At 60.0% G+C, this 105,282-nt stretch carries 134 protein-coding genes, 1 tRNA gene and 1 pseudogene (2 of these 136 cut by a window edge); 64 read left to right on the plus strand and 72 right to left on the minus strand.

Translation table 11 applies throughout. The features are described 5' to 3' along the window. Positions 1-854, minus strand: the 5' portion of a protein-coding gene (locus G9X67_RS14305) for an ABC transporter substrate-binding protein (protein ID WP_171598925.1). It extends 43 nt beyond the left edge of the window; 854 of the gene's 897 nt are visible here — the first part of the coding sequence; the start codon lies at positions 852-854; its stop codon lies beyond the left edge, outside the window. A 219-nt stretch (positions 855-1,073) separates the two neighbouring features. Here G9X67_RS14305 and G9X67_RS14310 point away from each other — a divergent pair, with 219 nt between their 5' ends. The 8 genes from G9X67_RS14310 to G9X67_RS14345 all read left to right on the plus strand — a co-directional run bounded on the left by G9X67_RS14310 (position 1,074) and on the right by G9X67_RS14345 (position 11,326). Then, positions 1,074-1,439: a metalloregulator ArsR/SmtB family transcription factor gene (locus G9X67_RS14310; protein ID WP_027684949.1), complete on the plus strand. Its 366-nt coding sequence runs from the start codon at positions 1,074-1,076 to the stop codon at positions 1,437-1,439. Between the two features lie 7 nt (positions 1,440-1,446). After that, positions 1,447-2,076 carry a glutathione S-transferase N-terminal domain-containing protein gene (locus tag G9X67_RS14315; RefSeq protein WP_138390854.1) on the plus strand — a complete coding sequence of 210 codons (630 nt, stop codon included), beginning with the start codon at positions 1,447-1,449 and terminating at the stop codon, positions 2,074-2,076. 135 nt (positions 2,077-2,211) lie between these two features. Continuing rightward, positions 2,212-2,799 (plus strand): ANTAR domain-containing response regulator, encoded by a 588-nt coding sequence (locus G9X67_RS14320; protein ID WP_138329895.1) that lies wholly within the window; start codon positions 2,212-2,214, stop codon positions 2,797-2,799. A 34-nt stretch (positions 2,800-2,833) separates the two neighbouring features. After that, positions 2,834-4,114, plus strand: a complete 1,281-nt coding sequence (locus G9X67_RS14325) for a CmpA/NrtA family ABC transporter substrate-binding protein (RefSeq protein WP_171598926.1) — start codon at positions 2,834-2,836, stop codon at positions 4,112-4,114. A 477-nt stretch (positions 4,115-4,591) separates the two neighbouring features. After that, positions 4,592-5,860, plus strand: coding sequence for a nitrate/nitrite transporter (locus G9X67_RS14330; RefSeq protein WP_138329896.1), 1,269 nt, complete (start codon positions 4,592-4,594; stop codon positions 5,858-5,860). A 17-nt stretch (positions 5,861-5,877) separates the two neighbouring features. Further along, positions 5,878-8,328 (plus strand): nitrite reductase large subunit NirB, encoded by a 2,451-nt coding sequence (gene nirB / locus G9X67_RS14335; protein ID WP_171598927.1) that lies wholly within the window; start codon positions 5,878-5,880, stop codon positions 8,326-8,328. Positions 8,329-8,332: 4 nt separating this feature from the next. Continuing rightward, entirely contained in the window at positions 8,333-8,668 is a 336-nt protein-coding gene (nirD, locus tag G9X67_RS14340; RefSeq protein WP_017960132.1) for a nitrite reductase small subunit NirD, read from the plus strand. Beyond that, entirely contained in the window at positions 8,669-11,326 is a 2,658-nt protein-coding gene (locus G9X67_RS14345; RefSeq protein ID WP_171598928.1) for a nitrate reductase, read from the plus strand. A 37-nt stretch (positions 11,327-11,363) separates the two neighbouring features. On the opposite strand, the gene G9X67_RS14350 is transcribed toward G9X67_RS14345, so the two are convergent. After that, positions 11,364-12,041, minus strand: a complete 678-nt coding sequence (locus tag G9X67_RS14350) for an HAD family hydrolase (protein WP_171598929.1) — start codon at positions 12,039-12,041, stop codon at positions 11,364-11,366. Between the two features lie 215 nt (positions 12,042-12,256). After that, a complete protein-coding gene (locus G9X67_RS14355; protein WP_112902665.1) occupies positions 12,257-12,574 on the minus strand; it encodes a hypothetical protein in 318 nt (105 codons plus the stop codon). 213 nt (positions 12,575-12,787) lie between these two features. Between G9X67_RS14355 and G9X67_RS14360 the strand changes: the two genes are divergently transcribed. The 5 genes from G9X67_RS14360 (at position 12,788) to G9X67_RS14380 (ending at position 18,356) form a co-directional block, all read left to right on the plus strand. Further along, positions 12,788-13,114: a hypothetical protein gene (locus G9X67_RS14360; protein ID WP_171598930.1), complete on the plus strand. Its 327-nt coding sequence runs from the start codon at positions 12,788-12,790 to the stop codon at positions 13,112-13,114. A gap of 258 nt (positions 13,115-13,372) precedes the next feature. Next, positions 13,373-14,821: a deoxyribodipyrimidine photo-lyase gene (locus G9X67_RS14365; RefSeq protein WP_171598931.1), complete on the plus strand. Its 1,449-nt coding sequence runs from the start codon at positions 13,373-13,375 to the stop codon at positions 14,819-14,821. Beyond that, a complete protein-coding gene (locus G9X67_RS14370; RefSeq protein ID WP_171598932.1) occupies positions 14,818-16,152 on the plus strand; it encodes an FAD-dependent oxidoreductase in 1,335 nt (444 codons plus the stop codon). Before G9X67_RS14365 ends, G9X67_RS14370 begins: the two co-directional genes overlap by 4 nt. Beyond that, entirely contained in the window at positions 16,149-17,000 is an 852-nt protein-coding gene (locus G9X67_RS14375; protein ID WP_171598933.1) for a DUF1365 domain-containing protein, read from the plus strand. Before G9X67_RS14370 ends, G9X67_RS14375 begins: the two co-directional genes overlap by 4 nt. 96 nt (positions 17,001-17,096) lie before the next feature. Beyond that, complete coding sequence (locus tag G9X67_RS14380; protein WP_138329912.1) at positions 17,097-18,356, plus strand: cyclopropane-fatty-acyl-phospholipid synthase family protein; 1,260 nt, start codon at positions 17,097-17,099, stop codon at positions 18,354-18,356. On the opposite strand, the gene G9X67_RS14385 is transcribed toward G9X67_RS14380, so the two are convergent. Both G9X67_RS14385 and G9X67_RS14390 read right to left on the minus strand, forming a co-directional pair. Beyond that, positions 18,357-19,190, minus strand: a complete 834-nt coding sequence (locus tag G9X67_RS14385; protein WP_138329913.1) for an SDR family NAD(P)-dependent oxidoreductase — start codon at positions 19,188-19,190, stop codon at positions 18,357-18,359. It lies immediately after the preceding gene. Between the two features lie 98 nt (positions 19,191-19,288). Continuing rightward, positions 19,289-19,948, minus strand: coding sequence for a ChrR family anti-sigma-E factor (locus tag G9X67_RS14390; RefSeq protein ID WP_171598934.1), 660 nt, complete (start codon positions 19,946-19,948; stop codon positions 19,289-19,291). Positions 19,949-20,173: 225 nt separating this feature from the next. On the opposite strand from G9X67_RS14390, the gene G9X67_RS14395 reads away from it, so the two are divergent. From G9X67_RS14395 to G9X67_RS14410, 4 genes are read left to right on the plus strand one after another with little or no spacing between them, the layout of a single operon-like run. Further along, on the plus strand, positions 20,174-21,211 hold the full coding sequence (locus G9X67_RS14395) for a cysteine synthase A (protein WP_138329915.1): 1,038 nt from the start codon (positions 20,174-20,176) through the stop codon (positions 21,209-21,211). Between the two features lie 6 nt (positions 21,212-21,217). Continuing rightward, positions 21,218-21,955: an alanyl-tRNA editing protein gene (locus G9X67_RS14400; protein WP_138329917.1), complete on the plus strand. Its 738-nt coding sequence runs from the start codon at positions 21,218-21,220 to the stop codon at positions 21,953-21,955. Positions 21,956-21,973: 18 nt separating this feature from the next. Beyond that, entirely contained in the window at positions 21,974-22,843 is an 870-nt protein-coding gene (gene sseA / locus G9X67_RS14405; RefSeq protein WP_171598935.1) for a 3-mercaptopyruvate sulfurtransferase, read from the plus strand. Positions 22,844-22,848: 5 nt separating this feature from the next. Further along, positions 22,849-23,409 (plus strand): GNAT family N-acetyltransferase, encoded by a 561-nt coding sequence (locus G9X67_RS14410; RefSeq protein ID WP_012757173.1) that lies wholly within the window; start codon positions 22,849-22,851, stop codon positions 23,407-23,409. Between the two features lie 30 nt (positions 23,410-23,439). Here the strand turns inward: G9X67_RS14410 and G9X67_RS14415 are convergent, their stop codons facing one another. Further along, complete coding sequence (locus tag G9X67_RS14415; protein ID WP_171598936.1) at positions 23,440-23,607, minus strand: hypothetical protein; 168 nt, start codon at positions 23,605-23,607, stop codon at positions 23,440-23,442. 146 nt (positions 23,608-23,753) lie between these two features. Between G9X67_RS14415 and G9X67_RS14420 the strand changes: the two genes are divergently transcribed. Further along, positions 23,754-24,257, plus strand: a complete 504-nt coding sequence (locus G9X67_RS14420) for a DUF1203 domain-containing protein (protein WP_171598937.1) — start codon at positions 23,754-23,756, stop codon at positions 24,255-24,257. A 16-nt stretch (positions 24,258-24,273) separates the two neighbouring features. Here G9X67_RS14420 and ald read toward each other — a convergent pair whose 3' ends face one another. Then, positions 24,274-25,392, minus strand: coding sequence for an alanine dehydrogenase (ald, locus tag G9X67_RS14425; RefSeq protein ID WP_171599055.1), 1,119 nt, complete (start codon positions 25,390-25,392; stop codon positions 24,274-24,276). 156 nt (positions 25,393-25,548) lie between these two features. On the opposite strand from ald, the gene G9X67_RS14430 reads away from it, so the two are divergent. The 3 genes from G9X67_RS14430 (at position 25,549) to G9X67_RS14440 (ending at position 27,454) form a co-directional block, all read left to right on the plus strand. Then, positions 25,549-26,010 (plus strand): Lrp/AsnC family transcriptional regulator, encoded by a 462-nt coding sequence (locus tag G9X67_RS14430; protein WP_138329923.1) that lies wholly within the window; start codon positions 25,549-25,551, stop codon positions 26,008-26,010. 73 nt (positions 26,011-26,083) lie between these two features. Beyond that, complete coding sequence (locus G9X67_RS14435; RefSeq protein WP_171598938.1) at positions 26,084-26,965, plus strand: DMT family transporter; 882 nt, start codon at positions 26,084-26,086, stop codon at positions 26,963-26,965. A gap of 84 nt (positions 26,966-27,049) precedes the next feature. Then, positions 27,050-27,454, plus strand: coding sequence for a PilZ domain-containing protein (locus G9X67_RS14440; RefSeq protein WP_138329927.1), 405 nt, complete (start codon positions 27,050-27,052; stop codon positions 27,452-27,454). Here the strand turns inward: G9X67_RS14440 and G9X67_RS14445 are convergent. Beyond that, on the minus strand, positions 27,424-28,146 hold the full coding sequence (locus tag G9X67_RS14445) for a hypothetical protein (protein WP_171598939.1): 723 nt from the start codon (positions 28,144-28,146) through the stop codon (positions 27,424-27,426). The genes G9X67_RS14440 and G9X67_RS14445 overlap by 31 nt on opposite strands. Before the next feature lie 178 nt (positions 28,147-28,324). Here G9X67_RS14445 and G9X67_RS14450 point away from each other — a divergent pair, with 178 nt between their 5' ends. Beyond that, positions 28,325-30,313, plus strand: coding sequence for a bifunctional 2',3'-cyclic-nucleotide 2'-phosphodiesterase/3'-nucleotidase (locus G9X67_RS14450; protein WP_171598940.1), 1,989 nt, complete (start codon positions 28,325-28,327; stop codon positions 30,311-30,313). 42 nt (positions 30,314-30,355) lie between these two features. On the opposite strand, the gene G9X67_RS14455 is transcribed toward G9X67_RS14450, so the two are convergent. Next, complete coding sequence (locus tag G9X67_RS14455; RefSeq protein ID WP_130679882.1) at positions 30,356-31,324, minus strand: LysR family transcriptional regulator; 969 nt, start codon at positions 31,322-31,324, stop codon at positions 30,356-30,358. A 139-nt stretch (positions 31,325-31,463) separates the two neighbouring features. Between G9X67_RS14455 and G9X67_RS14460 the strand changes: the two genes are divergently transcribed. Then, positions 31,464-32,078: an FMN-dependent NADH-azoreductase gene (locus G9X67_RS14460; RefSeq protein WP_138329933.1), complete on the plus strand. Its 615-nt coding sequence runs from the start codon at positions 31,464-31,466 to the stop codon at positions 32,076-32,078. A gap of 48 nt (positions 32,079-32,126) precedes the next feature. Here the strand turns inward: G9X67_RS14460 and G9X67_RS14465 are convergent, their stop codons facing one another. Beyond that, the gene (locus G9X67_RS14465) at positions 32,127-32,702 is read right to left on the minus strand and encodes a TetR/AcrR family transcriptional regulator (RefSeq protein ID WP_171598941.1); all 576 of its coding nucleotides are present in this window, start codon (positions 32,700-32,702) and stop codon (positions 32,127-32,129) included. A 162-nt stretch (positions 32,703-32,864) separates the two neighbouring features. Here G9X67_RS14465 and G9X67_RS14470 point away from each other — a divergent pair, with 162 nt between their 5' ends. Continuing rightward, positions 32,865-33,641, plus strand: a complete 777-nt coding sequence (locus tag G9X67_RS14470; RefSeq protein WP_171598942.1) for an SDR family oxidoreductase — start codon at positions 32,865-32,867, stop codon at positions 33,639-33,641. A 7-nt stretch (positions 33,642-33,648) separates the two neighbouring features. On the opposite strand, the gene G9X67_RS14475 is transcribed toward G9X67_RS14470, so the two are convergent. From G9X67_RS14475 to ilvA, 3 genes are all read right to left on the minus strand, one after another. Further along, a complete protein-coding gene (locus tag G9X67_RS14475) occupies positions 33,649-34,920 on the minus strand; it encodes a GGDEF domain-containing protein (RefSeq protein ID WP_138329937.1) in 1,272 nt (423 codons plus the stop codon). Between the two features lie 235 nt (positions 34,921-35,155). Next, positions 35,156-35,482, minus strand: coding sequence for an HlyU family transcriptional regulator (locus G9X67_RS14480; protein ID WP_003538786.1), 327 nt, complete (start codon positions 35,480-35,482; stop codon positions 35,156-35,158). A 37-nt stretch (positions 35,483-35,519) separates the two neighbouring features. Then, positions 35,520-36,770 carry a threonine ammonia-lyase gene (ilvA, locus tag G9X67_RS14485; RefSeq protein WP_171598943.1) on the minus strand — a complete coding sequence of 417 codons (1,251 nt, stop codon included), beginning with the start codon at positions 36,768-36,770 and terminating at the stop codon, positions 35,520-35,522. 183 nt (positions 36,771-36,953) lie between these two features. Here ilvA and G9X67_RS14490 point away from each other — a divergent pair, with 183 nt between their 5' ends. Beyond that, positions 36,954-37,328 (plus strand): VanZ family protein, encoded by a 375-nt coding sequence (locus tag G9X67_RS14490; protein WP_138329941.1) that lies wholly within the window; start codon positions 36,954-36,956, stop codon positions 37,326-37,328. A 384-nt stretch (positions 37,329-37,712) separates the two neighbouring features. On the opposite strand, the gene G9X67_RS14495 is transcribed toward G9X67_RS14490, so the two are convergent. Next, positions 37,713-37,797, minus strand: a tRNA-Leu gene (locus G9X67_RS14495). A gap of 163 nt (positions 37,798-37,960) precedes the next feature. On the opposite strand from G9X67_RS14495, the gene G9X67_RS14500 reads away from it, so the two are divergent. Next, positions 37,961-38,158 (plus strand): hypothetical protein, encoded by a 198-nt coding sequence (locus G9X67_RS14500; RefSeq protein WP_171598944.1) that lies wholly within the window; start codon positions 37,961-37,963, stop codon positions 38,156-38,158. Positions 38,159-38,408: 250 nt separating this feature from the next. Here G9X67_RS14500 and ligD read toward each other — a convergent pair whose 3' ends face one another. Then, a complete protein-coding gene (gene ligD, locus G9X67_RS14510) occupies positions 38,409-39,452 on the minus strand; it encodes a non-homologous end-joining DNA ligase (protein WP_171598946.1) in 1,044 nt (347 codons plus the stop codon). Between the two features lie 153 nt (positions 39,453-39,605). Here ligD and G9X67_RS14515 point away from each other — a divergent pair, with 153 nt between their 5' ends. After that, positions 39,606-39,845: a hypothetical protein gene (locus G9X67_RS14515; RefSeq protein ID WP_171598947.1), complete on the plus strand. Its 240-nt coding sequence runs from the start codon at positions 39,606-39,608 to the stop codon at positions 39,843-39,845. A gap of 443 nt (positions 39,846-40,288) precedes the next feature. Here G9X67_RS14515 and G9X67_RS14520 read toward each other — a convergent pair whose 3' ends face one another. Next, positions 40,289-41,305, minus strand: a complete 1,017-nt coding sequence (locus G9X67_RS14520) for a glycosyltransferase (protein WP_348649116.1) — start codon at positions 41,303-41,305, stop codon at positions 40,289-40,291. Positions 41,306-41,393: 88 nt separating this feature from the next. Between G9X67_RS14520 and G9X67_RS35285 the strand changes: the two genes are divergently transcribed. Both G9X67_RS35285 and G9X67_RS14530 read left to right on the plus strand, forming a co-directional pair. Continuing rightward, complete coding sequence (locus G9X67_RS35285; RefSeq protein WP_171598949.1) at positions 41,394-42,053, plus strand: acyltransferase; 660 nt, start codon at positions 41,394-41,396, stop codon at positions 42,051-42,053. Between the two features lie 32 nt (positions 42,054-42,085). After that, complete coding sequence (locus G9X67_RS14530) at positions 42,086-42,949, plus strand: hypothetical protein (RefSeq protein ID WP_171598950.1); 864 nt, start codon at positions 42,086-42,088, stop codon at positions 42,947-42,949. Here G9X67_RS14530 and G9X67_RS14535 read toward each other — a convergent pair. The 18 genes from G9X67_RS14535 to G9X67_RS14620 all read right to left on the minus strand — a co-directional run bounded on the left by G9X67_RS14535 (position 42,939) and on the right by G9X67_RS14620 (position 56,984). Next, the gene (locus G9X67_RS14535) at positions 42,939-43,115 is read right to left on the minus strand and encodes a hypothetical protein (protein ID WP_171598951.1); all 177 of its coding nucleotides are present in this window, start codon (positions 43,113-43,115) and stop codon (positions 42,939-42,941) included. The genes G9X67_RS14530 and G9X67_RS14535 overlap by 11 nt on opposite strands. A 270-nt stretch (positions 43,116-43,385) precedes the next feature. Then, positions 43,386-43,814, minus strand: coding sequence for a DUF1515 domain-containing protein (locus G9X67_RS14540; protein ID WP_171598952.1), 429 nt, complete (start codon positions 43,812-43,814; stop codon positions 43,386-43,388). Between the two features lie 52 nt (positions 43,815-43,866). Then, positions 43,867-44,121, minus strand: coding sequence for a hypothetical protein (locus G9X67_RS14545; protein ID WP_171598953.1), 255 nt, complete (start codon positions 44,119-44,121; stop codon positions 43,867-43,869). Beyond that, entirely contained in the window at positions 44,099-44,461 is a 363-nt protein-coding gene (locus G9X67_RS14550; protein WP_171598954.1) for a hypothetical protein, read from the minus strand. Before G9X67_RS14550 ends, G9X67_RS14545 begins: the two co-directional genes overlap by 23 nt. Beyond that, positions 44,461-44,928 carry a lysozyme gene (locus G9X67_RS14555; RefSeq protein ID WP_171598955.1) on the minus strand — a complete coding sequence of 156 codons (468 nt, stop codon included), beginning with the start codon at positions 44,926-44,928 and terminating at the stop codon, positions 44,461-44,463. Before G9X67_RS14555 ends, G9X67_RS14550 begins: the two co-directional genes overlap by 1 nt. Further along, positions 44,903-45,160, minus strand: a complete 258-nt coding sequence (locus G9X67_RS14560; RefSeq protein WP_130694527.1) for a hypothetical protein — start codon at positions 45,158-45,160, stop codon at positions 44,903-44,905. Before G9X67_RS14560 ends, G9X67_RS14555 begins: the two co-directional genes overlap by 26 nt. 90 nt (positions 45,161-45,250) lie before the next feature. Further along, positions 45,251-45,835: an SGNH/GDSL hydrolase family protein gene (locus G9X67_RS14565; protein WP_171598956.1), complete on the minus strand. Its 585-nt coding sequence runs from the start codon at positions 45,833-45,835 to the stop codon at positions 45,251-45,253. After that, on the minus strand, positions 45,832-46,596 hold the full coding sequence (locus tag G9X67_RS14570) for a hypothetical protein (RefSeq protein ID WP_171598957.1): 765 nt from the start codon (positions 46,594-46,596) through the stop codon (positions 45,832-45,834). Before G9X67_RS14570 ends, G9X67_RS14565 begins: the two co-directional genes overlap by 4 nt. 3 nt (positions 46,597-46,599) lie before the next feature. After that, the gene (locus G9X67_RS14575) at positions 46,600-48,114 is read right to left on the minus strand and encodes a hypothetical protein (protein ID WP_171598958.1); all 1,515 of its coding nucleotides are present in this window, start codon (positions 48,112-48,114) and stop codon (positions 46,600-46,602) included. A 12-nt stretch (positions 48,115-48,126) separates the two neighbouring features. After that, positions 48,127-50,328, minus strand: coding sequence for a hypothetical protein (locus tag G9X67_RS14580; RefSeq protein ID WP_171598959.1), 2,202 nt, complete (start codon positions 50,326-50,328; stop codon positions 48,127-48,129). Next, on the minus strand, positions 50,325-50,645 hold the full coding sequence (locus G9X67_RS14585; protein ID WP_246705401.1) for a hypothetical protein: 321 nt from the start codon (positions 50,643-50,645) through the stop codon (positions 50,325-50,327). Before G9X67_RS14585 ends, G9X67_RS14580 begins: the two co-directional genes overlap by 4 nt. Before the next feature lie 105 nt (positions 50,646-50,750). Beyond that, on the minus strand, positions 50,751-51,365 hold the full coding sequence (locus tag G9X67_RS14590; protein WP_171598961.1) for a hypothetical protein: 615 nt from the start codon (positions 51,363-51,365) through the stop codon (positions 50,751-50,753). Further along, positions 51,366-52,100 carry a hypothetical protein gene (locus G9X67_RS14595; protein ID WP_171598962.1) on the minus strand — a complete coding sequence of 245 codons (735 nt, stop codon included), beginning with the start codon at positions 52,098-52,100 and terminating at the stop codon, positions 51,366-51,368. A gap of 2 nt (positions 52,101-52,102) precedes the next feature. Beyond that, positions 52,103-54,994: a phage tail tip lysozyme gene (locus tag G9X67_RS14600; RefSeq protein WP_171598963.1), complete on the minus strand. Its 2,892-nt coding sequence runs from the start codon at positions 54,992-54,994 to the stop codon at positions 52,103-52,105. Positions 54,995-54,997: 3 nt separating this feature from the next. Next, positions 54,998-55,285, minus strand: a complete 288-nt coding sequence (locus G9X67_RS14605) for a hypothetical protein (RefSeq protein WP_171598964.1) — start codon at positions 55,283-55,285, stop codon at positions 54,998-55,000. 59 nt (positions 55,286-55,344) lie between these two features. Next, positions 55,345-55,758: a hypothetical protein gene (locus tag G9X67_RS14610; RefSeq protein WP_171598965.1), complete on the minus strand. Its 414-nt coding sequence runs from the start codon at positions 55,756-55,758 to the stop codon at positions 55,345-55,347. Next, a complete protein-coding gene (locus G9X67_RS14615; RefSeq protein ID WP_171598966.1) occupies positions 55,758-56,495 on the minus strand; it encodes a hypothetical protein in 738 nt (245 codons plus the stop codon). Before G9X67_RS14615 ends, G9X67_RS14610 begins: the two co-directional genes overlap by 1 nt. Positions 56,496-56,552: 57 nt before the next feature. Further along, positions 56,553-56,984 carry a phage tail terminator-like protein gene (locus G9X67_RS14620; RefSeq protein ID WP_171598967.1) on the minus strand — a complete coding sequence of 144 codons (432 nt, stop codon included), beginning with the start codon at positions 56,982-56,984 and terminating at the stop codon, positions 56,553-56,555. Positions 56,985-57,001: 17 nt separating this feature from the next. Here G9X67_RS14620 and G9X67_RS14625 point away from each other — a divergent pair, with 17 nt between their 5' ends. Continuing rightward, on the plus strand, positions 57,002-57,205 hold the full coding sequence (locus G9X67_RS14625) for a hypothetical protein (RefSeq protein WP_171598968.1): 204 nt from the start codon (positions 57,002-57,004) through the stop codon (positions 57,203-57,205). Here G9X67_RS14625 and G9X67_RS14630 read toward each other — a convergent pair. From G9X67_RS14630 to G9X67_RS14640, 3 genes are read right to left on the minus strand one after another with little or no spacing between them, the layout of a single operon-like run. Next, positions 57,159-57,635 (minus strand): hypothetical protein, encoded by a 477-nt coding sequence (locus G9X67_RS14630; protein WP_171598969.1) that lies wholly within the window; start codon positions 57,633-57,635, stop codon positions 57,159-57,161. The genes G9X67_RS14625 and G9X67_RS14630 overlap by 47 nt on opposite strands. Further along, a complete protein-coding gene (locus G9X67_RS14635; RefSeq protein WP_171598970.1) occupies positions 57,635-58,687 on the minus strand; it encodes a phage minor head protein in 1,053 nt (350 codons plus the stop codon). The genes G9X67_RS14630 and G9X67_RS14635 overlap by 1 nt, the downstream gene beginning before the upstream one ends. Then, on the minus strand, positions 58,687-58,854 hold the full coding sequence (locus tag G9X67_RS14640; protein WP_171598971.1) for a hypothetical protein: 168 nt from the start codon (positions 58,852-58,854) through the stop codon (positions 58,687-58,689). The genes G9X67_RS14635 and G9X67_RS14640 overlap by 1 nt, the downstream gene beginning before the upstream one ends. An 84-nt stretch (positions 58,855-58,938) precedes the next feature. Between G9X67_RS14640 and G9X67_RS14645 the strand changes: the two genes are divergently transcribed. Next, positions 58,939-59,415, plus strand: a complete 477-nt coding sequence (locus G9X67_RS14645; RefSeq protein ID WP_171598972.1) for a hypothetical protein — start codon at positions 58,939-58,941, stop codon at positions 59,413-59,415. On the opposite strand, the gene G9X67_RS14650 is transcribed toward G9X67_RS14645, so the two are convergent. Next, a complete protein-coding gene (locus G9X67_RS14650) occupies positions 59,412-59,777 on the minus strand; it encodes a hypothetical protein (RefSeq protein ID WP_171598974.1) in 366 nt (121 codons plus the stop codon). The genes G9X67_RS14645 and G9X67_RS14650 overlap by 4 nt on opposite strands. Before the next feature lie 67 nt (positions 59,778-59,844). Between G9X67_RS14650 and G9X67_RS14655 the strand changes: the two genes are divergently transcribed. Then, on the plus strand, positions 59,845-60,228 hold the full coding sequence (locus tag G9X67_RS14655) for a hypothetical protein (RefSeq protein WP_171598975.1): 384 nt from the start codon (positions 59,845-59,847) through the stop codon (positions 60,226-60,228). Between the two features lie 4 nt (positions 60,229-60,232). Here G9X67_RS14655 and G9X67_RS14660 read toward each other — a convergent pair whose 3' ends face one another. The 6 genes from G9X67_RS14660 to G9X67_RS34730 all read right to left on the minus strand — a co-directional run bounded on the left by G9X67_RS14660 (position 60,233) and on the right by G9X67_RS34730 (position 65,224). After that, complete coding sequence (locus tag G9X67_RS14660; RefSeq protein WP_171598977.1) at positions 60,233-60,727, minus strand: DnaT-like ssDNA-binding protein; 495 nt, start codon at positions 60,725-60,727, stop codon at positions 60,233-60,235. A 5-nt stretch (positions 60,728-60,732) separates the two neighbouring features. Next, positions 60,733-61,095: a hypothetical protein gene (locus tag G9X67_RS14665; protein ID WP_171598978.1), complete on the minus strand. Its 363-nt coding sequence runs from the start codon at positions 61,093-61,095 to the stop codon at positions 60,733-60,735. A gap of 68 nt (positions 61,096-61,163) precedes the next feature. Continuing rightward, a complete protein-coding gene (locus tag G9X67_RS14670; RefSeq protein ID WP_130679781.1) occupies positions 61,164-62,174 on the minus strand; it encodes a DUF2184 domain-containing protein in 1,011 nt (336 codons plus the stop codon). A 12-nt stretch (positions 62,175-62,186) separates the two neighbouring features. Then, on the minus strand, positions 62,187-62,654 hold the full coding sequence (locus G9X67_RS14675; RefSeq protein ID WP_171598979.1) for a hypothetical protein: 468 nt from the start codon (positions 62,652-62,654) through the stop codon (positions 62,187-62,189). Between the two features lie 3 nt (positions 62,655-62,657). Further along, positions 62,658-63,800: a DUF2213 domain-containing protein gene (locus tag G9X67_RS14680; protein ID WP_171598980.1), complete on the minus strand. Its 1,143-nt coding sequence runs from the start codon at positions 63,798-63,800 to the stop codon at positions 62,658-62,660. Between the two features lie 20 nt (positions 63,801-63,820). Further along, positions 63,821-65,224, minus strand: coding sequence for a hypothetical protein (locus G9X67_RS34730; protein WP_210258856.1), 1,404 nt, complete (start codon positions 65,222-65,224; stop codon positions 63,821-63,823). Between the two features lie 89 nt (positions 65,225-65,313). Here G9X67_RS34730 and G9X67_RS14690 point away from each other — a divergent pair, with 89 nt between their 5' ends. Beyond that, entirely contained in the window at positions 65,314-66,180 is an 867-nt protein-coding gene (locus G9X67_RS14690) for a putative phage abortive infection protein (RefSeq protein ID WP_171598981.1), read from the plus strand. Between the two features lie 95 nt (positions 66,181-66,275). Then, positions 66,276-66,878, plus strand: coding sequence for a hypothetical protein (locus tag G9X67_RS14695; RefSeq protein WP_171598982.1), 603 nt, complete (start codon positions 66,276-66,278; stop codon positions 66,876-66,878). Positions 66,879-66,998: 120 nt separating this feature from the next. On the opposite strand, the gene G9X67_RS35425 is transcribed toward G9X67_RS14695, so the two are convergent. From G9X67_RS35425 to G9X67_RS14715, 4 genes are read right to left on the minus strand one after another with little or no spacing between them, the layout of a single operon-like run. Continuing rightward, positions 66,999-67,511 (minus strand): hypothetical protein, encoded by a 513-nt coding sequence (locus tag G9X67_RS35425; protein WP_171598983.1) that lies wholly within the window; start codon positions 67,509-67,511, stop codon positions 66,999-67,001. Next, a complete protein-coding gene (locus G9X67_RS14705) occupies positions 67,447-68,886 on the minus strand; it encodes a phage portal protein (protein WP_246705402.1) in 1,440 nt (479 codons plus the stop codon). The genes G9X67_RS35425 and G9X67_RS14705 overlap by 65 nt, the downstream gene beginning before the upstream one ends. 9 nt (positions 68,887-68,895) lie before the next feature. Next, on the minus strand, positions 68,896-70,284 hold the full coding sequence (gene terL, locus G9X67_RS14710; RefSeq protein WP_171598984.1) for a phage terminase large subunit: 1,389 nt from the start codon (positions 70,282-70,284) through the stop codon (positions 68,896-68,898). Next, positions 70,271-70,735: a DUF2280 domain-containing protein gene (locus tag G9X67_RS14715; protein ID WP_171598985.1), complete on the minus strand. Its 465-nt coding sequence runs from the start codon at positions 70,733-70,735 to the stop codon at positions 70,271-70,273. The genes terL and G9X67_RS14715 overlap by 14 nt, the downstream gene beginning before the upstream one ends. Before the next feature lie 39 nt (positions 70,736-70,774). On the opposite strand from G9X67_RS14715, the gene G9X67_RS14720 reads away from it, so the two are divergent. After that, on the plus strand, positions 70,775-71,023 hold the full coding sequence (locus G9X67_RS14720; RefSeq protein ID WP_171598986.1) for a hypothetical protein: 249 nt from the start codon (positions 70,775-70,777) through the stop codon (positions 71,021-71,023). Here the strand turns inward: G9X67_RS14720 and G9X67_RS14725 are convergent. Beyond that, positions 71,020-71,628 (minus strand): putative metallopeptidase, encoded by a 609-nt coding sequence (locus tag G9X67_RS14725; RefSeq protein ID WP_171598987.1) that lies wholly within the window; start codon positions 71,626-71,628, stop codon positions 71,020-71,022. The genes G9X67_RS14720 and G9X67_RS14725 overlap by 4 nt on opposite strands. An 89-nt stretch (positions 71,629-71,717) precedes the next feature. Here G9X67_RS14725 and G9X67_RS14730 point away from each other — a divergent pair, with 89 nt between their 5' ends. Then, on the plus strand, positions 71,718-71,933 hold the full coding sequence (locus tag G9X67_RS14730) for a hypothetical protein (protein ID WP_171598988.1): 216 nt from the start codon (positions 71,718-71,720) through the stop codon (positions 71,931-71,933). Positions 71,934-71,991: 58 nt separating this feature from the next. On the opposite strand, the gene G9X67_RS35290 is transcribed toward G9X67_RS14730, so the two are convergent. Continuing rightward, complete coding sequence (locus G9X67_RS35290) at positions 71,992-72,117, minus strand: hypothetical protein (protein WP_281412507.1); 126 nt, start codon at positions 72,115-72,117, stop codon at positions 71,992-71,994. 517 nt (positions 72,118-72,634) lie between these two features. Then, complete coding sequence (locus tag G9X67_RS35000; RefSeq protein ID WP_246705404.1) at positions 72,635-72,952, minus strand: hypothetical protein; 318 nt, start codon at positions 72,950-72,952, stop codon at positions 72,635-72,637. A gap of 384 nt (positions 72,953-73,336) precedes the next feature. Here G9X67_RS35000 and G9X67_RS14740 point away from each other — a divergent pair, with 384 nt between their 5' ends. Beyond that, positions 73,337-73,588, plus strand: coding sequence for a helix-turn-helix transcriptional regulator (locus G9X67_RS14740; RefSeq protein ID WP_171598989.1), 252 nt, complete (start codon positions 73,337-73,339; stop codon positions 73,586-73,588). A 142-nt stretch (positions 73,589-73,730) separates the two neighbouring features. Here G9X67_RS14740 and G9X67_RS14745 read toward each other — a convergent pair whose 3' ends face one another. The 9 genes from G9X67_RS14745 to G9X67_RS14785 are packed head-to-tail and all read right to left on the minus strand — an operon-like array spanning position 73,731 to position 78,853. Further along, positions 73,731-74,420, minus strand: a complete 690-nt coding sequence (locus tag G9X67_RS14745) for a transcription termination/antitermination NusG family protein (protein ID WP_246705405.1) — start codon at positions 74,418-74,420, stop codon at positions 73,731-73,733. 42 nt (positions 74,421-74,462) lie between these two features. Then, complete coding sequence (locus G9X67_RS14750) at positions 74,463-74,801, minus strand: hypothetical protein (RefSeq protein WP_171598991.1); 339 nt, start codon at positions 74,799-74,801, stop codon at positions 74,463-74,465. After that, entirely contained in the window at positions 74,798-75,262 is a 465-nt protein-coding gene (locus G9X67_RS14755) for a hypothetical protein (RefSeq protein WP_171598992.1), read from the minus strand. Before G9X67_RS14755 ends, G9X67_RS14750 begins: the two co-directional genes overlap by 4 nt. Further along, the gene (locus G9X67_RS14760) at positions 75,262-75,558 is read right to left on the minus strand and encodes a GcrA family cell cycle regulator (protein ID WP_171598993.1); all 297 of its coding nucleotides are present in this window, start codon (positions 75,556-75,558) and stop codon (positions 75,262-75,264) included. Before G9X67_RS14760 ends, G9X67_RS14755 begins: the two co-directional genes overlap by 1 nt. Further along, positions 75,555-76,325, minus strand: coding sequence for a hypothetical protein (locus G9X67_RS35005; protein ID WP_246705406.1), 771 nt, complete (start codon positions 76,323-76,325; stop codon positions 75,555-75,557). The genes G9X67_RS14760 and G9X67_RS35005 overlap by 4 nt, the downstream gene beginning before the upstream one ends. Beyond that, complete coding sequence (locus G9X67_RS14770) at positions 76,322-76,753, minus strand: RusA family crossover junction endodeoxyribonuclease (RefSeq protein WP_171598994.1); 432 nt, start codon at positions 76,751-76,753, stop codon at positions 76,322-76,324. Before G9X67_RS14770 ends, G9X67_RS35005 begins: the two co-directional genes overlap by 4 nt. Then, the gene (locus G9X67_RS14775; protein ID WP_171598995.1) at positions 76,750-76,905 is read right to left on the minus strand and encodes a hypothetical protein; all 156 of its coding nucleotides are present in this window, start codon (positions 76,903-76,905) and stop codon (positions 76,750-76,752) included. Before G9X67_RS14775 ends, G9X67_RS14770 begins: the two co-directional genes overlap by 4 nt. Beyond that, positions 76,902-77,480 carry an MT-A70 family methyltransferase gene (locus G9X67_RS14780; RefSeq protein WP_348649117.1) on the minus strand — a complete coding sequence of 193 codons (579 nt, stop codon included), beginning with the start codon at positions 77,478-77,480 and terminating at the stop codon, positions 76,902-76,904. The genes G9X67_RS14775 and G9X67_RS14780 overlap by 4 nt, the downstream gene beginning before the upstream one ends. Then, on the minus strand, positions 77,477-78,853 hold the full coding sequence (locus tag G9X67_RS14785; protein WP_171598996.1) for a DUF4942 domain-containing protein: 1,377 nt from the start codon (positions 78,851-78,853) through the stop codon (positions 77,477-77,479). The genes G9X67_RS14780 and G9X67_RS14785 overlap by 4 nt, the downstream gene beginning before the upstream one ends. A 68-nt stretch (positions 78,854-78,921) precedes the next feature. Between G9X67_RS14785 and G9X67_RS14790 the strand changes: the two genes are divergently transcribed. Then, positions 78,922-79,185 (plus strand): DUF982 domain-containing protein, encoded by a 264-nt coding sequence (locus tag G9X67_RS14790; protein ID WP_171598997.1) that lies wholly within the window; start codon positions 78,922-78,924, stop codon positions 79,183-79,185. A gap of 14 nt (positions 79,186-79,199) precedes the next feature. Here the strand turns inward: G9X67_RS14790 and G9X67_RS14795 are convergent, their stop codons facing one another. From G9X67_RS14795 to G9X67_RS14825, 7 genes and pseudogenes are all read right to left on the minus strand, one after another. After that, a complete protein-coding gene (locus G9X67_RS14795) occupies positions 79,200-79,400 on the minus strand; it encodes a hypothetical protein (RefSeq protein WP_171598596.1) in 201 nt (66 codons plus the stop codon). After that, complete coding sequence (locus G9X67_RS35010) at positions 79,397-80,344, minus strand: hypothetical protein (protein ID WP_246705407.1); 948 nt, start codon at positions 80,342-80,344, stop codon at positions 79,397-79,399. The genes G9X67_RS14795 and G9X67_RS35010 overlap by 4 nt, the downstream gene beginning before the upstream one ends. A 36-nt stretch (positions 80,345-80,380) precedes the next feature. Further along, on the minus strand, positions 80,381-80,755 hold the full coding sequence (locus tag G9X67_RS14805; protein ID WP_171599057.1) for a hypothetical protein: 375 nt from the start codon (positions 80,753-80,755) through the stop codon (positions 80,381-80,383). A 354-nt stretch (positions 80,756-81,109) separates the two neighbouring features. Further along, complete coding sequence (locus G9X67_RS14810) at positions 81,110-81,268, minus strand: hypothetical protein (protein WP_171598999.1); 159 nt, start codon at positions 81,266-81,268, stop codon at positions 81,110-81,112. Further along, positions 81,265-81,441 (minus strand): hypothetical protein, encoded by a 177-nt coding sequence (locus G9X67_RS14815; protein ID WP_171599000.1) that lies wholly within the window; start codon positions 81,439-81,441, stop codon positions 81,265-81,267. Before G9X67_RS14815 ends, G9X67_RS14810 begins: the two co-directional genes overlap by 4 nt. A gap of 710 nt (positions 81,442-82,151) precedes the next feature. Then, positions 82,152-82,394 (minus strand): annotated as a pseudogene (locus G9X67_RS14820) (DUF2312 domain-containing protein); the annotation flags it as partial. Continuing rightward, positions 82,391-82,663, minus strand: coding sequence for a hypothetical protein (locus G9X67_RS14825; protein ID WP_210258857.1), 273 nt, complete (start codon positions 82,661-82,663; stop codon positions 82,391-82,393). The pseudogene G9X67_RS14820 and the gene G9X67_RS14825, both read right to left, overlap by 4 nt. 92 nt (positions 82,664-82,755) lie before the next feature. Here G9X67_RS14825 and G9X67_RS14830 point away from each other — a divergent pair, with 92 nt between their 5' ends. Together G9X67_RS14830 and G9X67_RS14835 are read left to right on the plus strand one after the other, a co-directional pair. Then, the gene (locus G9X67_RS14830; protein ID WP_171599001.1) at positions 82,756-83,442 is read left to right on the plus strand and encodes a helix-turn-helix transcriptional regulator; all 687 of its coding nucleotides are present in this window, start codon (positions 82,756-82,758) and stop codon (positions 83,440-83,442) included. A 171-nt stretch (positions 83,443-83,613) separates the two neighbouring features. After that, positions 83,614-84,192: a Panacea domain-containing protein gene (locus G9X67_RS14835; protein ID WP_171599002.1), complete on the plus strand. Its 579-nt coding sequence runs from the start codon at positions 83,614-83,616 to the stop codon at positions 84,190-84,192. Between the two features lie 355 nt (positions 84,193-84,547). On the opposite strand, the gene G9X67_RS14840 is transcribed toward G9X67_RS14835, so the two are convergent. Further along, positions 84,548-84,874: a hypothetical protein gene (locus G9X67_RS14840; protein WP_171599003.1), complete on the minus strand. Its 327-nt coding sequence runs from the start codon at positions 84,872-84,874 to the stop codon at positions 84,548-84,550. Further along, a complete protein-coding gene (locus G9X67_RS14845; protein ID WP_130712647.1) occupies positions 84,864-85,100 on the minus strand; it encodes a hypothetical protein in 237 nt (78 codons plus the stop codon). The genes G9X67_RS14840 and G9X67_RS14845 overlap by 11 nt, the downstream gene beginning before the upstream one ends. 170 nt (positions 85,101-85,270) lie before the next feature. Between G9X67_RS14845 and G9X67_RS14850 the strand changes: the two genes are divergently transcribed. From G9X67_RS14850 to G9X67_RS14940, 19 genes are all read left to right on the plus strand, one after another. Further along, positions 85,271-85,528 carry a hypothetical protein gene (locus G9X67_RS14850; protein ID WP_171599004.1) on the plus strand — a complete coding sequence of 86 codons (258 nt, stop codon included), beginning with the start codon at positions 85,271-85,273 and terminating at the stop codon, positions 85,526-85,528. Continuing rightward, on the plus strand, positions 85,521-85,730 hold the full coding sequence (locus G9X67_RS14855; RefSeq protein ID WP_171599005.1) for a hypothetical protein: 210 nt from the start codon (positions 85,521-85,523) through the stop codon (positions 85,728-85,730). The genes G9X67_RS14850 and G9X67_RS14855 overlap by 8 nt, the downstream gene beginning before the upstream one ends. Then, positions 85,723-85,953, plus strand: coding sequence for a hypothetical protein (locus tag G9X67_RS14860; RefSeq protein WP_171599006.1), 231 nt, complete (start codon positions 85,723-85,725; stop codon positions 85,951-85,953). The genes G9X67_RS14855 and G9X67_RS14860 overlap by 8 nt, the downstream gene beginning before the upstream one ends. Next, a complete protein-coding gene (locus G9X67_RS14865; RefSeq protein ID WP_171599007.1) occupies positions 85,941-86,951 on the plus strand; it encodes a hypothetical protein in 1,011 nt (336 codons plus the stop codon). The genes G9X67_RS14860 and G9X67_RS14865 overlap by 13 nt, the downstream gene beginning before the upstream one ends. Then, positions 86,948-87,193: a hypothetical protein gene (locus tag G9X67_RS14870; RefSeq protein WP_246705408.1), complete on the plus strand. Its 246-nt coding sequence runs from the start codon at positions 86,948-86,950 to the stop codon at positions 87,191-87,193. The genes G9X67_RS14865 and G9X67_RS14870 overlap by 4 nt, the downstream gene beginning before the upstream one ends. Next, positions 87,190-88,158, plus strand: coding sequence for a hypothetical protein (locus tag G9X67_RS14875; protein ID WP_171599008.1), 969 nt, complete (start codon positions 87,190-87,192; stop codon positions 88,156-88,158). The genes G9X67_RS14870 and G9X67_RS14875 overlap by 4 nt, the downstream gene beginning before the upstream one ends. Position 88,159: 1 nt before the next feature. Continuing rightward, the gene (locus G9X67_RS14880; RefSeq protein WP_171599009.1) at positions 88,160-88,570 is read left to right on the plus strand and encodes a recombination protein NinB; all 411 of its coding nucleotides are present in this window, start codon (positions 88,160-88,162) and stop codon (positions 88,568-88,570) included. Continuing rightward, positions 88,567-89,262, plus strand: coding sequence for a hypothetical protein (locus tag G9X67_RS14885; protein ID WP_171599010.1), 696 nt, complete (start codon positions 88,567-88,569; stop codon positions 89,260-89,262). Before G9X67_RS14880 ends, G9X67_RS14885 begins: the two co-directional genes overlap by 4 nt. Beyond that, positions 89,259-89,672, plus strand: coding sequence for a hypothetical protein (locus G9X67_RS14890; RefSeq protein WP_171599011.1), 414 nt, complete (start codon positions 89,259-89,261; stop codon positions 89,670-89,672). The genes G9X67_RS14885 and G9X67_RS14890 overlap by 4 nt, the downstream gene beginning before the upstream one ends. Continuing rightward, positions 89,669-89,941 (plus strand): hypothetical protein, encoded by a 273-nt coding sequence (locus tag G9X67_RS14895; protein WP_171599012.1) that lies wholly within the window; start codon positions 89,669-89,671, stop codon positions 89,939-89,941. The genes G9X67_RS14890 and G9X67_RS14895 overlap by 4 nt, the downstream gene beginning before the upstream one ends. 71 nt (positions 89,942-90,012) lie before the next feature. Then, the gene (locus G9X67_RS14900) at positions 90,013-90,591 is read left to right on the plus strand and encodes a hypothetical protein (RefSeq protein ID WP_171599013.1); all 579 of its coding nucleotides are present in this window, start codon (positions 90,013-90,015) and stop codon (positions 90,589-90,591) included. Then, positions 90,588-90,995, plus strand: a complete 408-nt coding sequence (locus tag G9X67_RS14905; protein ID WP_171599014.1) for a hypothetical protein — start codon at positions 90,588-90,590, stop codon at positions 90,993-90,995. Before G9X67_RS14900 ends, G9X67_RS14905 begins: the two co-directional genes overlap by 4 nt. After that, on the plus strand, positions 90,995-91,357 hold the full coding sequence (locus tag G9X67_RS14910; RefSeq protein WP_171599015.1) for an ASCH domain-containing protein: 363 nt from the start codon (positions 90,995-90,997) through the stop codon (positions 91,355-91,357). Before G9X67_RS14905 ends, G9X67_RS14910 begins: the two co-directional genes overlap by 1 nt. Next, positions 91,354-91,542, plus strand: coding sequence for a hypothetical protein (locus G9X67_RS14915; RefSeq protein ID WP_171599016.1), 189 nt, complete (start codon positions 91,354-91,356; stop codon positions 91,540-91,542). The genes G9X67_RS14910 and G9X67_RS14915 overlap by 4 nt, the downstream gene beginning before the upstream one ends. Further along, positions 91,539-91,952: a hypothetical protein gene (locus tag G9X67_RS14920; RefSeq protein ID WP_171599017.1), complete on the plus strand. Its 414-nt coding sequence runs from the start codon at positions 91,539-91,541 to the stop codon at positions 91,950-91,952. The genes G9X67_RS14915 and G9X67_RS14920 overlap by 4 nt, the downstream gene beginning before the upstream one ends. Before the next feature lies 1 nt (position 91,953). After that, positions 91,954-92,409, plus strand: a complete 456-nt coding sequence (locus tag G9X67_RS14925; RefSeq protein ID WP_171599018.1) for a hypothetical protein — start codon at positions 91,954-91,956, stop codon at positions 92,407-92,409. Next, on the plus strand, positions 92,399-92,758 hold the full coding sequence (locus G9X67_RS14930) for a hypothetical protein (RefSeq protein ID WP_171599019.1): 360 nt from the start codon (positions 92,399-92,401) through the stop codon (positions 92,756-92,758). Before G9X67_RS14925 ends, G9X67_RS14930 begins: the two co-directional genes overlap by 11 nt. After that, positions 92,759-93,022, plus strand: coding sequence for a hypothetical protein (locus G9X67_RS14935; RefSeq protein WP_348649118.1), 264 nt, complete (start codon positions 92,759-92,761; stop codon positions 93,020-93,022). Further along, a complete protein-coding gene (locus G9X67_RS14940) occupies positions 92,991-94,061 on the plus strand; it encodes a tyrosine-type recombinase/integrase (protein ID WP_171599020.1) in 1,071 nt (356 codons plus the stop codon). The genes G9X67_RS14935 and G9X67_RS14940 overlap by 32 nt, the downstream gene beginning before the upstream one ends. A gap of 353 nt (positions 94,062-94,414) precedes the next feature. Here the strand turns inward: G9X67_RS14940 and wrbA are convergent, their stop codons facing one another. Then, entirely contained in the window at positions 94,415-95,011 is a 597-nt protein-coding gene (gene wrbA / locus G9X67_RS14945) for an NAD(P)H:quinone oxidoreductase type IV (protein WP_003538774.1), read from the minus strand. Positions 95,012-95,297: 286 nt separating this feature from the next. Between wrbA and G9X67_RS14950 the strand changes: the two genes are divergently transcribed. From G9X67_RS14950 to G9X67_RS14965, 4 genes are all read left to right on the plus strand, one after another. After that, positions 95,298-96,074 (plus strand): competence/damage-inducible protein A, encoded by a 777-nt coding sequence (locus G9X67_RS14950; RefSeq protein ID WP_138329943.1) that lies wholly within the window; start codon positions 95,298-95,300, stop codon positions 96,072-96,074. A 108-nt stretch (positions 96,075-96,182) separates the two neighbouring features. Beyond that, positions 96,183-97,025: a universal stress protein gene (locus tag G9X67_RS14955; RefSeq protein WP_171599021.1), complete on the plus strand. Its 843-nt coding sequence runs from the start codon at positions 96,183-96,185 to the stop codon at positions 97,023-97,025. Positions 97,026-97,206: 181 nt separating this feature from the next. Further along, entirely contained in the window at positions 97,207-97,701 is a 495-nt protein-coding gene (gene gpt / locus G9X67_RS14960) for a xanthine phosphoribosyltransferase (RefSeq protein WP_138329947.1), read from the plus strand. Between the two features lie 293 nt (positions 97,702-97,994). After that, the gene (locus tag G9X67_RS14965) at positions 97,995-98,585 is read left to right on the plus strand and encodes a hypothetical protein (protein ID WP_171599022.1); all 591 of its coding nucleotides are present in this window, start codon (positions 97,995-97,997) and stop codon (positions 98,583-98,585) included. Positions 98,586-98,770: 185 nt separating this feature from the next. Here the strand turns inward: G9X67_RS14965 and G9X67_RS14970 are convergent, their stop codons facing one another. Next, entirely contained in the window at positions 98,771-99,052 is a 282-nt protein-coding gene (locus G9X67_RS14970; protein ID WP_155257504.1) for a hypothetical protein, read from the minus strand. A 121-nt stretch (positions 99,053-99,173) separates the two neighbouring features. Between G9X67_RS14970 and G9X67_RS14975 the strand changes: the two genes are divergently transcribed. Next, positions 99,174-102,989 carry a vitamin B12-dependent ribonucleotide reductase gene (locus G9X67_RS14975; RefSeq protein ID WP_171599023.1) on the plus strand — a complete coding sequence of 1,272 codons (3,816 nt, stop codon included), beginning with the start codon at positions 99,174-99,176 and terminating at the stop codon, positions 102,987-102,989. A gap of 232 nt (positions 102,990-103,221) precedes the next feature. Here the strand turns inward: G9X67_RS14975 and G9X67_RS14980 are convergent, their stop codons facing one another. Further along, positions 103,222-105,282: the 3' portion of an ATP-binding protein gene (locus G9X67_RS14980; RefSeq protein ID WP_171599024.1), read on the minus strand. The gene runs 2,331 nt beyond the window's last position; only the last 2,061 of its 4,392 coding nucleotides appear in the window; the start codon falls outside the window, past its right edge — the gene reads right to left on this strand; it ends in the stop codon at positions 103,222-103,224.

The raw sequence follows: 105,282 nt of genomic DNA on the forward strand, positions 1-105,282 counted from the left end.
AAATGGCCGTGGCGCAGCAACGTGTCGGCCTCTTCCTGTTGTTCGGCAATGATCTCTTCGTCGATCGGGAACACCGTGAAGTCGCGCGAGCGCACCACCTTTTCCCAGGCATCGATATCCGTTCCGTCGCGGTCGCCAGATCCGTCGCGGTCGCCAGATCCGCCGCGGTCGTCAGGTCCGCCGCGGTCGCCCGATGCAAGAAGTCTGGCGGCGGTGCGTGGATCAGCGGCGATCCCGTTACCGATCCGGCTGAGTTCGGAGACGATCGCCCGGATCTCCGTTGCCGAAAGGCCGTTCCGCTCCAATGTCCAGAACAAAGAACGGTTGGGAATGGCCGCGCCGCAGCGGACGATCGGCTTGACGTCGTCGCGCTCCAGTGCCTTATCGAGACGCGGCGACATGGCGACCCAGGCATCGACGCGCCCTTCGAGCAGATCGGCGAGCGAATCGCGCGCTCCGCTTTCGACCCGCTCGACATCCGGCAGGCTCATCCCCTCACCTTCGAGGCTGCGGGCCAGGAGATAGGTGTGAAACGAACCGTCGATCAGCGAGATCCGGCGGTCTTTCAGCTCAGCGACGGAGCCGATCGGACTGTCGCTCCTGACGAAAATGGCGCCATTGGCCGGGCGCGGCGCGGAGGCGGCGACATATTCGACGCCGAGGCCGCGTATGTCCGCCTCAAGCGGCGGCGTCGAGCCGGTGCCGCCGAGATCGATGTCGCCATTTTCCAGCAGCGCCGCCGTATCGCGGCCTTCTGCATAGGAGACGAATATTGGCTGCAGATCCGCGAAGGCGCCGGGCCAGAGGCGCGCGAGACGCAGATGCAGATTGTTGGGATGAACACCAATTTTCATTCTGTGCGACCGATGACGTGGCTCATGGCAATCAATTTACTTTTTTATAAATTGATTACCAGGAAACGATTGTCGTCAGCGGGAGAAAATCGCCTTTGAAATCCCATAAAATCGATAGGCAATGAAATCTTTTACCAGATCGAGCGAAGTGAGCGCGCCGGAGTTGAAAATTCGGCGCCGTCACTTTACTTTTTTATAGAACCTTCAAGGACGATACCGTTGACGAAGCCCGTTTCCTCAAGAGTCTGCCGCGATGTCGGCGCAGCAAGCGAATTGCTGAAGCTGATCGCCAACGCCAACCGCCTGGCGATCGTCTGCTACCTCATGGAGACGGAAGCCTCGGTCTCTGGGATGGAGGACGAGCTCGGTATCCGCCAGCCGACGCTTTCCCAGCAATTGAGCGAGCTTCGCGAGGCGGGCGTGATCGAAGGACGCCGCGACGGCAAAGCGATCGTCTATCGCGTCATTGACCCGCGTGTCGAGACGATCGTGCAAACTCTGCGGGACATGTTCTCTGGCCTCGACGATGTCACCGGGCGCTTCGGAATGACGAAGCTGCCGGTCGACGAAATGATGTTCGATTGAACCCCCGATGATCGACCTCTATACTTGGATCACGCCGAACGGGCTTAAAGTGTCCATCGCGCTCGAGGAGTTCGGCCTCTCCTACCGCCCCCACACGATCGATATTACCAAGGGAGATCAATTCCGTCAGGATTATCTCGCCATCAATCCGGGCGGCAAGATTCCGGCTATCGTCGATCACGAGACCGGGATCACGCTTGCCGAATCCGGCGCCATCCTGCTCTACCTCGCCGAAAAGACCGGCCGCTTCCTGCCCCGGCAGGGTGCCGCCCGGCATCACACGATCGAATGGCTGATGTGGCAGATGGGCGGCTTCGGGCCGACACTCGGCAACGCCCATTATTTCCTGACTTACAATGCAGGCGAAGCGCCGTTCGCAGAGGATCTCTTTCGCAGGGACACTCGCCGCCTCTATGAGACGTTGAACGCGCGGCTCGCAGACCGCGACTATCTCGTCGACGACTATTCCATCGCCGACATGGCGGTCTGGCCCTGGGTTTCCCGTTTTAAACGCCACGAGATCGACCTGAATGCATTTGCGAACGTCAAACGATGGTATCTCAGGCTTGCGGCACGGCCACAGCTCAAGCGCGGCTATGACGTTCCCCTTTTCACATCCGAAATACCGCAGCCCTGAAGACCTTGCCGCGACGCTGTATATTGATCCCGCTCGAAATTTCGGCAATTTGATTAATTTTTACGCATACTTATTCTTGCACATTTTTCAGGCGGAGCCTTGCTAAATTTGCTGCACTGCGTCATGAATAGAGCAATGACGCATCTCGATCTGACAATTCTGGTGATCGACGAAAATGCCATTCGCGCCTCCATCATCGAAGAAGGCCTGCGCGAGGCAGGGCATACGCGCGTCACCGTCGTGCATGAGGTCAATGGCATCGCGCGAATCATCGAAACGCTGATGCCCGATGTGATCATCATCGATATCGAAAATCCCAACCGCGACATGATGGAGCACCTGTTCCAGTTGACGCGTACGGTCAGCCGCCCGATCGCCATGTTCGTCGATCGGTCCGACACGGCCTCGATCGAGGCAGCTGTCGATGCCGGCGTCTCGGCCTATATCGTCGACGGCTTGAAGAAGGAACGCGTCAAACCAATCCTCGACATGGCCGTCAGCCGCTTCAATGCCTTCAGCCGGCTGCGGCGGGAGCTTGCCGATGCCCGCTCCGCGCTGGAGGAACGCAAGCTCATCGAGCGCGCCAAAGGCATATTGATGAAGATGCGCGGCCTGTCGGAGGAAGAGGCTTTCGCCCTGCTGCGCCAGACAGCGATGAACGAAAAGAAGAAGATGTCGGAAATCGCCCAGAGCGTCGTCACTGCCGCGGGGCTGTTGATGTAATGGCCGACCTGATGAATTTCCGGAGGAAACCGGAGTGGATATGATGACGAAGATCGCCAATTCTGGCGGCGAGCTGCCCTCGCCCGTGCGCGTGAACACCGAAGGACCGAAAGTGCTGCGGGCCGGCTTCATTCCGCTCGTCGATGCATCGGTGCTGATTGCGGCGGCGGAATTCGGCTTCGCGCGGAAGGAAGGGTTGACGCTCGAGCTGGTCAAGGACGTCTCCTGGGCGAATGTGCGCGACCGCCTGGCATTCCGTCAGTTCGATATCGCCCACATGCTGTCGCCGATGCCCGTTGCCTCCATGCTTGGTCTCGGCTCCAATCCCTCGCCGACGATCACGCCGTTTTCGCTGGGGCGCGGCGGCAACGCGATCACTCTGTCGACGCGGCTCTTCGACAGGATGCGGGATGACGCAGGATTGCCGGAAACGGCAAGCGCGCTCGACAATGCCTATGCACTGGCAAAAACATTGGCGGCGATGAAGGCCCGCGGCGAGCCGCTGCCAACCTTCGGCGTCACCTACCCCTTCTCCTCGCACAATTACGAATTCCGCTACTGGCTAGCGGCCGGAGGCATCGATCCCGACAAGGATGTCAAGCTCGTCGTCGTGCCGCCGTCCATGACTTCGGATGCGCTGGCAGCCGGTGCGATCGACGGCTTCTGCGTCGGCGCGCCGTGGAACATGGTCGCTTCGGAGCGCGGCGTCGGCCGCATCGTCGCCGCCAAACAGGATATCTGGCCGTCGGCACCGGAAAAGGTGATCGGCATGCGGCCGGACTGGGCGGAAAGCCATCCGGAAACCGTATCCCGGCTGATCGTGGCCCTCGACGCGGCAGCCCAGTGGTGCGATCGGCCGGAAAATCACGACGCGCTGGCGGCAGCTCTTGCCGACCCGCGCTATATCGCCGCCCCCGTCGAGATCATTCGCCGCGTGCTCGCCGGCGAATTCAGCCTCGACGCAAAGGGCAACCGCCGCATCATCGCCGATTATTTCATGTTCCATTCCGGCTTCGCCAATTATCCCCGGCCAAGCCATGCTCTTTGGATCTACAGCCAGATGATCCGCTGGGGACAGGCCGAGATCAGTCTTAACATGGCAAGGGCCGCAGCATCCGCTTACCGCCCGGATCTCTATCGCACGGCTCTCGGTGACCCCAACGCGCCTGAAGATGCCGATATCCGCATCGAAGGCAGTGACGAGGGCGACCGTTTCATGGACGGCCACGTCTTCGACCCGGCGAGGCTGCCGGACTATGTCGCAGGTTTTGCAGTCAAAAGCGCCCTCGCCTTCGTTTGCGACGACGAGGTTTAACCGATGCCGGCCTGCACAAAACGCCAGCAAGTATCTGCCCGCCTCACGACAAGCGCACAAAATATTTGCATGAGCGGGTGGCCGCCCGAAAAACAAGCAGGCGACGCGTTTCGAAAAATATTATTTGTATTCAGTGGCTTGAACAAAGATCACAAAACTGGCACGCAGTTTGCATGATCTTTATTGCACCGGTCAATGGCGATCAGCGCAGAGTGAGTGATAGACGCTCGCGGAAGATACAGAGACTGCTCTTCAGATTGAAGAGGTAGGTTTTAGCTTGAGCAATCCGGCCAACGGATTGCTTCCAGGCAAGTGGGCCAGAAGGCTCAAGAATTCGGCGTCCAACGGCGGGCGCCACCAGCAAAGCCGCTGATCAGGATATTTTGCGCGCCTCGGGTATGCGCGTCCTGGCCAGCGGCTTTTTGTTTTAACCCTCAGCGATGGATCGGCACGACCTTGTCGGGCCTCGGAGAAGTTATGTCTGTCATCGAGAAATCACAGTCCATGTCCGCCGGCGAACCAGCCAAGGCATTGTGGATCTCCACTGTAGCCTTCACCCTCTGTTTTGCCGTGTGGACGATCTTCGCGATCATCGGCATTCGCATCAAGCAGGATCTCGGCCTGAACGAGGCCGAGTTCGGATTGCTGGTCGGCACCCCCGTGCTCACCGGTTCGCTGGTGCGCATCGTTCTTGGCATCTGGACGGGGCGTTATGGCGGCCGTCTCGTTTACACGCTCACCATGCTGGCCGCCGCATTGGCGACCTTTCTGCTCTCCTACGCCCAGACCTATACGCAGATGCTGATCGCCGGCCTCGGCGTCGGCCTCGCTGGCGGCTCCTTCGCAGTCGGTGTCGCCTATGTCTCGCCTTTCTTCCCGGCGGAGAAGCAGGGAACCGCGCTCGGCATCTTCGGCGCCGGCAATGTCGGCGCGGCCGTGACCAAGTTCGCCGCTCCCTTCGTGCTGCTTGCATGGGGCTGGCAGGCGGTTGCGGAGATCTGGGCCGTCTGTCTGGCGCTGATGGCAATCGTCTTCTGGTTCACCACGACCGATGATCCGGCCTTCCGTCTGCGCCGCGAACGCCGCGCTGCCTCCAAGAGTTTCGCGCAGGAATTCGCGCCGCTGCAGAACGTTCAGGTCTGGCGCTTCTCGCTCTACTATTTCTTCGCCTTCGGAGGCTTCGTCGCCCTGTCGCTGTGGCTGCCGCGTTATCTGGTCGGCGTCTACGGCTTCAACCTGGAAACCGCCGGCATGGTCGCGGCCGCCTATTCCATCCCGGGCAGCATCTTCCGCGCCTTCGGCGGCGTGCTTTCGGATAAAAAGGGCGCGCGTAGCGTGATGTATACGATGCTTGCCGTGTCGGCCGTCGCCACTCTCATCCTTTCGCTGCCGGCTGTTTCTGCGTCCGGGACGGGTCCGGCGTTCGGCATCACCCCTGTCATCTTCATCGTCGTCATCTTCGTGCTCGGCTTCTTCATGAGCCTCGGCAAAGCCGCCGTCTACAAACACATTCCAGCCTACTACCCCGAAAACGTCGGCGCAGTCGGCGGCGTCGTCGGGATGATGGGCGGCCTTGGCGGCTTCATCCTTCCGATTGCCTTTGGCCTCCTCAAAGACATGACCGGCCTTTGGTCCAGCTGTTTCCTGCTGCTCTTCGCGATCGTCGTGATCTCTCTCATCTGGATGCACCTGTCCGTAAAGCAACTGTCGCGCCAAGGGCATTCGGCGCCCATGGCTGCAACCTGATCTAAGGACCTGGAAATATGACCGAAAAACTCGTCATCATCGGCAATGGCATGGCGCCCGGGCGCATGCTGGAGCACCTCTTCGAGCAGGCGCCGGGACGCTATGAAGTTACGATCTTCAATGCCGAGCCGCGCGTCAATTACGACCGTATCATGCTGTCGCCGGTTCTCTCCGGAGAAAAGGACTACGAGCAGATCATCATTCACGGTGACGGCTGGTATATCAAGCACGGCATCATGCTCTACAAGGGCCACAAGATCGTCAACATCGATCGTGCCGCCAAGACCGTCACCTCCGACCACGGCGTCACCGAAAGCTACGACAAGCTGGTGATCGCAACCGGTTCCGTGCCTTTCATCATCCCTGTTCCCGGCAAGGATCTGCCCGGCGTCATCACCTATCGCGATCTCGACGACGTGCAGGCGATGCTGCTTGCCGCTCAGTCGCGCGAAAAGGCTGTCGTCATCGGCGGCGGCCTGCTTGGCCTGGAAGCGGCGGCCGGCCTTGCCCAGCGCGGTATGGACGTCACCGTCCTGCACGTCATGCCGACGCTGATGGAACGCCAGCTCGACCCCGCCGCCGGTTATCTGCTGCAGAAGGCGGTCGAAGAACGCGGCATCAAGGTCATCTGCAAGGCCAATACCAAGGCGATCGTCGGCAACGGCAAGGTCGAGGGCATCGAGCTTGACGACGGCCGCATCATCCCGGCAACGCTGGTCGTCATGGCCGTCGGCATTCGTCCGAGTGTCGGCCTGGCGAAGGACGCCGGCCTTGCGGTCAATCGCGGCATCGTCGTCGATGCCGGCATGCAGACCTCGGACGGCAATATTCTCGCGCTCGGCGAATGCGCCGAGGTGGGCGGCATGGTCTATGGCCTCGTTGCGCCGCTCTATGAAATGGCCCGTATCGCCGCCGCGCATCTCTCCGGCGATCGCTCGCCCGCCTTCGTTCACGCGGATACGCCGACCAAGCTCAAGGTCACCGGCATCGAGCTTTATTCACTCGGCGACTTCGCCGATGGCGACGACCGCGAGGAGATCGTGCTGCGCGATGCCAGCGCCGGCGTCTACAAGCGCCTGGTGCTCAAGGACAATAAGATCATCGGCACCGTGCTTTACGGCGAAACCGCCGATGGCGCCTGGTTCAATGACCTGAAGAAGAAGGCAACCGATATTTCGGAGATGCGCGAGACGCTGATCTTCGGACAAGCCTATCAGGGAGGGTCGCCGCTGGACCCTATGGCGGCCGTTGCAGCCTTGCCGGATGACGCGGAGATTTGTGGCTGCAACGGCGTATGCAAGGGCAAGATCACTTCGACGATTTCAGGCAAAGGGCTGACGTCGCTCGACGACGTACGCGCCCACACGAAGGCATCCGCCTCGTGCGGTTCCTGCACCGGCCTCGTCGAACAACTCATGGCGCTGACGCTCGGCGACAGCTACAATCCGACTGCGGTCCAGCCGATGTGCACCTGCACCGAACTCGGCCATGACGACGTTCGCCGGCTGATCAAGGCCAAGGGGCTGAAAAGCATCCCTGCCGTCATGCAGGAGCTCGAGTGGAAGACTTCGTGCGGCTGCGCCAAATGTCGGCCGGCGCTCAACTATTACCTCGTCTGCGACTGGCCGGACGAATATGCCGACGACTACCAGTCGCGTTTCATCAATGAGCGCGTGCATGCCAACATCCAGAAGGACGGCACCTATTCCGTCGTTCCGCGTATGTGGGGCGGTGTCACCAATTCGAACGAGCTGCGCGCCATCGCCGATGTCGTCGACAAGTTCGAGATCCCGATGGTGAAGGTCACCGGCGGCCAGCGCATCGACCTGCTCGGCATCGAGAAGGAAGACCTGCCCGCCGTCTGGGCCGATCTTGGCAAGGCCGGTTTCGTCTCCGGCCAGGCTTATGCCAAGGGCTTGCGCACGGTGAAGACCTGCGTCGGCTCCGACTGGTGTCGCTTCGGCACCCAGGATTCCACCGGTCTCGGCATCCGCATCGAAAAGTTCATGTGGGGCTCCTGGACGCCGGCCAAGCTGAAATTGGCCGTGTCCGGCTGCCCGCGCAACTGCGCGGAAGCAACCTGCAAGGATATCGGCGTGATCTGCGTGGATTCCGGTTTCGAGATCCATTTCGCCGGTGCGGCCGGTCTCGACATCAAGGGCACGGAGGTCCTCGGGCTTGTCCGGACCGAGGACGAGGCGCTGGAGTATATCGTGGCCCTGACGCAGATGTACCGCGAGCAGGCCCGTTACCTCGAGCGCATCTACAAATGGGCAAAGCGCGTCGGCCTGGAGGAAATCCGCCGCCAGATCATGGGTGATGCCGAAAAGCGCAAAGCCTATTACGAGCGCTTCGTCTTCAGCCAAAAATTTGCTCAGGTCGACCCCTGGTCGGAGCGTGTTTCCGGCAAGGACAAGCATGAGTTCAAGCCGATGGCGACGATCGGCTATCCACAGGCTGCTGAGTAAGGAGATGGACATGAACTGGATCGCAATCGGTGACATCTCCGACATCCCGCTGCGCGGGGCGCGCTGCGTGAAGACGCCGCAAGGCAAGATCGCCGTCTTCCGCACGGCCGAAAACGAGGTCTTCGCCATCGAGGATCACTGCCCGCACAAGGGCGGCCCGCTCTCCCAGGGCATCGTCCACGCCAAGTCAGTCACCTGCCCGCTGCACAACTGGGTTATCTCGCTGGAAACAGGCAAGGCGCTCGGCGCCGATGAAGGCGAGGTCCGGACGATCCAGGTGCTGAACGAAGACGGCAGGCTGTTCATTGCTCTGGAAAGCCTGATGATGGCGGCGGAATAGATGGCGCCGGAGGTCAAGACCACCTGTCCCTATTGCGGTGTCGGCTGCGGCGTAGTCGCCACGGTCGACCAGGCAGGCGCAGTCAGCGTCAAAGGAGATCCCGAGCATCCGTCGAATTTCGGCCGGCTCTGCTCGAAGGGTTCAGCCCTTGCCGAAACCATCGATCTCGATGGCCGGCTTCTCTATCCCGAGATCGAAGGCAAACAGAGCGGTTGGGACGAGGCGCTTGACCTGGTCGCCCGCCGTTTTTCTGAAACGATCGCCGAACACGGACCTGACGCCGTTGCCTTCTACGTCTCGGGCCAGTTGCTGACCGAGGATTACTATGTCGCCAACAAGCTGATGAAGGGCTTCATCGGCTCCGGCAATATCGACACCAATTCAAGGCTCTGCATGTCCTCTTCCGTGGCGGGGCATCGCCGCGCCTTCGGCGCCGATACGGTGCCCGGGACCTATGAGGATATCGAACTTGCGGATCTGGTGATCCTGACCGGCTCCAACCTTGCCTGGTGTCATCCCGTCATTTACCAGCGGCTTGCCGCCGCAAAGACGGCACGGCCAAACATGCGGATCGTCGTCATCGATCCGCGCCGGACGATGACCTGCGACATCGCCGACCTGCATCTCGCCATCCGTCCTGATGGCGACGTTGCGCTGTTCATGGGACTACTTGCCCATCTCGCGACAAGTCCGGCAATCGACCAGAATTATATCGGCGCGCATACCGAAGGTTTCGGTGATGCTTTTGCGGCCGCCGCCGCGCTTGATATCAACGATCTCCTGGAACGGACCGGCCTGCCCACCATGCAGATCAGGGAGTTCTTCCGCCTGTTCGAGACGACACCGAAGGTCGTGACCTGCTACAGCCAGGGTGTCAATCAATCCTCCTCCGGCACCGACAAGGTCAATGCGATCCTCAACTGCCACCTGGCGACCGGCCGCATCGGCCGCCCTGGCATGGGACCATTTTCGCTGACCGGCCAGCCGAACGCCATGGGCGGGCGCGAGGTCGGCGGTCTCGCCAATATGCTTGCCGCGCATATGGCGATCGAAAATGCCGAGGACAGAGACCGCGTGCAGCGTTTCTGGAACTCGCCCGTCATCGCCGCAAAGCCCGGCCTGAAGGCGGTCGACATGTTCCAAGCCGTGGCCGAGGGGCGCATCAAGGCGCTCTGGATCATGGCCACCAATCCCGTCGTCTCGATGCCGGATGCCGACAGCGTCGAAAGCGCGATCGCTGCCTGTCCCTTCGTCGTCGTATCGGACATCCTGAAGGAGACGGATACGACCCGGCACGCAGATGTGCTTCTGCCCTCGCTCGGCTGGGGCGAGAAGGATGGCACCGTCACCAATTCCGAACGGCGCATTTCAAGGCAGCGGCCGTTTCTCGACGTCCCCGGCGATGCAAGGGCCGACTGGTGGCAGCTTGCGGAGGTGGGTCGCCGCATGGGATTTGCCGCCGCCTTCGATTTTGAAGCGCCGGCCGCAATCTTCGACGAGCACGCGGCGCTTTCCGCCTTCGAAAATAACGGCAGCCGCGACTTCGACATCGGCGCGCGCGCCGGCATGAGCGGCGGCGCCTATGACGAACTGTCGCCCTTCCAGTGGCCGCAGGCGGCAGGGACAGAACCGAGCAGCACCCGCTTCTTCGCCGAGGGCGGTTTCTTCCATCCCGATCGCAAGGCGCGCTTCGTCGCGGTCAAACCGCCCGCAACCGATCGCACCGATGCCGAGTATCCCTTCACGCTGAATACCGGGCGCATCCGCGACCAGTGGCATACGATGACGCGAACAGGAAAGAGTGCGCGGCTTTCCGCCCATATCGCCGAACCCTTTGCCGAGATCCATCCGCGCGACGCGATCGAAACCGGTATATCAAGCGCGGGCCTCGTCGAGATCGACAGCCCGCACGGCAAGGCGATCGTCAGGGCGCTGGTGACCGATCGCCAGGCACGCGGCGGCATCTTTGCGCCGATGCACTGGAACGACCAGTTCGCTGCAAGAGCGCGGATCGACGCCGTGGTCGCGCCGATCACCGATCCCGTTTCCGGTCAACCGGCGTCGAAAAACGTTGCCGTCGCCGTCCGGCCCTTCCCCGCCACCCATTACGGTTTCGCCGTCTCCGCCACAAAACCTGCCACGCCTGACGCGGCCTATTGGGCGCTGGCAAAGGCCGCCGGCGGCTGGCGGCTGGAGCTTGCCTTCGCTGAAACCGTCGAAGACTGGACGGCCTGGTGCCGGGCGGTTTTCGCCATTCCGGCCGAGATCGAACCGCTTGGTTATGCCGACCGGCAATCCGGCGACCTCAGGCTTGCCTTCTTCGATGGCGAGGTCCTGCTTGCCGCGCTGTTTCTCGCCCGCGAGCCCGTCGCTGTCGCGCGCAACTGGGCGATCTCGCAGCTCTCAGCCTCGCATGGCGACCTCAGGAAACGCTTTGCGCTCGTTGCGGGTCGTCCCGGCGCCGGCAGGCCGGATCCGGGCGCCACCGTCTGCTCCTGCTTCAGTGTCGGGGTCAACCAGATCGCTGCTGCCGTGCGCGGCGGATGTCACAGCGTCGAGGCGGTCGGCAAGGAAACCAGCGCTGGAACCAATTGCGGCTCCTGCCGCAGCGAAATCGGCAGCATCATCGATCGCTGTCTTGCCGCAGCCGCGGAGTGAACCGCACAAAGACAAGCAGGACGCAGCCGGAGCACTGTCAGGCCGCGTTCGGGACGATCAGCATCCTGTGATCGGGGGAGATGCGGACCGATATCTCGTCATAGGATGAGAGGGTCGGGTGCGGCGTCTCCATCTTGTGGTGATGTGTTGCCGTGATGACCATGACATCGGCACCCGCCGCCTCGCCGGCAGTGATGCCGGCTGCGACATCCTCGAACACCAGGCAATCCTGGGTGCTGACGCCGAGGCGCTCGGCTCCGAGAATATAACATTGCGGGTCGGGTTTTCCGACCTTCACGTCCTCAGCCGTCACCATGAATCTCGGCACCGGCAAGCCTGCCGCCTCCAGCCGCCGGTGAGCAAGGCGCAACGGCGAGGAGGTGACGATCGCCCAGCGATCCGGGGGCAGTGAACTCAGAAAGGTCGCGGCGCCGGGAATGGGCACGACATCGCTGACATCGGCGATTTCGGCCTCGGTCACCAGCTTCGATTCATGTTCGGGATCGACTCCAGGCAGGTTCAGCCGGGTGATCGTGTCAATGCCGCGCGATCCATGCATCTTCGGTAGAAAGGTGGCGACATCGAGCCCGTGACGCCTTGCCCAGTCGCTCCATACACGCTCGGCCGCACGGATCGAATTGAGGATGGTGCCGTCCATATCGAACAGGAAGGCGGCATAGGGCTTCTCGAAGCCGTGGGGCATCGGCATAGACAAAAGGCTGATCCTTCAGGGAAAGAGTCGAACGGTGGTCGCTATCGCGATGAAACGGCAAATCATCGGGTTTTGCAAGCTTTCGGGAATGGCGGTGACGCCTCCCGACCGCCTTCACCAGCATCGGCCCGAAAATCGGAATCGATTTTCGGAAAGCACGATGCGAGGATTGAAAGAGTTAGAGCGTCCTTTGTGCGTCCGAAAGGACGCACGGCGCTCTAAAAAGCCGCAGTACCAGAGGTGACGATCAAGTCGCAGGAAAGCCGGAGGCCGATCGGGTCGTGGCAGAGGTCATCGGCACCATCGGCGAGTTCCAGTGCGGCCGAAGCATCGGCGCGCAGGTAGGCTTGCGTCGCCGGATCGACGCGCATCGGAGCGGCGGTCCAGAGCGAGGGACGGCTGACGTCGATCGCTGAAATTTTAGCCTTGTCATTCCTGACGGCGTAGGAGGCGACCGCCATGCCGCTCATCGTCAAGGTAAGTGCAAGTGCGATCTGGAGACCGAGATCTGCGGCTTCGCGAAAGGAGATGAACATAGCGGCCTCATGCCACGTTTTTTTAGTATCTCCGCATGCAAGTAGGACATGTGCTGGCGCCGATCCAGCGACATCGCCCGTTAAGGTTTACGCATAACCATGCCGGGTATGCCGCGAGGCTTGAATGCAGGTTGTCGGCAAATTTCGGAACAATGATTCCATCAGGAAGTTACCCCTGGGTCATCCAAGATGAAAATCAAAGGAGGATATACTATGACTAAATCCCTCATCGCCGCTTCGCTGCTTGCCATCGGCATGGCGTCGTCGGCCTTTGCCCAATCGAACCCGAGTCCGATCGGGCCAACGAATGGCGGCTCGACTGATCCGAGTTCGGGTACCTATTCATCCGACTACACCAACGATGACAACGGTATTCGTCCGGTACCCAACTCGCCGGTCGATCCGATGACGACACAGAGCATCGGCCGACCGCAGACGATGGAGTGCCCCGGCATGCCGCAACAGATGTCCGGCGTCGACACGCGCGGCGGCCAGAGCGGCGCATCGATTAGCGAAGCCTGCCGCGAATACGACAACTAAAGCGCGTAACTTTCAGATTCGCTTCTCGCGCTTTAGGTCTTTGTTTTTACGCATGTCGTTGTCGCAAAACCGCTGCACACTTTGCGCGACATGCTTTAAGCGACAGACTGCCGCTCTCAGAAAAAGGCCGGTTCACACCGGCCTTTTTCATGCCGCCGACAGCCGTGAAAGCTTTTTTCCCGCCAGATGAAACTTTTGATCCGGGCATTCCGTACACCCGTAGCAGATTGCAAACAACACAAGCGGGGCACGGCTTTATTGGCAAAGGACGCGGCAAAACCTGTTATCCTCTGGTTTCGCAAGGACCTGCGCCTTGACGACAATCAGGCACTCACCGCCGGCCATCGCTCCGGACGGCCGATCATCCCGCTCTATATTAGAGAACCGGCGGTGGCAGGCACCGGTCCGCTGGGTGCTGCACAGGCCTGGTGGCTGCATCATTCGCTGGAAGCGCTGAACGGGTCGCTGCGCAAGCGGCATGGACGGCTGGTGCTTGCAAGCGGCGAGGCGCTCGAAGTGCTCTGCGCCTTTATCAAGGAAAGCGGTGCCGAAGCCGTCTTCTGGAACCGCCGCTACGATCCATCAGGGACGTCGATAGACATCCGTATCAAGCACCAATTGGAAAAGCAGGCGATCGAGGTGAGAAGCTTCGGCGGCGAGTTGCTGCACGAACCTTCCAAGCTGATGACCGGCAACGGCACGCCCTATCGCGTCTACACGCCATTCTGGCGCGCGCTGGAGGGCGCCGGTGAACCGCAGCCGCTCGACGTGCCGGCGAAACTGCAGTTTGCGTCGCAACTTCCGAAATCAGAAACGTTGGAGAGCTGGAAGCTGCTCCCGACGAAGCCGGACTGGGCAGGCGATTTCGCTGATCTCTGGACACCTGGCGAAGAGGGTGCCCAGCAGAGGCTCCATGCCTTCGTTGAAGACGCGCTCAAGGGCTACAAGGAAAACCGAGACTATCCAGCGAGACCGGCGACGTCGATGCTGTCGCCGCATCTGGCGCTGGGCGAAATATCCCCTGCCCGCATTTGGGATGCCACACGCGGCCTGTCGCAACGCGTGCCGGCGGCTGACATCGTGCATTTTCGCAAGGAGATCGCCTGGCGTGAATTTTCCTATCACCTGCTTTTCCATTTCCCGCGTCTTGCCTCTGCCAACTGGAACGATCGTTTCGACGGCTTCGAATGGCGCAACAACAGCGGAGATTTCGAGGCGTGGCGCCGCGGCATGACCGGCTATCCGATCGTCGATGCCGGCATGCGCCAGCTCTGGCGCCATGGCTGGGTGCACAATCGCGTGCGCATGATCGTCGCCTCCTTCCTCATCAAGGATCTGATGGTCGACTGGCGCCGGGGCGAGGCCTGGTTCCGGGATACGCTTGTTGATGCCGATCCCGCCAACAATGCCGCAAGCTGGCAATGGGTAGCGGGCTCGGGAGCCGATGCCTCGCCATTTTTCCGCATCTTCAATCCGGTGCTGCAGGGCGAAAAATTCGATCCCGACGGCGACTATGTCAGGGCTCATGTGCCGGAGCTTCGAGGGCTCGGGGCAAAATACATCCACCGGCCGTTCGAGGCGCCGAAGAGCATGCTCGACGAGGCCGGCATCACGCTTGGCCAAACCTATCCGAAACCGATCGTCGATCACGCGAGCGCCCGCAACCGGGCGCTTGCCGCCTACAAAGCAATAAGGGATGCCGCATGAACGCGCACTTCCGTCCCGCTCCCCGCCGGCTGAGGATCGCCGTCATCGGCTCCGGCATCTCCGGCGCCTCCGCAGCCTGGGCGCTGTGTCAGGTGCATGACGTTACGCTTTATGAAAGCCAAGCGCGGGCCGGAGGCCATACGGCGACGGTCGATGTGGATTACGACGGGGTTCAGATTGCGGTCGATACCGGCTTCATCGTCTATAATGAACAGAATTACCCCAATCTGACGGCACTCTTTGCCGAACTCGGCATCGCGACGCATGCAAGCGATATGAGCTTTTCGCTCTCGCTCGACTGCGGCAGACTGGAATGGAGCGGCGGCGGGCTGTCCTCGATCTTCGCGCAGAAGCGCAACCTGCTGCGGCCCTCGTTCTTGTGGATGATCCGCGAGATCCTCCGCTTCAACCGCACCTGCCTCGAAGATCGCACCGCCGGTCATCTCGCCTCGCGTTCGATCGGCGATTATCTCGACTGGCGCGGCTTCTCGCCCGGTTTCACCAACAACTATCTCGTGCCGATGGCGGCGGCGATCTGGTCGACACCATCAGCCCGCATGCTGCAGTTTCCCGCCGAGCAGTTCGTCAATTTCTTCGACAATCACCGGCTGATCTACCGCCGCCAGCACCAGTGGCGCACGGTGACCGGCGGCAGCCGCACGTATCTCGACCGGTTGCTTCGGCCGCTCGGCGAACGCGTGAAACTTTCCTGCGGCGTACGTGGGGTCATCCGCTCCGAGCGTGGTGTCACGATCATCGACGAAACGGGCAGCGAACACCCGTTCGACAAGGTAATCTTTGCCTGCCACAGCGATCAGACAGCACGCCTGCTCGTCGATGCCACCGATCGAGAAAGCCGGCTGCTTGCTGCCATTCCCTACCAGCCGAACCGCGTCGTCCTGCATCGCGACCAATCGCTGATGCCGCAGCGGCGCAAGGTTTGGGCCTCATGGAATTATCTCCGTTCCAGCCGTGACGATGGAAACGCAGACGTCGCCGTGACTTACTGGATGAACCGGTTGCAGGGTGTCGACGAGAAATTCCCGCTGTTCGTGACCCTCAATCCCGACCGCGAGCCGGACCCCCATAAGGTGTTTGCCGAATTCGCCTATGAGCATCCGCAATTTTCGGCGGAAGCCATAGGCGCTCAACAGGCGCTCACGACCATTCAGGGACAGAATAATTGCCATTTTGCCGGTGCCTGGACGGGATACGGATTCCATGAGGATGGTCTCGTTTCCGGTCTGGCGGCGGCGGAGGCCCTTGGCGGGATCATACCCTGGCGGACTGTCCGAACCTCCCGGCACCCCCAACCGGGTGCGGCGACATGACAGGGCGCGGCGAAAAACGTGGCATGAACGCGGCAGCCAACGGCGCCCCACCTGATGCCGCCGCAGCGCTCTATGTCGGCGAGATCATGCACCAACGCATGAAACCGTTCGGCCATCGCTTCCGCTACCGTGTCTTCTCGCTGCTTGTCGATCTCGACAGGCTGGACGAGGCTGGCCGGTTATCGACGTTATTTTCCGTCAACGGGCGCAATTTCGTCTCGTTCCAGGAAAGGGACCACGCCGAAACCAGAAATATGTCGCTGCGCACCTATGTCGACGGGCTGCTCGCCGAGGCGAGGCTCGACCGCGCGGACAGGATCCTGCTCGTCTGTTATCCCCGCATTCTCGGCTATGTCTTCAATCCGCTCTGCGTCTATTACGCCTATGATGCCGGCGGCGTACTCGTCGCGATAATCTACGAGGTGCGCAATACTTTCGGCGAGCGGCACAGCTATGTCTGCCCCGTCGGCCGTGGCGAGATGTCGGAAAGCGGGCTTCGCCAGAGCTGCGACAAGATCTTCCACGTCTCGCCCTTTATCGGCATGGCGGCGCGCTATCATTTCCGCATGCTGCCGCCCGGTAAAGAGATCCGCTGGCGCATCCTTGAAACAGATAGTGAAGGACCGCTGCTCTCGGCGACATTTTCCGGACGGCAGGTGCCTTTGACAAACGCTTCGCTGCTGGGCTTGACGGCGCGCATACCCATCCTCACTTTCAAGATCATGACCGGGATCCATTGGGAAGCACTCAAGTTGTGGCTAAAGGGCGCGCGGTATGTCAGGCGTCCTGCGCCCCCGCTTGCAGTCAGCGTCCGCCAAACCCGCCCGCTTGCGGAAGCAGCGGAATGACATTAGCGTTCGAAGCAATGGTCGGGGGGCGGCCGCGCGTATCATCAAGGATGCTTCGTCCCTAACCGGCAAGAAAATGCTGGAGGAGGAGGAGAAATGAGCAAGGCGCAGGACTGGAATCTGCTGGCTCGTGATGCGGTGACGCTGACGGCCGAAAACATGTCCCGAATGGTGAAGGGTCTGCCGTTCAAGGCGAAGCTGGCTCTGCGCGGACTTCTGCACATGCAGCACGGTTCGCTTGCCGTCACCCTCCCCGACGGCCGCAGGCTGCTGGTCGAGGGCAAGAAGGCCGGACCAAAGGCGGCGCTCAGCCTCCACAACTGGAACCTTGCCTATCGGGCGCTGACGAGCGGCACGATCGGGGTCGCCGAAACCTATATGGATGGCGACTGGGACAGCCCTGACATCGCCGCCTTCCTCGAACTCTTCCTCGTCAACGGCGAGGCCGCATTCAGCTATGCGCATGGCAAGGGCGGTCTTGGCCGCCTGTTCGAGCGCGTCCGCCATTGGATGAACACCAACACCAAGACGGGCTCGAAGCGCAACATTTCCGCCCATTACGATCTCGGCAACGATTTCTACAGGGAATGGCTCGATCCGAGCATGACCTATTCCTCGGCGCTCTATTCGACCGGCGCCAACGATCTGCAATCGGCCCAGAATGCCAAATACCGGGCGCTTGCCGAGGCGACCGGCATCGGGGCTGGCGACCATGTGCTCGAGATCGGCTGCGGCTGGGGCGGTTTTGCCGAATTCGCCGCAAGCGAGCTGAAGTGCAAGGTGACGGGGCTGACGATCAGCCGTGAGCAGCTTGCCTTTGCCGAGGAGCGCATCCGCAAGGCCGGCCTCGACGACCGCGTGGAATTCCGTTTCCAGGACTACCGCGATGAAGCAGGGCTCTACGACCGGATCGTCTCGATCGAGATGTTCGAAGCGGTCGGCGAGAAATACTGGCCGTCCTATTTCTCCAAGCTCAGGCAATGTCTGAAGCCGGGCGGCAAGGCTGGGCTGCAGATCATCACGATTAAGGACGAGTCCTTCGACCAGTATCGCAGCAACCCCGACTTCATCCAGAAATATGTCTTTCCCGGCGGTATGCTGCCGACGCGCAATCATCTGGCCGAACTTGCAGGCAAGGTCGATCTGTCGCTGGTCAAGGACTTCGGCTTCGGGCTCGATTACGCCCGCACGCTGGCCGAATGGCGCGAGCGCTTCTGGTCGGTCTGGGAACGCATCCGCCCGATGGGCTTCGACGAGCGTTTCAAGCGGCTCTGGGAATTCTATCTGTTCTATTGCGAAGCCGGCTTCCGTGCCCGCAATATCGATGTGCGCCAGGTCGTGTTCTCTCGCCGTTGATCATTCCGCCGCATGCGGTGTCACCGGATGGCGACCAGCCGATGGCGGCCGCTCCCGCCAGCCGGTCACGCGGTTCACCAGCGTGAAATAAACGCTATAGGGGAGCAGGCGTGCAAGCTTCAGCATGGTGGTGAAGCGCTTCGGAAACGTGATCTCGAAGGCCTGCGATTTCAACCCGGCGGCAATCTCCCGGGCGGCCTCCTCGACCGATATCAGAGCCGGCATTGGAAAGGCATTCTTCCTCGTTGCCGGCGTATCGACGAAGCCTGGGCTGACGAGTTGGATGCGGATGCCCATCTTGTCGAGATCGAATTTCAGGCTTTCGGCCATATTGATCAGCGCCGCCTTGGTAGCGCCATAGGCAGCCCCCGTCGGCAGGCCGCCATAGCCGGTGACGGAGGAAACGATGGCGATCTGTCCCTGCCCCTTCGCCTTCATATGGCGGATCGCCGGCAGCAGACAGTTGACGACGCCGGAAAGGTTGACGGCAAAGCTCTTCTCGAAATCGGTGCGGTTCAGATCCTCGGCATGGACAGGCAGGTAGACGCCGGCATTGAGGATCGCCATGGCGAGCGTGCCGTGCTCATATTCGATGGAGGCCATGACATGTTCCATGTCCTCGGCATCGGTGACGTCGCCGTCGAGCACAATGATATTGCCCGAGAGGCCATTGGCTTCGGCTTGCAGTTCGACAAGCTTTTCGTGGCTTCTGGCGGTGACGGCGACCTTATATCCTTCGCCGGCGAGCCTCAGTGCAAGCGCCCGGCCGATACCTGAGCTCGCGCCCGAAATCCAGACGATTCCATGTTCGGGATGGGCAATGAAGTCACGCATGACATGTTCCTCCGGGCTGCCTGATCAATGCGAAAACAGGTCCGGAAGTTCCTCAACCCCTCCGGATTTACGGCTCTATCACACCATTGTGGCTGCTTTCAGCCGATCAGGTCGCCGATCATCTGACGAAAGGATCCGGTGAGCTTGACCGGTCCATCCGAGACGGCAAAGGCGATGCAAGGCCGGTCCTTTTCGGCGACCGGCCGGTGGTCGACCGTCTCGTCGGCAATGGAGATGTCGCCGGGGCCGAAACGGCCGCGTTCATCGTTGAAGGCGCCGTCGAGAATGAGGATCAGTTCCATGCCTTTATGGGTGTGCGCCGGCAAGGCGCGGCCCGGCCGGATCCACATCAGGCTGACCTCGCAGCCGTCCATGTCGAGCGAATATTCCCTGAAACCGGGCAATCGCCGGCGCCAGGGCACATCCTCGGCCTCGAAGCCCAAGAGAGCGCGCAACGCTTGAGGAAACAGCGCATTTTCCGGCCGCGCGGCCGTCTGCGGCGCCGAGACGGGAGACGCAGAGGAAAAGATCGCCGCAAGCCGGCCGTCGCGATCTGCAATGGCGGCTTCAGGCGCGTTTTCCAGAGCTTCGCCGGCCAGCAGCTCGAGGCTGTTCACCAGGCTGCGATTGTCGGGTTTCATTTCGAGATGAGACTGCACCAGCACACGCGCCGGCTCGGGCAAGGAGCCGGCAACATAATGCGCCATCAATGCATCGATCGTGTCGATCTGCTCGTGAACCATGTCGGTTTCGGTCACGCCCTGTTGCCGCGCTCCGTTTTCGCTTTGTCGTCATCCGTACGGGGAAAGTCAATCTTCGGATCACCCTCACACGGCGGGATTGCGGGCCATACGTCATTTCGGAGGAGGAAAGCCAAATTTTATCGCGGCCGACAGAGGTGTGGAATAGCTTTTCTTGCCAACTCAGCCTTGTGAAGGGAAAAGACCGTTCCTAAAGTAAGAGTTCGAATAGAGGCAGATTCCATGACCTTCCACCCCTCCGTCCTTGAAGCCATCGGCAACACGCCCCTGATCAAACTCAAGGGCGCCTCAGAGGCGACCGGCTGCACCATTCTCGGCAAGGCGGAGTTCCTGAACCCCGGCCAGTCGGTCAAGGATCGCGCCGCGCTCTACATCATCCGCGACGCAGAGCGGAAGGGATTGCTTCGTCCGGGCGGCGTCATCGTCGAGGGAACGGCCGGCAATACCGGCATCGGGCTGACGCTGGTCGCCAAGGCGCTCGGTTACCGCACCGTCATCGTCATCCCGGAAACGCAGAGCCAGGAAAAGAAGGACGCGCTGAAGCTGCTCGGCGCCGAACTCGTCGAAGTGCCCGCAGTTCCCTACAAGAACCCGAACAATTACGTGAAGGTATCCGGGCGGCTGGCAGAGCAGTTGGCGAAGACCGAGCCGAACGGGGCGATCTGGGCAAACCAGTTCGATAACGTCGCCAACCGGCAGGCGCATGTCGAAACGACGGCAAAAGAAATCTGGAAAGACACCGACGGCAAGGTCGACGGCTTTATCTGCTCGGTCGGCTCCGGCGGCACGCTCGCAGGCGTGGCTGCCGGCCTCAAGGCTTTCAAGGCAGACGTCAAGATCGGCATCGCCGATCCCGATGGCGCCGCACTCTATGAATTCTACCAGAACGGCGCGCTGAAATCCGAGGGATCCTCGATCACCGAGGGCATCGGCCAGGGCCGCATCACCGCCAATCTCGAGGGCTTCACGCCTGACTATGCCTATCGGATCCCCGATGCCGAAGCGCTTCCCTATCTCTTCGACCTCGTCGAGAACGAGGGCCTCTGCCTCGGCGGGTCGACGGCGATCAATATTGCCGGCGCGGTCAACCTCGCCCGGGATCTCGGACCTGGTCACACGGTGGTGACGATCCTCTGCGATTACGGCAACCGCTATCAGTCAAAACTCTTCAACCCGGATTTCCTGACGTCGAAGGGGCTGCCCGTTCCGGGCTGGATGGCCAAGTCGCCCGATATCCACGTTCCCTACGAGCCGGTGTGAGACCCCATGCCCGTCAATGCCCTTTATCGTGACGACTTCTATCTCTCGACGTGCGAGGCGGTCGTCACCGCCGTTCACGAAGACGGGGGCATCGAACTGGACCAGACCTGCTTCTATGCGACATCAGGCGGCCAGCCCGGTGACACCGGAGAGTTCGAGCGCGCTGACGGCAGCAAGATCGCGCTCGGCCAGACGAAACATGGTCCGGGCAAGGATGTCATCATCCATGTGCCGCTCGAAGGTGCGCCACGGCCTGTCGTCGGCGAGACGCTGGTGCTGCATGTCGACTGGCCGCGCCGCTACAGGCTGATGCGCATGCACACGGCCTGCCACCTGCTTTCCGTGGTCTGCTCCTATCCGATCACCGGGGCTGCCGTCGGCGAGGAGGAAAGCCGCGTCGACTTCGACATGATCGAGACGATCGACAAGGACGCGGTGACGGCCAAGCTGATGGAACTGGTCGAGCAGAACCATCCGGTCACTCTGCAATGGATCACCGACGAGGAGCTTGTGGCCAATCCCGATATCGTCAAATCGAAGAACGTCCGCCCGCCGATTGGGCTCGGGCGCGTCAGCCTCGTCTGCATCGGCGAGAACTCCTCGATTGACAGCCAACCCTGCGGCGGCACACATGTCTCCGAGACTCAGGAAGTCGGCCGGATCCATATCGCCAAAATCGAGAAGAAGGGCAAAGAGAACCGGCGCTTCCGCATCCGCTTCGGCACGCCCGGCGACGAAGCCTGACCATCAAGGGAGACCATCATGAGTGAGACCAAGAGCCGTTTCGTCGTTTCGGCCGACTGGCTGCAGTCCGAGCTCGGCAAAGCTGACCTGCGCGTGCTGGACGCCTCCTTCTATCTGCCGGCGCAGAAGCGCGATGCCGATGCCGAATATGCGGCCGGCCATATTCCCGGCGCCATCCGCTTCGATCAGGACAAGATCGCCGACCATTCGACGTCGCTGCCGCACACGATCCCCTCGCCCGATTATTTCGCTGCCGAAGTCGGCCGGCTCGGCATCAGCGAGAATGATCGCATCGTCGTCTATGACGGTATCGGCCTGTTCGCCTCGCCGCGCGTCTGGTGGCTGTTCCGGGTGATGGGCGCGAAAAACGTCTTCGTTCTCGACGGCGGTCTCGACGGCTGGAAGGCCGAGGGCCGTCCGCTTGAAACCACGGCGTCCAATCATTTGCCGGCGACCTTTACGCCCAATTTCGATGAAAGCCGCGTGGTGACGCTTGATACGATGCGCGACATCGTCTCCAGCGCCGCGATGCAGATCGCCGATGCCCGCAGCGCCGGCCGCTTCGCAGCCGCCGAACCCGAACCGCGTGCCGGCATGCGCTCCGGCCATATGCCCGGCGCCCGCAGCCTGCCCTCCGGCGTCTTCGTCAACCAGGGCCGCTTCAAGTCGCTGCCCGAACTTAGGCAGACGATCGAGGATGCCGGCATCGATCTGTCCAAGCCTGTCGTCACCTCCTGCGGCTCGGGAATCACCGCCGCGATCATCACGCTCGCGCTGGAATCGCTTGGCCATCACGACAACAAGCTTTATGACGGCTCGTGGAGCGAATGGGGCAGCCGTGACGATACGCCCATCGTCACCGGTCCGCCGACGACGGTCAAAGTCTGATCGCCATGGGAAAGGCACCCGCTTCGCTGAAAGCTCACATCACCCGGCTCGAAATGACGGCGCCGCCGAAGGCAAGCATGCCGGTGCCCGTCAATATCCAGACGGCGATCATGCGCGCTCCCGAGATCCCGCTGCCCTTCTACCGCTATCTCTACCGGCAGGTGGGTGCGCGCTGGCAATGGGTGGACCGGTTGCGCATGAGCGACGAGCAGCTTGCCGAGACGCTGAACGACAAGCGCAACAATATCAGCGTTCTCTACGTGAACGGCGCGCCCGCCGGCTTCTACGAATATTTCTGCGAAGACGAGGATATGATCGAGCTCAGCCATTTCGGCCTGATCGAACATGCGCTCGGTCTCGGCATCGGCAAGTGGTTCCTGCTGCAGGCGCTCTATGCCATCTGGTCGCTCAATCCGAAGCGAGTCACCACCACCACCAACAACCTCGACCATCCGCGTGCGCTGCAGCTCTACCAGATGTACGGCTTCTCCCCCGTCTCGACCGGCACCGGGATCGTCCGGCCGCTCAGCGACAAGGAGCTTCTGGAGATTGCGCGGAAAAGCTGACGGTTTCTTTCCCGACGTAAGTGGAGGCGACTAACGCTGCGTCAGGCTGTTCGGGCGGCGTGGGTCGTTGCGTCGCTCGAAATCGAGGGTACGGCCCGATTGCTCCTTCAGTTCCGCCACTTGCCGCCGCAGAGCCCTGAGCTCTTCCAGTATTTCCGCATTCTGTTGCGCCAGCAGCGCGAGATCGATGTCGGCCAAGGCCTCTCCTTTCGCCTTACAGCGTACGCACAGAAGATACTCCGCTTTTCGCTCTACGGCGATCTCATATGCAGACGCAGGCAAGAATCGGGTGGCTTGTCTGCTCTTCCAAGTGCATTTCATGGCAATCACAAATGAGATTTGCCATGACCGCCATTCGTTATGTTGCCATGCCGACGATAGATGCCGAACACCTCTGGAACGGCGGCCGCGACGCCTATGACAGGCTGCCCGAGACGATCGTTTCCGATGGTCCCGGCCATCCCTGCCGCCATTGCCTTCAGAATATCGATGCCGGCGAGGCGTTGCTGGTCTTCGCCTACCGGCCCTTCCCCGAACTGCAGCCCTATGCCGAAACCGGCCCGGTCTTCCTGCACAAGCAGCCTTGTGCACGCTATGCCGCCGAAGAGATCATGCCGCCGGTGCTGACGACGAGCCGCGACTTCATCGTCCGCGGCTACAGCGAGAACGACCGCATCGTCTACGGCACCGGCGCGGTGACTGCCATCGGCGATATTCCAGCCTATGGCGAAGAACTGCTGGGACGATCTGATATCGCCTATGTGCATGTGCGCTCAGCGCGCAACAACTGCTTCCAATGCCGGATCGACAAGATAAGGGCGCCGGCCCCGGCGGAGGCCGGTGCCTGACCTAGAGTCAGCTAGCTTACGCTACGTTCAGTACGCTTTCCGGCGCGAAGGCCTCGTAGCCCAGCGCGTCGGCGACCGGCTTGCTGGTGATGCGGCCCTTGTGGACGTTGAGGCCGTTCCTCAGATGCTTGTCTTCGGCGATGGCGCGCAGGCCGCGATCGGCAAGCGCCAGGCCATGAACCAATGTGGCATTGTTCAGCGCGTGCGCCGAGGTGACCGGCACGGCGCCCGGCATGTTGGCGACGCAATAATGCACGACGCCGTCGACTTCGTAAGTCGGATCGGAATGGGTCGTCGCATGCGAGGTCTCGAAGCAGCCGCCCTGGTCGATGGCGACGTCGACGATGACGGAGCCCTTCTTCATGCCGGACAGCATCTCGCGGGTAACGAGCTTCGGAGCGGCAGCACCCGGGATCAGCACGGCGCCGACAATGAGATCGGCCGAGAAGACTTCCTCCTCCAGCGCCTGGATGCTGGAATAACGCGTGTGGATACGGCCTGCGAAGATATCGTCGAGCTGGCGCAGGCGCGGCAGCGACTTGTCGAGGATGCTGACATCGGCGCCAAGGCCGGCAGCCATCCTGGCCGCATGCAGGCCGACGACGCCGCCACCGATGACCGCGACTTTGGCCGGCAACACGCCGGGTACGCCGCCAAGCAGGACACCAAGACCACCATTGGCCTTCTGCAGCGCGGTCGCTCCTGCCTGGATCGACAGGCGTCCGGCGACCTCCGACATCGGCGCCAGCAACGGCAGGCCGCCGCGCTCGTCGGTCACCGTCTCATAGGCGATCGCGGTGACGCCGGAGGCGATAAGGCCTTTGGTTTGTTCGGGATCCGGCGCCAGATGCAGATAGGTGTAGAGAAGCTGACCGTCGCGGAGCTGCGCCCATTCGGCGGGCTGCGGCTCCTTCACCTTGACGATCATGTCGCACTTTTCGAAGATATCCTTGGCGGAGGCGGCGATCTTGGCGCCGGCCGCGGCATAGGCGGCATCATCAGCGCCGATACCGACGCCCGCCTTGGTCTCCACCCAGACCTCGTGGCCGTGGGCAACATATTCGCGCACCGAAGCCGGCGTCAGGCCGACGCGATATTCATGATTCTTGATTTCCTTCGGGCAACCGACACGCATGCGCGTTCCTCTCATTTTATCTCCGCGGCCGCGGATTTTTTCAGATGAGGAATCCAACCATCAAGACAGTGAAATGTCCTTGCAAAGACGATTTGCGAAGACGCGATTTTTCGGTGAGTATTGCGCTTCTTCTACCTTTCTTCGAAGGTTCTTCGAATGGCCAATCTCGATACCATCGATCTTGCGATTCTCCGGGCATTGCAGGCCAATGCCCGCATCACCAATGCCGAGCTTGCCGAAAGGATCGGATTGTCGCCTTCGGCCTGTTCGCGCCGGCTCGACATCTTGGAAAGAAGCGGCGTCATCGGCGGCTACCATGCGCGGCTTTCACACAAGGCGCTCGACTACAAGATGATCGCCATCGTGCATATCTCGCTCTCCGGCCAGTTCGCCAAGACCCTGGCGGAATTCGAGGCAGCGGTGAAGCTCTGCCCGAACGTGCTCGTCTGTTACCTGATGTCGGGCGAATACGACTATATCCTCAGGGTCGCAGCCCGCGACCTCGAGGACTATGAGCGCATCCACCGCGACTGGCTGTCGGCCCTGCCCCACGTCGTCAAGATCAATTCGAGCTTCGCGCTCAGAGAAATCATCGACAAGCCGAATGTCGGCCTTTGAGGCCTTGCATCTTTGCCGAAAGCCTGCCCAGACTTTCGATGCGCGCACGCGTTTCCCCACTCACTGGCAAGTCATGACATCGAAGACCCAAGGCTATATTTTCGCGCTGCTGGCGATCACCATCTTCTCCCTGCAGGATGCCATCTCGAAACATCTGGCGACGGCCTATCCGCCAATCTTCGTGACGATGATCCGCTACTGGGCCTTTGCGCTTTTCACGATCATCCTCGCTTCGAAGATGCGCGGCGGCATCAAGGCGACGGCCCGCACCAAACGCCCTCTCCTGCAGGTGACCCGCGGCGTGCTGCTTGCCGTCCAGGTGGTTCTGGCCATCACCTGCTTTGCGATGATCGGCCTTGCCCGTTCACAGGCGATCTTTTCCGCGACGCCGATCCTGATCGCGCTGCTGGCTATGCCGATCCTCGGCGAGCGGGTCGGGTGGCGGCGATGGGCAGCGATCGGCGCCGGACTTTTCGGGGTGCTGCTGATCCTCAAGCCGGAAGGCGAATTTTTCGACGTGAAGCTGCTTCTCGCCGTCATTTCCTGCTTCAACTTCGCCTTCTACGTTATCGCCACCCGTCTGGTCAGCCGCGACGATTCGTCGATGACCAGCTTCTTCTATACCGGCGTTGTCGGCGGCGTCACGATGACGCTCATCGGACCGTTCTACTGGAGCTGGATGTCGTCGGGTGACTGGGGCTGGATGGCGCTCGTCTGCGTCACCAGCATTTCCAGCCATTATTTCCTGATCCGCGCCTATGATGTTCTCGATGCCGCCGCCGTCCAGCCGCTGACCTATCTGTCACTTGTCTACGCCTCGGTCATCGGCATGGCGGTCTATGACGAAACGCTCAGTCTCAACACGATCATCGGTTCGATCATCGTGGTTGCTGCCGGCATTTTCACCGTCTGGCGCGAGCATATGGTCGGAAGCAGGGTCACTGCTGCCAATTGATGTTTCACTGCAATTTTAGCCAAGCCCCTAAAACCATTTCAATTTTCCGGCGCTATGCTCCCTCGCTATACCAAGGGAGACAGTATGACCCGCAACTTGAAAATCACGGCCCGGAAGACCGATCGGAAACACTGCCGCGTTTTCGGCCATGTCAAATATCTGAACAGCCAGGTGGATGCCCGCATCCTCGACTTATCGCCGACCGGTGCCGCCCTGGAGATGAAGGGGCCGCTCCATGCCGCCTCAGGCAGCAAGGTGCGCATCGAGGCCGAAAACCTCGGGCTGCTCGAAGGCATCATCCGCTGGAAGCATAATGGCCGCGTCGGCATCCAGTTCGACGTGAATTCGAATGCACGGGCGCAGATCTCCTCCTATTTCCGCTTTTTCCATAAGGAAGTACGGCCCGTGCTGGCGACCCGCCCGTTGACGATATCAGGTGCCAAAGGCGACCGGACGCCTCACTTGGCGACATCGACACTGAAATCGTAGGGCTGCACCGCCTTTGCCCCGAAGGAGCGGCTGAGATCGTTCCAGTAGCTGCGGTTGACGTTGACGTCGAGGGTGACCGAGCCTTGCGTCTGCGGCAGCCTGGCGCCGAGGTCCCTGACGTTGACCGTGGCGGTATTGGCGTTGGCGCCGGACAGCAGGATCGTTTCCGTGCCAAGTGGCACGTTAACTGCGCCGGGCGCCTGGCTGCTCGAGAGCGGCTCGCTTGATATGATCTGGCCGTCTCCACCAAGGAACTTGATATCGCAGGTCTGGCATTCGCCCTGCGTCCAGCCGGGATTGACCTTCAACTCGACCCGCGGCGGCAGCGAACGAGTGTCATCCTGAGCATGGGCGACGCCGACGATGCCGAACAGGCTGGCGGCCGAGCTGACCTCGATCGGCCTCGGGTTGGCTGCACTCCCCTGTGCAGCGGCCATGATGAGGGCCGGTGCGCCGATGCCAAGAAGAAGCGCCTTCTGCAACTGCTGTTCGCGATAGATCAGGGCGATAGCGCCGCCGATAATGAAGAAGACGACGATGGCGGCAAGCGCGCAGGCAACCGAGATCCAAGGGTTTGCCGTCGTCGTCAGCCATTTCTCCACATCGCCGCTGTAGAGCGCCTGCGCCTTGTCGACCAGACTGGGTGCGATGCCTCCGAAACCTCCGACCAAAGCGATAACGACCTTGTTCATAATGCCATCTCCCCAATGGTTCCAGCTGTTACCACTGTACCATAAATTGCATTTCACGACCATGCCGCTTTCCCGCTGGATTGTTTTGCCGTTCTGTCATTTTCACGGTGTACTCCTCGGCAAATCGTCCTAATTCTGACGGGCCGGACGATGCATGATCCCTATTAGGAGAATTTCCATGTCTTCCATTTTCGATGTTGGCGCGATGAGCCGCCGTTCCCTGCTCGGCGGCCTCGCCGCCACTTCCGCCCTGGTCCTGCTGCACCCTTTCAGCGCGCGCGCCAGCGCCAACCAGGCCCATCTCAGGCTGATGGAAACGACCGACATTCACGTCAACGTCTTCCCCTATGACTATTATGCCGACAAGCCGAACGACACGATGGGCCTGTCGCGCACCGGGACGATCATCGACAACATCCGCGCGGAAGCTGTCAACTCGCTGCTGATCGATAATGGCGATGTGCTGCAGGGCAATCCGATGGGCGATTACATGGCCTATCAGCACGGCATGAAGGACGGCGACGTCCATCCGGTGATCAAGGCGATGAACACGCTCGGCTATACGGTCGGCACGCTCGGCAATCACGAGTTCAACTACGGCCTCGACTTCATGTTCAAGGTCCTGGCAGGCGCGAACTTCCCCTTCGTCTGCGCCAACCTGACCAAGGGCCAGCTCGCCTCGGACCCGAAGCAGGACGATCTCTTCTTCAAGCCCTACATCATCGTCGAAAAGCAGATCAAGGATGGCGCCGGCAATGAGAGCCCCGTCAAGATCGGCTTCATCGGCTTCGTGCCGCCGCAGATCATGCTCTGGGACATCAAGAACCTCGAAGGCAAGGCACAGACGCGCGACATCGTCGAGGCCGCCAAGGCCTGGGTTCCCGCCATGAAGGAAGCCGGCGCCGATATCGTCATTGCGCTCTCGCATTCCGGCATCGACGGCAGCGCACCGTCCGAAAAGATGGAGAACGCCTCGCTGCATCTCGCCGCCGTCGACGGGATCGACGCGATCTTCACCGGCCACCAGCATCTCGTCTTCCCTGGCCCGAAGAGCTGGGACGGTGTGGCCAATGCCGACCCCGTCAAGGGCACGCTGCACGGCAAGCCCGCCGTGATGGCCGGCTTCTGGGGCTCACATCTCGGCCTTATCGACCTGCTGCTCGAAAAGGACGGCAATAGCTGGAAGATCGTCGATTTCACCGCGGAAGCACGGCCGATCTTCCATCGCGACGACAAGAAGAAAGTGGTTGCCGACTACGCCGACAAGAAGGAAGTGGTCGAGGCCGCCAAGGCCGAGCACGAGGCGACGCTTGCCTATGTCCGCACCCCGGTCGGCAAGACCTCCGCACCGCTCTACTCCTACTTCGCGCTGGTTGCCGACGATCCCTCGGTGCAGGTCGTCAGCCAAGCCCAGACCTGGTACATCAAGCAGATGCTCGCCGACACCGAGTTCAAGGACCTGCCGGTGCTTTCGGCGGCGGCCCCCTTCAAGGCCGGCGGTCGCGGCGGCGCCGACTACTATACCGACGTGCCGGCCGGCGATATCGCCATCAAGAACGTAGCCGACCTCTATCTCTACCCGAACACGGTGCAGGCCGTTGCCATCACCGGCGCAGAGGTGAAAAACTGGCTCGAAATGTCGGCCGGCATGTTCAATCACATCGAGGCCGGCTCGAAGGATGCAGCGCTGCTCAACAATGACTTTCCGACCTACAATTTCGACGTGATCGACGGCGTCACCTACCAGATCGACCTGTCGCAGCCGCCGAAATATGATTCATCCGGCAAGCCGATCCATCCGGACGCCAACCGCATCCAGAACCTCGCCTTCAACGGCAAGCCGATCGATCCGGCTCAGAAGTTCGTCGTCGTCTCGAACAACTACCGCGCCGGCGGCGGCGGCAATTTCCCTGAGATCACCGCGGACAAGGTGATCTTCCAGGCGCCGGATACCAACCGCGACGTCATCGTCCGCTATATCCATGATCAGGGCACGATCAATCCGTCTGCCGACGCCAACTGGACCTTCAAGCCGCTCCCCGGCACGACCGCGACCTTCGAAAGCGGCCCGAAGGCGAAACAGTTCCTCGCCGAGCTCAAGAGCGTCAAGATCGAGGATGCCGGCGAAGGGGCAGACGGGTTCTCGAAGTTCAGGCTTGTTCTTTAGGCCGAGCACAATATCAGCGAAGGCGCGGCACTCGCGCCTTCGTCATTCGGCCGCAAGCGGCGTACCAGCTTCCTGCAGTTCCGCTATCTGAGCATGGAAATCGACTTGGCTCGGGCAGGCGGAAAGCCGCGTGCGGAACGCGTCGATCATCCAGGTGGCGGCAGGTCCGGGCGGGTTAGCGAGCTGACGGACCGAATATATGGGATACTCCCCCTGTTCGTAGGCATCCAGATCGAGATGGACGAGCCTGCCGCTCGTCAGATCGTCATGAATCACGGAAGCCGGAAGGCCGCCCCAGCCAAGGCCGGCCCTGATGAGCTGGTGCTTCGTTGCAATATCGCTGACGCGCCATGTCTTGTAGGAGAGAACGTTGAAATCGCGCCCCTTCGTCCGTCCCGATGCATCGGTGACGACGAGTTGCACTTCCTCGCGGACGTCGCCGAGCGTCAGTGGCCGGCCGATCCCGGCAAGCGGGTGGTTGCGCGCGGCAACGGGCAACATGAAGGAATGACCGATCCGCTCCGTGACGATCGAATCGTCCTGCTTGACGACCGCGCCACCAATCCCGATCGTCGCCTTGCCGCTGAGGACGAGATCCATGACCATTCCGAGCTCGCCGACATTGAGGCTTAACGAAACGGATGGAAACATCTCCCGGAATTCGCGGAGGACGTCCACCAGGGCTCGCGAAGGCACCATAACGCTGATGGCGACGGAAACCTCCGCTTCGAGCCCTTCTCTCAGGCTCTTGACGCGCGCCCGCATGACTTGCAGATCGCCCAGAATGCGCCGCGCATCCTCCAGCATCGCCTTGCCCGCCTCCGTCAGCTTCGGCTGACGCGCGCCGGAGCGCTCGAAAAGCGGGACTTCGAGCTGCGCCTCCAGATTGGCGATCGTATAGCTGACGACCGACTGCGCCCGGTTCAGCGCCCGCGAAGCGGCCGAGAAGCTACCGGTCTCGGCAACGGTCAGAAACACCTGCAATTGGTCCAGAGTGGGGTTTGGCAGCATCTTCTATCCATTCCATCGATAGTTTCGATCTACATTATCACCGTTTTTTCGATAGCAGGCCAGACCTATTTTCCTCATCGAGACTACGGCTCACCTCCCAGCAACGGGCCGTCAAATCCCATTCGAAAGGAAATGCACCATGTCGTCCATCCTGCTTCTGACGTCCAGCCCGCGTGCCGATTCTCTCTCGACGCCGATCGCCGTCGATCTCGCCGAAAAGCTGAAGAGCCAGAATCCGGGCAGCGTCGTCATTCGCCGCGACCTTGCCGCCAACCCGCTGCCGCATATCGATGACCTCTTCACCGGCGCGATCCGCAAGCCGCCTGAGGCCCGCACCGCTGAGGAAACCGTGGCCGTCAAGACCTCCGACGAGCTTGTCAACGAACTGCTCGCCGCCGATACGATCGTCATCAGCACCGGCCTCATCAACTTCAACATCTATTCGTCGCTGAAGACCTGGATCGACAACGTTGCCCGTGCCGGCCTGACCTTCAAGTACACGGAAAGCGGTCCGGTTGGCCTCGCAACCGGCAAGAAGGTTTACGTGGTGCTCGCTTCGGGCGGTGTCTATTCACAGGGCCCGGCCGTCGGCTTGAACCATGCCGTGCCGTACCTGAAGTCGGTTCTCGGCTTCCTCGGCATCAGCGATATCGAGACCATCTATGTCGAAGGCTTGGCCTTCGGTCCGGAAGCTGCCGAAAAGGCGATCGACGCCGCCAAGTCGCGCGTCCAGGAAATCGCACTGGCGGCCTGATTGGCTCCCAAATGCTTCACGGAACGGCCGGCCTTTGCCGGCCGTTTTTCATTTGTCGATATCGGCGACAAAATCCCGGACCGTCGCCAGGATTTCGGCCGAGAGTTCTTCATCGGACGAAATCCTGGCAAGGCCGACGCCGCCGGCCATCATCGCGAAGGCCATGATCGCCTTGCGGCGCCGTTCGCTATCGTCCGTTCCCGCAGCCTTGCTCGCCAGTGACGCGAAATTGCGCCTGAGCCCGTCCGTGGCGATCCCCCGCGCCGTCTCGCCGCTACGGGATATATCGGAGGTCAGCGCGGCAAAAGGGCAGCCCTCACCGGGATTGTCGCGATGATACGCGCTCACATAACGATCGGCGACATCGGCAGCCGTCATCTCCGCCGGGTTCACCCCCTCGGCCTCCAGCTTGCGTCCCCATGAATCGAAAGCGGACTGCATCGCCTCCGCAACCAGATCGTCACGGGAGGCGAAATGCTTATAGAAGCCGCCGACGGTCAGTCCGGCCTCCTTCATCAGATCGGCGACGCCAATACCTTCGAGCCCCTCCTCGCGCAGCCGCTTCGACGCGATCTCGACAATCTTCTCGTGCGTCTTCTGTTTCTCCAACTGCGAACGCCCCATCGGACATCTCCCCGGCACCAATCGAATGAGCATGATGTCGGCCGAAAACCGCTTACACTTTTCGGCATCATGCTCCCCTTGACTCATGTAGATTATCATCATAATCCTTATAGATAACGATCATAATCCAGATCGTTGCCAATTCCAAGAGGAGCATGAATCATGCGTCTAAGAAACAAGGTCGCCCTGATTACCGGCGGAAACAGCGGCATCGGTCTTGCGACCGCCAGGGTCTTCATCGACGAGGGTGCCAAGGTGGTGATCACCGGCCGCAACCCGGAAACGCTCGCGGCTGCCGAAAAGGCGCTTGGGTCAGGCGTGCTGGCGCTGAAGGTCGACGTCACCGATGCCGCCGCCACCGAGAAGGCGTTTGCCGAAGCCGCCGCAAAGGTCGGCAAGTTCGACATCGTCTTCGCCAATGCCGGCATCGGCGGCGCGACGCCGCTTGGCGAGACATCGCCAGAGCAGTTCAACCAGATCATCAGCACCAATCTCACGGCGGTTTTCTTCACCGTGCAATCAGCCCTGCCGCATCTCAATGACGGCGCTTCGGTGATCCTCAACGGTTCGGTGCATGCCGTGCTCGGCGCTCCCGGCTGGTCGGCCTATGCGGCGACCAAGGCGGCAGTCAGGGCGATGACACGCAATATGGCATCCGAGCTCGCGCCGCGCGGCATTCGCGTCAATCAGGTAACGCCCGGCGGCACGAAAACGCCGATCTGGTCACCGATGGCCCAGACGGAAGATGCCATGTCGGCGCTCGAGGCCCGCATCGGCGGCATGAGCCCGCTCGGCCGCATGAGCGAAGCCGACGAAATCGCCAAGGCGGCGCTCTATCTGGCCTCGGATGATTCGGCCAATGTCACCGGCATCGAGATCACCGTCGACGGCGGCATGACGAGCGCGCCATCCGGCGCCAAGATCTTCCGCGCTGCCTGAATGAGTTTCAGCTGAGTTTCACCACGCCGGAGCGGCCGACGACGCAGTTGCGGCCGCTCTTCTTGGCTGCGTAGAGCCTGCCGTCGGCAGCCGTCAGCACGGCGGTGAAATCGACGCCGTCCTCATCGGCAGTCGCAACGCCGATACTGACCGTGACCGGCCTGTCATCCGGCGTCTTGACGCTGGTCGCGATCGTCCAACGCAGGCGCTCGGCAAGCAGCAGACCTTCCTCGTGGTCGGTGCCCGGACAGACGGCAACGAATTCCTCGCCGCCGAAGCGGAAGACGCGATCACTCGAGCGCAACGTCGTGCCCAATCGGGCGGCGATCGCCTTCAGCACCTCGTCGCCCTGGAGATGACCGTAGCCGTCATTGACATCCTTGAAGTGATCGGCGTCGATAATGAGGACGGTGGCGAATGACCCCTGCTTCAGTGCCTCGAGCAGCATCAGCGGCGCTTCCATTTCCATGCGCGTCCGATCGTAGACACCGGTCAGCATGTCGCGGCCGGTGCGCTCCAGCAGATCGTTGTAGCGCTCGCGGAACGTCAGGTCACCGAATACGTCGCTGATCGAACGTGCGGCCCCGGCTGCGCCGATACGGCGAATACGATATTCATAGAATGCGAACATCGCCGCGTAGAGGCAGACGGCAAGCATTTTCGCCTTCCATCCGCCCCAGAATGCGGCGATCGGCACATCCAGGAAGTAATGCAGTGCGGCGAAGAAACCGATCTGGTCGAAGGTCAGCAGCACGAAGCCCGAAATCAGGAAACGCAGGACGACGCGGCGGCGGAAGAAATCGCCGAGTTTTTCGTAAAGCAGGATGATGCCGAGCGAATCGACATAGAGCAGCGCCGTGCCCCAGACCATCAGCCAGCCCATCTCCTTGAGGAAGTCGACGTCGGGCGTGTGGTTGGTTGATATCTGCAGCGGCTGGTGCAGTTGCAGCACCCAGGCAATACCGACGGTGAGCAGGTTGCCGAGGAAGAGGCCGTAGATCGGCTGGCGCACCGTCGCAGCATCCTCCTGCAGGTAAAGCATCAGGATCATCATCAGCTTGCCGGAGAAGAAGACGGATGAGCCCGGCGACACATCCCCGAACGGCAGCGAGACATAGAAGACCGCCGCCAGATAGGTCTCCATGAAATGCATGACGCCGAGCGCCGTCAGGAAAACCCCGAGACCGAGCCGATGACGGAAATGCAGAAGGGTTACCATCAGCACGAAATAGGCGATGGCTTCGACGACGAAGAGAAGGAGGTTGAGTGTCTCCATCATGAGACCTCGGCTCCGGACGTTCGGCCTCCTGCTGGCGCGGTGATCGCGACAGCGAATCCTTTGGTCAATCGTCCGAAACAGTCAAACACGGGGGTGTCCTGCAAATCCTGCAGGCGATACCTTTCACCGCAATCCTTTAAGATTGCGTGAGTGAGAACGCGCTCGCTGGAGCGCAGCCGGGTCACATACAGGAATAGTTGCAGCCGGTATCTAGGACCTATGCCCGGATCCCGATTCAGACCTGACGAAGCTTCTCGCCGTCGCCAAAGAGCGATGAACCATGCTGATCGATAATCTGCTGCGCCTTGCGCACTGTGCATTCGAGCGCGTCATCGGAGGAGGAAAACAGATCGGCGCGGATGAAATTGCGCACCAGTACCTCGTCGCCAACCTTCTTTTCGATGCGGCCGGCAAGGCGATACTGGCCGCCTTCCTTGCGCGGCTCGGCATAGATCGTGCAATCGCCGTAAAGCTGCGGCTCGCCGGAAGGGCCTGCCGCCTCCGAAGCCGGTTTGCCGCCGCCGGAGAACATCGAAAAGATATTTGAAATGAACGAAGCCATGCTCCGCCTTTAGCACGACCGTATCGCTGTCGCCAAGTCAAATGATCAGATTGGCGAGGATCTCGTTTTCGGTGATATCCTCGTAACCCATGCCGGCTGCTTCGAAATTTCCGATCAGCCGGGCGAAATTCTCCGGCGCCTTGGTTTCGATGCCAATCAGGATCGAGCCGAAGTTGCGCGCCGATTTCTTCAAATATTCGAAGCGGGCGATATCGTCGTCAGGGCCGAGCAGATTGAGGAAATCCCGGAGCGCACCGGGGCGCTGGGCGAGCCGCAGGATGAAGTATTTCTTCAGCCCTGCGTAACGCATGGCTCTTTCCTTTACGTCAGGCAGACGCTCGAAATCGAAATTGCCGCCGGAGACGACAGCCACGATGGTCTTGCCGCGGATCGCTTGGCCGTCCATCGCGGCGATCGCCGTCAGCGACAGGGCGCCGGCCGGCTCCAGCACGACGCCCTCGACATTCAGCATTTCCTGAATGGTGACGCAGATGGCGTTCTCCGGCATGAGTTGCACCTGCTCGGTCGGAAAATCGCGAAGAGCGGCGAAATTCAGGTCGCCGATGCGGGCGACAGCAGCGCCATCGACGAAATTGTCGACCTTGGCAAGCGTCGTCACCTTGCCTGCCTCGATGCTGCGCTTAAGACTCGGCGCGCCTGCTGGTTCGGTGAAGACAAAAGCAGATTTCGGCACGGTGCCGTCGAGATAGTCGGTGATGCCGGCGGCCAGTCCACCGCCGCCAACCGGCAGGACGACCATGTCGGGCACGGTTCCTTCCGGCAACTGCTGCATGATTTCGGCGGCGACGGTTGCCTGGCCTTCGATGATGTCGGCATGGTCGAAGGGCGGCACCATGACACCGCCGACCGCTTCAACATGTTCTCGGGCGGCCTGGTAGCATTGGTCGAAGAAGTCGCCGAACAGGCGGATGGTGATGAATTCGGCGCCGAACATGCGGGTCTTGTCGATCTTCTGCTGCGGTGTCGTCACCGGCATGAAGACGACGCCCGGCACGCCGAAATGGCGGCAGACAAAGGCAAAGCCCTGGGCGTGGTTGCCGGCCGAGGCGCAGACGAAGGTCTTGCCGGCAGCACCCTGCCCGATCGCCTTGCGGAAGAAATTGAAGGCGCCGCGGATCTTGTAGGAGCGCACCGGCGACAGATCCTCGCGCTTCAGCCAGATATCGGCTCCGTAGCGGGCCGACAGATGGTCGTTGAGCTGTAGCGGCGTTGCCGGAAACAGGCTGCGCATTGCCTCTTCGGCGCTTTCGACATCAAGTCTCGTCACGGGCGTGGTCCATTCTCATGAGTAGCCGCTGCCGCTATGGCACAGGCCAACCGGCAAAAGAAAGCCCGTTTCGGCCATTTCCGGTTCTCTCCCGGGAAAGCCTTTCTTAAGCCAATCGCGAAATCGGCGGCAGATGAACTGATTTTAACTGTCAATGAAAAGCCAAGCCACTAATATGAAGCCATGATGATCTTCAAATTTGCAAGGCCGCTCGCCTGGCTGCTGCTCGCCCTCATCCTCTTCGTCACGGTTTCGCCGATCGGGCTGAGGCCGGAAACGGTCACGACGGTCGATACCGACCGCGGGGGCGCCTTTGTTCTCGTCGGCCTCGCCTTCGCGCTCGCCTATCCGAAACAGTGGAAGATGGTGGCGGTGCTGCTGATTGCCGGTGCAGTCGCCATCGAATATCTGCAGTATCTCACACCAACACGCCATCCGCGCCTGCACGATGCCGGCATCAAGGCGGCGGGCGCAGCCCTCGGGCTGCTGGCTGGCTGGCTGATCAACAGGTGGCGCGAGACCAAAGCGCCAAACGCGCTTCCGCTCACAGAGCGATGAACACTATCAGAACAGACCGCATAGTCCCGAAAATCGAATTCGGCATCTGTCCAGATCGAAAGTAATAGAGCGTCCTTAGCGCGTCTTCTTGGACGCGCTAAGGACGCTCTAGAAACCGCGCAAATGCATTGCCCAGAAGAACAGCGGTATCGCGGCTATCGCAGTCCCCAGAACAAGTGCAACACTGGTCTTGAAGATGCGGATGCGCCGAACCTTAGTCCCATTCCAATCGTAAACCATCGTCTTACTCCCACAAGACAACCCTTACTTAACTGTCGCGGCGCAATCGTTACGCCGGAAATTCCTTTGTCAAGCGATAACTTGCTTTTATGCACAATATACAAGCAGATTCAATACAGGCATATTCAAACAGGATTATGAAGGTGGTGCGGGCGACGGGGGTCGAACCCGTACAGCCAAGGCCGAGGGATTTTAAGTCCCTTGCGTCTACCAGTTTCGCCACGCCCGCTTTACTTTCAGATCAACGACTTGCGCGGATTCGTCAAGGGAATGTTTTGCAGCTTTTCCTTCGCGTTTTGCAAATTGGGTTCTGGCGATGTTCTTCCGAAGGTCGACGGGATCTCCTGACGGACGATGCTAAGCGGACCGCTAATCATTGAAAGGAGCATAGCATGCCGAGCCTCGCGCAGATGACAGGGTCACTGCATATCCACAATTTCTATATCGCAAAGTTGAAAGCCAAGCAGGAGCAGCTTTTCGAGAGCGACCCCGAATTGGCGATGCTTCTCGACAATGTGGCTGCCGTTCTGTCAGAGCACGCTGTAGTGTTGTCTGACGATATTGCTGACCGGGAATTCGAGGAGGGATGAACGCGGGTTAGCGCGGCGCATCACACATTTTATCCACAGCCGCAAATTCGTGTTTTAGCTTACGGTCGACGCATCCGCCTCACCTCGGTAGAAGGTGACTATGAACGATTCGAAAGACCAAAACAGAGACCAAGACGAGCGGCCAACCAAGCCGCCGCTTCCAAAGGGCGAGAAATTTTTCGATCCGTGGGACGCAGAGTTTCGTCGCGCTTACAAGCCGGACACGTTCGAGTTCTAGAGTGGCGAGGTCCTACTCTATCTCATAAACCGCTGCGTGGTCCTGAGCCTCTCGTAGCCCCTTGTAAGACGCATGTCGCAGCTTCCCGTCATGCGTCCAGGCCCGATATTCGATCTCAGCAACAAGCTCCGGCCGGACGAAGACCGCATTCCGTTTCCTCCCGGTGTCGACAGCAGGCTTGTCGACGATCAGCTTGTCCATCTGCTCCCGGAGCTCGGCGGCGGATCGTTCATTAAAGCCCGTCCCCACTCCCCCGACATAGACGAGCTCATCTCCTTTGCGAGCGGCGAGCAGAAGCCGACCGATGCCCCCGAACGATACCGTCGACTTCTCATAGCCGACGATCGCGAAGCCGTCGCTCTGGACGCATTTGATTTTCAACCAGTCGCCACCGCGCCCGCTTCGATAGGTGCTGTTCCGATCTTTGGCGATGATGCCTTCCAACCCGTGTTCGCAAGCGCTTGCCAGTAGCTGATCGCCGTCGGCCTCGATCTCCTCCGAAAGCCGGATATCGCCATGCCCTACGACGGACACCAGATCCTTAAGCAGATGCCGGCGCATGCTGAGTTCGGAATTTCGGAGATCGTGGCCGTCGAAATAGAGCAGATCGAAGGCCATGAAGATGGCGTTGCTTGAACTCTTCTTGCCGCCCCGGCCGCCGAGCGATTGTTGTAGTAGGCCGAAATCCGACCGGCCTTGTTTGTCGAGGACCACGGCCTCGCCGTCGAGGATTGCCGAGCCAACAGGAAGCCACATGGCCGCCAGTTTGATTGCCGGGAAACGATGCGTCCAGTCATGGCCGCCGCGTGTCAGGATGCGAATGCGATTCGGCTCGACATGAACCGACAGGCGGTAGCCATCCCATTTTATTTCATAGACCCAGTCGTCGCCCTTCGGCGGCCGGGCCTTCAGGAGCGCAAGACATGGCTCGATGCGATCTGGCATGGGGTCGAGGGGGAGGTTCGGCTGCGCGGGATTTCGCGGCTTGCGCGGCCGGGATCGAACCGGCTTACCAGCATCCTGCAGGAGCGGCTTTGGTTTCGGCGGCTTTGTCATGCCGCCATCCCATCAGCAATCGCTTAAAAAGCAATCTACCTAGAATGATTATTGACTCGCAACGCCAGGAGAACGTATTGAGAACATCGCTCTGGCGGGAGCGCTTTTTCACACATGCGGCTCAGATCAACCTCGCAAGAGGAGGGAACATCTATGCCGAAGTTTATGGAAATCAAAGACTGGTCGCCGGGATATATCAACGTCGCACCACAGCACGTAGATATCATGGCCGAATGCCAGGCTTGCGGAGAGCAGAGGAAATTCGACCGAAAATCCTTGCCGGCGAGCATGCGGCAGCATCTCATCAAGGAGATCGAACCGCACTTGAAATGCGCCACTTGCGGGGCGAAGGCAGGAAAGTTGAGATTTGGGCATTATGCGGGGGAGGATTAATGCGCTGGCGGCCGACGAGGATCGACGATACGACGCCGATCCTGAAGAATTGCATTTGCGGCGGCAACGCGAAAGTGAGCTACGATGCCGCGGCTCGGATCTCTTGCCAGAGATGCGGAGCGAACGTCACGAGCGATTCATCTCCATTTTTTCGAGACGTGGCCACGCAACGTGAGCATGAGGCCTGGCGCGCGGCGGCCATATGGAACGAAACCAGGAGCCGGAGCTCTTCGCGATAAAAATCTGTCGGGACGGGAACAATGGGCTCCGCCGATCGTAAGACCTCGGGCCGTGCGGAGATTTGTTCTAAGCAGCCGCTCGACACTTCGATGTGCGGCCCACCGCAACCCAGACTAGCCCCGTCCTACCTAAGGCGGGGCTTTTTTTCGGGAGCGGCGCGACGGTGACTTACGCAAAAACTAACCGGCCGAAAGAGGGGCAGTTTAATTGCAAAGTTGCGTAAAATTCTCCCATTGCGCCTTCTTGTTGTACCGACTTCTAATCATGGTATTTCCTGCTAGCGCAATTTCACTCAGCTTGGTTTCCTCGGCGAGCAAGGAGCGAATTGTTGTCACTGCCGACCGCGGGCTGTCGTAGGTGATGATACTGGTGCCGTTGATCATTCCATCCGGGTAGTTCCCGGAGTCTGAGACCATCAAAGCCCCGCACCCTAGCGCCTCCCAGCAGCGCATGTTACCGCGATCTGAACCAGCCATGTCGACGGCGCCGTTCAGCACGATTTTTGCTTGCGAGATTGCCTGATAAAGTTCGCGACCGAAAACAGGCGGTTGGGAAACCGCGCGAATATCCCGAGGACGTCGATGCTCATTCAAAGGCATGAGCCACCCTAGCGGGCTTTCAGCTATGCGTGTGAGGCGGGATCGATCCAAATGATAGACCACCTGAAAATCCCTGCGAAGTTCTGAGACCGCATTGAGGATCTCCGAGCGCCTTCTGTGATGGCGACTGTACCCGCCGACGAACAACACGTCGACCGGACGGATGCGGTTTGCCGAATAGTTATCCATTGCGGGATCATGAGATGGCGCGAAGTATTCCGCTCTCCAGCCGCGACTTCTATAGTCTGCAGTAATCGTCGGGAAATTGCAGACAAGGAGACCGTATGCCCCAAAATCGACATTTCCTGAGGGAGCGGCTCGCCAAGCTATCGACCTTTTTACTGTGCCAGGTAATTTGCTGACAAAATCGTTCCCATATCGAACAGGATCAAGATTGTAGAAGATCTCGGTACGGTGATGCTCGATCTGGCTTAGGAGTATCTGTGGCAATGGCGTGGATGCCGGAAGGCCATGCTCCTTCGCCCAATACTGCTGCGTTATCGGGTCGTCGCCTGTTGTGAAGAAGGCGTCAGGGCTTCGCTCGACCACAGGCTGAAGCAGGTGACATGCGCCGAAAGAATCCGAGAAGAAAACCTGCTGTCTCTCAGAAAATGAGTTCACTGACGCTGCCAGCCTGTTGAGTCGGCGCATATATGCGGGGTATAGGCCAAAGTTCTGAAAGACGCGCATAGTGTAACCGATATGTGGGATGGCAGTTGACGGCGCGTACCATCAAATTCAGTCATTGGCGACAACGATCTTTCCACATGGGATGCAGGGCGGCACCGTGATTTCAAATCTTATACTAACTGCTCGTGAAAGGGTTTTGGCCGGCCTTGTCACATCTGCCGCCAAGGGCGTTGCCGTCCTTGGTCCGTCGACAAAGCTGAGCTTTGAGGGGCGGGTCTTCAACATCCGCAAGGATCGAGCTGCGATCAAAATCGGCGCCCACGGAATGGTTCGAGGCGAACTTCTAACGTTCGGCTTTGGCGGGAAGATCGATATCGGCGACTGGTTCTATCTTGGCCCGATGTCAACGATATGGTCAGCTAGCGAGATCATCATTGGTGATCGAGTGCTGGTATCTCATTCCGTCGCGATTCACGACAGTGACAGCCACCCCACTGATCCCCAACTGCGATTCAAGCAGACGGTACAGATCCTCACAAATGGGCATCCCCGCCAAAATCCGGGAGTGAAAACAAAGCCGGTTCGCATTGGAAACGATGTGTGGATTGGAATGGGGGCCATCATCATGAAGGGCGTGACAATCGGCGATCGTGCCATTATTGGTGCCCGAGCCGTCGTAAGGACGGACGTTCCAGAAGATGGCTTTGTGCCATCCCCGATCAGCGAGCCATCCGCATGAAAAACCGCCTTCGCCGAAAGTTCCGAGATTTCATGTTTCAGACACGCAGGCTGGTCGGCTTGGAAAAGCTGCTAATCATGCAAGGCGAAACCCGCGCGCATCAGATAGCTCAACAAGGGCAGCTGGACACGCTTGCCGATGCTGAATTCTCGGTCTTTTCCCAATGGGGTGAGGATGGGATTATTTCCTGGCTCGTCGACGCGATTAAACCCTCATCGACGACGTTCGTCGAATTTGGTGTCGAAGACTTTCGCGAAAGCAATACTCGATACCTGCTCGCTACCCGCTACTGGTCGGGGTTGGTCATCGACGGATCAGAAGAGAACATAGCATCGATCCGATCAGATGATGTCGCCTACAAATATGATCTGCAAACACGCGCCGCATTCATCGATCGCGACAATATCGGTGCGCTCATTTCGTCAGCAGGATTTGAGGGAGATCTTGGCATCCTCAGCGTCGACATTGACGGCGTTGACTACTGGGTGCTTGAAAAAATTTCCCTAAGAGCTGCTATCGTCATAGTCGAGTACAACCAGGTTTTCGGCGACCGACCGCTGAGCGTTCCGTACGACTCGTCATTTATCAGGCTGCAGAAGCACTATTCCGGCATGTATTGGGGGGCTTCATTGTCGGCGTTCAGGCATCTTCTTGAGGTAAAGGGTTACGAGTTTATCGGCACCAATCGAGCCGGCACGAACGCCTTTTTCATTGATGCAGCATATTCAGAAAACCTGAAAGGCAAGCTTAACCGCCGCCATGAATGGCCGTGCCGAATGCGAGAGGTTCGCAACCAGGACGGAAGTCTTGCGTTCAAAACCTACAGCGAGGCTAAAAGTCTGCTAACTGGCCTGACCGTGGTGAATGTAGCAACGGGCGAAACCGTCACTCTTTAGTGCTGGGTTGGCCGACGCCCCATCCGCCTAGATCTTCATCGAGGCTGCTGGACACAATATCGAGAATTTTCTGTAGAATCGGCTTTAAGGCTTCGAAATCCTGCGCTTGCTCTATTTCTTTCCGCAGTTTCGACACTGTCTCTTTCTGTTCTTCCAGCGTCTGCATATTGTCTCTTCTCGCCGTTTCACCTCGACACCGCCTGATTTTGAATCATCGATGCTGATCGACATGCCTGACGCGCTCGGGAGGAGGACTGTTCAATTCCTTCCTTGCCCGCTCGATGGCTCTGTCGCGCCGGGATTGCGTAATGAACATCACCCAAGAGTACACAAACCCTAAAAAACTGTTCACGACAGGAAAACCTCAATTCGACGGATTGATTAGCCTTGCCTCTCCCTACTGCCGCGAAGAGCGAAAAGCAATCGGTATGAGCCGTCAATTGATCTTCAGCCAATGCCTCAGCGCCGCAACGGCGCCATCGCTCGCATAGGCGATAAAGCCGCCGACCGTCAGGCCGGCGAAGGCGATCAAGCCTGATATCCCATAGCCGATAGTCTTCATTTTTTTCCACTCCTCGAGAGTGGGGGCGACCGCTTCGTGGTTCTTCTCGACGGTCTCCTTGACGCTTTTGATCTCCTCGCGGATCTGGCCGTCGACGCCACTGCTGACCGTTATCGTCATGTCGAGGAGATGGATTTGCTTAGCCTGCTCGTCGAGCCGCCGGTGGATGACAGAGCGGCTTTTGTGGGCATTATCTTTCTCGTCGCTGACCTCTTCGCGAAGATTGGAAACGCTGTCCTCTATGCCTGTCAGTCTGCCTTCGACACGACCGAGCGCGCGCATAATGTCGTCATTGGATGTCATAATTGGGATCACCTAAGAATTCAGCTTTTCGAGCAATGAGGTAGCGGAAGGATCATGGGCGCGCTCGGTATCGGCTGGTTAGGTCGTCGTAGAATTCCACGGTCCGCCCCTGGCGCGCGTTGGCGCGATTGAGCGCCTGTCGCTCGCGGGCGAGGATCGCAATTAGCGGCTGGCCTTCCACGACTGGCGCATGGGCTTCCTGCTTGCGCAGGTCATCGGGAAGCGGCGGAAGATCAATGCCGGCGTGCGCCTGCCCTTTGGTGGTAGCCGCTCGGTTGAGGCGCTCAGTGGCGGAACAGCCAGTCACGATCAGCAGCAGTGACAGCGCAAGCGCGGTTCTTTTCCGAAAGCTGAAGCTCATAGGATTGGATCTCGTTTTCGAGGGCGTCTTTGGCGGCCTGCTCTGCGGCCGTAGCTGAGGATAGGCGCTTGCGGTGCTCTTCGGTGGCCTGGGCCGCCGCATTGCGCTGACGCTCCATCTCGGTGGCCTGGGCCTCTGCCGCGGTCTTCTCTGCCAGCAGCACATAGCCGGCGCGCGCCTGCCTTGCCGCCGAGGGGTAGCCGATCGAAACGGCATAGAGGTGATAGAGCATCAGGCCAGCCGCTATGCCGGCGCCGAGCTTAAGATAGTCAAGGAAGCCGAACATCACGTCGGGATACCGTTGAGGCACAGCGCGCGCTCGGCGGTGCGCCGCTTCGTCAGCCCGGGAAGACGGATGCCGGCGGCCCTATCCCACTTCGGCAGCTCGTTACAGGCTCCGACGACATCGCCGGAGTTCAGCTTTAGCGTCAGCGTGGATTTGCAGAAGGCGCCGGTCCCGACGTTGTAGGTGAAGGAAAGGAAGGCAACATAGGCGCCGGCCGGCACTCGATCCGGCTGCTTCATGCAGGCCCGCATGCCGATCTCGAATTCCTTCAGGCCGTCACCCAGCATGTCTTTGCATTGAGCGACGGTGTAGCTGTCGCCCATCTTCACGCCGCGCGTCTCGCCGAAGCAGACGGTAGGAATGCCGATCGGATCGCGATAGGCGACGGTGCGCAGCCCTTCAAAGGTGCTGACGACAGCAATGCATGCGGCAGCGATAGCGCTACCCTTCTTGAGGCGGCTTGCCATTGGCGAGGTCTCCGGAGACTTTCTGTTGAACGAAAATGCGGGCGATGATAGCCGCGACGGCAAGGAGGCCGGTGACCGCCGACATGCCGAGCTGGATGTAAATGTTCTTTGCAACCCAAGTGGCGGCAACGAAGGTGTAGATCGGCTCGATGATGATGAAGAGCAGCGCAAGCACCATGAGGCGGACGCTCCAGGCGCGTTTCAGCACCTCGCGCCAGTTATGGACGAGCATGAAAGACTCCAGATTGTGGGTGACTGGCCGATGAGGCGCCCTGCCCGGACGTACACGCTTTACGTCAAATGCTAGGGTGCCTGCGAGCTGCTAGCTGATTAGAGGTCGAAGCGACGAAATCATAGTGGGCACCGAGCGGGCTGAAACCGCAGCTTTCGTCGGGTGGACCCCGTCCGGGATGTCGGTCGTCGTCGCCCCTACCCAGCCTGGTGCCAAATCGATGAGGGTGAGTTGGCTATCAGCGGCGCAGATGTCTCGATAATTCTGCGCGTATGCAGCCCAGTTCACACGGTCTGAAACGGGATAGAGACCGCCTGAGACCGGTTGGTTCATGATCATAAGGCAGATTTTCACGTTCGGGTCATTGGCCCGCAACTGCGAAATCATACTCAGGTGGTTCGTTTGCGCCTGAGCCACCGAAATGCTGCGCGCGATGTAGGCATCGTTCATGTTGTATTCCAGAACGACGATCTCGGGCCGCGTTCGTAGGGCGCGATAGAGGAACGTCAGTCCGATCGCGCTGTCTGCCCCGTTCTCTCCGAAATTATAGATGCGCGCGGTTGACTGCTTCCCCTCGCGCAATCCACGCTCGACCTGGCGCTGCCAGAGATTGAAATAGTCCCCCTGAAAGGTCAGGCTGGTACCGCAGGTGGCGATGCGAATTTCCTTGCTCATCTTTTACTCCTGCGATCCCAATAGCCGACCGTTTGGACCGAGCTATTCATGTTGCTCGCCGCATAACCGACGACGCGGCTGTTGACGTCTGTCATGACGATGCCGCGATATCCCAAAGTGTCAGCTGTGGGCTTGACCCCAACCGTATAGAATCGCCCCAGGCTAGGATCCCCGCCGTCCGGGTCCATAAGGCCGATTTCGCCGGCGCCCGTGTTGACGAGGATTAGCGCTTGAACTTCGCACTTGAAGCCGATCGGTGATTTCATGGTGATGACGGTGGAGGACGCACCAAGATTGCCGCTATATTGATTTTCCATGACACCCCAGGCGCACCAGTCTTCTGTCTGCGTGTACGGGATGATGTTGGCGGAGGCGTCGGTGAGAACACTCCACACGCGCCGGCTGGGCGCCGCCTCCCACCCTGCGGGGTAAGCCGGGTTGGTGAGCGAACCTGACGCGAGAATGTCGACCGCCCCAGTCGTAGGGTTCTGCATGATGTGCAGGTGATACCAAGTGCTTGCCGCCAGCGATCCCTGATCGAGCGCACCATTGCCGCTGCCTGCGGCCCAATTTTGATCGAGCCGCTTCATCATGCCTGCAGTGAGATCGATATCAGTCTCGTCGAGTTGCGAGCGACACGAACCTGGAGAGACGACAATTCGCTTTGTGGGAACCACAGGATCTCGCGACGTTTCGAGGCCGACAAGATATTGCGGAGGCAGGCCGCTCTGCGTCATGGAAGGTTGGATTTTCTGGACCATTGATTAAGCCTTTATTTCTTCGACGACGAGGGTGGCGGCAGATGACCCGCCGAAAAGACGGCCAACGCTGGATCCGTTCAGCCGAGCAAAGCCAGCAACGGCATCAGGCCCGACACGAACTGAAACGGTCACCGCGGTAGTGATCCCCGGCACGAACTCCACCTCCATGTCAGCCATGAATGCCTGGTCGGCCGACACGACGGTCACACCCACCGCGCGCCGGGCGTCAGCCGCCGTTCCGGAGATGGTTGTTCCTGTTGCGAATATCGCAGCGACCACCGTCCCTGCGGCACTTCTCGACACCTGCCCCTTGAACCGGCATCGCAACTTGTTCGTCGCCGACTTGGGCGTGATGGAAACCGAAAGAATTTCAGTGCCTTCGCTGATTTGCGGTGGCGCTACGTCATCTCGCGGGATGACGGCGGTCAGCGAAGCATTCGCCACATATGGCGTAGCGCTTGCGCTATCGACCACTGAGCCAGTCGGCATCTGCGTATTCGTAATGGCGGTGCCGCTGGCCGCTGCGCCGATCTTGGCGCGGATTGCAACGGCATCAGCCGCTGACATCTTGGCGGCGGTGACCGAATCTGCCCCAAGCTTTGCTGTGGTTATCGATCCATCGGAAGGCGTGCCGACAGTGACCTTATTGCCGAAGCGAACGTCGATTTCGACATCGTCAGGCACGGGCTCACCAGAAATCCGCAGATAGGCGTCGCTTCCGACATGCTCCAATGTGTAAGCAGAGATCGGCTGGCTGACGCCCCCGACATTAACGAACATGTTGTTCGCGCTGCCAGGATCGACCGACAGCGGGAAATCGGTCGTGGTGCCGTCGCCCGTGAAGCTATTCTGGACGAAGTTGTTTTTTGCCAGATCAGCCCAATCCGCCGCCTCGGCCGCTGCCGCCTCCGCTCGATCAGCTGCATCTTCGGCAGCGGCAATGATGGCAGAAGACACCTGATCGCTGACAAGCCGGAACGTCGATCCCGAAATCACTCCGAGGAGCTGCATGCCGGCGATGAGCCCACCAGCGAGCACATCGTTCCCGCTGTTGGTCTTCACGGTCAACGGAGATCCGCCGTTGAAAGAGACTGTGACGGGAGTACCGGCATTCGATTCGAAGACGTTCAGAATGATCAATGCCGACTGGCTGACGGGAATGCTGGTGGTGGCTTGGATGGCGTTTGGAGTGCCCGCCCCTACATCGGTCGCGACTATGAACGAATATGGGAGGTCGCCCAACCGCGTCCACGAACCGGAGTTTGCTGCGCCGTTCTTGCGGTAGATCCCGTTATAGGCGGCGGTCGGGTCGCTGATCACCCAAGCCATCGTGTTCGCGGTCTGGGACAGGTCGGCGTAGAGCGCCGCCCTAGTCGCATAGACCTTCCCGCCGCTAGCGAGAAAGGCGGTGATTGATCCTTCGACCCACGTGCCCCATTCCCGGATTTGTCGCTTGTCTGGCTCGTAGGGATCTTCACTCGGACCGTCAGCCCAAATGTTATTTGCGGTCTCGACCATGTCGACTCCGATTTAGATTGTGATGGTGGATGATGCCTGCGAAGGCGATGGAATGCCGGATGCGTTTTCAGAGCCACACCAGTATTTCCAAGTGCCGGCGCCGGGTGTGTTCGGAAAGCTGATCGTCTGGTTGGCAGTGACGTTGTATTGGCCAATTAGCGTTGCAGCGGCGAAGCTCTGCCCCGTCGTGCCCCGCTTGAAGACCAGGTATCGGGTGTTGTCGTTCGCTGCCGTCGCACTGATCGTTACCGTGCCTGAAGCGTTGCTGGTCGTCATGTTGATCGGAGCGGCCGGCGCTGTCGGGTCAACGGTCGATGTGACATTCGCCGTGATTGACCAAGGTCCATAGTCCCCATCAGACGCTATGTATGCGACCTGGACATCCAGGGCTTTGTTCGATGGCACGACGTTCGTGCTCATGTCGATGAAGCCGCCGGCCGGGACGGGGTTCGGGAACCGCTGCTCGATCCATGGCCCGGGAGAACCCGATCCCGCGTCGACCAGTCGATATCGAACCACGGGGACAAGGCTGTCGTCCTCAGGATCGATGATCACCACGCGGATATAGACACTGTCGCCGTTCGGCCGAGCCTGAACGAGGTTGATTACCGGCGTCAAAACGCCACCTGGATCAGTTCGCGGCGGAGTCGAAGGCTGACGTCCTTCGTCGATCGCCGGATTCCAGATATCGATGTTTTCCGGGTGCTGCATGATATCCATCACGAAGCCACCCTGCAGGAGCGACAGCACCGACTTGCGGTTCTCGACGATCTTTCCGTCCAGCCTAGGCAGCATGTTCGGTGCCACGATCCGAACCCACCTGCTATAGACAGAGTTGATGCCTGACAGCCGGACATTGAGTTGCCCGGTCACCTTCTGACGAAGGCGAAGCCAGTCCCTCTTGCCGAGCCGGCGGGCCTGCCGCCATTGCTGCACCCACTGATAGTTTGCTTCCTGCGCCAGGACGCGGCCAGCGGTCAACTGAGCACCTACGTCCTCGAAATAATCCGTGTCGGACGTGGCGTAACCGATTTCCGGATAGCAGAATTTGGGAATGAGGCGATTGCACTCGTCCTCAAAGAGCACGTCATATTCGATCTGATGGCCGACAATATCGGCGTCCGTCAGGGTGGTGAGGTATTTCGCCCTGAACTTGCCGACGATGAACAGGAGAGCCCCATCGCCGCGCTCGCATATCCAGCCGTCGCACGACGACAGAATGGCGTTGGTAGCAGCCTTTGGGTCATTCTCCGTCGTGTCGAAGCCGTTGCACTCATAACGCCGTTCGAAACCTCCGGCAGCCAGCGGAACGAGTTCGTCGCAGACGTCGGCCTCCTCCTGCCACATGTCGAGAACCGGCAAGATCGCACGCTTATAGTCTCGCTTGTGGCCGAACTCGTTGAAGCACTGGTGCCACGCCATGATTACTGCGGCATTGCGCGTCCACTCCCAGGTGTTCGGGTTTTCCGGATCCTGAAGGGGGTCTCGGAAGTCCCAGCAAAGAGCCAGATCGGCTTCGACTGAGACTTGCGGCGGACCATAAGGAAACGTCTTATTCTGCCGCTCTGCCTTGTCGCTGGTCGCGATCATCCCGATCGAGGCCTGTCCGTCTCCACGGTGGCCAGTGGTCCATACGCCTTGGCCCGCGAGAGCTGCGGCTATGTCCCAATAAGGTGTCTCCGGCGTCACGCCATACCGATAGAAAAGACGAACGTTCGTGCGGTAATTCGTTCCGTCCTCGATCGTGCCGTCTGCCTCCAGCGCGATCTCATCGTCATGAAGCCACCAACGGTTGATGCGCTTGATCCTGTGGCCAGCGATGGCCTGGACCGCATAAAGCTTCTTGCCGACGGCTTCCCAGAGCATATAAGCCCCACCGATGCGGTTCCGGCCAACGCCCCACCAGCGATAGGGAATGGACTGGACCTTCGGTATTTTCCCGTCTTCTGGTTTTGGAGGCTTAGGAGCGAGCAGCGCCTGGATGCCGATCGAGATTGCCGTTGTCGCGATTGCAGCCGCGCCGGTTGCCAGAACGCCAGCGGTCGCGGCGGAGAAGCCAAGCGATGTGAAAAGCGTGGTGAACAGAGGCGTGAAGATCGGATCGTAAAGCGCCGTAGATCCACGCAAAAAACGATCTTGCCATTCCCACCGATGAGCATCGAAATAGTGTGCAGCCTCGCTCGGGACGGTCTCATAGCCCATCTTTAGGCTCATGCTGGCAGTCTCCATGCGGCAATGAATTCGGCCTTGGTCGCGCGGACGCCGGCGGGATGGATGCAAGCCCATAGGGGGCCGAAGCGGATGGCGCCGATCTCGGTTTCGATGCGCTCGTCGCGCGTTTCGCCCGTCATGGCTCTGATAAGGCCGATATCGCCCGTCTCCGGGTGATGGACGCGCACGGCGCCGACGACGATGGCCAACTGGTGTTCCATGAGCCCGAGAGAGCCGCCGAAGATCCCGAGGATTTCTTGCGCCTCTTCGCGATTGCGATAGGTGCCGCGGTATTCCTCAGCCGGATCGATTCCTGTCACGCGCGCCGCCCATGAGGCAGGGAACGTCAAGCAGTCGTCGCCGCCTACCCCGCCCCACCGAAACCGGTGCGGGAGGTCAAGAAATTCGTGAATGTCCATGAGACCTCAGCTAAAGACCGGCCACTTCGGCTGGATGCCGCGGGCAAGCCGTGGCGTGCCGTCGCAGAAGGCGTCGGTCGGGTACAGCGAACGCTGCATGGCATCTGACCAGAGAACCTTTGCTGGGCGCGATCTGGTATTTTCGCCGGCAACCACTGCCAGGCTGAGCGACAAAGTAGCCGTCTCCCCTTCCCTGATCGGCGCCCGTGCCTCCTTCGGATGCGAGGCGACACCGGTCCAGATCGGGATAATGCTGCTCATCGGCTGGTAATATCGGTCCAGAGTCGTCAATCCGATCTGCACCAACTTTCCACGCACGGGCGGGATGCTGTCGAGCATCTTACCCCCGGTTACCGGGTCAATGCCGGATACCGAGAAGTCAACCGCGTCGGAAGTGCCATTGACCAACACCTCGAGCGATGGAACCCCGATAAGACGACCGCCGCCCAGATAAACCGTGCCATCGGGGTCAATGCCATCGAAGCCGATCGGCACGTCGTTGACGCCGAACCACATATGCAGCGCCGGGTCCGTGTCGATGCGCAGGAACACGCCAAGCTGATGGCTGCCGCGCATCTCGTCGACGACCGCAGCCGGAACGTATTCAACCGAGTAGGCCATTCAGAACGCTTCCGTGAACTGGACCGTCGGGCGCGACGAATACCACCCGGAATATTCCCAAGGGATCGTCACGCCTTTCGGCAGTTTCATCACGCAGCGCGGGCGGGCGATCTCAACCCGGGTGCCGACAGTGACCGCTTCCCGAAGTGGCGGCGCCAGAGCGAGACGATAGACCGGGTTCTCTTCGTCGGTCTGGTCAAGCAGTTCCCATGACCGGTATATCCGCCATCCCTTGGTAGGATGATGGATGGAGAACCAATCCGACCACCTGAACACGTCTCTGGCGGCTCCATAGACCCGCATGGAGAGAATTCCGGCATTGAGGGCTGCATCCTCTACGACCTCGCCATACACGGTCGTCTGTGAGTACCCAGAGCCATCGGAGAACAGAGCGCCATCCGAATGCGGGATTCCGCTGATGATCGGTCGACGGGTGCCTCGGATCACCGGGAAAGGCCCGATCTTGTCATTGACGACTGGCACGTCGATAAAGCGGAACCCGCCATTGAGACGGGCCCCCAGCCAGTTCAGCACCTCGAAGCGCTCGTCCGGCCCTTCCAGCACCATCTCCGAATAGGTCGCCGTGATAATCCCGCCACCAGACGTTTCCACGCTAATCGGCTCTCCGACGCCATTGACGCCGCCGTCAAAGCCACTGCCGGGGTTATCGAAGCGCGCCTGTTTCGGCCGCAAGAAATCCACCGGGAACATTGGCTGATTGGTGTAGACCGCCATCGTCAGCCCTTCCGAGTATTGAATTTCTTCTGCGTGTTTCCGAAGCCGCCGCGCGCCTGGTCGACCTTGTCCTGATAGAGCGCTTCCTGTGCGCCCTGCCTGGCAAGTTCGCGGACGTGCTCGTCGCCGCTCCCGCCCTGGACATATACATTCAGATGCGGGCGCTGGCGGGGCGCGCTGTCGTTGTCGCCCATCATCTGGGCGCTGCGGTTGGTGTTGAAGACCTGCGAGCCCTGAGGCAGGTTTACGAGTTCTGGGCCGCGCTCGCCGACGATAGCAAGACCACCCGGAGCATAGTTCGTGCCGTCTGCGAACAGGCCCGGTTTGAGGAGGCCGGCTTTCGCCTGCGCAAACTGGCCGCCGCCGAACAAGCTGCCCAGCCAAGAGAACGGGCCACCGCCACCGCTGGCCCCCGGCGCCGAGGAAGCACCAGGTGCGGCAAGGGTGCTGCCCAGAGAGTTGAGCCCGGTGCCGAATTTGCCCAGGCCCTCGGTGGCAGTGCCAGCCGTTCCGCCGAACTTTGCCAGGGCCTCCTCAGCGCCGTTGAGGCGGCCGACAAAGTTATACGAACCTTCTGGGTTGCCCCAGGAGAACCCTTGAGGACGCTCGAAGCCCGCGAATGCTGCTGTGGCGCTACGGACGTCCGGCGCATTCCTTAGGGCATTCCAGGACCGGCTTTCCGGCCCCATCAATTCGGAGTAGGCAAACTGATGCTGGGAAAGCTCATTGCCCAGGTTGCCGCGGCCACCGATCGCCTTCAACAGCGAGGGCGACCGATCGTTCCATTGATACAGGCCAAGAGCGTCGCCGCCATCGCCTACAGCGCTCGGATTGAAGGCGCTCTCTGCTTTGATGTTGCCGAGGATGCCGGCGACCTGATGATCTGCCAGGCCCTTCGACTTCCAGAAATTCCACGCCAAGTTGGCCCCGGAACCGGAAATCGAGCCTGCCCCGGATGCCGACCGATTGTCGCTCGCGGCGCCGCCAAGTGCCGACGTCACGGCGCTGCCAATACCGGTCGTGGCCGAACCGCCGCTCTTGCCTCCGGTGATCATGCCGGCGAACAGGTTACCGATACCGTCGAAGAACTTCTCCCAAAGCTTCGACGCCTCGTTGGTCAGCGCGGACTCGAAGCCCTTGAGGAACGCCTTGCCGATGTCGTGGCTTCCGGAAACCAATTCACTGGCGAAGGCATCACCGAAGCCCTTGGCAAGATCCTTCGCCTGCTGGCCGCGCAACTGCTGACGGATAGCCTGAGCCTCCGGCGAGTTAAGATCCTCATTGAAGCCATACCGGCTGAGGGTGCCCGCCACCTGCTGGTCCATGGCGCTGCGCTCGGCCTGGCGCTGCTGAAAGCCGATATCGAGCCAGAAGTCAGCCTTGGCCTCCTGCGCGCGTCGATATGCCTTCTCGAGGTCGTCAACCTTCTCCGTCTGCTCCTCTATCTCAAAGAAGTTCGGACGCTGCCCAGGAACGGGAACATTCGTCAGCCGCCCATCGCCATTGAGGATGGTGGCGGCGTCCGGCGCCTCTGAAAGGTCGTTCGGCCGCTGGGCTGGCATCGGTCCAATGTCGGGAAGCGGGAATTGTGTCCCCAGGATTGTCCCGTCGGCGCCGAACTGATCATTGCGGCCGTAGCTGCGCCAGGTGCGAGGGTCGTTCATGCGCGACTGCGCGAGCGCTGCGGCCTCGCCAGTCTTCCCTATGCTGTCGGCGGCGGTCAGCGCTGACTTCGAGATCTGCTCAAAGACCTTCGCGAAATCGTCGAGCGCCGGGATATGGTTTTCTTTGATCGCTGCGGTCAATGCGGTCTGCACCGCATTGACTTCGGAGGAGCTGAGTTTCCCCTTGTCGGCGGCCTCGGCAAAGGCGGTAAACGCATTCTCAAGCTGCAAGACCGTGCCGGACTCCGTACCGGCTTGACGCAGTTGCGAGGAAAGATCGGCCAGGCCGATCTTTGCGTTGTCCAACCCGCTCCGGACATCCTTCAGCGTCTTCTCGCTGAGAAGCCCTACCCCAGCCTGAAGTTCGGATGCCTCCTTGGCCCGAATGAGTTCGTCCGCATACTGTTTCAGGGAGGGGACGGCATCGCCCCAGCGATCCGCAAGGCCGGTGATCAACTCTGCCTGCTCGCGCAGGGCAGTGTTCATTCCATCCGAGCCTTCCTTGCTGGCGCTGAAATACTGGACAAGGGCCGCGACACCAGCCGTCAGTCCGATGGTCACAAGCGATATAGGGCTGATCATGGAGCCGAAAGCGGCTGCCAGTCCTGCAACTGGGCGCTCCATGCTCCCTATCACCGATGCCAGCTGCGTTCCCTGCTGCAGGCCGATCATGAGCGGGTTCATGCCCATTGCCGCGGTCACGGCGATATCCTGGAACTGATATCCTGCGTTGATGCCGGCGGCGCGCTGTGAACCGCTGGCGGCGTTGTTGCTATTTGCAGCCTTCACGGCGGCGCCGGCGGACGCCGCGGAGGTCCGAAGCTTCTCGTATGCCATCCGCTCGCGATCGAGCGCCTGCGTCATCTGCTGGGCATTGATGACGCCAAGCTTGTGTGCTCGGTCGATCTCGCTGACAGCTGCCTCGTAGGTGCGGGTCGCCTGCGCCAGAGGCTGAAATTTCATCGTCAGGCGCTCGACTTCCATTCGGAAGGCGCGGACGTGGTCATCCTGGTCCGCCAAGGACTTTGCCATCCGCTCCATTGGCGGAGCGGCTTTGCTCGCTCCCTCTCCGGCGCGAGACAAAGAACCGCTGAGGCTGGCGGCTTCAGCTTCGAGCTTATCCGCCGCCTGCTGTGTGCGCGCGGCAGCAGCCGTGAGCCGGTCGAGATCAGCGGCGGCAGACGAAGCCTGCGAGCTATCGATCTTGAAGCCAAGCGTTGCGTCGGTCATTGGCTACTTCCGTTTGGTGGGAAAAATGGCATCGAAAAGCCTGCTGGTGAGCGGGCGCTCCGAAACCTTCTGCTCGGGTGCGTCCCTATCGACGGCCTTCTGCGCCATCACCTCGCGCCGCTTGAGATCCATGGCGACGATCGCGTCAAGCTGCCATTGGAGGAGCACCACGCCACGAAGGCGTGACCACTCTCCGATGGCCGGAAATCCAATGGCGTTAGCTCCGAAGCCATTGCCGGTGCGCTGGCAGTCGAGTTCGCGGAACCAATACCAGACCTGCTCGCCTGCCACCGGTACCGCGATTTTCCTTCCCTCATGCTGATCGACGATGAGGCCGCAAAGCTTCTCGATCAGCCTTTGGTAAAAGAGCTGCGGCGAACCGCCTTTATCTCGACCTGCTCACGGATGATCCGGAACTTGGAATACAGGTTCCGCACGTTCTCTTCCGTGAACGGGATGACCTGGCCGCCGATCTTGGGATTTGGCGTCCAGTGCGTCGTTGCTTTCGCCAGGATGGCGATCATTCGGGCATCGCCGTCGTCGGCCGCCGGCTCGAGGCTGGACCGGTCGGCAGCAGCTTTGGCGAACTCGGCGGTGACATCCCGCATCGCCTTCTGCATTCGATCGCTGTCGGGGCCGACAATGCCGACCTTGAGGCCGATCGGCTTGCCCTGCTCGTTGAGGAGATCGACCTCGATGCCCTGCTCCTGCGACTGGATGAGGGATTCGAGGCCGGAAAGGTCGACGAAGTCTTCGGACGCCATCAAGCACCGCCGATCGGGGCCACGGTGATGACCGGGCTATTGATTTCGACATTCCCCTGCAGGAGGCGTGCCGTATTCGCGCCGCCGCCGTTCTCCTGCGCCGTCATGACGATGGCATAAAAGTATTTGACGGTCCCGGAAGGGACGGTCGTGGCGGTGTGAACGCCCGACTGCGTGCCGGTCGCCGCGATGGCCGAGCCTCCGGGTGTCGCGGCGACGCTGAATGCGTCGGTCGTCGGGTTGACGACATAGTAAGTTGTGCCCGCGGTGAGGCCCGTCGGGAGCGCGCCGGTGGTGCTGAACTTGATTGCAGTACCCGCAGCAAGACCGTGCGCTGTCCACGAGATGACGCCGGGGCTGGCGATCGTCATCGTGACGACAGAAAGCTTCGGCGGCGGAGCATCATCGAAGGCGATCTTGAACGGATAGTTGAAGTCCGTGTTCTCGGCCGCGATCATTGCGATCTGGCCCGGATCGTTGGGCAGGATGATGAAATTGTTCTGCATCGAGCCGGCGTTGCGAGTGCCCTTGGCCTTCAGTGTCCGGCCGGATGAGATCACGTCCTCGGAGATGAGCGTCGCGGCGTCGCCGATAGCGCCCATCGTCTGCCAGCCTTTGATTTCCGTGAAGGAAACCGAAGCGAAATCGGTGGCATCGATGTCGGCATCATCGGGGACGACAGTGATGGCCGGGCCGATATGAATCTTCGCGCCCGCCACAGGGTAGAGCTGAGGCATGATGGTTTCCTTTATGTCTGATCGCGCACTTGCCTAAGGTGCATGGAGGCAGGCCAATCAGGCCGGAACTTGAGGTTGGCAATTCCACCGTGTGGTCACGGGGATGTTGTGGTGCGTCTCGCCGGTGACGAGGACGCCGATTTCCGGATCCTCATCGATGCGGACTTGGGTATCGACCCGCAGGAGCTTCGTGCCGCGGCGAAGATGCTCGCGAAGCTGGCCGGCGAGATTGTAACCATCGACGATCGCCGACCCTTTCGGCCACATGACGTTGGTGCGCATGAAGCCTTGCCTGATCGGGTCCATCTCAAGCGACAGGTCCGTCTCGATCGAGCGGTTGAAGTGGACTTCGACGCTGACGAACTTGCTTTGAGCCGTCGGCGTGAACGTCACGCCAGGCAGGACGATCGAAACCCCTGCGGGCGGCGTAAACTCCTGGCACCTGACAAGCAGCGCCTGGTAGATTTTCATTTCCACCGTATCGGCCATTCTGCTACCTCTGGCCCATGGCCGATAATCACCCGCTCAGCGACGAGGAAGTCTATGACCTGATCCATCAGGCGCTGATGCTGTTGAGCAAGAAGACGGTGCGCACACAGAATGCCCATTCGGTGCTCAGCGCCGCGGTCGCCAATCTGGAAGTCCTTCAAAAGGCACTGATCATCATGACCGAGGGACGGGACCCGCTTCGAACCGACCGCGAACCTTAGTTTCAGCTTGGGCGACGATCTGCGGCCAGCGCTGCGCGACTGCGTCGACGAAGCCATATCCGACCTGATTGTAAGTCCTGCCGAGCGAGTCCGTGCCGACGAAGCCGTAATTCATGCGGGCGGCATAGGCGGCCTGGAAGCCGAGGTAGATCGAGCTGCCGAGTTCGGCGCCGGCGATAATCATCTCGATCCCGCTATCCGAGAAGGTCGTCTTTCCCTCTTGTATTCTTGGCATGTCCGACGTCGAGGCCATCAAAGAGCGGCGAAGATTGCCGGTCTTGAGCGGCATCCGTCCGCCTTCAGCCACAGGCGTCCGAACCTCGTTGGCGACTTCCTGCGCAGCGGTCTGAAAAACCGCCTCACTTCGCTCCATCTCCGACTTCGCCCATTCCGATACCTGGGCTGCGAACGAAAGGTTCTCGGTGGCCATCAGTGGCCTCGCGAGCGGGCATAGGCTTCGGCAAAGTCGAAATTATACTCGACGTCGCAACGGCAGCCGACGACCTCGGAAGCGCCGGCGCCGAGAGACGTGTCGCCGGGATAACGCAGCAGCGCGCCGCTCGGAGAATGGAAAGCGAGATCCATGCCCCTCACCTCTTGACCGTTCAGGACCTCGTGCGTGTGGCGGACCTTCCGGTCGCCGGCCGATCGCCACTTGCGAGTAACGAGCGTGGCATCCCTGCCCGACTTCGACAGCGCCTGATGAAAGGCCTCATGCTTCGACGACATGACCGCAGTGACGGTCTCAGTTCTGGCGATCGTCTCGCCTCGCAGGCGCAGGTTCCGGTCTCTAAGGCGCATGAGCACCTTATCGAGCGTTTCCTTGTCCAGCGGCTTGCCGGCGGCGATGGCTCGCTGCACGGCCCTGTCGAGGCGCTTGTCGCGCGTCTTGAGCGTCAGATACTTCCGCATAAGCGCCGGGTCGCCCGACAGCAGGTTGATGCGAGCGCGCTCGATAAGCTCTGCCTGCGGCTCGTTTAGGCCGATGATGCCGCCTTCGCGCTTGCCGGTGGTCGCCGACTTCCGGCCCACCAGATCGAGGGCGATCTTGTTCGGTCCGGCTCCCTGAGAATAGGCTTCGACGATGGTCTGCCGAGCCGCCGCAACTGTCTGCTCGCTGATGTTGGTGATCATCGTCGACGACAGATTGCGGATGTTTGCCTCTGCGCCCTGATTGCTCATGTCCCAGCGGAAGACGATGCGGGTGCCCAGTGGATCGAACAAGCGGGGCATGTTCTGCGAGGTCCGCAGGCCGCCGGCATCGTATGCCTGTCTCAGGGCCTCAGAGAGCGGACGGAATGCGGCGGGATCGATGTGCAGGGCTTGGATCGCCCCTTCGATGTCTCGTCGCTCCAGACGCACAATGACCTCTCTCAGCACGATCTCGGACTTGATGTCGTCGATCGCCTCACGGAAGGCCTTCTCCATGTTCGGGGAAAGCGTGTCGATCAGATCAGAGAGTTGCTGGCGAAGGGTGGCCATTATTCAGCGTCAGCGCCCTTGCCGGACTTCTTCTGAGCGGGAGCCTCTTCCTTGATGATCTGCCCGAGGCCGAGGGCTTCGAGAGAGTCCGCCTCGCGCTGCGGGATGTCGAGTATCGCACCCGGCTTGCGGGCCTTGTAGGTCTTGAGCAAGAGAACTTTCGTCATCGGGCAATCCCTCCTAATCAGATTGTATTAATTGACCTACTACTCGCCTGTTGGTTTAGTCGACCCGAAAGAGGGGGCGATAAAATGGTAGGGAACTATGCGCGCGTGTGCCTATATCTTGGCGTCGTAGGTCTGAGCGGCTGTACGACACCAAATGAGGTCGCGAAACCTACCGATATCACGCTTGAAAAGGCCATATTCGATGTCGCAGATAGTCTAAATCACCTGCAACTGCGAACAGCCAATCGCGCCAAGGTCGGGCTGATCGTCGATGAAGCAACAGTCACGTTCAACGTTGCTGCGACGGCCGATAACGCTGCTACCGGAGGCGCGACCCTTGAAGCGCTACCGGTGAGTGCAGGCGGAAAAGCTGGGCTCTCTATTTCAAACACGCTTACGAACAATGCGACCCGAGGCAATACCATCACGGTTACATTCAAGAATATGGCGACGGCAGACTATTCGAAGGGGGGATTCGACTTAGTAACCTGGTGCAAAAAGCAACCAGAGCCCAAGCCACTCATATGCAAGCCCCACATGACTACCGTTCCCGGCGGCTAGGACGAAATCCTTCCCTGCACGATGAAGACGACGTTGGTCACGCCGTCGTAGTTGTTCGGATCGGCGGCAATGACGTGATAGTCCACGCCGCCGGCCGTCACGACGTCACCCACGTGGGGCACGATCGCGAGGCCGACCGATGAGATGTAAATCTGGCGGTCTGCCGTGGTGATGACCGTGCCGTTGATATACCGCTGATCGTACGTCATCGGCACGAGCTTGGCCGTGTACGAGGTTTCGACCGGATCGCCGCCCGTGACAGGGTCGGGAGGCGTGATGCGCTCTATCGTACCGATTTGGCCGAAGTTCGAGATGAGGCGTTCTGCGGTCTGTTGCAGGCGCGCGTAGAGGGGACTAGGCATCTCCAATCCTTGCGAACTCTTCGAAGTTGTGTTTCCATTTACGGCTAGCTCACTGAGGCGATCGCTAATGGCCCAAACCCAAGAAGCACAAGGGCGACGATTCAAGATGACTTGGCTTGCCTTCCTGTCCCTTATCGGGATGGTTGGACTGTCAACTTTGCTGTTTGCGCTTTGGGGCGAGAAATATGTGGACTTAGATAGCGATCCCCACACTGAATATCTTGCGCCGCCGTGGACCGAAGGAAATTTCTTCCTCGATCGGTTTCCCGTAATAGTTGGTCTGCCATTTGCTGCAGCTTTTTCGCTATTTTTGGTCGTCTTCCTTCGCCAAACTACTGGTCCAATTGAGGCCAAAGTGGCGGGCTTTGAATTTAAAGGGCAATCTGGACCGGTTGTGCTCTGGATCCTTTGTTTCTTAGCGATCGCGGCTTCGATTAAAATCCTGTGGTGACCGCCTACACCACCAGTATCCCCGGCAGGATCGGACAGAGGAACGGCCAGAGCAGCCCCTCAATGACCGTCACGACCGGCGTAGCGAGAGCGACGATTTCCGCGAAATCCGTCGACGACGAGGCCGCGTATTCCACCTCAAGCTGCCCGACCTTCTCGCGCTTCACCGTCGAGGAGCCGGTCACCACCGGCGACAGGCTGCCGGGATTGGTCAGTTCGAGGAATGCGGCCTCATATGAAGCATTCTCGATCGCCACCGGGACAACGTCAGAGGGAATGGCCTCGCCGTAGTAGGTTGATGCACCGGTTCGCGGCCATGCACGCTCTTGAGCAAATCCGCCGGTGCGCGTGCCCGAGAAGAAGCGCTCATAGCGATCGATAACCAGGGATCCGCGTTGACGGGCGGCGGTTATGGCAGCCGCGTCCGATCCCTCCGGGACGACATAACCAGCTGCTGCCCAATAAGCAGAAGCGGCCTCATTGGTGCCATATCCAGCCACGGGGCTTACTCCGCCAACTTCGCGTCGATCTTGGCCTGAAGCTCATCGGCATCCCAGCCGTGATAGGGCCGCTTCCCGATCACCTCGAGATAATCCGCTCGTAGCTTGGTCAATTCATCGCTGTCCTCGGATGGCTTCGACCCGCCCTTCTTGCCGTTTTCGTCATGGTCAATCGGGTCAGGATTCGACGGGGCATCCATGACCTGCACGGCCATGCTGGCTTCGAGAATTTGCAGATAGTCGCCGGTGAATTCTCCCGGTTCTTCCTTCGTCGGACGGGTGACCTCGCCGAACGCAGGCAAACGGGCGAACCCAGCTGTGGTTTCCAGATCGTAGGGGCTGGCAGTGAGGTTCTTTACGGTGACCATATGCAATTCCTCGCGATTGAGAGTTGCGAGCGGCACGAATGCCGCCCGCTTCGCCTTGGTAGGCTGTCTTATGCCGGCGGCTGAGAAATGCCGTCGAGATAGCGAATGGCCGTGGTGGTCAGCATTTCCACGCCACCTGTCCGGAAGATGCCCGGCACCTGCCAATTCAGCGGGCCGTCCTGGTAGACCGGCAAGAAGCGATGCGGCATCGGAAGATGCAGCTTCACGAACTCCTGATCGTTTTTGTAGACGACCATACGGCCGGTGCCGGTGACGCCGCCGGTGGTGGCAGCAGTGCCCAGTTCGCGAACCGTGCGGATCGTGAGCGGACGGCCAGTCGTCAGCGTGTAGATATTGGTGCGCTGGACGAAGGAGAGGATCGTTTCCATCGTCGTCGCGCTGTAGGGCGTGGCGGCGATGTAGTTGTAGGCCTCGACAGGCAGGAAGATGCTGTCGGCAAGCTCGACCTGGTAGGTAGCAAGGTTGATGCCCTGCAGACCGATATTGATGTCACGGACGATCTGGGCCGGGGTTTTGAGGCCGACGCCGGCAGAGTTGACCCAGAAGGTTACAGAGCCCGTTCCATCGGCGGGGACGGCCGCGGTAATGACATTCGGGTAGTTTATCAGGCCGCCATAGCCCTTTTCGGCGCTCCCGACGAGGGTAAGGTCGTACATGAACTTGGTATAGGCCAGACGTGCCGCCCGGGCGCGCCGGTCAGGCAGAGTGCCGCCAACGCGGATCGCAGCGTTCACTTCCGAGATATTGTACTGATAGCCGATGGCTGCCAGCTGGAAGGTCTTGAGCTGCTGATCCTGGTTGACGTCGGCAAGGGGGATATCCTTCGCCGCGCCGGAGATCCAGTTCGCCGCACCGCTCATATCCGAGAGGTACGTCATGATGCCTGGTGCCCAAGGATCGCCCTGGGTGTCGACATAGATCAGGCGAGAGAAATCCCAATCGGGATAACGCGTCTCGTAGATCGTCTGGTTGATGCGGTAGGCCTGCGCCGTAACGAACGCGAGCGCCTGGGTGGCGTCCGCGATCATCGGGCCGCCGTTGTGTCCGATTCCATACATTGATTGCGCTCCTTATGCCGAGACGGACGGAACAGGGCGGCGATAGCGAAGCTTGCCGACTGCACCCGAAGATCCGGCTTCATCGAACTGAGCGCCGGGGATGGTGAGGACGGTCCCCGATGCTGCTGCACCGGTCCAGACCTTGTTGGTGATGTCGAAGCGGGCTTGGGAGCCCTTCGTCACGTTGGCGCCGAGCAGGACACCGATCACGCCGCTTTCGCAAATCGGAACGTTGTCATATTGGGCGTAGCCGTCGCCGGGGCGCGGCAGGGTCGGATCAGCCTCGGTGACACCAAGAATGTTCTGACCGGTTGCCGACAGAGGCACGCAGGTATGGGCCCCGGTGCCTGCGACCGCGGGCTGGCCGAAGCCGAGAGCCGTGACACCTTCCAGGGAGCGAGTGACGGTGTTCCACTCTTCCATGTTGACGCGACGGCCGACGGCATAGGCTGCGAGTGTGTTGCTGTAGGAAATAGGCATGACTTAAGCCTCCTTGCGCCAGGCGTTGAGGTCGTCGATGCTCTTGCCCCAAGCGTCTTCCGCCTTGGTCGCGGCATCGCCGACGTTGTGCAGACCTTCCGACACCACGCGGGCGAAGGGATCGGCCGTCTTCACGTCCTTGGCTATCGCCTTGAACATGCCGGTGATTTCCGCGTCGGAGGCATCCTTGATCATCTCGTCGCCGAGCTTGGCCTTGACCGCGGCGCGGCGCAGATCGCTGTCGGAGACGCCGGACACTTCGATCTTGCTGTCGATGGCCTTGATCGTGGTGACCAGGGCGGCGCGATCGGCAACCAGCTTGTCGAGATCAGCCGGCTTGGGAGCCGCGTCCTTCAGCTTCTGGTTTTCGGCCTTGAGAGTGCCGATTTCCTCGTCCTTGGCGGCGATGGCTGCCTTGTGCGTGGTTTCGGCGTCGGAGAACTTGGCCGCCGAGGACTGAAGGTCCTTCATCAGCTTTTCAATGGCCGCTGCGCCTGCATCGGTCGTTTCGACCTGCAAGCCATCGACCAGCATTTTACGCAGAGTGTCAGCCATGGGGCTTGTCCTTTCGTCTGCTGTCTGGAGGTTGACGGGACTGGCGCCCCACTTATCCGCACCGTCACCGATGCGAAGCTCTGCCCCGCCGCGCGCCTGATCGACGATCGCAACGTGGTTCATCTTGAAATCCGACATGATGGCATCGAAGGTTTCGCCTGTGGGTGTGACGCCGTCGGCGATAGTGATCTCGGCGCTGTAGCCCATGGAGAGCTCGCGCTTGCCGTCTTCCACCGCCTTGATGGCCTTGGCATCGCGCAGCATCATCGGGACACGGACGAACTCGCCATCGCGCAGCACGTCGTCGCCGACCTCGCCGACGGCCAAATCCTTCCAGGTATCGGCCGATACGCCGTTCTTCGGATGGTTGATGGTCACCGGCACGCCGGCATAGCTGGCGATGGCGTCCTTCTTGAACACCTCGCTTTCGGGCCGATAGACGCGCACGGTGGCCTTGTCGTTCATCCCGACCTCGGAGCCGAGGTAAAGCTGAACATTGCCTCCACGGGCGACCTTGGCAGAAACGACGCCGTAACCATCCGCCGTCCGACGGATTGCTCCGTCGAGCGTCAGCTTATCGGTGAATTGCATGGCGTTATCTCCTGCCGCCCTTAAACCAGTGAGACGTAACCTGGGGGCCGGTAATACGGGTCGAGCATCGGTGCCATGGCGGCAGCGAACGGTGTTGCCATCGCGATATGATCGGCGCTGCGTGGATGGATGCCGTCGGTATAGAGCGCCGTGTCGCCCTGGTAAGGCCTGAGGTCGATGTAGACGTCGCAATAGCCATCAGCGCCGGCGCCGAGCCAGTTGTTGTAATCGTTCTTGACGGTGTTCTGGGCGCCTGTGAATGGTCCACGATTTAGGCAGGCGAGACCGATCATCAGTACAGGAAGGCCATATGGGCCGATCGTCGTTTTGACCCTTGTGGCAATCTCTATGAAATCAGCCTTGACCTGCGCGAGTGTGTGGTTGGCGTTGATGTCGTTGGTGATGCACTGCATGATGACGAAGGTGAGCAACTCAAGGCCCTGCTGCTGCAGCGGCGCCAGTGTCGGTGTCTGAAGCTGCATCTTGTTGGCGTCCACGCCCTGGAACTGCCAAGGGATGACTTCGCCATTGACGTTCTGCAAGCCGCGCTTGATGAAGCCGCCGGTCGTGGAGGTGTTGGTATCGTTGAGATATTGGCCGATGCTGTCGCCGACGACCTTGCCGCAAGCCATCGGGATATCCGGGATACCGGTGATCAGGTAGGGCCAGACAACGTTGCCGCCACCCGAGCCTGAATTGTTCATTGCCCCGTTGCCGGCTATCTGGTTGCCGCCAACAGTACGAAAACCCTGCGATGCAGGAGCGTTCATGTTGACGCCGTTAATCTGCCCGGTCGTCGGGTCAACGACAGTGCGAACGCCTCTGACAAATATCCGGCTATTGGCAGCAGCAACCGCAGTGGGGATCGTATCCGTCTCGATCAGGCCACCAGCGACAAGGTCTTTCGTTGCTGCGCCACCGTCATAGGTCGCGACATAGGTTGTTGAGCCAATCTCAAGCGCCCGTCGCCAGGTGCTCGTTGCCACCGGGGTTGATAGTTCCGTCCCGGCGCCCGGGTTGACGCGAAACTGCACGTCCTGAATTCGGATATTGCGACAGTTGGCACGGCCGACATCGTGGCCGACACGCATCTGGTTAACTGTATAAGAGCCGCCGGAATTCATGGTGATCGGGGCAAGATTGGGAACGGATGTAAAGCTCGCGATAAGTTGGCGTTGCGTTGGGGCTGGAACACCGCCGCTGATCGGAAGCGTATCCACCCACTGCCCCGCGCTATTCTGCGCTGCCTTGCCAACGACGACCCGAACCGGGACGCCCAAAGGGTCCTCAGTAACCGGGATCGGCGTTACCGGCCGGCCGGCAGCATCCGTCTCGCCTGCCACCGCATTGCGCACGGGTATTGCGTCGACGGGATTGCCGGCGCTGTCAGTCGCAACGACTGAAGTGACGGTTTTGACAAGCATCAGGTTTCCTTCCGGCGCAGCGCCGCGGCCGTTCCAGCGTCAGTGAAATTCATGATAAGGAAGATCCGAGAGGCTTGGGGTATTCGACGATGGGCGATAAATTCGTGTGGCGCGCTGGTGCTGCAGTGTTCTTTTTGTGGCTGGTATGGGCGCTCCACCCGCTTCTTGCGAAGAGGATGCTTATCGAGGTAGATCCGGCGACAGCTGGTCAGTGGGGCGATGCATTTGGCGCTCTTAACGCTTTGTTTTCTGCACTCGCATTCGTCGCCGTTCTTTTTACTCTGAAGCAGCAGAGAGACGATCTTGCCAAGCAACAAGAGCAGATTGATGCAGCCCAGCGGGATCAACACCGCCAGCGCTTTGAGAGCTCGTTCTTCCAACTCCTCAGGATGATCCGCGAGGGCAGAGAGCAAGTTTTATTCCGCCACTCGAAGTCTTATAGGCTCATGAATCCCGGGACCCAACCCCCTCTTTATTCAGGGCATCAGGCATTTCGTGCTGCTCACCAAGAAATGGCATTTTGGATTCGCCGAGAGCAGTCAGCGGGACGAGAAGTCACGCGCGACACTCTAGCTAAGATCTACGCGGAACGAATTCATAGTCGGCACGAGAGTACGTTTGGAGCGTATTATCGGCTGGTATACGGCGCATTTGATCGCACTCGGGCAGACAAACATCTTAACTCGGATGAGAAAGATGACTTCGGGAACTTAATCCGAAGCCAGTTCACAAGTTTCGAAGCAGCAATCGCTGGCTGTAATGCGCTGAATGGATTTGCCAAAGATTTCGATGAAATCATCATTCGTTTCCGGCTGCTCAAGTATGCGCGACGTGGACCTGTCTATGACGAATTGCAAAGGCACTATCCCAGGCTAGCGTTCCTTGGCCGCGATGAGGCCGAGGAGCCTGTCCCAGATTTGGAAGCCGAGGAAGAGGCCGATCATGACGAGGCGTAACTGGCGTCACCACTTGCCATCGCGCTTCCAGCGTTGGTTGCAGAATTTTTGAATTGCATTATGGATCGCTCCAGAAGGCGATAAGGAGAAGACCTATGCCGAGGACGATCGAAGATCTTAGGAAAGCCGTTTCTGAGCAACGCCGGGCTATCCGCGCATCATGTACTAGTTTCGATAGTGGGGAGAAATGGGAGGCACGGCGGCTAGCAACCGCGATCATCAATCTGTTTCATGACAAAGGCCGGACCCAAAGCCTCCTAAATCAGCTGGGCCTGAAAGAGGACATGTTGCTGCTGTCGACCTCCCAGCCAAATCCGCCTGGAAATTTGATTGCGTGGTCGCCGCTCCTAGTCATGCAGTGGGGTGCTGGCGTCCATTATCAACCTCTGTTGGGGCAAATGCCTTCACGCGCCCGCTTCATTCAGTTCGATGAATGGTGGAATGAATCCGTTTACGAGGATGGCGAACTTAAACTTACTAGATCTGTTCTGCTGCGCACGATCAGAGATCAGGACGGCGGGTCACACTACGATCCAGATCTCTCGGATGAGGCCTATAAATTGATGAAGGGTGGAGCTGGCTGGTACTTTCAAGGGGAAAATGGGGCTGAATACCCGATGGAAGATGCTGAGCTCACGACGGCCAGGCAGATTGCTTACGAAGTTGAGATGTCACTTGATCGCATCGGACTTGTTTGAGAGTAGGTGGCCTCCAGTCTTGATAGACGCGCCGATTTCGCTTATATTTCGTTCAGCCGCCCATCGTTTCGGACGTTTAAGCTCTGGACTGCTTGCAGGTGCATTGAGCAGGGCGGCAACTCACCTTTTCCACATTGTCACCAGATCGAGCCTGCGCTTCTTGCGTCGGATTTCCGCGATGTAGTGATATTCGTCGCCATCGACGCGAGAGACTATCTCGACGCGCAGAGGCCCGAAGGCGCGTTGCTTGACGGGATGATATGTTCCCGCCCTTACAATCGCGGGCAGTTTGGCGAAATCATCCGCCCCGATTGCCTTCTGGCCTCTGGCTTTTTCGATCTTGGCATTTCCGTGCTGGCTGATGACGTGTGCCATCGCCTGGTTGCTAGCGGCATGTTTGAAGCCTCGGACTTCCTCGCCGACCAGCTTCGACAATTCAGCAGGCCTTCGCACCGAGGCGAACACGACATGATTGACAGTGTTCTGGCCAGCCTTCCCCGCAGCTTCTCTTAGAAGCGCGCCGGTGCTGACAAACTGCCCATTGCCGCCCCGCGGGTGCTTGGACGGATCAAATCGCCTTCCTGCTCCGCCCCTTGCCTTTCGCTTCTTCGCGTCCACAAAAGCTGGCGTCACCGACTGGTGCACCTCTCTGTGGCTGCTCTGTCGCTGCGGCTGCGGCTGTGACCTCCTCTTCCGACGGCTCTTGCTCCTCGATGGTGCCGTATTCTTCAATCGCGGCGTCAAGACCCGGCAGAACGCCATCCTCGACCAAGCGGTTGGTCAGCGCCTTCGAAATGGCCTCGCGGGTGATGATCTCCTGCCCCGTTCCGGTGCCGACGAGCTGGCGCGCGGCGTCGGCCGTGGTCTTGAAGATGTCGGCCCGCTCCTTCTCGCTCATCTGCTCGAGCGGAGCCCATCGATAGTGGACGTCCGGATCTTTCACGTCGGCCGATCGCTCAATGCACTCATCCAGGCGGCGCATCGCCGGCTGAAACTCCAGTTCCTGCATCGACTGGATGCGGTCATGATAGTTCTTCATGTCGCTGGTGCCGGTCGAGTTCATGCCGGCCGGCGACTGGCCGAGCAGGCGAGTGACCGGGATGTCGGCGGCACCCGAGACGATCTGCATGAAAGCCATGAGGATATCGGTGAGGCCGCCGAGCGCCGCGCTCTTGCTCTCGTATTCCTCTTCCTTGTCGAGGAGCAGCGTGCCGTTGATCCCCTTCGACATGTTGGCGAGGGTGTAGCGCTCAAGGATCTTCGAACGGTACGTCTCGTTGCTGAGGCTCGCCATGAAGTCGGGGATGCGGATGATGTCGATCTTCGCCTCGAACACAAGGGAAGCGATGTTGCCCGCCGTGCTGTCAGCGTTCTTGATGGCATTGAGTGTAGCTTGCAGGACGCTGTCGCCCCAGCCCTGCCATGGATTGCCGGTGATTTCGTCGTCCGCTGGCATGGCGCCAGTGAAGCGCACCAAGCGCGACGGGTGGATATCGACCTGCAGTCCGTTGGCGCCGCTCAATTTGTAAAAGCTGGGCTGCCCGTACCACTCCGATTCCGGGTTACGGTCGATCTCGCCTGCCGACAACTGCCGGCGCGTCATGACGTTCAGATAGCGAATGCCGCCCTTGCCGATGCGTTCTACGTCAAGTGGCTGCATCGGATCAGCATCGCTGGTCCCGATATAGACCGCAGCGCCGCCGAACAGCCGTCCTTTCTTGGCGGCTTCGAGGATGCGACCCTTGACGTTGAGGCGCCTCTCCTCTTCCTCGATCGCCTCGATCTGAGGCTTCTTCGCCTGCCAGTCGCGCCACTTGCGGCATGCATCGAGCGCCGGGATATCGACGATCTTCCGCGGCAGCCATGCCGTGCTGTAGGCTGCAATCAGCTGCTCATCCGGCATGACGGTGTGAGCATAGAACGTGGTTGCCGCCTTATCGCGGTCCGTGCCCATCCTGGAGACAAGGCTGGTCAAGCTGTCGCGCACGAATGCAATGACGTTGGACATTCTTGTTCCTTAGATGTTCGCCAGCGTGAACGTGCTTGCGCTCAGGAGCGCATTGAAGGCGCGGCTCGTGCTGTCCGCGTCGTCGTCGTGCTTCGCTTCCGGGAAGCCTTCCAGGGAGCTAAACCATGCTTCGTTCCATGGCCCACGAAGGACCAGGACGTTGCCCGCTTCCGCCTGCGCCGAGAACGGGCTGAACCGCGTGATCTTGTCGCCCGATTCCGGTGTAGCCCTCACATTGAAGCCCGTGAGCATCTTCGTCAGGTTGGTGACCTGCGATTTACCCGCCTGCCCCGGATCCTGAGGTAGCGATATCTGCGTTTCGATCCCGTCGGCGTCGGCCGTGTTCTTGATCAGCCGCTCGACGCCGGATGGCGACAGGAAGCCCGACACATGATGACCGACGATGTAGCGCCCATCCGGAAGCTTGCCGATCTTCGTGCCTGCCGTGGCGTCTGGATCGTTCCCTTCGGTCTTCGGCGTGGACGCCAAGTCCCAGCCGCGCATCCACCGGACACCGGCGGGTACCGCATCGACGACCTGGCACCAACCACGCTGAAACAGCAGACCAGCAGCGGGCCGGATCTTCCAGTTGCCGCCGAGCAGGCGTTCCCGCTCGACGGTCGGCTGTGCCATCAGGTTGGCGAGATAGCCGGGATCGGCCGCCATCAGCATAGCGTTGTCGCTGAGCTTGGCCGGGATGAACGTTACCGACTTCGGCGGGATAGGCTCGCCGGTCAGCGGATTGACGTGATGCTCAAGCTCCCGCGGGCTGCTCGCCCATATGATCGTGTCACCGATGCGGATGAACCAGCGAAGGACGCCGGCGCGCTCCTGAATGGCAAACCCGGTCTCCGGATCAATCCACCAGGATATGAATTCGGCAACCCAGCTATCCGCATCAGGATTGCAGGTTGCCCGAACATATGGCCGAACGCCGCACATGGAGCGGTTTCGGCTAAGCATGTACCAGAACTGCTTTGCGCTGAAATGCGTCAGCTCGTCGAAGCAGATCAGCGGGATCTGAGATCCCTGCCAGTTGTAGATCGTCTTCTCGTGTTCAAGGTGAGCAAACGAGACGCCCGCCCCTGACGGGAACGTCCAGCTCAGGTCCGGCGCCGATCGCGGTGACGCGCTCAGGTGCGGATAGAGTTTTTCGCTTTCGTCCCAGAGACCGCCTTCGTTTCTGACCTGTGTCAGGTTGCGCCGGAAGAATACCGCGCCGAAGGCTGGATTACTTACATGCCGCAGCGGCTCCATGAGGAGCGCCCAGGTCTTGCCGCCGCCAGCTGCACCGCCATAGATGGCGATATCGGCCGGCGAGGATAGGAATGTCGTCTGTGGCCCCGGCTGCGGCCGGATGATTGTCTGGGCTGCCGCGCCCGCCTCAACTCCTGCCATTGTCGGGCAACTGGAAGATCGTCACCGGCGAGACTGGTACCGGCAAGTCCTTTCCGTCCTTACCTGTCAGCTCGCGCCGATTGGTGTAGCTGCCGCCGACCTCTTCCGCCGCCTGCTTGAGCAGCGAGGATGCCAGCACCATGTTGCCTTGCGTCTCAGCCTTGTCGGCCATGCGTTGAAGAGCTCGGAGACGAACGGCCCGGTGGCTGATGGCGATCGTGGCCGTGTCTTCGAGGAACGTCTTGCGGGTTTCCTCGAAGATCACTCTCCATTTGGGAGCCAGGCCAGAAGCTGCCTTCTTGTTTGGATCGTGGCTCTCCACCAATTGGCGGCTTACCTCGACGCCGAACTCCTTCTTGACTGCGGAGGCGACTATCGACGGGCTGTCAAAACACGCCAGCGCCTGCACGATGTAGGTTTTAACCTCATCTGTTAGCTTTGCTTTAGCCATTAGTGCGTCAAATTCCGGTCAAACGTTAGGAGGTGCCGTTTGGCTGCAATATTCGTTCAAGCCGTGGCTGATTTTGGCGTCTTCTCCGGTACCCGAGAAAACCGGCGCTTGTCGCAGCGCGAAAAGCTGGAAGAGGCTATTCTCAACATGGCTACAGCTCTTGGCGAAAGCCAAGTCGAAAGGGCCTCATGCCAATCAGGGATGATCTACCGCGTTCGACCTGATAGTTTTCAGAGCGCATCGAACACTATCGTTTCGCTTTCAAGGCGGCTGATGCCAAAGATTTAAGCGACACGCAACTGGCATGTCCCACACACATGGCCGATGCTGGCCTTGGATATCTCTGGTGGCCGGTTTGCCGCATCGACGAGGGCGCGGACACCAGCGGCATCAGCCCCATAGCGGCGGACGACGCCGACGAACTCCTCGACGTCGTGTCCCCTTAGGCCGAATGCTGGACTGCCATCGCGGCGGAACTTCGGGGCGCCGAATAGATCGCGCTCTTGTCCTGCGTGGTAGAGCTCATGCTCGACGAGGGCGCAGAACTCGGCATCTGAGCATACGGACGCATAATGGGCATCGAAGGTCAGTAGGAAATCGGGCACCGCGCCGAACCACTGCTGCAGCTGCAATTCGATCCTGGCCCGCGACCACTTGCCGGCCGGCGGTAAACCCATCTCGCATTGACCGATGATCCTGCGGCCAGCCCTGCCATTGGGGACGTTTGTCCAGAGGGCGCCGATCGATGCGAAGCGAAGATGAGCATGATCCTCATTCAGGAGGTCGGCGATCTCATCGATGAAGGACGATCGAGCCCACTCGATTAGTTCGTGCGCCGGCTCGAAGCGAATGCCAGTGTCTTCGATGATGTCCTCCGGAGGCAATGGGCGCATGATTCAGGCTTGCCTTATTTCCGGTTGCGGGCGAACTTCTCATGCCGTGCATTTTTTTGACTGGCATGGGTTAACCCTGAGAGGACAGCATGAAACTAGTAGGCTTTGACTTAGTCTTTCCGGAAGGCGAGAAAGTATATATCAACCCCGCCAACGTCGTCGCCATCGTGAACGTCAATACGAACCCGCCTTACACGAACATTCAGGTAACCGTCCCGAACTCCGGTGGCCACCCTTTCGCCTTCTCGGTAAAGCAGTCGGTCGAGCAAGCCGCAAACTGGATTGACCTAGCCATGGAGCGCTAGAGAAGAAAGGGAGGCCGGGTTAGCGGCCAAGGCCTCCCGCATTTCCCACGCTGAATTATCACAGCGCCCTCCACAGATCCGGCCCTGGCGGCTGGTAGGTGACACAGCCGACGAGGGTCGCGGCGAACGAAGCCACCGCGACAACTACGGCGAGGATGATGAGTGCCCTATAGGTCTTCGACATGGGCGCCCCTCTCCTTCGATCATGTCGTTGGGCGGCATGGGGCCGGGTTAAGGCCAGAACATCCATATCATCGCGAGCACAACGCACACGCAAATGACAAGCAGCATGCCGCGCTCAGTCTTACCGCTCATCTCGGCCACCACCCTGGCAGAGATGCCAAACCGAACGTCAGCGCCACGAGAGCGAGGTAGACGCACCACGCGACAGCGTTGCGAACAAGACGAGGCAGGCGAGCCAGATGGCCTTGCAGGTGATGTGCAAGGCCTAGTCTTGGGCGAAAATCGTCTTCCCCCTCACCTTCGCCTCGTCCATCGTCGTGTGTGCCAGCCATTCGAGCAGACCTAGCCACATATTACCCGTGACCACTGCGACGCCGGCGTCTCGAATGCCGGAGTGAGCGATCATGTGATAAACGCGCAGCGGGCCGGATTGTTTGGCATTGGTCCGGTACCGCCGGACTCGGGAACGAAAAAACCCCGCCATCTCTGACGGGGTTGTCGAAGGAAGCTAACACCGCTTAGCGGATGTAGAGCTGGAACACAGAACGCGGATAATAGAAGCCGTCGCTGTGGCGACGATAGCCCTTGCGGTAGTCCCGGTAACCGCGGTGACCGTTCCAGTAGCCGCGGCGATCGTGACGACGTTCGTAGCGGTCCCGGTGGTGCCGGTCGCGACGCCAGTCAGGACGGCGATCTTCACGGTACTGGGCCAATTCCACGTCGGACGTCACCTGTGGATGCAGCCCGACAAACGGGGCGGCCGAGGCCATGCCGAAGCTCGATGCTGCAATGACTACTGCAACTACAGCAGTACGGACGCGAGAAAAACTATTCATGGTTACGCCTTTCGATTTCCAATGTGGGCGACCATGCTCTTATGGGGATGAACGTTATCTGAACTTGCCATTCATCTTTACACCCGCCTCGGCGAACCGGGCGGGCTGCATTGGAAAGCCGCCCGAATCGCTCCGGACGGCTTAAAATAAACACGGTTTTCGTGCTTTTCCTATTGCACTTGGCACGGTTTTCGTGCATAACAATCTTACCGAAGCAATCCCGCTTCGGGAGGACTGGAGGCACCCATGAGCGTCAAGCTCAGCATCCAAGTCCGGTTTGGCAAGTGGAGACTGACAATCTCCATTAGCCGGTAACTGGGGGCCGGAGGGGTCTAGCCACCTCTCCGGTTCCCCAAGATATAGCAAACCTTGGAGAACCCTTCAATGACGCTCACCGTAGCAGACTACCGCAAGATGGCCGGCGTTACGCAGGCAGAAATGGCGGCGCAAATGCAGGTGCCGTTTCGCACCTATCAGGACATCGAGGCCGGCAAAGTGACATTCCGCCCGCTACATGAAACGGCGGCGGCCATGGCCCTTATCCGCATCGCGGCAGCACGCCAGGACACGAGCTTTCTGCCTGCCGGCATCAAGGCAACTCTGCGCCTGGCAGCCTCGGCCTTGCCTCCGGAGTAAGAACCGGCGAGCACTGGCATCGGAAATTTCTGGCAGCGTTCTTTTTGTGCGATTGGCGGTGATAACCAATCCGGGGCCCGGCGAGTATTCCCTCTTAGAGAGGTCCGCGATCAGAACAGCCCAAATCACCTTGGGCGTGATATTACGCAACACGATCTATGGTTTCAAGCCCCTCATATGCCTCCAACTGCTCCAATTGGAGCAGCATTCCCATGACTTTGCTCTGCATGTCCGATTTCATGCCCTTGATGGCGATCAACGCTTGATCCTTGAGGTTGATCCGGTTGCCCCTGCCCTTTGGCAAGATCTTGCGGAGATTGCCGCGCAGTTGCATCACCTGGCCGGCCGTCTCGGTTTGGATTCGGGTGATGCGCTCGCGGCGAAATTCCTGCCGGCGCGATAGCTCTTCGGCGGCGATTATGGAAAGATCGTCTCCGCTGAACCTGATCGGACCGAGTTCGGACCGGAGGAAGCACACCACGCCGTCGACGTCGCGCACCTTCTCGAAGGCCAGGTTTTCGAGGTTCACGAACGCATAGCCGACCAGCAGCGGAAGACGGCGCTGGATGACCTTCCGGGTTCGGTGGTGAATGCTCTCGTACCAATAGGCCGGCATATAGACGCTGACGCCCGCGTTGCGGAGATTGCGCTCGATTATGCTCTCTCCGACGCGACTGATCGGCGCGCCCTCGACATGGCGGGCCATCCGCTGGGTGCCCGGCGCAGCGCGGATCGCATACCAGTCGTTGCCGACCAGCCGCCGGCGGCGACGGGTAATCATCTCCCGGAACTCGGTGTCTTTGTCTCGAATCTGCTCTTCTGCTTCCGCCATTTTCATTTCCTCTGTTTCGAGCCGCCGCTCGGCTATAGAATCTCAATGTTCGTCGTCCGACGCCAACTGATCTCCGTTGAAGATGTGCAGCATCCCGCCATAGTCTTGGCCGGTCGCCTCGACGACGAAGCGGATGTTTCCGGTCTTGGTCGCGAAGATCGATACGATCTCTCCCGGGAAGCCGTACCCTCGCACTTTCCGAACAGGAGAACCGATTTGAAGGCGCTGAACGTCATAATGGCCGGTCGGTATACCCATCGCCGCTACCGCAGCTGCAGCGCATTCGCGACACACTTCCTTGAAGCCTTCCCCGCAGTCGTCCCACGACCTGTTGTCCAAGACGAAACCGATCGCCGCGGCGACATCCTCGACTTTGCTCATCGAGCCGCCTCCATGATCGCCTGCGCTGCCGCTGCGGCCTTCTTCGGATTGTGATATCCGCGCTGGAGCCGACGTGTGTATGCGCACGCGTCGCACATCGGCTCGCTACTTCCCGGATTGTTGCCGGCGACACAGGCCTTGATGTACCTGGCCTTGCGGGTTTCATAGGAACCGCAGACGCAGCGAACGACCCACTTCTGGCCGTTGCCGGTGATCTCGGCAGCTACACCCATCACCATCAGCCGGCCGAGCCTCGCTCCTGTCAAATCGACATAGTCAGGCCTCGACAGCTCGTTTTCGGTCGGGCGTCGGACGGCGAGCGGATCGGCGGAGTGGATCTTGGTGGCCTGGTTTGACGACCATTCAAAATGCTCTCCCCTCGCCGCCACCCGGCCGGCAACCTTGTCGCTCGGGTAAAGCGGAGCGACGGAATCAAAATCAATTTTCGCGAGCCGGGTCATCAGATCGCTGCTCCATCGATGAAGGCGACGCGGGGAAGCGTGACTTCGGCGCCGGTGAAAGTGACGCGGATCACCCGATCGGCGTGATGGATCCGCTGAGCCGGGGTCGCATCTTCAGGGAGCGATGTCCTGACCGATTGCCTCGCGGGGAACCTGTCACGATGCCGGCCGGCCATGTTGATCACGGTGTTTTTCGTCGAGCCGAGGCGTTCAGCGATTTCTCGCGCCGATATCCCTTCGGCCCAAAGCTTCTCCGCCCGGGCGATATTGTCATCTGTCCAGAAAAAGCTCGTCATCGGAAACTCCTTTCGGATCGTTTTTTTTCAGCTGCGAGGTAGTCCTCGCGGGATTGGAAATTCTGCAGGTGGGATAGGCCGCTTGTGCCCGGCCTCGGCGCCGGGGGCTTGTCGGGCGGCTTTGCCGGCTGGTCCTTCCAGCGATCTTCGGAGAGCCAAGTCGCCGGATTGCACCACTGGCGATCGTCGGTCTTGTCGGCATATGCCTTGGCACCGGCGATGATCTCGTCGACGGTGGCGCGGACTGCGGCTTTCGAGAAAGCTTTACGAGCCGCAGGCTCACCGACCTTGTTGGGATAGACTTCCCAGAATTGATCGAAATCGGGCGCGCGCACGTCTTCCGAACGAAGTGAGGACTGGCTTCTGGCTTCTGGCTTCTGGGCTTTATCATCCCCGTTAAGCTGGGGGTTAACCCCTGCCTTAAGAGTGGGATTACCACCCTTGCGACCGTTGGCCTTATCCTGTTCGGCTTTCTCGACGTCGCGCATCATGCGCCGGCTGAAGATCGTTCCGTCCGGCTCACGGCTGAAAACACCAGCCTCTTCAAGCTCTTGAAGCAATGCGGTTATATTCGAGCAACCTGCCAGGATCGCCATCTGCTTATCAGAGACGGGCTTTCCGTTTACCCTGAGCGTGCCACGCGGGGTAGCCTCGTGCATGACGCAGAGCATTTCGATCCAGAGCCCGCGCGCGGCGATCGAACACATCCGCAAGGAAGGATCAGCGCGCCAATCCGAAGGGAAGAATTTAAGCCAAGGCGCGCTCATCGGCACACCTCGACATCGATGACGGCGGCATGACCTTGAAGGTCATCAACCCACCGAGCGGTGACACATTCCGCCAAGCTGTCGTCCTGGACGATTCCGGCCTTCACCAGCGCATCGGAGATCGGTTTGATGATGTTGTCGATGTCTCTGGCGCGCTTCGAGCGCCAACGGCGCTGAGCAACGATCGACAGGCGATATGGGCCTTCGACCTTGCCGACGGCCTGAGACGTGATCTCCGAGACAGCCGCCTTCCGCCAGTCGGCATAGCCGTCGCTCTTGACGCTGATGACCTTGCCTTCCTTGATGAAGCTCTTTCGGAGCCCGTTCGCGGACGGCGGCATATGGGTGATGATGATCCGAGCCGACGAGACGGCTTTCGGCTCGACGAACTGCTCACGATATTGTTTGGCTGACATGCGCTCCGTCATGCGCGCCTCCGGCTGCGCTGGACGCGCTGCTGGTACCGGCGTTCCATCGCTTCGTTGATGAGGCGATCGGCCTCTGGTGGCGTGATGCCGAGGGCTTCGGCGATACGCTCAACGTCTGGGCCATGGAGGGCGTAGGCTTCGAGGAACGTCATGCTGCCTCCCCAAATTTTCCGGCTTCATCACCCCATGCAGTCCAGCCTTTCCGATCAGTGCGGCTGAATAGATCGAGGCGGCGCGCGTTTGGCATCAGACGCTCGGCTGCCGCGTATGCCTCCTCAGGCTTGCGAGAGTGATCACGGATAAGACCGGTGAACCCGGATCTAACATTCTTCGCCGTGCGCGGGCTGCCGCGCGTCCCGATCAGGAACGGCTCATTCGAGCCGCGGAGGATGTAGCCGGTACCGAAATGGATCTTGCCGTGTTTGGTCGTCTTCAACCAAGTGCCGGCGGTCTTAAACTCGAACCCCCATGCCGCCATGACCTGCAAAGCCTGCGGCAACATCGGGTTCACAGCCCAAAGCCAAAGCAGACAATCCGTCGACGCCAGATCGAGCACTGGCATGCCTTTTATCTCGTCAATCGACATGGTGCGATATTGAGCCTGCGGAGACTTGCTCTCCCCTGCTTCCGAGTACATCCGGTAGGTCCAAGCGGGATCTGCCATGATGAAGTCGAACGAGTGCGGCTGCAGGTCGCCAAAAGGCCAGAGATCAGAGAATAGCCTCACCAGACCTTCCTCCCGTTCTTCCACACCTTCAGCGTGATGGTGTTGACGTTCGTCCCGACGCTCGCGAAGGAATTCATAGGGTTGTCCGAGAAGACGCCGTTGAGCCCGGCGATGTGCTCGCGGAAGGCGACGGCCTTCCGGGTTTCGGCAAACTCGGTGTGGGCCGACATGATCGCGACCAGCAGACCGTCGTCCTTCAGAAACTTGAGGGCGTGCATGACGTGGTCGATATCGCGCTCGCGATCGAACGGCGGGTTCATGATGACGCGATCGTAAAGTCCGGTCGCAGACGGATTGATCGCCAGGAAGTCGGCGCAGATCACGCGGCCGTAGATGCCGGCTGCTTTCAGATCATTCGCGAGGTCTGGCTGGCATTCGATGCAGTCGACAACGATGCCTTCCCTCCGAGCCCGCTTGGAAAGCTGCCCTGTGCCAGCAGATGGCTCGAGAACGCGAAGAGTGCCCTCTCGGTGCAAGCTGGCGAGGTCGGTCGTGCGCTCTGCGAGGCTGTCGGGCGTGGGGAAGAAGCCGAAATTCTTCGCCATCTCCCTTTTAGGATCATGTAGGCCGCCGTCGTCCTCATGCTGGCGCTCTTCCGGGATTACCTCGCCGTAGTATTCTCCGATCATGCGGTTCGCCTTGGCGACCAGGTCGTCACGCTTGAACCATAGGTGCGCGTTCCCGTTCTTGAAGATTCGGACGGTATAGAATTCGCTATGCACTTCCGTCTGCCGAGCACCGCGACCATCGAGGCGGCGCGCGTTGTCCAACTCGCCAACGATTCCAGCGTAATCAGCGACAGGCTTTCGCCCATCGAGAATGAGGAAGGTGCGCTCAATGTCCTGCAAGGTGGACCGATGGTCGCGGTGATAGTTCCACCAGCCGTCGACGCCGAACATATTGTTGAGGATGACGCGGCTGCCGATCTTCCAGCCCGAGTGCGAGCGGAAGCGCCGATCGAGGTTCGAAAACATTTCCGCGATGCCGCGCCGGAAGATCATCCCAGCTTCAGCCGCGAAGTGCTCGATCGTGGCGTAGGCATTCTCCTCGGTGAACTCAGGAGCGTCGGTCATGAGCTGCTGCCGCAGATCGTCCTTCGCCTTCTTATCCATGAGGTGATTGAGTTCGGTCGAGTGAATGACCGAGTCCCAGACGCGCCCGTCGATGTAGTGACGGTCGGTCAAGTCCTTGACCTCTCTGGTTGAGAACAGGCCGGCGGCGAACGGCGCCGCAATCTTGAGCATCGCGGCAGCCTCGTCCATCTGCTGCTTGGCTTCCGCTTCTGCCGCCCTCGCCCGCTGGAAAGCGGAAAGGGCTGCGTCGCGGTGTCGGGCAATCTCGGCGATCGAAGCGCGGGTGATGAGCTGGTTCATGCCGCCGCCTCGCCCGGAACGGTTCTTGCACGGTTACTGATAAGTTTACCGTGTAGAGGCGTAACGTCATGAAATGGCACAGATCCGGAGAGTTTACTCCTCTGATGCTCGTTGTCAGTGGGCCGGAAAAGTACAAGTTTGTCGCCACCATTTGGGAGGCTGCCAACATGCTCACGGCTTGCTGGCCCATCGACGATGGAGAAGAGTATCTGACAGCTATTAGAGCGTGCCGGGATGCACTTCATGGGGAGGTCCCGGCCGAGGACGCGCGAGAAGCACTCATCCGCGCCGCCGACGAAGCTGGCATTCCGGTGATCACCGTCGTTCACTGAGGTGCGAAGTCCCTTCATGCCACCTGCCCTCTCCGCTCGAGCGCCTTCACATACGCCGCCTTGATCTCCTCAAAGCGGGCGATGTCGTATTCCTTGGTTTCGATCTCGTGCTGAGGACGAGGACGCTTGGAGCCCTTGCCGTGGTCGTCGAGCCACGCCATTGCGCTGGCGATGCGGCGATCGAGCCATGCGATCATTTCGGAGGGGTCAGTCATGCCGCCTCCTTAACGGTGCGGAAAGAACCACAACCGATAAGAGAGGGTACTATTTTAGCGAGGACGGAATGCCTTTTAACATCGGCCAGATTTACAACCGTGTCGCGGATATCCATGGCGTCTATGGCGGGCAACAGCGCAGCGGCATCATCACTCCCGCCGACGCCCCCGTAATCTTCCTCATCAGCGGAGAGGAAGGGCACGAGCACGGCTATGTCGATCGATGGCGCCCAGACGGGGTATTTGAATATTTCGGTCAGGGCCAAATTGGCCATATGGAAATGAAATCTGGCAACCGAGCAATTGTGGATTCTTGGCAGACAGGCGAGGCAATTCATCTCTTCACCTCGGTCAACGCTGGTTTGCGTTACGAAGGAGAGTTGGTCTACGAACGTCACCATTACGAACAAGCGCCAGATCGCATGGGCGACATGCGAGATGCGATCGTTTTCGAATTTCGCCGCGTCGATGATGTGGCTGACCAGCTTGATCAGGTCGAGCCAATCACTCCCAACGAAGAAATAGATTTGGCTGAGCTTCGCCGGCGCGCGTTTGCTGCCGCGGAACCCACGCCGGAGCGCGTCCCGGCAAATCGCACCGCCTTCGCTCGCAGCCGAGATGTTCGGGATTACGTACTGGCTCGCGCCGGAGGACATTGCGAGCATTGCCGGCGCCAAGGCCCTTTCGAACGAGCGAACGGAACTCGATATATCGAGTGCCACCACGTGCATCGGCTTTCGGACGGAGGCGCCGACAGCCCATGCAACGTTATTGGAGTATGCCCCGACTGCCACCGCCACGCCCATCATGGGTTTGACCGCGTGGCGTTCAACCAGTTGCTCATCGCTCGCCTGGCTGAAGTCGAACCCCGCCGACGACGTCAGCGCCAGCCCTAGCTCTGGCGAGTGCTCGAACTTGAGATGAGTGGTGTCAGATACAATCATCAGTCCCCCATGATCCATTCTGCCCGATCGGCCCACTTATTCGCCCGCGCCCGCCACCGTGCGGCCAGCCACGCTCTCGCTGAAAGCGGCAACCTTTTTGTCCAGCGCAGCCAGACGGGCGCGTAATTCCTGTTGCTCACGGTGGGCCTCCTCGATGATCGCTGCCTTGAGCGCTTCCATTTCCTCGGCATCGATCCGGCGGGCTGTCCCCTCCCGGATCGATCGAATTCTTCTCGTCGTCAGTTCTTTCGAGACCTTCGGACGGACGAAGCGATATGCCGCGAATATCGCTCCCTTGACCGAGCCGTAACGGCTCTCCGGAAAGGCCTCTCTCAAAAGGTTTTGTGCGTAAAAAGCGTCAGTCATGACCTTGGCCCTGTTTGCCAATTCCTTGTCTTTGTTTGACAACACCTTGTCGGTCTCCTGTGCGATCAGTCTCCTTGTTGAGTAGGAGCTTTCAGATGCACCGGAGAGATGATGAAAAAGACCAAGGTCGAGGCCTTGCCGGGCTTTCGCCCTTGGTCTCCGGTCCGCCTGGGCCAACCGCAGTCATTCCATTTCGCAGAGCCGACACTTCCGCCGCGTTAGTCGGCTCTGCTCCAGGTGGCGATCCGCCGTCGCCACCTGCTAATTTCGAACCTCTTGGCCAGGCCGTGAGCGCAGTCGTTTTGCGCATCCGAAACAGCAGGCTGAGGTTGAAGGTTGCTAGCCCCGGTGCTCGGGAGGAAAACCGGGACTAGCTGACGAGCCGAGGGGGTGAGCTCATCAATTCGAGTTGGCCGGATGCCGGACCCTGTAGCGTTCAACTTCCTCTTCCCGGCTGATGTCGCCGGAGTTGAGTGAGGAAAGGACAGCCGCCGCGGTGCAGAGGAAGAAGGCTCCGACGACCAGCGCCAGTCCGAGATGTCCGATAAAAGTGCTCATGCTGCCCTCTCCCTGATTTCCTTCGGCGTGATCGCGGCATCACAGCGCTCGCAATGGCGCTCAATGATCTCGACGATGGAGAGGACCTGAGAGCATGCCGGGCAGCAGTGAAACGTCGCGAAACGAACGTCCTGCTTTTGAATTCGGCGCGCGGCGTCGATGGTCGCTGTCATGTGCATGCCTCCAACTCAGGTTCCCGAGCTGCGCGAAGGCAGGAGTGGCAATGATTGCTGCCATATCCACCGCAGTGCTCGCCCGGGTTCCGGCAATGAGGCCGGAGAGGTTTGGTGGCCGGAGCGACTTGAACGAGAGCCCCGGCCGTTGCGGCGCTATGTGGTTGAGCGGTTACATGACGGCCTCCTGTGTTGGCGCCGGCGTTTCCGTCGAGGCTGTGGTCTTCTTTGCGATCCTCATTCGGATCGATCTTGGAATTGGGCGGGAGGTCGGCCGGAGCCGCCTCCCCGTCGTGACGGCCCTCACGATCCGCAAGCGTCCCGGCTCCGGTCCCGGCTGGAGAGGCTTCGGCTTGCGGACCTACCTCTGGGGATGGCTCATCGTTGGTCGAGGGCCTTTGGTGCGTCTCGGTTGCCGTTTCCGGCTGAATGGGTGCCGGGGAATCGCCGCCCCAGCTCGGCCTACTCGCATCTCCCGTCACGCTGTCGGCTGGCACCTTCGCGGCCTGCCCTGTCGCGCCGTTGTCGCCGGATGCTTTCGCTTGGAATTCTTCCGCCTTTTCGCGGGCGATCATGATGTCGACAGCGGCGATCAGCGCCTTGCGGCCGGTCTCGGTCTGCATGCCGGTAACGATGGTCTGGGCAAGCTTGGGATCAATGATTTCGCCCGTTTCCGGATGATGAGGCTCTTCGAAGAGATCATGCTGAGCGATCATGCCGAGGGCGTGGAGATAGGTGTCGAGCACCGCCTCCTCCTCCATGCGCTGCTGCTCGTCCTTCTTCCGAAGAGCGACGACGCGCTTCATGATGACGGTATCGAAGCCCATTCCCTTCGCCTCGCCATAGACGTCCTTGATGTCGTCGGCGATGGTCTTCTTTTCTTCCTCGAGGCGCTCGATGCGCTCAATGAATGCGCGGAGCTGGTCGCGGGCTACACCGTGTACGTCGGTCATGCTGCCACCTCGCCACGAATTTTCGCAGGTTCTGGGGAAAGGAAGAGATCGCCGGGAATTTCAAGGCCGGTGGCCTTTGCGTGCGCCCAGAGCTTCTGCGCGGGCTTGAGCGGGATAATCCCGTCGGTCCCGCCCTTTTCCTTTGGCTGGGTCCAGCGATACACCCGCGTCCGGTCAGCGCCGGTTATCTCCTGGACGGCTTCGGGTCCGCCAAAGCGATCAATGATCGATGCGGCCGGCTCAAGCTTCTCTGGTGCGTTCGTTTCCATGGTGGAACTATGCGATAATCGCACAGCAGTCGTCAAGGACTTTGTGCTTCAATCGCACGAGACCATGCATTTTCGTTGTGCGAAAATGCCATATGGTTGAAGATCCTTATAAAAAATGGGTAATCGAAAATCTCGACAAGCCCGGAATGTCGCAGACTGGGCTAGCGAAAGCGCTCGGCCTGCACCCGTCGGCGATAAACAAGGTCGTCAGCGGGAAGCGACAACTCAAATCGCACGAGGTCGCGGGCGCAGCTATCTATTTCGGAGAGGAAGCTCCTCAGACTGAGCTCGTGCCGGTGACAACTGGCTTGGTCGCGGCGCGCGTTGCCGGCGTCGTCGAGGCCGGCACCTTCCGCGAGGTCGACGAGTTCGACCAGTCGGAGCCGATCGAGGTCATGCTCCCGCGAGATGAGAAGTTTCCGAACGCCAGGCAGCTACTCTTCGACTGCAGCGGCGACAGCATGAACGATCTGCGCCCTCGCCCGATATTTCCCGGCGACCGTCTGGTCTGCATTTCCTTCGAGGATGTGCAGCACCTGGTCGAGCTGCGCTCTGGGATGGTGGTCGTGGTCCAGCGAGAGAGAGACGGCGGCCACTTTCGAGAATGGTCAGTCAAGCAGCTCGAACTTTTTGGAGATCGGGCCGAATTTCACCCGAGATCGACGAACGCGAAGCACAAGCCGATCGTGGTGCGGCAGAACCATGAAGCGGACGACGGCGTGAAGGTTGAAGTTATCGCTTTAGTCCGTCGGGTTATGAACGAAATGCCGGGCTTTTAAGATAACATCTTTGTTAGCCATAATGGCCACATGTTCGAGGGAAAGCGACTTAAGTTTGCCAACGCGAATAGTTTGCCATTGACAAAACAAAAACACACAAGCGTAGTTAGATTCAGGTCAGAACTGCATTTGACACGAGTCTCCGAGCTAGATCGGAGTTGAAAGAAAGCCATGGCGCTCCAGTTCCGACCGAACTATGCCAAAATTATTGAGCTGCTTCTGTACTTGGCGCACAAGCGTCCGGGGACGGATAAGTATCAGGCTGTCAAATTTTTCTACCTTGCAGACCGCGAGCACTTAAATCGCTTCGGACGTCCGATCACGTCGGAGACTTATTTCGCCCTTAAATACGGTCCAGTCGCCTCAACAGTCAAAGATCTAATGGAACTCAATAAGTTTACGCTCAGCAAAGTGGGCGTAACGGAACTTCCATTTGAACTGCTCGAAGTGCAGGCACGCGGGCCTGAAAACAAGCCATTCACGACTATTGGGAATCCCCGCCGAGACTTCGACATAGAGCTCTTTTCTCGAAGCGACCTGCGGGTCGTCGATGAAGTGTTAGAAAAGTACGGCCATCTTGATTTCGACGCGTTGTTCAACCTCACGCACTCGCACACCGCCTATAAAAAGGCCTGGGCCGCACGCGGAGCGTCTGCACGGTCTCCGATGTCTTATGATGACATGATAGAATCGCCGCAGAAGCGGGAGAGCCTCGTCGCCGATATTGGACCGGTGGCATCGCGCTTCTGACATGGATCTAGGAGATGTCGTCCGTTTCACTTCTGATCAGGCAATCGGTCACGCTCTAAGGGAGAAGATGCACGTATTCGTAGGTAAGACGAACGATTATCGGGCGTCGGCTGAATATGCATTTCTTTTTATCAGCAAGGCAAATCATTCGGACTGCTTTTCAATAGCCCGAGACGACTACAGTAGCTTCCTCTCGTACGACAGTTTTTTATCCTGCGGCGGGTTGGTTTTTTACTCTCGTCAGTATCTCTTAGATGCCAAGGTAAAACGCCTAGGCTCAATAAAGCGCGAACATTTGATAGCGCTAAGAAATCATCTCGCGACACACGACATTATGGAAATCTGGCAATGCAAACTAGCATGTAACGCTCTTTCTGTTTTGATGTGATCGATCCGTCATAACATTGAATTGCTCACATGCGTTGGCGATCTCTCGAAGGAGCCATCTCTTTGGCGGCGTGCACATGTAGCTCTTGCCATCGTCGCCTGGAAAATTCATGAGCGGGAGAACGCTGAATTCGTCCTCATCGCCCACCGGGGCAAATGGACCTACCCTAAAGCTATAGCCGGGGAAGCGATTGGCGAGGTAGTTTTCGAACCGCTCCTTGGCCGCCGCGACTGCCGCCAGCAGCTCGAATGGTGGGACGATGATGAATTCTAGAACTTCTCTCTCAGTAGCCATACGCATTACCTCCTGTGATCCCGACTAGCCGGCCGATTACACTTCCGCAGGGCTGGCATCGAAATGGGATACTTTCCAAATAAACGCTCTCGATCAGCTCTTCCGCGTCTCGCGGAACATCGTCGCCGATCGGCATCTGCACCACCTTTTCGCTGTCTCTCATGCAGTTCTCGCACCGGATATGGAGCGTGAACGGTGTGGGTGATTTCAATACCGCATAGCCCATTTTGTTCTCCTTTCGTTCTATGAAAGCAGAACACGTTCGCGGAGTCGAATCGATTCTTAAAATGTGCGGCCAAAAATATTTGTGCGATTATAGCACTCTTTCCTCTTGCGTTACTTGTGCGATTATCGCATAGTCAGTCCATCAACGAAACGCCACGGCGCGAGGATGGAATGCAGCACTTCCCGAACATCTCGACTGAGCAGAGCAAGCGCGACGCTCGCTGGAATGCAGCCCGGACCGTCGCCGACTGCAACGCCTACATGGCGATCGAGGCTCAATCTCACGCCCGCCTCGCCGCTCCTTTCATCGCAAGCAACATGTGGCGCGGCCCGTCCTGGCTGCGTGGCGCGACGGCGGCTCGTTCGGAGCGGTACCGCTACGCCCGCGAGATCATGAACATCCGCGATGAGGATCAGCTCTATGCGTAACAAGGCTGAGCGTCTCGCCTCGCTGCACCAGCTCAGCGCCGCCGAAGAAGCTGGCAGCGTGCGCTACGGGCTGAATGTCCCTCACGCGATCGTCCTCGCCATCAAAGATCGCATCGCCGGCCACCAGCACTGGGCATCGCGCTACGCCGCCTATGCCCGTGAGCAGATGGGCGTCACCGACGGGGATCAGCTCTATGCGTGATGACCTCTCGGATATCCAAGCCCGCCTCTCCGACATCAACCGCCGCGCCGCCCCTGTCCTCGAGGAGAACAGCCGCCTTCACGCTGCGGCCGGTAAGGCGATCACCGTCATCCTCGCCATGGCCGCCTTCGGCGTCCTCACCTTCATCGCTATCGCGCCGACCGAGCAGAGCCTCAAGGCAAGCGCCCTCGTCAACCAGGAGCAGACCACATGGCAGAATTGAATATTTGGGCTTGGTGGCAGAACGCCCTCGCCGGCACCATCGGCCCGATACATGACGGCGATCCTCAGCAGGGCTACTACCGCACCCGCTTTAAGGACAAGCCGTGGGAGCCGGTCGCTATCTGGTTCGAAGACGACAAGTGGCACGCCATGCGCGGCGACCGTCAGGTCGATGCTTCCGACATCTGGACCTGGTGCTGCCGGAACCCGATCACCTACGAGGCCTACACCAAGGCGATCGAGGGTGCTGGCTGGGATGACGAGCCGGAAGCGCCTGCCATCGGCCACAACCTGCCGTCCGACCCGTTCGAAGCTCTGCAGGTCGAGTTCGCCGCCGAGCGCGAGCAGGCCGAGGCGTTCATGAGGAAGCCGATCACGACGCAGGCCGAGGCCGATCGCGCCGCGATTTGGTCGAAGCGGCTTTCGACGATCGCTGAGAAGGCCACCGATCTGCACAAGGTCGAAAAGCAACCGCATCTCGATGCAGGCCGCAACGTCGATAACAAGTGGCGCGAGCTGAAAGAAGAGCCGGACGCGATCAGCAAGAAGCTGAAGCGCCACATGGACGCATTCCTGCAGGAGGAAGCGCGCAAGGAGCGCGAGCGCCAGGCGGCGGCTCGGGCAGAAGCCGACCGCATCCAGCGCGAGGCCGATGCTGCACGCGTCGCGGCGGAGAAAGCCGCAGCGCGGAACGACAATGACGCGGCTGCCATCGCGGCGCAGAACAACGCCATCGCCGAAGCCGAGCGGCTTGCTCAGCAGGCAGCGGCAGCCGAGCGCGACGCTCAGGCCCGGAATGCGTCGGCAGGCCGGACCGGCGCCAAGGTCTCCCTCCGCACCTTCGTCTTTGCCGAGATCACCGATTTTGACGCGCTGCTTATGGCGCTGAAGGATCGACCTGAAATCAAGGAAGTCGTCGACACGCTGGCGAACCGGGCCGCGCGCTCCGGTGTCGAGCTTGCCGGCATGGCAATCCGTTCCGAACAGAGGGCAGCATGATGACCGAAGCAACCGCCCTCGCCGTCGCCGCCATCATGTTCAAGTGGCAGAAAGACGGAAAAACCTACGATTATTTCATCCCGGAAGGGATGACCGTGAACGTCGGCGACAAGGTCGTCGTCGCGACCGCGCGCGGTGAAACCACCGTCGAGGTCATGGAGATCAAGACTGAATCCGACATGGCGCAGAAGAAGATCCTCCGCGTCGTCCAGCCGGAAACCACCGAAGGAGAAGGCGCATGAACGCCCATATTCCAGCTCTCACCGGCGGCGGCCAGGTCATGGCTATCGTCCCGCAGACGTTCGAAGAAACATTCCGGATGGCGCGGACGGTCGTCGCCTCCGGCCTCGCTCCTGCGGCGCTCATTGGCAAACTCACCGGCGACGATGCCGCCAGTGCCGTTGCTGTAGCCATCATGTCCGGCGCAGAGCTTGGCCTCAAGCCGATGGTCAGCCTTCGCAGCTTCACCGTTATCAATGGCAAGCCGGCGCTCTACGGCGACGGTCTGATCAACGTCGTCCGAATGTCCGGCAAGGTCGCGTATCTGCGGACCGGCTGCGAGGAGCGCAACGGCAAGCTCGTCGGCTTCTGCGAGGCAAAGCGTCTCGACACCGGAGAAGAGAAGCGTGTCGAGTTCTCTCAGGATGACGCGATCCGGGCGCGCCTCTGGGATGAGCGCCCGACGGTCAGGAAGCAGGTTTGGGAAAACAAGGAAAAGGTCTGGAAAGACGGACTTCCGAATGATGCGCCCTGGTACCGCTTCCCGCAGCGCATGTTGGCATGGCGCGCTGCCGGCTACTGCCTGCGCGAGCTTTTCGGCGACGTGCTCGGCGGCATCCGCGACGAGTTCGAGGTGCGCGAGATCGCCGAGGCTGAGGAGATGCGCGACATCACCCCGCCGGCAGCTGCCGAGAGCAAGCCGACGCCGCCCAAGCCCCCGAAGCCGCCCGCGCCGCCGTCCGCAAAGACGATCGAGGCCGAACCGGAAAAGGCCGCCGACCCCGCCGAGTTCGTGCTCGGCGATTTCCTCGACGAGATCGAGACGGCGTTGGCCGGCGCGAAGGACGAGGCCGACGTCGAAGAGATCTGGAACGACTTAGACGCGCCGGCCGTGCTTGAGACGGAAGGTCACGATGACATGATCGAAGCGGCTTTCGCCATCAAGACACGCCGCCTCGCCCAGCTATCGACTTTGAACGGTGGCTGACATGGGCAGAGCGCTTTTGGTCCTGGCAAACGAAGCTTTCCGTCAGAAGGCGATCGATTGGATTCGGCGCGCGCCAATGGATACGCGCGTCGAGTTCAAGGGCCCGAAGCGCACCCTGCCCCAGAATGATCGCATGTGGGCCATGCTGACGGATCTGTCCGTCCAACTCGCATGGCACGGCCAGCGCCTGGCGCCGGACGACTGGAAACTCGTCATGCTCGATGCCCTCCGGCGCGAGGCGCACGAGCAGCTTCGCATCGTTCCGAACACCGACGGTACCGGCTTCGTCAATCTCAGCACGTCCTCGTCTGACCTGTCGAAGGACGAGATGACGGCGCTAATCGAAATCATTTTCGCCTTCGGCGCGCAGCACGGCGTCGAGTGGTCCGAACCCAAAGGAAAAGCGGCATGACCGAATCGATCGCATCATCACTGCAGGATTTCATTCTGGCGGAGGTAACCCGGAAGTCCTCCGAAGAAAACGTCAGAACACTGATCGAGAAAAAGATCGATGAAGCAATTAAGGGCGCTATTGATGATGCTTTCCGGTCTTACGGCACCGTTTATAAGCAGATCCAGACGGCAGTCGGTGAGGCTCTATCGATCGGCGATAAAATCGATGTCCCAGCTTATGGCGTGATGGTCATAAACCTCCTGCGCGAAAAGCTCGACAGCAGTGTTTCCGAGTTACTCAGGGGAAAGATCGCCGCCGAAATGGACGATCTGCTCAGGATCGCGCCAAAGGAAATCAAATTCTCTAGAATCATCGAAAGCATGGTCGAGCATGCCAAGGAATATGACGGTAGAGGGTGGGGCAAAATCTCCGTCTTCATTGAGGAGAGCGACTATAGCGAGCGTTGCTACCATGTAGGCATCGATCCTGATGGGGATCAGCGGAAACGCTACGATTGCGACACACAGTTCTATGTCGATGCGGAAGGTAAAATTTCGAGCCTTACCGTCAATCGCCGCGATGTAAGCAAGGTCATCGGTATCGCTCCCTATTGGAGTTACCAAAAGATGATTTTCTCCGCCTACGCTTGCGGATCAAAACTCATCATGGACGAACTTGAGCCGTCTCTCGAATATGGAGACGACAGATGACCGAGAAGCGTCTCTATGAGGTCGTCAACCCTTCCGACGTCATCACATTTCGCGCCACGGTCGTCGAGGCGGCCTGCATTGGCGATCGCCTCCGCCCTGCCTGGTATTTCGTCAAGGACGTTCAGACCGGCGACGAGCCGAAGATCGACAACCTCGAAGAAGAGTACGAGGCGATCTGGAAGAGCGCCGACAAGCTGGCCTCCTACGCTGAAGCGTACCGTTCGTTCATGGTCGGCAGCCGTTCCGAGCGGGAGCTTCTTGAGGAAGCTGTTTCGCGGATGACGCAGGACGAGGCCAAGGCCTACCGCGCCCAGTGGCACGACAAGCGCCGCACGTCGATGAACGATATCTGCCGACAGGTCTGGGAAACGGCCGAGAAGATTGCCTCCTACGAAGCGGAGGCAGCATGATCGACTGGCAGAAAACCGCGTCCAGCGTCATCGGCGAGGTTCATAGCAACCTCCCGGCCGACGCCGACCTCGCCGCCCGCAAGAAGGCGATCCGCGCCGCCCGCCCCTGGGAATTCGCCTCGACGAGCTGGGGCAAGAAGGTCTGGGCCAAGCACTCCCGCGAGTATCTCGAAAAGTTCGGCCTGCCACCGCTGAAGGCGAAGGCCGTCGAGCAACACCTATCGCCGCTTGTGCGGCTGATGGCGAAGGGAAAGGCAGGAAAAGCATGATTATCAGCCGACGCGCATTCCTCACCAGCGTTTCCGCTGTCGCTGTCCTGCCAGCACTCCCGGAGTTGGCGATGCCAGCACCTGTCGCCGCCGTTGAGGTGGCGAAGCCAGCAACCACGATATGGGTAGGCGGCCACTATGGCGAATTCGACTGGCACCCCTTCAACGGGGCGACCAAGCGAGACGTCATCCGCCAGCTTCTTGAATACCATGGTCACGGCAACGACGAAGAAATCGCGCTCACGATGACCATGACCGACGAGGAGCTCGATAAGGAGCTCAAGTCCATGGAAATGGACGTCGAACGGGCCAAGAGCATGGATGGCCTTCAGCCGGATGAGGTCAAGCCCTATCACTGGATCAAGGCCGGACTCGGCGCTTCCTGTGATCGCTGCAACAGCGAATGCTACGAGCCTGACGGTGCCGTCGTCATCAGCTTCCAAGCCGTTTGCGAGGAGTGCATCACGCTAGCTGACAAGCTTGAACTCGGCTGGAATGATGAGGTCGAGGAACAGCTCACCGATATCATGGTCGACAACGACTGCCACGAGGCTGACGTTCGGGAAATTCTCGGGCGCGAAATGTACGTTGACCTGATCCCGGGTGAAATGTGGGCGAAGTGCCTTGCTGAAGCAAGGGCCGCGCTATGAGCACCCGTCAGCAACGCCGCGCCGCCCGCTCTTTCGAACGCCGGGGCCTGAAAGGTGATTGGGGCCTCTGGCGCATCACCGATCTGCCCGACGGCATCCCAGGCGGCAAGGGCTGGAACAAGCAAGTCCGGCGCGCCCAGGCGAACAATCTCTATGTCGTCCTGGTTCGGCCGCTCGTCGACGAGCAGGGCAACGAGGTAATCCACCTCGCCATCCGCACCGCCTCGCAGCTTGAGCCGCCGTGGCGCGACATGCAGCGCATCAAAAACGAAATCTGCGGGGAAGAGGCCACGGCCGTCCAGGTCATGCCGCCGGCGGCCGAACTCGTCGACGAAGCCGACATGTATCACATGTGGGTTCTGTCCGGTCGACTTCCCTTTACCTTGGCAAGGAGAGCAGCATAATGGTCGCCTTCAACTTCGCACCTGAGTTTGCCGGTCCGGTCGAGCGCCGGGAAAAGAAGCAGACCATCCGCCAGACGCGCCGAGCTAAAGTCGGCGACCGCATCCAGCTTTACACCGGACAGCGCACGCCTGAGTGCCGCAAGCTGACGGCCGACGATCCAGTTTGCACCCGCGTCACCTACATCGCCATCCGCGCCAGCGGCATCACCTTGGGGAACGTCGATGGACTTCCCCGGAACCGTGACGAGTTCGCCCGCCTCGATGGCTTCGAGGATTACGCGGCGATGCTCGCGTGGTTTCAGCAGCGCTACGGCGCCGGCGAATTTGTCGGTTATCTCCATCAATGGGAGTGGCAGGCATGAGAACCGCAGCCGAGTACCTTCGCAGGCATCCCAGCGCCCGGCCCAGCACCATCGCCTTCATCGATCGCCGCAACGCTGTCGTCGAGCAGCTCAAGCGAGAGCTTGAAGCAGTCGAGGCGGCAAAGCGGCCGACCCGCAAATCGATCATCGGCAAATTCATGCCCTGGTTCGGGAGGCGAGCATGAGCCGGAGAGAGTTCACGAAGGCGGTTTACGCCCAGATCGTAAAGCGCGCCCTTCACCCGAAGCACGGTATTTGCTGCGAAGGCTGCGGCCTGGTGCTTGGCGCCAAGCCCTATCACGTCGACCACACCATCCCCGACGCCCTGCAGGTCGACAAGTCCCGCAAGCTGACGGCTGACGACGGAAAGCTCCTCGGCGTCGAATGCTGCCATAAGCCGAAGACGGTCGAGGATGTCGGCGTAATAGCTAAGGCGAAACGGGTCGAAGGTCGATACCTCGGCCTGAAGGCTCCCAAGCAGAAGATCAAGTCCGCCGGCTTCCACAAAGCCGCTCGCGCCGAGAAGACCGCAACCAAGATCATGCCGGGATATCGAGCGCTCTTCGCGCCCTCCGACCAGCAGAAAGGACAATGAGATGAGCGATCAGAGAGCACTGTTCGAATCTGCCGTCGTCGACCGAATGAAAGAAAGCGGCTTTCTGGAAATTGAGATCCGCACCGAATGCCTTGTCCGTTGTGACGATGGCTATCAGGACGAGATGATCAATGCGGGCTGGCATTACTGGAATGCCGCTCTCGCCGTAGACACACCAGCGCCCCAGACGCAAAAGTCAGGGCAGGATAGTCCACATGATCGTGCCGAAAACCACGATGAAGCAGATGGGCACGCTGAGAAAACGGAGCATTCCGATGTTGGTGTTAAGACGCCCGACCCAAGCGAACCACCAGCCCGGCCCCTGGTTTCCATCTTCCATGAGATCACTCCCGAATTGAATTCTTCTCGAGACGACGAACTGCCGAGAGAGAGCCTAGGTTCCACGCCTTCCATCCAGCCCGCCCTCGCTCTCTTGGGAGGCGCAGATGGCAAGTGATATCGTGGAAGGCCTCAAATGGTGGGGAGCAAAACGCCGGCCGCCGCGGAATATGCCGACATTGCCGGCCGATTGCGCTGAAGGCTCCAATGCCATTGCCGCCCTCCGTACGGAACTGGCGGTCAAGGAGACGGAAGCTCTTGGATACCTCAGGGCAGTCGGCACACTTCAGGCCCACATCGATACCCAAGACCGCAGGATAGCGGAACTGGAGAAGGCGCTACGAGATAAGTTCTGTCCACGCCCGTGCAATCACCGACCCGACGAGTTTGGCGTCGGAGACTGCGTTGATGCCGGGGAATGTGGGTGTGGTGCTCTTCACGCGCTTATCCCAGAGAAGGAGGGGTAGGTGACGCCAGACATCCCATATTGGCCGGCCGCCATGGACCAGAAATCCGCCGCTGCATATTGCGGCGTCTGTGTCGAGACCTTCAAGAAGGTTTGCCCCGTCCGCCCGCTGAAGTTCACGGAATCCACAAGGGGCGAAAGATATCTTCGCCAGCGCCTCGACGAATGGCTGGCGTCTCTCGATCCAAACAAGCAGGATGCCGCCCCGAAGCGGAAATTCGGGGAGCGGCTCTATGGTGGTCAAAGTGAAGCTGGAAGGGCTTAACGTCATCAAGGCGCGCGGGAAGTGGTACGTCTATGTGCGCGCCACGAAGGAGAAATTGATCGGCGGCTTCGATGGAACTCGAGCCGACCTCGAAAAGCGCATGGCGATGCCCGACTTCATCGGCGCCTACAACGGCCGCCGGAAGTTGACGGAAAAGCGGACATATGCCGACGGCACGCTCGGAGCCCTCGTCTACTGGTTCGAAAACGATTGCCCGAAATACCAGACGCTCGCCGATGCCACGAAGAAGGACTATACCGACGCCTTCGGCTGGCTGCGTCCTGAGTTTGATTACCCCCTCGACGACATAGAGCAGGCCGATATCTACGATATCCGCGATCGGTGCGCGAAAGAGAAGTGGCCGCGCTTCGCTGACCAGATGGTCGCCGCCCTCTCCTCGATGTTCAGCCAGGCCGTCAAGCGCCGGAAGATGCGCACCAATCCCGCCAAGGGGCTCGACAAGGCCCACACGTCAGATCCTAACGCCAATCGAGAATGGTTCGCTCAGGAATGGGCATACGTGCGCGACAATGCGCCTCGATACCTCCTCACCCCGATGATCATTGCGAGACACGCCGGCTACCGCGGGCAGACGCTCGTCAAGCTCCGCTGGCCTGACTACGCCCCTCACCCGCAGCACGGATGGAAATGCTTCCGCAAAGTGGCGAGGAAGAATCAGGAAAACACGATGGTGCCCGCCGTCGAGGAACTGCAGGAATATATCGACAAGCTGGACAAGACTGCTTTGGAGATCTGCACGCGCCAGGACGGCACGCCGTGGGAAGACGAGAAGCAGATGCAGACGGCGGTCAGCCACTATCTGCGCGATCTGGAGCGGGAGGGGAAGATTGGCGCGGGGACCACTCTGCACGGTCTGAGAACGACCTATGCTGCCGACCTCAGACGGTCCGGCGTGGAGATCGGCGATGTCGCCGCTGCGCTTGGTGACCGGTCAGAGCGGATGGGCGCTCATTATACCCGGCACGTCGAGAATGAAAGCAAGGTCGTCCGTGCCTTCAACAGCAAAAAGAAGCGGTAAAATGTTTTGCAAATCTCGTTTTGTTCCATCGTTTTCAGTCGTAAAATCGCGCATGTTTTGCAACGGAAAATCCGACAACTCAAGGATTTCTAAGGGATTTTAAGTCCCTTGCGTCTACCAGTTTCGCCACGCCCGCTTGCGGCATTTTCAATATCTTGCGTCATGGGCGATGGGAAGAGCCGCGAGGCGTAAAAATCATGCCTGTTTTGCCGGCAGCACCGACGAATGATCGGCGAGGCATTCCCTCCCGAAAGCCCTCGCCGATGAAGGCTGCCCAGACTGTCGTGGGAAAAAACAGAAAAGGCGCGGCGAGCCCCATGCCCGCCGCGCCTTTATCATTCCAGCGTCAAAGATCAGGCGAGCTTGGCAGCAAGCTTGGCAACGTGGGCGCCCTGGTATTTCGCGCCTTCCAGCTCGATCTCGGAAGGCTGGCGCGAGCCGTCGCCGTTAGTGATGGTGGAGGCGCCGTAGGGCGAGCCGCCCTTGACTTCCTCGGTGCCCATCTGGCCCTGGAAGGCATAAGGCAGGCCGGCAACGACCATGCCCTGGTGCAGGAAGGTCGGGATGAAGCCGAGGATGGTCGATTCCTGGCCGCCGTGCTGGGTGGCCGAAGAGGTGAAGACCGAACCGAGCTTGCCGACGAGTTTGCCCGCGAACCAGAGGCCGCCCGTCTGATCCCAGAAATTGCGCATCTGCGAGGCGACCGTGCCGAAGCGGGTGCCGGCGCCGACGATGATCGCGTCATAGTCCGCCAGTTCGTCGACGGTGGCAATCGGAGCGGCTTGGTCGACCTTGTAATAGGAAGCCTTGGCGACGTCTTCCGGAACCAGTTCCGGAACGCGCTTGACAGTGACCTCGGCACCGGCCGACTTCGCGCCTTCGGCGACCGCATAGGCCATGGTTTCGATATGGCCATAAGCCGAATAATAAAGGACGAGAACCTTCGCCATCTTCTATCTTCCTTGAAACATCGGGTTGAATTTCGTGCCCGACGCGATTTCTATCAGCGCGTCTGGGCGAACACAGCCCTGCCCTCAAGAACTCAGTGTTCACCACCCGGAGACGAAAATTCGCTTGCGATTTTCATTTCGGCAAAAATGACGCATCGCCCGAATTAAGGAGTTAGCGCATGATGTCGTCCGAAAATCGCCTGCACTTTTCGGCATCATGCTCTGGTGTTTGCAAAGCGAGCGAACGGCGCTACCTATTCACCAGCCTCAGATCACGGAACATCTCATGAGCCAAGACATCGTCGTCACCGCCGCCATGCTCGCCATCGGCGACGAACTTCTCTCCGGCCGCACCAAGGATAAAAATATCGGCCACCTCGCCGATTTGCTGACGCTTTCCGGCATCGACCTCAAGGAAGTGCGCATCGTCGCCGACGACGAGGACGCGATCGTCGAGGCGTTGAACGCGCTTCGCGGCAAATATGATTACGTCTTCACCTCGGGCGGCATCGGGCCGACGCATGACGACATCACCGCCGATGCTATCTCCAAGGCTTTCGGCGTGCCCTGCGAATACGACGAAACAGCAATGACGCTGCTTGCCGAGATGTACCGCCGCCGCGAGATGGAATTCACCGAGGCGCGCCAGCGCATGGCGCGCATGCCACGCGGGGCCGTCCATATTGCCAATCCGGTCTCGACGGCTCCTGGCTTCATCATCGGCAATGTCCATGTCATGGCCGGCGTGCCGCAGGTGTTCCAGGCGATGGTCGACAATGTGCTGCCGATGCTTCGAACAGGCACGCCGGTGCTTTCGCTCGCTATCGCCTGCCCTTACGGCGAAGGCGAGATCGGCACGCCCTTGACCGCCATCCAGAAGGCACATCCGGACACCAGCATCGGTTCCTACCCGCGCTATATTGGCCAGAAATTTTCGACCGAGATCGTCGTGCGCGGCCGCTCGCAGGCGGCAATCGATGCAGCCGGCGCCGAGGTGCAGGCGATGATCGACGCCATCCGCCAAAGGAAGGACATCGCCGAAAACCATTCCGCCGAGGCTTGAGGGCAACGCCGGAACTCAAGGCCATCCTTGATCCCGATCAAGGAACAGGCGAACGGTCCGGCGCATTCCTTCCCTCGCGCAAGCCATTTCAGCGCAAGGAGAATTGATATGTCTTACAAAACCATTCTCGCCATTCTCGATACATCCGACAATAGTTCTGCGGTTGCCGATTTCGCCTTTGCCATCGCCGCTGAAAGCGGCGCCCATGTGATCGGCTTGCATGCCGAAATCATTTCCGCCGTGCCGTTGGTCGCGCCGATGGAAATCCCCGATCCCGTTGCCGTGCAGGCGCTGCAGGATATGGCGCATAGCGAAACGATTGCCGTGGAGCGCATCTTCAGGGCGAAAGCGGAGGCGGCTGGCGCCTCCTTCGAATGGCGCAGCTTTGCCACATCAACCGGATACGGCTCCGCCCCGCTGATCGAAAGTGCGCGCAGCGCCGATCTCCTGATCGCCTCGCAGGCCGACCCGGCCAAACCTTCCGACAGCCACGTCGACGTCGACAGTTTCCTTTTCGAAACCGGCCGGCCGGTGCTGATGATCCCCTATATCATCCGCCAGCCGAAGCCGATCAAGCGCGTGCTGATCGCCTGGAACGGATCGAAAGAGGCGGCGCGCGCGACCTTCGACGCACTGCCGATCCTCAAAGCCGCCGACGAGGTGGAGATCTTTTCGGTCGATCCGGCCGACACGGCGCTGCAATCGCCGCTGACCGCTGGCGCCGACATCGCCGCGACGCTGGCACGTCATGGCGTGAAGGCGACGCTTTCGACGGCCCAGAGTGTGGATAAGAGCGCATCGCATGTCATCGAGAACCGGCTTTCGGACAGCAGCATCGATCTTCTCGTCATGGGCGCCTATACGCATTCCTGGCTCTGGCAGATGATCTTCGGCGGCACGACGAAGACCCTGCTGCAATCGATGACGGCGCTGACCCTGTTATCGCGTTGATTGGCTGCTCTTGCCTTTTGCCGGCAAATCCCGCTAATTGCGGCGACCGATGACAGCTTCGAGCCTCGGCCCCATCTCGCGCAGTTCCGGCTGCGCGATTTGCGTTTTGCCAATCGCCGCTTCAAGCCCATCCGGTCGCCGGCAAACGGCGTGTCGTTTTTTCATGCCGCGGAGCAGCCCAATGTCCCTTCCCGATAAAGCCTTTCCCGTTTCCTGGGATCAGTTCCACCGCGATGCGCGCGCCCTTGCCTGGCGGCTTGCCGGCTTGAATCAGACGTTCAAGGCGATCGTCTGCATCACCCGCGGCGGCCTCGTTCCGGCCGCGATCATCTCGCGCGAGCTGAACATCCGGCTGATCGAGACCGTCTGCGTCGCTTCCTATCATGACTATGTGAACCAGGGCGACATGGTGCTGCTCAAGGGAATCGCGCCCGAACTCATGGAGAATGGCGGCGAAACCGTGCTGGTCGTCGACGATCTGACCGATACCGGCAAGACCGCCGCACAGGTGCGCACCATGCTGCCGAAGGCACATTTCGCCTGCGTCTACGCCAAGCCGAAGGGCGTGCCGACCGTCGACACTTTCATCACCGAGGTCAGCCAGGATACCTGGATCTACTTCCCCTGGGACATGGGCTTCACCTATCAGGAGCCGATCGCCAAGGGTGCAGGCTGATCGCCACCGATCACGGCGCGCACCCCTCGTATTTACCACTTGAAATTGTTCCAGATTTTGTCGGCGAGGTTTGCTGAATCCGCTATCGGGATCTGCACATCTATTTTATCTTTTACTCATAGACTGCTGTCTAATTCCTTCAATCGGAATCGATTCAAGGATGAAATTATGCAGCAATTCAAAATATTACAGCGTCCTTTGCGGCTCTCGAAATGACGCGCGGTGCTAGGGCGTGCGAATCGTGTCAATTGCGCTTAAAGCGTGCAACGGTCGATACGGTACAAGGAAACAAGATGGCGCGGTGGGGGCATATAAGAGCGGTTGTGGCCGTCGGGCTGGCGGCCTTTCTGCTTCCGCTGGCGCCTGTTCGGGCTGAACCTGCCTACGTTCCCCTCGTGCGCGACTACGTCGAGAAGCATGTCCGACCGATAGTGGAGACACCATTGGTGCTGAATGCCATTGTCGAGCAGAACGCGAAATTCGGCGATGTCAGCGAAATGGATATGCGGGTGCTCGACGAGACCTACCGGTCGGAGGTCGATCAGCACCACCTGCATATGGTCAAGCTGCTGCTCGACAAATCCGTTTCTCACTACCTGAAAGCCAGGCAAGACGCCTCGCAAGGGGTGATCCTCGAATTTTTCGTCACCGACTCGCATGGGCTGAATGTCGGGCAGAGCACCATCACCGCAGACTACTGGCAGGGCGACGAGGAGAAATATCTCAGAACCTTCGCCAACAGCTCCCGGGAGATCTTCATCGACCGGGCCGAACGCAACGACTCCACCCAGAATCTGGAAACGCAGGCGAGCTTCGTCGTGATGGACGAAGAGAACAGGCCGATTGGCGTCGCCATCGTCACCATCGCCATCGATGCGCTTTAAAGCGCTGATTGCACCGGCGAATCGCCATGCGCATTTGGGCCGGAAATGCCATCACAAGATTTGCCGCAAGACGCTTTTTTGCCGTTCAGACCTTTTCCTTAGCCGGCAACGCCTGCAAGCCATTGTAATTTCAGCGCTCCCCGGCTTTCCCCAATCTCCACAGGCGCATCCACAACATGTTGTGGTTAGCAATCAATTAAAAGCCAGCCCTTGACGGAATCAGCTGTTTCAAACTTTACTATTCCTGATGTTGCGGCGGCGACAGGACCGGAGGTAACGAGCCCGGTTCCCTTTTGAAAATTAGGACGCGGAATCAGGGCGATGGACCGAGAACGGTTCAGGCCCGACAGGATTTTTGCGCGGTTTTCAGCCTCCAAAAAAAGTGACATCGGGGCTGGCGATAATAAGCTGTTAATACTATATTTAGTGTTTGCAGCCACCATCACCACAAGATACAGGAAGATCATCTCCGGATGACACCCCTGTCACGATACGGAAACGAGACTGGCTGCACGACGACAAAGTGCCGCCGGATAGGAATTTTGCGCCGAGGTCGCGGGGACCGGGCGCCAACACGAGGTCAAGACCATGCGCATCGAACGTCGTTTCACGAAGGCCGGCCAAGGCGCCTATGCGGATATCGAATTCCGCAAGGCGACGAGCGAGATCAAGAACCCCGACGGTTCGATCGTGTTCCGCCTCGAGAATATCGACGTTCCCGCGCAGTTCTCCCAGGTCGCGACCGACGTTCTGGCGCAGAAGTATTTCCGCAAGGCCGGCGTTCCCACCCGGCTGAAGAAGGTCGAGGAAAACGATGTTCCTTCCTTCCTGTGGCGCTCCGTTCCCGACGATGCTGCGCTGAAGACCCTGTCCAAGGATGAGCAGACCGGCTCCGAAATCGATGCGCGCCAGGTCTTCGATCGTCTTGCCGGCACCTGGACCTATTGGGGCTGGAAGGGCGGCTATTTCTCCTCCGAGGAAGATGCCTCGGCCTTCAAGGACGAGCTTGCCTATATGCTCGCCACCCAGCGCGTTGCCCCGAACTCGCCGCAGTGGTTCAACACCGGCCTGCACTGGGCCTATGGCATCGACGGCCCCGGCCAGGGCCATTTCTATGTCGATCCCTTCACCGGCAAGCTGACCAAATCCAAGTCGGCCTACGAACACCCGCAGCCGCATGCCTGCTTCATCCAGTCTGTCGAGGACGATCTCGTCAACGAAGGCGGCATCATGGATCTCTGGGTGCGTGAGGCGCGCCTGTTCAAATACGGCTCCGGCACCGGCTCCAATTTCTCGATGCTGCGCGGCGAAGGCGAAAAGCTTTCCGGCGGCGGCCGCTCCTCCGGCCTGATGAGCTTCCTGAAGATCGGCGACCGCGCCGCCGGCGCCATCAAATCGGGCGGCACGACGCGCCGCGCCGCCAAGATGGTGGTCGTCGACATCGACCATCCGGATATCGAGGAATATATCAACTGGAAGGTCAAGGAAGAGCAGAAGGTCGCAGCTCTCGTGACCGGCTCCAAGGTCGTCGCCAAGCATCTAAAGGCGATCATGAAGGCCTGCTTCAACTGCGAAGGCGGCGACAACGGCGATTGCTACGATCCCAACAAGAACCCTGCCCTGAAGCGCGAAATTCGTGCCGCCAAGAAGGACCAGGTTCCCGAGAACTATGTCCAGCGCGTCATCCAGTTCGCCCGCCAGGGCTACAAGGATCTCCAATTCAAGACCTACGACACGGATTGGGATTCAGAAGCCTACCTGACGGTATCCGGCCAGAACTCCAACAACTCCGTCTCGATCAAGGACGATTTCCTGCGCGCCGTCGAGAATGATGGCGAATGGAACCTGACCGCCCGCAAGGACGGCCGAGTGATGAAGACGCTCAAGGCCCGCGATCTCTGGGAAACGATTTCCTATGCTGCATGGGCTTCGGCCGATCCCGGCATCCACTTCAACACGACGATGAACGACTGGCACACCTCGCCGGCCGGCGGCCCGATCCGCGGCTCGAACCCGTGCTCGGAATACATGTTCCTCGACGACACGGCCTGCAACCTTGCCTCGCTGAACCTGCTGCAGTTCAAGGACAAGGCCACCAAGCGCATCAACATCGCCGATTACGAACATGCGGTTCGCCTGTGGACCGTCGTGCTCGAAGTCTCGGTGATGATGGCGCAGTTCCCGTCGAAGCGCATTGCCGAACTCTCCTACGAATACCGCACGCTCGGCCTCGGCTACGCCAATATCGGCGGCCTGCTGATGTCGTCGGGCATTCCCTACGACTCCACTGAGGCCCGCGCTATCGCAGGGTCGCTCACCGCGATCATGACTGGCATCTGCTATGCGACCTCGGCCGAAATGGCCGCCGAGCTCGGGCCGTTCCCGAACTTCGCGCCGAACCGCGAGAGCATGCTCAAGGTCATTCGCAACCATCGCCGTGCGGCGCATGGCGAGAGCTCCGGCTATGAAGCGCTGTCGATCAACCCGGTCGCGCTGATCCATTCGGAAAACCCGGACCAGGATCTCGTCGCTCACGCCAAATCGGCCTGGGACAAAGCGCTCGAGCTCGGTGAACAGCATGGCTACCGCAATGCCCAGGTCTCGGTGATCGCGCCCACCGGCACGATCGGTCTCGTCATGGATTGCGACACGACAGGCATCGAGCCCGACTTCGCTCTCGTCAAGTTCAAGAAGCTCGCCGGCGGCGGCTACTTCAAGATCATCAACCGCGCCGTGCCCGACGCGCTGCGCACGCTCGGCTATTCGGAAAGCCAGATCGCCGAGATCGAGGCCTATGCCGTCGGCCACGGCAACCTGAACCAGGCGCCGGCTGTCAATCCGTCGACGCTGAAAGCCAAGGGCTTTACCGACGAGAAGGTGGAAGCCGTCAACGCCGCGCTGAAGAGCGCCTTCGACATCAAGTTCGTCTTCAATCAGTGGACGCTCGGCGCCGACTTCCTGAAGGAGACGCTGAAGGTTTCCGACGAACAGCTCGCCGACATGAGCTTCAGCCTGCTCGACCATATCGGCTTCTCGAAGAAGGACATCGAAGCCGCCAACATCCATGTCTGCGGTGCGATGACGCTGGAAGGCGCGCCCTTCCTCAAGAATGAACACCTGCCGGTCTTCGATTGCGCCAATCCCTGCGGCAAGATCGGCAAGCGCTACCTCTCGGTGGAAAGCCACATCCGCATGATGGCGGCGGCCCAGCCGTTCATCTCGGGCGCGATTTCCAAGACGATCAACATGCCGAACGAGGCGACCGTCGAGGATTGCAAGAACGCCTACATGCTGTCGTGGAAGCTTGGTCTCAAGGCCAACGCGCTCTATCGCGACGGCTCGAAGCTGTCGCAGCCGCTCAATTCCTCGCTGATCGAAGACGAAGACGACGAGGATGCGCTGGAGGAACTGCTGCAGGCGCCCCTCGCCGCCCAGGCCGTCACCGTCACCGAGAAGATCATCGAGCGGGTGATCGAACGAGTTTCGCGCGAACGCGAGAAGCTGCCGAACCGCCGCCAGGGCTATACCCAGAAGGCCGCCGTCGGCGGACATAAGGTCTATCTGCGCACCGGCGAATTCGGCGACGGCCGCATCGGCGAGATCTTCATCGACATGCACAAGGAAGGTGCCGCCTTCCGTGCGATGATGAACAATTTCGCCATCGCCATCTCGCTCGGCCTGCAATATGGCGTGCCGCTCGAGGAATATGTCGAGGCCTTCACCTTCACCAAGTTCGAGCCGGCCGGCATGGTCATCGGCAATGACGCGATCAAGAACGCCACCTCGATCCTCGACTATGTCTTCCGCGAGCTTGCCGTTTCCTATCTCGGCCGCCATGACCTCGCGCATGTCGATACGTCGGACTTCTCGAATACGGCACTTGGCAAGGGCATCCAGGAAGGCAAGACCAACCTGCTCTCCACCGGCTGGACCCGCGGCTACAAACCGACGCTGGTGTCCGGCACCGGCGGCGAACGCCAGGCAGGCGAACCCAAGGGTGCGGCGACCGCCGCCCCTGCCCGCGCCACGTCCACCGGCACCGTGACCGCCTTTGCCGGCGCCGCTGCTCGCAAGCTGGAGCCGACGATTGCCGTCTCCACCTCCGAAATCGTCGCCTTCAAGCGCGACTACGAGGAGCGCGCCAAGGAACTGGCCGAGGAGATCGCCGAAGAGGTAACCGAGGAACTCACCAGCGACGCGACAGCCCTGTTCTCCGACAAGGCGGCAGCCGACGCGGCAACGGCGAAATCCGAAGCCAAGAAGCGGGAAGCCGAGCGCCGCCAGCGCTCGATCATGCAGGGCTATACCGGCAACATGTGCTCGGAGTGCCAGAACTTCACGATGGTGCGGAATGGGACTTGTGAGAAGTGCGACACGTGTGGTGCTACGAGCGGGTGCTCTTGATTACTCATCGTACTCCCATGTGGGTTGTCGTAGATGAAACCTCCGGGCACGCACTTAGTGCCCGGAAAATCCCTTTCAGAGGTTTGTTGGTCAATATCGACCGCCAGTCGCCCGAGGTCCACGATTTGTCCTGCGTGGCCTGTGAGGCCTAACCTGCAAACTTTCCGATCCCGATCCGCGCGGCCCCCAACTGGAGTCAGTCCAGATAAAGTAGAGGTCGCCCTCTGCCCGCTTAGTTTACGACTGCGCTTTCAGGTTCCAGCTCGGAAGATGCTTTCCGCTGGCGGTTACGTGACTTTGCGTGTTCGGGCAACAGGCGAGGTTGGAGGTCGAGGCCACGCACTGTCAATCGCAGGCTGCCACCCATTTCCTGCTCGATTCGGACAGCTTCTTCATTCAACACGGCGATGAGGCCTGCCAAGTCTAGTGCCGAGCCGGTATCTGGATGTAGCCATGTTCGGGGAGATCTAACAGTGATGAGCAAACAGCCGGCGCGGCTGTTCTCCGCCGCCATATACTTGACCACGAGCTGGTCTTTGATCGTTGCCTTCAGGCCGGCTGCGGAGCGGTTCTTTTCACCGATCTTTAGCTCGATGATCGCCTCATGCGCTGAGCCAGTGGAGCGAAGGCGGATGTCGGTTTCTTTTTCGTCCGCCGTCACCGCCTCCTGATCGACCGTATAGGCAGCTTTGGCACCGGCGCGCAGCTCGCGGGCAATCTGCTGACGCATGATTTTCTCGTCCTCGATGAGCGCCCAGGCAGCTCGCGGAGAGTCGTCGCGCAACAGCGCGTCGTCCATATCGTCTAGCCGATCGACCATCAGCATAAACATCTCGCTGCGCGTCAGCGGCGGCAGTTCGTCATATCTGTCCAAAGCCACGATGTCGGCCTCAGTGAAGGTGGCCGCGTCCGCCTCCTCTGCCGCGCGTTCGCGAGCCATTGCCAACGCCCGGTCCTTGAAATCGGCGAAGAGTGGATCGTGAGCCAGTCTAAGTTTGATCGCCCAACCTTCGGGCCCCTTCGCCGACAAAAGCGCGTGGACGATGTTACTTCGGCCGCGTTCCGAGTGGTCGCGCGCGTTGGGTGTAAAACTCCCCTCGCGCTCTATATCATCGGACGGGCGGACATACTGATAAGCAAGGCGCGCGAGCCGTAGCAGCAATTCCGGGGTAAAGCCAGCGGCGGACAGATAGGTCTCACCATTACCGTGCGGATCGCCAAAAAGAGAACTAAACCACCCTGTTGCCAGACCGAACTTCGCAGGTGGAAAGGCCTCGATGGTCCTCGCGAGCGCTTCGACGCCGGCCTCTGGGTCGAGGCGCATCAGAACCGGCAACCATATGCCACTCACGGTACCTTTCGCACCGTTTGCCAGTTCGGCCTTCGCGAGCGCGTGAACGTAGGCAGCGGTGTCGGCGTCGCCATGTTGTATAAGGATTTGAACCGCTTGTCTGAGCCGGCTCGCACGCGCAGACTCGTCCTCGTCATGCCCGAGCCGCCATTTACCTGCCTCCAACCAATCACGCAGACGAGGCACGAACAAGCGAGCGACAGACGAGGCCGAATGCCGGATATCCTGCAACATCCCGGAATGCTGGATAGCTGGTTCGTCGAGTTCCAACGTCAATTCTTTTCCCAGCACGGCATCTACGGCGTCGGGATGCACGCCAGCAAATCCTTCAAGCCAGGCTGGAAAGCCGTTCAACTCAATCGGCACGTATCGCAGGGCCAGCTCGGCCTCGTCCTGATTGAGTTTATCTGCCCATCGGGGATCCTCGGCCTCGGCGGCGACCCCAGCGAGGCCGAGCTGCCACCGGATCAAGAAGGTTCCCTTTTGTTCTTCCGGCCGTTCGCTCCGCAGCGTGGGGCGGTCGTTGCGCCAGACGGCCATCACCGCGAGGCGCAGCCGGTCAGCAACAGCCTTGTTGAAATGCCGCTCGATAAAACGCCGGTTCCATCCCGAGGCACGGCTCTCATCGCCACTTTGTCTCATTGCCCGCCACAGACTCCAGGCGGTGCCTTCGGACCGGTCCGCGGCGAACACCATATCGGGACGCTTGACGATTTCGTCCCAGAACCTTGTCCAACTCGCATGAGCTTTCGCTTCGCTGCGTCCGTCACGCTTCTGCTGCCGAGCCTCCTCGCGTTCCCATTTTTGCATTTCGGGGCTGAGGGTTCGCGGTTTAGCAAGTTGGTCGAGGCGCTCGACCGACTCCGGGAGATCGGAGACATGCGGCCTTAGCATCGCCAGATGATCGGTCCATTCGACATCGTCGCCACGGAGACTGAGCGC

It is taken from the genome of Rhizobium sp. WYCCWR 11152, from assembly GCF_013087615.1.
In the GTDB taxonomy this organism is placed as follows: Bacteria; Pseudomonadota; Alphaproteobacteria; order Rhizobiales; family Rhizobiaceae; genus Rhizobium; species Rhizobium indicum.

Excerpts from the sequence above, each read along its gene's own strand:
- G9X67_RS14315 (WP_138390854.1), top strand. The coding sequence starts at position 1,447 with ATGATCGACCTCTATACTTGGATCACGCCGAACGGGCTTAAAGTGTCC.
- G9X67_RS14320 (WP_138329895.1), top strand. The coding sequence starts at position 2,212 with ATGACGCATCTCGATCTGACAATTCTGGTGATCGACGAAAATGCCATT.
- G9X67_RS14330 (WP_138329896.1), top strand. The coding sequence starts at position 4,592 with ATGTCTGTCATCGAGAAATCACAGTCCATGTCCGCCGGCGAACCAGCC.
- nirB (WP_171598927.1), top strand. The coding sequence starts at position 5,878 with ATGACCGAAAAACTCGTCATCATCGGCAATGGCATGGCGCCCGGGCGC.
- nirD (WP_017960132.1), top strand. The coding sequence starts at position 8,333 with ATGGACATGAACTGGATCGCAATCGGTGACATCTCCGACATCCCGCTG.
- G9X67_RS14345 (WP_171598928.1), top strand. The coding sequence starts at position 8,669 with ATGGCGCCGGAGGTCAAGACCACCTGTCCCTATTGCGGTGTCGGCTGC.
- G9X67_RS14355 (WP_112902665.1), bottom strand. The coding sequence starts at position 12,574 with ATGTTCATCTCCTTTCGCGAAGCCGCAGATCTCGGTCTCCAGATCGCA.
- G9X67_RS14360 (WP_171598930.1), top strand. The coding sequence starts at position 12,788 with ATGACTAAATCCCTCATCGCCGCTTCGCTGCTTGCCATCGGCATGGCG.
- G9X67_RS14370 (WP_171598932.1), top strand. The coding sequence starts at position 14,818 with ATGAACGCGCACTTCCGTCCCGCTCCCCGCCGGCTGAGGATCGCCGTC.
- G9X67_RS14375 (WP_171598933.1), top strand. The coding sequence starts at position 16,149 with ATGACAGGGCGCGGCGAAAAACGTGGCATGAACGCGGCAGCCAACGGC.
- G9X67_RS14380 (WP_138329912.1), top strand. The coding sequence starts at position 17,097 with ATGAGCAAGGCGCAGGACTGGAATCTGCTGGCTCGTGATGCGGTGACG.
- G9X67_RS14385 (WP_138329913.1), bottom strand. The coding sequence starts at position 19,190 with ATGCGTGACTTCATTGCCCATCCCGAACATGGAATCGTCTGGATTTCG.
- G9X67_RS14395 (WP_138329915.1), top strand. The coding sequence starts at position 20,174 with ATGACCTTCCACCCCTCCGTCCTTGAAGCCATCGGCAACACGCCCCTG.
- G9X67_RS14400 (WP_138329917.1), top strand. The coding sequence starts at position 21,218 with ATGCCCGTCAATGCCCTTTATCGTGACGACTTCTATCTCTCGACGTGC.
- sseA (WP_171598935.1), top strand. The coding sequence starts at position 21,974 with ATGAGTGAGACCAAGAGCCGTTTCGTCGTTTCGGCCGACTGGCTGCAG.
- G9X67_RS14410 (WP_012757173.1), top strand. The coding sequence starts at position 22,849 with ATGGGAAAGGCACCCGCTTCGCTGAAAGCTCACATCACCCGGCTCGAA.
- G9X67_RS14420 (WP_171598937.1), top strand. The coding sequence starts at position 23,754 with ATGACCGCCATTCGTTATGTTGCCATGCCGACGATAGATGCCGAACAC.
- ald (WP_171599055.1), bottom strand. The coding sequence starts at position 25,392 with ATGCGTGTCGGTTGCCCGAAGGAAATCAAGAATCATGAATATCGCGTC.
- G9X67_RS14430 (WP_138329923.1), top strand. The coding sequence starts at position 25,549 with ATGGCCAATCTCGATACCATCGATCTTGCGATTCTCCGGGCATTGCAG.
- G9X67_RS14435 (WP_171598938.1), top strand. The coding sequence starts at position 26,084 with ATGACATCGAAGACCCAAGGCTATATTTTCGCGCTGCTGGCGATCACC.
- G9X67_RS14440 (WP_138329927.1), top strand. The coding sequence starts at position 27,050 with ATGACCCGCAACTTGAAAATCACGGCCCGGAAGACCGATCGGAAACAC.
- G9X67_RS14445 (WP_171598939.1), bottom strand. The coding sequence starts at position 28,146 with ATGAACAAGGTCGTTATCGCTTTGGTCGGAGGTTTCGGAGGCATCGCA.
- G9X67_RS14450 (WP_171598940.1), top strand. The coding sequence starts at position 28,325 with ATGTCTTCCATTTTCGATGTTGGCGCGATGAGCCGCCGTTCCCTGCTC.
- G9X67_RS14455 (WP_130679882.1), bottom strand. The coding sequence starts at position 31,324 with ATGCTGCCAAACCCCACTCTGGACCAATTGCAGGTGTTTCTGACCGTT.
- G9X67_RS14460 (WP_138329933.1), top strand. The coding sequence starts at position 31,464 with ATGTCGTCCATCCTGCTTCTGACGTCCAGCCCGCGTGCCGATTCTCTC.
- G9X67_RS14465 (WP_171598941.1), bottom strand. The coding sequence starts at position 32,702 with ATGGGGCGTTCGCAGTTGGAGAAACAGAAGACGCACGAGAAGATTGTC.
- G9X67_RS14470 (WP_171598942.1), top strand. The coding sequence starts at position 32,865 with ATGCGTCTAAGAAACAAGGTCGCCCTGATTACCGGCGGAAACAGCGGC.
- G9X67_RS14475 (WP_138329937.1), bottom strand. The coding sequence starts at position 34,920 with ATGATGGAGACACTCAACCTCCTTCTCTTCGTCGTCGAAGCCATCGCC.
- G9X67_RS14480 (WP_003538786.1), bottom strand. The coding sequence starts at position 35,482 with ATGGCTTCGTTCATTTCAAATATCTTTTCGATGTTCTCCGGCGGCGGC.
- G9X67_RS14490 (WP_138329941.1), top strand. The coding sequence starts at position 36,954 with ATGATGATCTTCAAATTTGCAAGGCCGCTCGCCTGGCTGCTGCTCGCC.
- G9X67_RS14500 (WP_171598944.1), top strand. The coding sequence starts at position 37,961 with ATGCCGAGCCTCGCGCAGATGACAGGGTCACTGCATATCCACAATTTC.
- ligD (WP_171598946.1), bottom strand. The coding sequence starts at position 39,452 with ATGACAAAGCCGCCGAAACCAAAGCCGCTCCTGCAGGATGCTGGTAAG.
- G9X67_RS14515 (WP_171598947.1), top strand. The coding sequence starts at position 39,606 with ATGCCGAAGTTTATGGAAATCAAAGACTGGTCGCCGGGATATATCAAC.
- G9X67_RS35285 (WP_171598949.1), top strand. The coding sequence starts at position 41,394 with ATGGCAGTTGACGGCGCGTACCATCAAATTCAGTCATTGGCGACAACG.
- G9X67_RS14530 (WP_171598950.1), top strand. The coding sequence starts at position 42,086 with ATGTTTCAGACACGCAGGCTGGTCGGCTTGGAAAAGCTGCTAATCATG.
- G9X67_RS14535 (WP_171598951.1), bottom strand. The coding sequence starts at position 43,115 with ATGCAGACGCTGGAAGAACAGAAAGAGACAGTGTCGAAACTGCGGAAA.
- G9X67_RS14540 (WP_171598952.1), bottom strand. The coding sequence starts at position 43,814 with ATGACATCCAATGACGACATTATGCGCGCGCTCGGTCGTGTCGAAGGC.
- G9X67_RS14550 (WP_171598954.1), bottom strand. The coding sequence starts at position 44,461 with ATGTTCGGCTTCCTTGACTATCTTAAGCTCGGCGCCGGCATAGCGGCT.
- G9X67_RS14555 (WP_171598955.1), bottom strand. The coding sequence starts at position 44,928 with ATGGCAAGCCGCCTCAAGAAGGGTAGCGCTATCGCTGCCGCATGCATT.
- G9X67_RS14560 (WP_130694527.1), bottom strand. The coding sequence starts at position 45,160 with ATGCTCGTCCATAACTGGCGCGAGGTGCTGAAACGCGCCTGGAGCGTC.
- G9X67_RS14565 (WP_171598956.1), bottom strand. The coding sequence starts at position 45,835 with ATGAGCAAGGAAATTCGCATCGCCACCTGCGGTACCAGCCTGACCTTT.
- G9X67_RS14570 (WP_171598957.1), bottom strand. The coding sequence starts at position 46,596 with ATGGTCCAGAAAATCCAACCTTCCATGACGCAGAGCGGCCTGCCTCCG.
- G9X67_RS14575 (WP_171598958.1), bottom strand. The coding sequence starts at position 48,114 with ATGGTCGAGACCGCAAATAACATTTGGGCTGACGGTCCGAGTGAAGAT.
- G9X67_RS14580 (WP_171598959.1), bottom strand. The coding sequence starts at position 50,328 with ATGAGCCTAAAGATGGGCTATGAGACCGTCCCGAGCGAGGCTGCACAC.
- G9X67_RS14590 (WP_171598961.1), bottom strand. The coding sequence starts at position 51,365 with ATGGCCTACTCGGTTGAATACGTTCCGGCTGCGGTCGTCGACGAGATG.
- G9X67_RS14595 (WP_171598962.1), bottom strand. The coding sequence starts at position 52,100 with ATGGCGGTCTACACCAATCAGCCAATGTTCCCGGTGGATTTCTTGCGG.
- G9X67_RS14600 (WP_171598963.1), bottom strand. The coding sequence starts at position 54,994 with ATGACCGACGCAACGCTTGGCTTCAAGATCGATAGCTCGCAGGCTTCG.
- G9X67_RS14610 (WP_171598965.1), bottom strand. The coding sequence starts at position 55,758 with ATGGCGTCCGAAGACTTCGTCGACCTTTCCGGCCTCGAATCCCTCATC.
- G9X67_RS14615 (WP_171598966.1), bottom strand. The coding sequence starts at position 56,495 with ATGCCTCAGCTCTACCCTGTGGCGGGCGCGAAGATTCATATCGGCCCG.
- G9X67_RS14620 (WP_171598967.1), bottom strand. The coding sequence starts at position 56,984 with ATGGCCGATACGGTGGAAATGAAAATCTACCAGGCGCTGCTTGTCAGG.
- G9X67_RS14625 (WP_171598968.1), top strand. The coding sequence starts at position 57,002 with ATGGCCGATAATCACCCGCTCAGCGACGAGGAAGTCTATGACCTGATC.
- G9X67_RS14630 (WP_171598969.1), bottom strand. The coding sequence starts at position 57,635 with ATGGCCACCGAGAACCTTTCGTTCGCAGCCCAGGTATCGGAATGGGCG.
- G9X67_RS14635 (WP_171598970.1), bottom strand. The coding sequence starts at position 58,687 with ATGGCCACCCTTCGCCAGCAACTCTCTGATCTGATCGACACGCTTTCC.
- G9X67_RS14640 (WP_171598971.1), bottom strand. The coding sequence starts at position 58,854 with ATGACGAAAGTTCTCTTGCTCAAGACCTACAAGGCCCGCAAGCCGGGT.
- G9X67_RS14645 (WP_171598972.1), top strand. The coding sequence starts at position 58,939 with ATGGTAGGGAACTATGCGCGCGTGTGCCTATATCTTGGCGTCGTAGGT.
- G9X67_RS14650 (WP_171598974.1), bottom strand. The coding sequence starts at position 59,777 with ATGCCTAGTCCCCTCTACGCGCGCCTGCAACAGACCGCAGAACGCCTC.
- G9X67_RS14655 (WP_171598975.1), top strand. The coding sequence starts at position 59,845 with ATGGCCCAAACCCAAGAAGCACAAGGGCGACGATTCAAGATGACTTGG.
- G9X67_RS14665 (WP_171598978.1), bottom strand. The coding sequence starts at position 61,095 with ATGGTCACCGTAAAGAACCTCACTGCCAGCCCCTACGATCTGGAAACC.
- G9X67_RS14670 (WP_130679781.1), bottom strand. The coding sequence starts at position 62,174 with ATGTATGGAATCGGACACAACGGCGGCCCGATGATCGCGGACGCCACC.
- G9X67_RS14675 (WP_171598979.1), bottom strand. The coding sequence starts at position 62,654 with ATGCCTATTTCCTACAGCAACACACTCGCAGCCTATGCCGTCGGCCGT.
- G9X67_RS14680 (WP_171598980.1), bottom strand. The coding sequence starts at position 63,800 with ATGCAATTCACCGATAAGCTGACGCTCGACGGAGCAATCCGTCGGACG.
- G9X67_RS34730 (WP_210258856.1), bottom strand. The coding sequence starts at position 65,224 with ATGCTTGTCAAAACCGTCACTTCAGTCGTTGCGACTGACAGCGCCGGC.
- G9X67_RS14690 (WP_171598981.1), top strand. The coding sequence starts at position 65,314 with ATGGGCGATAAATTCGTGTGGCGCGCTGGTGCTGCAGTGTTCTTTTTG.
- G9X67_RS14695 (WP_171598982.1), top strand. The coding sequence starts at position 66,276 with ATGCCGAGGACGATCGAAGATCTTAGGAAAGCCGTTTCTGAGCAACGC.
- G9X67_RS14705 (WP_246705402.1), bottom strand. The coding sequence starts at position 68,886 with ATGTCCAACGTCATTGCATTCGTGCGCGACAGCTTGACCAGCCTTGTC.
- terL (WP_171598984.1), bottom strand. The coding sequence starts at position 70,284 with ATGGCAGGAGTTGAGGCGGGCGCGGCAGCCCAGACAATCATCCGGCCG.
- G9X67_RS14715 (WP_171598985.1), bottom strand. The coding sequence starts at position 70,735 with ATGGCTAAAGCAAAGCTAACAGATGAGGTTAAAACCTACATCGTGCAG.
- G9X67_RS14725 (WP_171598987.1), bottom strand. The coding sequence starts at position 71,628 with ATGCGCCCATTGCCTCCGGAGGACATCATCGAAGACACTGGCATTCGC.
- G9X67_RS14730 (WP_171598988.1), top strand. The coding sequence starts at position 71,718 with ATGAAACTAGTAGGCTTTGACTTAGTCTTTCCGGAAGGCGAGAAAGTA.
- G9X67_RS35290 (WP_281412507.1), bottom strand. The coding sequence starts at position 72,117 with ATGTCGAAGACCTATAGGGCACTCATCATCCTCGCCGTAGTTGTCGCG.
- G9X67_RS35000 (WP_246705404.1), bottom strand. The coding sequence starts at position 72,952 with ATGAATAGTTTTTCTCGCGTCCGTACTGCTGTAGTTGCAGTAGTCATT.
- G9X67_RS14740 (WP_171598989.1), top strand. The coding sequence starts at position 73,337 with ATGACGCTCACCGTAGCAGACTACCGCAAGATGGCCGGCGTTACGCAG.
- G9X67_RS14745 (WP_246705405.1), bottom strand. The coding sequence starts at position 74,420 with ATGGCGGAAGCAGAAGAGCAGATTCGAGACAAAGACACCGAGTTCCGG.
- G9X67_RS14750 (WP_171598991.1), bottom strand. The coding sequence starts at position 74,801 with ATGAGCAAAGTCGAGGATGTCGCCGCGGCGATCGGTTTCGTCTTGGAC.
- G9X67_RS14755 (WP_171598992.1), bottom strand. The coding sequence starts at position 75,262 with ATGACCCGGCTCGCGAAAATTGATTTTGATTCCGTCGCTCCGCTTTAC.
- G9X67_RS14760 (WP_171598993.1), bottom strand. The coding sequence starts at position 75,558 with ATGACGAGCTTTTTCTGGACAGATGACAATATCGCCCGGGCGGAGAAG.
- G9X67_RS35005 (WP_246705406.1), bottom strand. The coding sequence starts at position 76,325 with ATGAGCGCGCCTTGGCTTAAATTCTTCCCTTCGGATTGGCGCGCTGAT.
- G9X67_RS14770 (WP_171598994.1), bottom strand. The coding sequence starts at position 76,753 with ATGACGGAGCGCATGTCAGCCAAACAATATCGTGAGCAGTTCGTCGAG.
- G9X67_RS14775 (WP_171598995.1), bottom strand. The coding sequence starts at position 76,905 with ATGACGTTCCTCGAAGCCTACGCCCTCCATGGCCCAGACGTTGAGCGT.
- G9X67_RS14785 (WP_171598996.1), bottom strand. The coding sequence starts at position 78,853 with ATGAACCAGCTCATCACCCGCGCTTCGATCGCCGAGATTGCCCGACAC.
- G9X67_RS14790 (WP_171598997.1), top strand. The coding sequence starts at position 78,922 with ATGAAATGGCACAGATCCGGAGAGTTTACTCCTCTGATGCTCGTTGTC.
- G9X67_RS14795 (WP_171598596.1), bottom strand. The coding sequence starts at position 79,400 with ATGACTGACCCCTCCGAAATGATCGCATGGCTCGATCGCCGCATCGCC.
- G9X67_RS35010 (WP_246705407.1), bottom strand. The coding sequence starts at position 80,344 with ATGATTGTATCTGACACCACTCATCTCAAGTTCGAGCACTCGCCAGAG.
- G9X67_RS14810 (WP_171598999.1), bottom strand. The coding sequence starts at position 81,268 with ATGAGCACTTTTATCGGACATCTCGGACTGGCGCTGGTCGTCGGAGCC.
- G9X67_RS14815 (WP_171599000.1), bottom strand. The coding sequence starts at position 81,441 with ATGACAGCGACCATCGACGCCGCGCGCCGAATTCAAAAGCAGGACGTT.
- G9X67_RS14825 (WP_210258857.1), bottom strand. The coding sequence starts at position 82,663 with ATGGAAACGAACGCACCAGAGAAGCTTGAGCCGGCCGCATCGATCATT.
- G9X67_RS14830 (WP_171599001.1), top strand. The coding sequence starts at position 82,756 with ATGGTTGAAGATCCTTATAAAAAATGGGTAATCGAAAATCTCGACAAG.
- G9X67_RS14835 (WP_171599002.1), top strand. The coding sequence starts at position 83,614 with ATGGCGCTCCAGTTCCGACCGAACTATGCCAAAATTATTGAGCTGCTT.
- G9X67_RS14840 (WP_171599003.1), bottom strand. The coding sequence starts at position 84,874 with ATGGCTACTGAGAGAGAAGTTCTAGAATTCATCATCGTCCCACCATTC.
- G9X67_RS14845 (WP_130712647.1), bottom strand. The coding sequence starts at position 85,100 with ATGGGCTATGCGGTATTGAAATCACCCACACCGTTCACGCTCCATATC.
- G9X67_RS14850 (WP_171599004.1), top strand. The coding sequence starts at position 85,271 with ATGCAGCACTTCCCGAACATCTCGACTGAGCAGAGCAAGCGCGACGCT.
- G9X67_RS14855 (WP_171599005.1), top strand. The coding sequence starts at position 85,521 with ATGCGTAACAAGGCTGAGCGTCTCGCCTCGCTGCACCAGCTCAGCGCC.
- G9X67_RS14860 (WP_171599006.1), top strand. The coding sequence starts at position 85,723 with ATGCGTGATGACCTCTCGGATATCCAAGCCCGCCTCTCCGACATCAAC.
- G9X67_RS14865 (WP_171599007.1), top strand. The coding sequence starts at position 85,941 with ATGGCAGAATTGAATATTTGGGCTTGGTGGCAGAACGCCCTCGCCGGC.
- G9X67_RS14870 (WP_246705408.1), top strand. The coding sequence starts at position 86,948 with ATGATGACCGAAGCAACCGCCCTCGCCGTCGCCGCCATCATGTTCAAG.
- G9X67_RS14875 (WP_171599008.1), top strand. The coding sequence starts at position 87,190 with ATGAACGCCCATATTCCAGCTCTCACCGGCGGCGGCCAGGTCATGGCT.
- G9X67_RS14880 (WP_171599009.1), top strand. The coding sequence starts at position 88,160 with ATGGGCAGAGCGCTTTTGGTCCTGGCAAACGAAGCTTTCCGTCAGAAG.
- G9X67_RS14885 (WP_171599010.1), top strand. The coding sequence starts at position 88,567 with ATGACCGAATCGATCGCATCATCACTGCAGGATTTCATTCTGGCGGAG.
- G9X67_RS14890 (WP_171599011.1), top strand. The coding sequence starts at position 89,259 with ATGACCGAGAAGCGTCTCTATGAGGTCGTCAACCCTTCCGACGTCATC.
- G9X67_RS14895 (WP_171599012.1), top strand. The coding sequence starts at position 89,669 with ATGATCGACTGGCAGAAAACCGCGTCCAGCGTCATCGGCGAGGTTCAT.
- G9X67_RS14900 (WP_171599013.1), top strand. The coding sequence starts at position 90,013 with ATGCCAGCACCTGTCGCCGCCGTTGAGGTGGCGAAGCCAGCAACCACG.
- G9X67_RS14905 (WP_171599014.1), top strand. The coding sequence starts at position 90,588 with ATGAGCACCCGTCAGCAACGCCGCGCCGCCCGCTCTTTCGAACGCCGG.
- G9X67_RS14910 (WP_171599015.1), top strand. The coding sequence starts at position 90,995 with ATGGTCGCCTTCAACTTCGCACCTGAGTTTGCCGGTCCGGTCGAGCGC.
- G9X67_RS14915 (WP_171599016.1), top strand. The coding sequence starts at position 91,354 with ATGAGAACCGCAGCCGAGTACCTTCGCAGGCATCCCAGCGCCCGGCCC.
- G9X67_RS14920 (WP_171599017.1), top strand. The coding sequence starts at position 91,539 with ATGAGCCGGAGAGAGTTCACGAAGGCGGTTTACGCCCAGATCGTAAAG.
- G9X67_RS14925 (WP_171599018.1), top strand. The coding sequence starts at position 91,954 with ATGAGCGATCAGAGAGCACTGTTCGAATCTGCCGTCGTCGACCGAATG.
- G9X67_RS14930 (WP_171599019.1), top strand. The coding sequence starts at position 92,399 with ATGGCAAGTGATATCGTGGAAGGCCTCAAATGGTGGGGAGCAAAACGC.
- G9X67_RS14940 (WP_171599020.1), top strand. The coding sequence starts at position 92,991 with ATGGTGGTCAAAGTGAAGCTGGAAGGGCTTAACGTCATCAAGGCGCGC.
- wrbA (WP_003538774.1), bottom strand. The coding sequence starts at position 95,011 with ATGGCGAAGGTTCTCGTCCTTTATTATTCGGCTTATGGCCATATCGAA.
- G9X67_RS14950 (WP_138329943.1), top strand. The coding sequence starts at position 95,298 with ATGAGCCAAGACATCGTCGTCACCGCCGCCATGCTCGCCATCGGCGAC.
- G9X67_RS14955 (WP_171599021.1), top strand. The coding sequence starts at position 96,183 with ATGTCTTACAAAACCATTCTCGCCATTCTCGATACATCCGACAATAGT.
- gpt (WP_138329947.1), top strand. The coding sequence starts at position 97,207 with ATGTCCCTTCCCGATAAAGCCTTTCCCGTTTCCTGGGATCAGTTCCAC.
- G9X67_RS14965 (WP_171599022.1), top strand. The coding sequence starts at position 97,995 with ATGGCGCGGTGGGGGCATATAAGAGCGGTTGTGGCCGTCGGGCTGGCG.
- G9X67_RS14970 (WP_155257504.1), bottom strand. The coding sequence starts at position 99,052 with ATGATCTTCCTGTATCTTGTGGTGATGGTGGCTGCAAACACTAAATAT.
- G9X67_RS14975 (WP_171599023.1), top strand. The coding sequence starts at position 99,174 with ATGCGCATCGAACGTCGTTTCACGAAGGCCGGCCAAGGCGCCTATGCG.